This window comes from Enterobacter sp. BIDMC 30, from assembly GCF_000534355.1.
Lineage (GTDB): Bacteria > Pseudomonadota > Gammaproteobacteria > Enterobacterales > Enterobacteriaceae > Enterobacter > Enterobacter ludwigii.
The window spans coordinates 1,658,158-1,773,500 of record NZ_KI973169.1 but is presented as its reverse complement, the minus strand read 5'-3'; the positions used below and the strand labels follow the sequence as shown (position 1 = coordinate 1,773,500).

Annotated in this window: 104 protein-coding genes and 1 tRNA gene (2 of these 105 only partly in view); 41 read left to right on the top strand and 64 right to left on the bottom strand. The window is 55.0% G+C overall.

Features of this window, described 5'->3' with window-relative positions; genetic code table 11:
- The 9 genes from L466_RS13900 to yejF all read left to right on the top strand — a co-directional run.
- On the top strand, positions 1-244 hold the end of the coding sequence (locus L466_RS13900; RefSeq protein ID WP_032680586.1) for a mannitol dehydrogenase family protein. Its footprint begins 1,223 nt before the window's first position; only the last 244 of its 1,467 coding nucleotides appear in the window; its start codon lies off the left edge, out of view; it ends in the stop codon at positions 242-244.
- Between the two features lie 123 nt (positions 245-367).
- Complete coding sequence (locus L466_RS13905) at positions 368-1,354, top strand: CobW family GTP-binding protein (RefSeq protein WP_014170928.1); 987 nt, start codon at positions 368-370, stop codon at positions 1,352-1,354.
- Between the two features lie 33 nt (positions 1,355-1,387).
- A complete protein-coding gene (locus L466_RS13910) occupies positions 1,388-2,101 on the top strand; it encodes a phosphatase PAP2 family protein (protein WP_131828554.1) in 714 nt (237 codons plus the stop codon).
- A gap of 416 nt (positions 2,102-2,517) precedes the next feature.
- The gene (gene mepS / locus L466_RS13915; protein ID WP_014170930.1) at positions 2,518-3,087 is read left to right on the top strand and encodes a bifunctional murein DD-endopeptidase/murein LD-carboxypeptidase; all 570 of its coding nucleotides are present in this window, start codon (positions 2,518-2,520) and stop codon (positions 3,085-3,087) included.
- A gap of 127 nt (positions 3,088-3,214) precedes the next feature.
- Entirely contained in the window at positions 3,215-4,756 is a 1,542-nt protein-coding gene (locus tag L466_RS13920) for a cyclic di-GMP phosphodiesterase (protein ID WP_020883182.1), read from the top strand.
- Positions 4,757-4,833: 77 nt separating this feature from the next.
- On the top strand, positions 4,834-6,639 hold the full coding sequence (locus L466_RS13925) for an extracellular solute-binding protein (RefSeq protein WP_032680583.1): 1,806 nt from the start codon (positions 4,834-4,836) through the stop codon (positions 6,637-6,639).
- A gap of 9 nt (positions 6,640-6,648) precedes the next feature.
- On the top strand, positions 6,649-7,743 hold the full coding sequence (locus L466_RS13930; protein WP_014170933.1) for a microcin C ABC transporter permease YejB: 1,095 nt from the start codon (positions 6,649-6,651) through the stop codon (positions 7,741-7,743).
- Positions 7,743-8,768: an ABC transporter permease gene (locus tag L466_RS13935; protein WP_014170934.1), complete on the top strand. Its 1,026-nt coding sequence runs from the start codon at positions 7,743-7,745 to the stop codon at positions 8,766-8,768. Before L466_RS13930 ends, L466_RS13935 begins: the two co-directional genes overlap by 1 nt.
- A 1-nt stretch (position 8,769) precedes the next feature.
- Positions 8,770-10,359 carry a microcin C ABC transporter ATP-binding protein YejF gene (gene yejF / locus L466_RS13940; RefSeq protein ID WP_032680582.1) on the top strand — a complete coding sequence of 530 codons (1,590 nt, stop codon included), beginning with the start codon at positions 8,770-8,772 and terminating at the stop codon, positions 10,357-10,359.
- A 3-nt stretch (positions 10,360-10,362) separates the two neighbouring features.
- Here yejF and L466_RS13945 read toward each other — a convergent pair whose 3' ends face one another.
- The 3 genes from L466_RS13945 to rsuA all read right to left on the bottom strand — a co-directional run bounded on the left by L466_RS13945 (position 10,363) and on the right by rsuA (position 12,907).
- Entirely contained in the window at positions 10,363-10,707 is a 345-nt protein-coding gene (locus L466_RS13945; protein WP_014170936.1) for a YejG family protein, read from the bottom strand.
- A 280-nt stretch (positions 10,708-10,987) separates the two neighbouring features.
- Positions 10,988-12,184, bottom strand: coding sequence for a Bcr/CflA family multidrug efflux MFS transporter (locus tag L466_RS13950; RefSeq protein WP_014170937.1), 1,197 nt, complete (start codon positions 12,182-12,184; stop codon positions 10,988-10,990).
- A gap of 15 nt (positions 12,185-12,199) precedes the next feature.
- Positions 12,200-12,907 carry a 16S rRNA pseudouridine(516) synthase RsuA gene (gene rsuA, locus L466_RS13955; RefSeq protein ID WP_014170938.1) on the bottom strand — a complete coding sequence of 236 codons (708 nt, stop codon included), beginning with the start codon at positions 12,905-12,907 and terminating at the stop codon, positions 12,200-12,202.
- 151 nt (positions 12,908-13,058) lie between these two features.
- On the opposite strand from rsuA, the gene L466_RS13960 reads away from it, so the two are divergent.
- Together L466_RS13960 and rplY are read left to right on the top strand one after the other, a co-directional pair.
- On the top strand, positions 13,059-14,819 hold the full coding sequence (locus tag L466_RS13960) for a DNA repair helicase RadD (protein WP_032680581.1): 1,761 nt from the start codon (positions 13,059-13,061) through the stop codon (positions 14,817-14,819).
- Positions 14,820-14,944: 125 nt separating this feature from the next.
- Positions 14,945-15,229 carry a 50S ribosomal protein L25 gene (gene rplY / locus L466_RS13965; protein WP_014170941.1) on the top strand — a complete coding sequence of 95 codons (285 nt, stop codon included), beginning with the start codon at positions 14,945-14,947 and terminating at the stop codon, positions 15,227-15,229.
- A gap of 53 nt (positions 15,230-15,282) precedes the next feature.
- On the opposite strand, the gene yejK is transcribed toward rplY, so the two are convergent.
- Positions 15,283-16,290, bottom strand: a complete 1,008-nt coding sequence (gene yejK, locus L466_RS13970) for a nucleoid-associated protein YejK (protein WP_014170942.1) — start codon at positions 16,288-16,290, stop codon at positions 15,283-15,285.
- Positions 16,291-16,424: 134 nt separating this feature from the next.
- Here yejK and L466_RS13975 point away from each other — a divergent pair, with 134 nt between their 5' ends.
- The 5 genes from L466_RS13975 (at position 16,425) to L466_RS13995 (ending at position 19,457) form a co-directional block, all read left to right on the top strand.
- Entirely contained in the window at positions 16,425-16,652 is a 228-nt protein-coding gene (locus L466_RS13975; protein WP_001135586.1) for a YejL family protein, read from the top strand.
- A gap of 19 nt (positions 16,653-16,671) precedes the next feature.
- Entirely contained in the window at positions 16,672-18,432 is a 1,761-nt protein-coding gene (yejM, locus tag L466_RS13980) for an LPS biosynthesis-modulating metalloenzyme YejM (protein WP_032680580.1), read from the top strand.
- Positions 18,433-18,504: 72 nt separating this feature from the next.
- Positions 18,505-18,581: transfer RNA gene (locus tag L466_RS13985), tRNA-Pro, on the top strand.
- Between the two features lie 185 nt (positions 18,582-18,766).
- Positions 18,767-19,006, top strand: coding sequence for a DinI family protein (locus L466_RS13990; RefSeq protein ID WP_014170944.1), 240 nt, complete (start codon positions 18,767-18,769; stop codon positions 19,004-19,006).
- Between the two features lie 124 nt (positions 19,007-19,130).
- Entirely contained in the window at positions 19,131-19,457 is a 327-nt protein-coding gene (locus L466_RS13995; RefSeq protein ID WP_032681961.1) for an NIPSNAP family containing protein, read from the top strand.
- Positions 19,458-19,762: 305 nt separating this feature from the next.
- Here the strand turns inward: L466_RS13995 and L466_RS23925 are convergent, their stop codons facing one another.
- From L466_RS23925 to L466_RS14015, 4 genes are all read right to left on the bottom strand, one after another.
- On the bottom strand, positions 19,763-20,113 hold the full coding sequence (locus tag L466_RS23925; RefSeq protein WP_025203612.1) for a hypothetical protein: 351 nt from the start codon (positions 20,111-20,113) through the stop codon (positions 19,763-19,765).
- Positions 20,114-20,231: 118 nt separating this feature from the next.
- On the bottom strand, positions 20,232-21,191 hold the full coding sequence (locus tag L466_RS14005; RefSeq protein ID WP_032680579.1) for a hypothetical protein: 960 nt from the start codon (positions 21,189-21,191) through the stop codon (positions 20,232-20,234).
- Between the two features lie 624 nt (positions 21,192-21,815).
- Positions 21,816-23,003: an MFS transporter gene (locus L466_RS14010; protein WP_032680578.1), complete on the bottom strand. Its 1,188-nt coding sequence runs from the start codon at positions 23,001-23,003 to the stop codon at positions 21,816-21,818.
- 135 nt (positions 23,004-23,138) lie between these two features.
- A complete protein-coding gene (locus L466_RS14015; protein ID WP_010433451.1) occupies positions 23,139-23,399 on the bottom strand; it encodes a DUF2534 family protein in 261 nt (86 codons plus the stop codon).
- Positions 23,400-23,608: 209 nt separating this feature from the next.
- Here L466_RS14015 and eco point away from each other — a divergent pair, with 209 nt between their 5' ends.
- Positions 23,609-24,112 carry a serine protease inhibitor ecotin gene (eco, locus tag L466_RS14020; RefSeq protein ID WP_025203609.1) on the top strand — a complete coding sequence of 168 codons (504 nt, stop codon included), beginning with the start codon at positions 23,609-23,611 and terminating at the stop codon, positions 24,110-24,112.
- Between the two features lie 93 nt (positions 24,113-24,205).
- On the opposite strand, the gene mqo is transcribed toward eco, so the two are convergent.
- Positions 24,206-25,858, bottom strand: a complete 1,653-nt coding sequence (gene mqo / locus L466_RS14025; protein WP_014170951.1) for a malate dehydrogenase (quinone) — start codon at positions 25,856-25,858, stop codon at positions 24,206-24,208.
- Positions 25,859-26,045: 187 nt separating this feature from the next.
- Here mqo and L466_RS14030 point away from each other — a divergent pair, with 187 nt between their 5' ends.
- Positions 26,046-27,335 (top strand): SulP family inorganic anion transporter, encoded by a 1,290-nt coding sequence (locus tag L466_RS14030; RefSeq protein WP_032680576.1) that lies wholly within the window; start codon positions 26,046-26,048, stop codon positions 27,333-27,335.
- Here L466_RS14030 and mgtE read toward each other — a convergent pair.
- From mgtE to L466_RS14060, 6 genes are all read right to left on the bottom strand, one after another.
- Positions 27,298-28,734 (bottom strand): magnesium transporter, encoded by a 1,437-nt coding sequence (gene mgtE / locus L466_RS14035; RefSeq protein ID WP_020883169.1) that lies wholly within the window; start codon positions 28,732-28,734, stop codon positions 27,298-27,300. The genes L466_RS14030 and mgtE overlap by 38 nt on opposite strands.
- A gap of 147 nt (positions 28,735-28,881) precedes the next feature.
- Positions 28,882-30,525, bottom strand: a complete 1,644-nt coding sequence (locus tag L466_RS14040) for a multidrug ABC transporter permease/ATP-binding protein (protein ID WP_014170954.1) — start codon at positions 30,523-30,525, stop codon at positions 28,882-28,884.
- 75 nt (positions 30,526-30,600) lie between these two features.
- Positions 30,601-31,251, bottom strand: coding sequence for a DNA oxidative demethylase AlkB (gene alkB / locus L466_RS14045; RefSeq protein WP_032680575.1), 651 nt, complete (start codon positions 31,249-31,251; stop codon positions 30,601-30,603).
- Positions 31,251-32,309 carry a bifunctional DNA-binding transcriptional regulator/O6-methylguanine-DNA methyltransferase Ada gene (gene ada, locus L466_RS14050; protein ID WP_032680574.1) on the bottom strand — a complete coding sequence of 353 codons (1,059 nt, stop codon included), beginning with the start codon at positions 32,307-32,309 and terminating at the stop codon, positions 31,251-31,253. Before ada ends, alkB begins: the two co-directional genes overlap by 1 nt.
- Positions 32,310-32,381: 72 nt before the next feature.
- The gene (gene apbE, locus L466_RS14055) at positions 32,382-33,437 is read right to left on the bottom strand and encodes an FAD:protein FMN transferase ApbE (RefSeq protein ID WP_032680573.1); all 1,056 of its coding nucleotides are present in this window, start codon (positions 33,435-33,437) and stop codon (positions 32,382-32,384) included.
- Positions 33,438-33,550: 113 nt separating this feature from the next.
- Complete coding sequence (locus L466_RS14060) at positions 33,551-34,666, bottom strand: porin OmpC (RefSeq protein ID WP_014170959.1); 1,116 nt, start codon at positions 34,664-34,666, stop codon at positions 33,551-33,553.
- A 743-nt stretch (positions 34,667-35,409) separates the two neighbouring features.
- Between L466_RS14060 and rcsD the strand changes: the two genes are divergently transcribed.
- Entirely contained in the window at positions 35,410-38,082 is a 2,673-nt protein-coding gene (gene rcsD / locus L466_RS14065; protein WP_020883163.1) for a phosphotransferase RcsD, read from the top strand.
- A 16-nt stretch (positions 38,083-38,098) separates the two neighbouring features.
- On the top strand, positions 38,099-38,749 hold the full coding sequence (gene rcsB / locus L466_RS14070; protein ID WP_006176468.1) for a response regulator transcription factor RcsB: 651 nt from the start codon (positions 38,099-38,101) through the stop codon (positions 38,747-38,749).
- An 87-nt stretch (positions 38,750-38,836) separates the two neighbouring features.
- Here rcsB and rcsC read toward each other — a convergent pair whose 3' ends face one another.
- Positions 38,837-41,683: a two-component system sensor histidine kinase RcsC gene (gene rcsC / locus L466_RS14075; protein WP_032680572.1), complete on the bottom strand. Its 2,847-nt coding sequence runs from the start codon at positions 41,681-41,683 to the stop codon at positions 38,837-38,839.
- Between the two features lie 135 nt (positions 41,684-41,818).
- Entirely contained in the window at positions 41,819-44,455 is a 2,637-nt protein-coding gene (gene gyrA / locus L466_RS14080) for a DNA topoisomerase (ATP-hydrolyzing) subunit A (protein WP_014170963.1), read from the bottom strand.
- Between the two features lie 146 nt (positions 44,456-44,601).
- Here gyrA and ubiG point away from each other — a divergent pair, with 146 nt between their 5' ends.
- The 4 genes from ubiG to yfaE all read left to right on the top strand — a co-directional run bounded on the left by ubiG (position 44,602) and on the right by yfaE (position 49,399).
- Positions 44,602-45,330, top strand: a complete 729-nt coding sequence (gene ubiG, locus L466_RS14085) for a bifunctional 2-polyprenyl-6-hydroxyphenol methylase/3-demethylubiquinol 3-O-methyltransferase UbiG (protein WP_014170964.1) — start codon at positions 44,602-44,604, stop codon at positions 45,328-45,330.
- Between the two features lie 347 nt (positions 45,331-45,677).
- Positions 45,678-47,963 carry a class 1a ribonucleoside-diphosphate reductase subunit alpha gene (gene nrdA, locus L466_RS14090; protein ID WP_032680571.1) on the top strand — a complete coding sequence of 762 codons (2,286 nt, stop codon included), beginning with the start codon at positions 45,678-45,680 and terminating at the stop codon, positions 47,961-47,963.
- A 51-nt stretch (positions 47,964-48,014) separates the two neighbouring features.
- A complete protein-coding gene (nrdB, locus tag L466_RS14095; protein ID WP_014170966.1) occupies positions 48,015-49,145 on the top strand; it encodes a class Ia ribonucleoside-diphosphate reductase subunit beta in 1,131 nt (376 codons plus the stop codon).
- Positions 49,145-49,399: a class I ribonucleotide reductase maintenance protein YfaE gene (yfaE, locus tag L466_RS14100; protein ID WP_014170967.1), complete on the top strand. Its 255-nt coding sequence runs from the start codon at positions 49,145-49,147 to the stop codon at positions 49,397-49,399. The genes nrdB and yfaE overlap by 1 nt, the downstream gene beginning before the upstream one ends.
- Positions 49,400-49,446: 47 nt before the next feature.
- On the opposite strand, the gene glpQ is transcribed toward yfaE, so the two are convergent.
- Positions 49,447-50,499 (bottom strand): glycerophosphodiester phosphodiesterase, encoded by a 1,053-nt coding sequence (gene glpQ / locus L466_RS14105; protein ID WP_032680570.1) that lies wholly within the window; start codon positions 50,497-50,499, stop codon positions 49,447-49,449.
- An 11-nt stretch (positions 50,500-50,510) separates the two neighbouring features.
- Complete coding sequence (glpT, locus tag L466_RS14110; protein ID WP_020883160.1) at positions 50,511-51,863, bottom strand: glycerol-3-phosphate transporter; 1,353 nt, start codon at positions 51,861-51,863, stop codon at positions 50,511-50,513.
- Between the two features lie 255 nt (positions 51,864-52,118).
- Between glpT and glpA the strand changes: the two genes are divergently transcribed.
- The 3 genes from glpA to glpC are packed head-to-tail and all read left to right on the top strand — an operon-like array spanning position 52,119 to position 56,141.
- Positions 52,119-53,747 carry an anaerobic glycerol-3-phosphate dehydrogenase subunit A gene (gene glpA / locus L466_RS14115; RefSeq protein ID WP_032680569.1) on the top strand — a complete coding sequence of 543 codons (1,629 nt, stop codon included), beginning with the start codon at positions 52,119-52,121 and terminating at the stop codon, positions 53,745-53,747.
- Positions 53,737-54,954 (top strand): glycerol-3-phosphate dehydrogenase subunit GlpB, encoded by a 1,218-nt coding sequence (gene glpB / locus L466_RS14120; RefSeq protein ID WP_032680567.1) that lies wholly within the window; start codon positions 53,737-53,739, stop codon positions 54,952-54,954. Before glpA ends, glpB begins: the two co-directional genes overlap by 11 nt.
- Positions 54,951-56,141, top strand: coding sequence for an anaerobic glycerol-3-phosphate dehydrogenase subunit GlpC (gene glpC / locus L466_RS14125; RefSeq protein ID WP_020883157.1), 1,191 nt, complete (start codon positions 54,951-54,953; stop codon positions 56,139-56,141). Before glpB ends, glpC begins: the two co-directional genes overlap by 4 nt.
- 33 nt (positions 56,142-56,174) lie before the next feature.
- On the opposite strand, the gene L466_RS14130 is transcribed toward glpC, so the two are convergent.
- From L466_RS14130 to tctD, 4 genes are all read right to left on the bottom strand, one after another.
- On the bottom strand, positions 56,175-57,374 hold the full coding sequence (locus L466_RS14130) for a nicotinamide mononucleotide deamidase-related protein YfaY (RefSeq protein WP_014170973.1): 1,200 nt from the start codon (positions 57,372-57,374) through the stop codon (positions 56,175-56,177).
- Positions 57,375-57,468: 94 nt separating this feature from the next.
- A complete protein-coding gene (locus L466_RS14135; protein ID WP_020883156.1) occupies positions 57,469-58,008 on the bottom strand; it encodes a YfaZ family outer membrane protein in 540 nt (179 codons plus the stop codon).
- 129 nt (positions 58,009-58,137) lie between these two features.
- Complete coding sequence (locus tag L466_RS14140; protein ID WP_020883155.1) at positions 58,138-59,547, bottom strand: sensor histidine kinase; 1,410 nt, start codon at positions 59,545-59,547, stop codon at positions 58,138-58,140.
- A complete protein-coding gene (gene tctD, locus L466_RS14145) occupies positions 59,534-60,208 on the bottom strand; it encodes a transcriptional regulator TctD (RefSeq protein ID WP_014170976.1) in 675 nt (224 codons plus the stop codon). The genes L466_RS14140 and tctD overlap by 14 nt, the downstream gene beginning before the upstream one ends.
- A gap of 150 nt (positions 60,209-60,358) precedes the next feature.
- On the opposite strand from tctD, the gene L466_RS14150 reads away from it, so the two are divergent.
- The 3 genes from L466_RS14150 to L466_RS14160 are packed head-to-tail and all read left to right on the top strand — an operon-like array spanning position 60,359 to position 63,308.
- On the top strand, positions 60,359-61,339 hold the full coding sequence (locus L466_RS14150; protein WP_014170977.1) for a Bug family tripartite tricarboxylate transporter substrate binding protein: 981 nt from the start codon (positions 60,359-60,361) through the stop codon (positions 61,337-61,339).
- Positions 61,340-61,350: 11 nt separating this feature from the next.
- Complete coding sequence (locus tag L466_RS14155) at positions 61,351-61,782, top strand: tripartite tricarboxylate transporter TctB family protein (RefSeq protein WP_020883153.1); 432 nt, start codon at positions 61,351-61,353, stop codon at positions 61,780-61,782.
- Between the two features lie 11 nt (positions 61,783-61,793).
- Positions 61,794-63,308, top strand: a complete 1,515-nt coding sequence (locus tag L466_RS14160) for a tripartite tricarboxylate transporter permease (RefSeq protein ID WP_014170979.1) — start codon at positions 61,794-61,796, stop codon at positions 63,306-63,308.
- Here the strand turns inward: L466_RS14160 and menE are convergent, their stop codons facing one another.
- The 8 genes from menE to L466_RS14200 all read right to left on the bottom strand — a co-directional run bounded on the left by menE (position 63,309) and on the right by L466_RS14200 (position 71,229).
- Positions 63,309-64,670 carry an o-succinylbenzoate--CoA ligase gene (gene menE, locus L466_RS14165; protein WP_032680565.1) on the bottom strand — a complete coding sequence of 454 codons (1,362 nt, stop codon included), beginning with the start codon at positions 64,668-64,670 and terminating at the stop codon, positions 63,309-63,311.
- Positions 64,667-65,632: an o-succinylbenzoate synthase gene (menC, locus tag L466_RS14170; RefSeq protein WP_032680564.1), complete on the bottom strand. Its 966-nt coding sequence runs from the start codon at positions 65,630-65,632 to the stop codon at positions 64,667-64,669. Before menC ends, menE begins: the two co-directional genes overlap by 4 nt.
- Complete coding sequence (gene menB, locus L466_RS14175; RefSeq protein ID WP_014170982.1) at positions 65,632-66,489, bottom strand: 1,4-dihydroxy-2-naphthoyl-CoA synthase; 858 nt, start codon at positions 66,487-66,489, stop codon at positions 65,632-65,634. Before menB ends, menC begins: the two co-directional genes overlap by 1 nt.
- Positions 66,486-67,262, bottom strand: a complete 777-nt coding sequence (gene menH, locus L466_RS14180; protein WP_032680563.1) for a 2-succinyl-6-hydroxy-2,4-cyclohexadiene-1-carboxylate synthase — start codon at positions 67,260-67,262, stop codon at positions 66,486-66,488. Before menH ends, menB begins: the two co-directional genes overlap by 4 nt.
- On the bottom strand, positions 67,259-68,929 hold the full coding sequence (gene menD, locus L466_RS14185; protein ID WP_032680562.1) for a 2-succinyl-5-enolpyruvyl-6-hydroxy-3-cyclohexene-1-carboxylic-acid synthase: 1,671 nt from the start codon (positions 68,927-68,929) through the stop codon (positions 67,259-67,261). The genes menH and menD overlap by 4 nt, the downstream gene beginning before the upstream one ends.
- An 88-nt stretch (positions 68,930-69,017) precedes the next feature.
- Positions 69,018-70,313 (bottom strand): isochorismate synthase MenF, encoded by a 1,296-nt coding sequence (gene menF / locus L466_RS14190; RefSeq protein ID WP_032680560.1) that lies wholly within the window; start codon positions 70,311-70,313, stop codon positions 69,018-69,020.
- Positions 70,314-70,408: 95 nt separating this feature from the next.
- A complete protein-coding gene (gene elaB / locus L466_RS14195; protein ID WP_032680559.1) occupies positions 70,409-70,714 on the bottom strand; it encodes a stress response protein ElaB in 306 nt (101 codons plus the stop codon).
- A 53-nt stretch (positions 70,715-70,767) separates the two neighbouring features.
- The gene (locus L466_RS14200; RefSeq protein ID WP_032680558.1) at positions 70,768-71,229 is read right to left on the bottom strand and encodes a GNAT family N-acetyltransferase; all 462 of its coding nucleotides are present in this window, start codon (positions 71,227-71,229) and stop codon (positions 70,768-70,770) included.
- A gap of 70 nt (positions 71,230-71,299) precedes the next feature.
- On the opposite strand from L466_RS14200, the gene rnz reads away from it, so the two are divergent.
- On the top strand, positions 71,300-72,217 hold the full coding sequence (gene rnz / locus L466_RS14205) for a ribonuclease Z (protein WP_032680557.1): 918 nt from the start codon (positions 71,300-71,302) through the stop codon (positions 72,215-72,217).
- Positions 72,218-72,281: 64 nt separating this feature from the next.
- Complete coding sequence (locus L466_RS14210; protein ID WP_014170989.1) at positions 72,282-73,286, top strand: chemotaxis protein; 1,005 nt, start codon at positions 72,282-72,284, stop codon at positions 73,284-73,286.
- A gap of 102 nt (positions 73,287-73,388) precedes the next feature.
- Here L466_RS14210 and nuoN read toward each other — a convergent pair whose 3' ends face one another.
- The 14 genes from nuoN to lrhA all read right to left on the bottom strand — a co-directional run bounded on the left by nuoN (position 73,389) and on the right by lrhA (position 89,899).
- Complete coding sequence (nuoN, locus tag L466_RS14215; protein WP_014170990.1) at positions 73,389-74,846, bottom strand: NADH-quinone oxidoreductase subunit NuoN; 1,458 nt, start codon at positions 74,844-74,846, stop codon at positions 73,389-73,391.
- Between the two features lie 6 nt (positions 74,847-74,852).
- Entirely contained in the window at positions 74,853-76,382 is a 1,530-nt protein-coding gene (nuoM, locus tag L466_RS14220) for an NADH-quinone oxidoreductase subunit M (protein ID WP_014170991.1), read from the bottom strand.
- A gap of 76 nt (positions 76,383-76,458) precedes the next feature.
- Positions 76,459-78,300 (bottom strand): NADH-quinone oxidoreductase subunit L, encoded by a 1,842-nt coding sequence (gene nuoL, locus L466_RS14225; protein ID WP_014170992.1) that lies wholly within the window; start codon positions 78,298-78,300, stop codon positions 76,459-76,461.
- Positions 78,297-78,599 carry an NADH-quinone oxidoreductase subunit NuoK gene (nuoK, locus tag L466_RS14230; RefSeq protein ID WP_003861496.1) on the bottom strand — a complete coding sequence of 101 codons (303 nt, stop codon included), beginning with the start codon at positions 78,597-78,599 and terminating at the stop codon, positions 78,297-78,299. Before nuoK ends, nuoL begins: the two co-directional genes overlap by 4 nt.
- Positions 78,596-79,150 carry an NADH-quinone oxidoreductase subunit J gene (nuoJ, locus tag L466_RS14235; RefSeq protein ID WP_014170993.1) on the bottom strand — a complete coding sequence of 185 codons (555 nt, stop codon included), beginning with the start codon at positions 79,148-79,150 and terminating at the stop codon, positions 78,596-78,598. Before nuoJ ends, nuoK begins: the two co-directional genes overlap by 4 nt.
- Before the next feature lie 10 nt (positions 79,151-79,160).
- Positions 79,161-79,703: an NADH-quinone oxidoreductase subunit NuoI gene (gene nuoI, locus L466_RS14240; protein ID WP_003861491.1), complete on the bottom strand. Its 543-nt coding sequence runs from the start codon at positions 79,701-79,703 to the stop codon at positions 79,161-79,163.
- A gap of 13 nt (positions 79,704-79,716) precedes the next feature.
- Positions 79,717-80,694 carry an NADH-quinone oxidoreductase subunit NuoH gene (gene nuoH, locus L466_RS14245; RefSeq protein ID WP_014170994.1) on the bottom strand — a complete coding sequence of 326 codons (978 nt, stop codon included), beginning with the start codon at positions 80,692-80,694 and terminating at the stop codon, positions 79,717-79,719.
- Entirely contained in the window at positions 80,691-83,417 is a 2,727-nt protein-coding gene (gene nuoG / locus L466_RS14250; protein WP_032680556.1) for an NADH-quinone oxidoreductase subunit NuoG, read from the bottom strand. Before nuoG ends, nuoH begins: the two co-directional genes overlap by 4 nt.
- Positions 83,418-83,470: 53 nt before the next feature.
- Positions 83,471-84,808, bottom strand: coding sequence for an NADH-quinone oxidoreductase subunit NuoF (gene nuoF, locus L466_RS14255; RefSeq protein WP_014170996.1), 1,338 nt, complete (start codon positions 84,806-84,808; stop codon positions 83,471-83,473).
- Positions 84,805-85,305, bottom strand: coding sequence for an NADH-quinone oxidoreductase subunit NuoE (nuoE, locus tag L466_RS14260; RefSeq protein WP_014170998.1), 501 nt, complete (start codon positions 85,303-85,305; stop codon positions 84,805-84,807). Before nuoE ends, nuoF begins: the two co-directional genes overlap by 4 nt.
- 2 nt (positions 85,306-85,307) lie before the next feature.
- Positions 85,308-87,110, bottom strand: a complete 1,803-nt coding sequence (nuoC, locus tag L466_RS14265; protein ID WP_014170999.1) for an NADH-quinone oxidoreductase subunit C/D — start codon at positions 87,108-87,110, stop codon at positions 85,308-85,310.
- Between the two features lie 89 nt (positions 87,111-87,199).
- Positions 87,200-87,874 carry an NADH-quinone oxidoreductase subunit NuoB gene (gene nuoB, locus L466_RS14270; RefSeq protein WP_003861482.1) on the bottom strand — a complete coding sequence of 225 codons (675 nt, stop codon included), beginning with the start codon at positions 87,872-87,874 and terminating at the stop codon, positions 87,200-87,202.
- 15 nt (positions 87,875-87,889) lie between these two features.
- Entirely contained in the window at positions 87,890-88,330 is a 441-nt protein-coding gene (nuoA, locus tag L466_RS14275; protein WP_014171000.1) for an NADH-quinone oxidoreductase subunit NuoA, read from the bottom strand.
- Positions 88,331-88,960: 630 nt separating this feature from the next.
- Entirely contained in the window at positions 88,961-89,899 is a 939-nt protein-coding gene (lrhA, locus tag L466_RS14280; RefSeq protein ID WP_025203584.1) for a transcriptional regulator LrhA, read from the bottom strand.
- 941 nt (positions 89,900-90,840) lie between these two features.
- Here lrhA and alaA point away from each other — a divergent pair.
- Complete coding sequence (gene alaA / locus L466_RS14285) at positions 90,841-92,055, top strand: alanine transaminase AlaA (protein ID WP_014171002.1); 1,215 nt, start codon at positions 90,841-90,843, stop codon at positions 92,053-92,055.
- 93 nt (positions 92,056-92,148) lie between these two features.
- Complete coding sequence (gene yfbR, locus L466_RS14290; RefSeq protein WP_014171003.1) at positions 92,149-92,748, top strand: 5'-deoxynucleotidase; 600 nt, start codon at positions 92,149-92,151, stop codon at positions 92,746-92,748.
- 40 nt (positions 92,749-92,788) lie between these two features.
- Here the strand turns inward: yfbR and L466_RS14295 are convergent, their stop codons facing one another.
- The 4 genes from L466_RS14295 to yfbV all read right to left on the bottom strand — a co-directional run bounded on the left by L466_RS14295 (position 92,789) and on the right by yfbV (position 96,410).
- Complete coding sequence (locus L466_RS14295) at positions 92,789-94,621, bottom strand: SLC13 family permease (protein WP_014171004.1); 1,833 nt, start codon at positions 94,619-94,621, stop codon at positions 92,789-92,791.
- 75 nt (positions 94,622-94,696) lie between these two features.
- The gene (locus tag L466_RS14300) at positions 94,697-95,356 is read right to left on the bottom strand and encodes a sugar phosphatase (RefSeq protein ID WP_032680554.1); all 660 of its coding nucleotides are present in this window, start codon (positions 95,354-95,356) and stop codon (positions 94,697-94,699) included.
- Between the two features lie 11 nt (positions 95,357-95,367).
- On the bottom strand, positions 95,368-95,862 hold the full coding sequence (locus L466_RS14305; protein ID WP_020883140.1) for a YfbU family protein: 495 nt from the start codon (positions 95,860-95,862) through the stop codon (positions 95,368-95,370).
- A gap of 92 nt (positions 95,863-95,954) precedes the next feature.
- On the bottom strand, positions 95,955-96,410 hold the full coding sequence (gene yfbV / locus L466_RS14310) for a terminus macrodomain insulation protein YfbV (RefSeq protein ID WP_008502875.1): 456 nt from the start codon (positions 96,408-96,410) through the stop codon (positions 95,955-95,957).
- A gap of 337 nt (positions 96,411-96,747) precedes the next feature.
- Here yfbV and ackA point away from each other — a divergent pair, with 337 nt between their 5' ends.
- Positions 96,748-97,950: an acetate kinase gene (gene ackA / locus L466_RS14315; protein WP_032680553.1), complete on the top strand. Its 1,203-nt coding sequence runs from the start codon at positions 96,748-96,750 to the stop codon at positions 97,948-97,950.
- 76 nt (positions 97,951-98,026) lie between these two features.
- Positions 98,027-100,168, top strand: coding sequence for a phosphate acetyltransferase (gene pta / locus L466_RS14320; RefSeq protein WP_014171009.1), 2,142 nt, complete (start codon positions 98,027-98,029; stop codon positions 100,166-100,168).
- A 44-nt stretch (positions 100,169-100,212) separates the two neighbouring features.
- Here pta and L466_RS14325 read toward each other — a convergent pair whose 3' ends face one another.
- The 5 genes from L466_RS14325 to L466_RS14345 all read right to left on the bottom strand — a co-directional run bounded on the left by L466_RS14325 (position 100,213) and on the right by L466_RS14345 (position 104,194).
- Positions 100,213-101,166 carry a transketolase family protein gene (locus tag L466_RS14325; RefSeq protein WP_025203581.1) on the bottom strand — a complete coding sequence of 318 codons (954 nt, stop codon included), beginning with the start codon at positions 101,164-101,166 and terminating at the stop codon, positions 100,213-100,215.
- Entirely contained in the window at positions 101,159-101,989 is an 831-nt protein-coding gene (locus L466_RS14330) for a transketolase (RefSeq protein ID WP_014171011.1), read from the bottom strand. Before L466_RS14330 ends, L466_RS14325 begins: the two co-directional genes overlap by 8 nt.
- Positions 101,986-103,377, bottom strand: a complete 1,392-nt coding sequence (locus tag L466_RS14335; RefSeq protein WP_020883137.1) for a PTS ascorbate transporter subunit IIC — start codon at positions 103,375-103,377, stop codon at positions 101,986-101,988. Before L466_RS14335 ends, L466_RS14330 begins: the two co-directional genes overlap by 4 nt.
- Positions 103,378-103,398: 21 nt before the next feature.
- The gene (locus L466_RS14340; RefSeq protein WP_014171013.1) at positions 103,399-103,671 is read right to left on the bottom strand and encodes a PTS sugar transporter subunit IIB; all 273 of its coding nucleotides are present in this window, start codon (positions 103,669-103,671) and stop codon (positions 103,399-103,401) included.
- A gap of 79 nt (positions 103,672-103,750) precedes the next feature.
- On the bottom strand, positions 103,751-104,194 hold the full coding sequence (locus L466_RS14345) for a PTS sugar transporter subunit IIA (protein ID WP_025203579.1): 444 nt from the start codon (positions 104,192-104,194) through the stop codon (positions 103,751-103,753).
- A gap of 238 nt (positions 104,195-104,432) precedes the next feature.
- Here L466_RS14345 and L466_RS14350 point away from each other — a divergent pair, with 238 nt between their 5' ends.
- Complete coding sequence (locus L466_RS14350) at positions 104,433-105,452, top strand: LacI family DNA-binding transcriptional regulator (protein ID WP_014171015.1); 1,020 nt, start codon at positions 104,433-104,435, stop codon at positions 105,450-105,452.
- A gap of 3 nt (positions 105,453-105,455) precedes the next feature.
- On the opposite strand, the gene yfcD is transcribed toward L466_RS14350, so the two are convergent.
- The 3 genes from yfcD to yfcF are packed head-to-tail and all read right to left on the bottom strand — an operon-like array spanning position 105,456 to position 107,316.
- A complete protein-coding gene (gene yfcD / locus L466_RS14355; RefSeq protein WP_014171016.1) occupies positions 105,456-106,010 on the bottom strand; it encodes an NUDIX hydrolase YfcD in 555 nt (184 codons plus the stop codon).
- Between the two features lie 55 nt (positions 106,011-106,065).
- Positions 106,066-106,617 (bottom strand): phosphodiesterase, encoded by a 552-nt coding sequence (gene yfcE, locus L466_RS14360; protein WP_032680552.1) that lies wholly within the window; start codon positions 106,615-106,617, stop codon positions 106,066-106,068.
- A 54-nt stretch (positions 106,618-106,671) separates the two neighbouring features.
- A complete protein-coding gene (yfcF, locus tag L466_RS14365; RefSeq protein ID WP_032681959.1) occupies positions 106,672-107,316 on the bottom strand; it encodes a glutathione transferase in 645 nt (214 codons plus the stop codon).
- Positions 107,317-107,456: 140 nt separating this feature from the next.
- Here yfcF and yfcG point away from each other — a divergent pair, with 140 nt between their 5' ends.
- The 4 genes from yfcG to L466_RS14385 all read left to right on the top strand — a co-directional run bounded on the left by yfcG (position 107,457) and on the right by L466_RS14385 (position 109,987).
- Positions 107,457-108,086 carry a GSH-dependent disulfide bond oxidoreductase gene (gene yfcG / locus L466_RS14370; RefSeq protein ID WP_020883132.1) on the top strand — a complete coding sequence of 210 codons (630 nt, stop codon included), beginning with the start codon at positions 107,457-107,459 and terminating at the stop codon, positions 108,084-108,086.
- Positions 108,087-108,160: 74 nt separating this feature from the next.
- The gene (folX, locus tag L466_RS14375) at positions 108,161-108,529 is read left to right on the top strand and encodes a dihydroneopterin triphosphate 2'-epimerase (protein ID WP_032680550.1); all 369 of its coding nucleotides are present in this window, start codon (positions 108,161-108,163) and stop codon (positions 108,527-108,529) included.
- A gap of 13 nt (positions 108,530-108,542) precedes the next feature.
- A complete protein-coding gene (locus L466_RS14380) occupies positions 108,543-109,436 on the top strand; it encodes a TIGR01777 family oxidoreductase (protein WP_032680549.1) in 894 nt (297 codons plus the stop codon).
- A 41-nt stretch (positions 109,437-109,477) separates the two neighbouring features.
- Positions 109,478-109,987: a GNAT family N-acetyltransferase gene (locus tag L466_RS14385; protein ID WP_032678617.1), complete on the top strand. Its 510-nt coding sequence runs from the start codon at positions 109,478-109,480 to the stop codon at positions 109,985-109,987.
- Positions 109,988-110,034: 47 nt separating this feature from the next.
- Here the strand turns inward: L466_RS14385 and hisP are convergent, their stop codons facing one another.
- The 7 genes from hisP to purF all read right to left on the bottom strand — a co-directional run.
- Positions 110,035-110,808, bottom strand: a complete 774-nt coding sequence (gene hisP / locus L466_RS14390) for a histidine ABC transporter ATP-binding protein HisP (protein ID WP_020883129.1) — start codon at positions 110,806-110,808, stop codon at positions 110,035-110,037.
- An 8-nt stretch (positions 110,809-110,816) separates the two neighbouring features.
- A complete protein-coding gene (locus tag L466_RS14395; RefSeq protein ID WP_008502590.1) occupies positions 110,817-111,533 on the bottom strand; it encodes an ABC transporter permease in 717 nt (238 codons plus the stop codon).
- Positions 111,530-112,216, bottom strand: a complete 687-nt coding sequence (locus L466_RS14400; RefSeq protein ID WP_020883127.1) for a histidine ABC transporter permease HisQ — start codon at positions 112,214-112,216, stop codon at positions 111,530-111,532. The genes L466_RS14395 and L466_RS14400 overlap by 4 nt, the downstream gene beginning before the upstream one ends.
- Before the next feature lie 88 nt (positions 112,217-112,304).
- Positions 112,305-113,087, bottom strand: coding sequence for a histidine ABC transporter substrate-binding protein HisJ (hisJ, locus tag L466_RS14405; protein ID WP_020883126.1), 783 nt, complete (start codon positions 113,085-113,087; stop codon positions 112,305-112,307).
- 226 nt (positions 113,088-113,313) lie between these two features.
- Positions 113,314-114,096, bottom strand: coding sequence for a lysine/arginine/ornithine ABC transporter substrate-binding protein ArgT (gene argT / locus L466_RS14410; protein ID WP_014171026.1), 783 nt, complete (start codon positions 114,094-114,096; stop codon positions 113,314-113,316).
- A gap of 290 nt (positions 114,097-114,386) precedes the next feature.
- Positions 114,387-114,956: a UbiX family flavin prenyltransferase gene (locus L466_RS14415; protein ID WP_014171027.1), complete on the bottom strand. Its 570-nt coding sequence runs from the start codon at positions 114,954-114,956 to the stop codon at positions 114,387-114,389.
- Positions 114,957-115,045: 89 nt separating this feature from the next.
- Positions 115,046-115,343 carry the 3' portion of an amidophosphoribosyltransferase gene (gene purF / locus L466_RS14420; protein WP_014171028.1) on the bottom strand. The gene runs 1,220 nt beyond the window's last position, so the window shows 298 of its 1,518 coding nt (coding positions 1,221-1,518); its start codon lies beyond the right edge, outside the window; it ends in the stop codon at positions 115,046-115,048.

Genomic DNA, 115,343 nt, shown 5'->3' with positions numbered 1-115,343 from the left:
CGTCAGCGGTACCGACGAGCGTGGCGACGCGATTGATGTGCGCGATCCGCTGAGCGATAAAATCCGCACCCTTGTTGTAGCCAGCAGCGACGCTGAGCGCGTCAACGCCTTGCTGGGGCTGAGTGAAATCTTTGGTCACGATCTCGCACAAAATAGCCTATTCGTGGAGGCCATCAGCCAGGCCTATCAGCGCATCGCCCGCCATGGCGCGCGTCAGGCTGTTATCGAAACGTTAAATATTTAGCGATTATTGCGCTTAAGGCGAACGGCGATTGCCTCCGTTCGCCCTCCCCCTTCTCATTGCGCCCGTTTTTCGCCAGGATGATGGATAATTGTTATAGCATCACAATTATCGACTGGAGCGCACGTGACCAAAACCAACCTCATTACCGGTTTTCTCGGCAGCGGTAAAACCACTTCAATTCTCCACCTGCTGGCCAATAAGGATCCGGCAGAAAAATGGGCCGTACTGGTCAATGAATTTGGCGAAGTGGGTATTGATGGCGCATTACTGGCAGACAGCGGCGCGATGATCAAAGAGATCCCCGGTGGCTGCATGTGCTGCGTAAATGGTCTGCCGATGCAGGTCGGGCTGAATACGCTGCTGCGTCAGGGCAAACCAGACCGTCTGCTGATTGAACCGACCGGGCTGGGTCATCCGAAGCAAATTCTCGATTTACTGACCGCGCCGGTCTACGAGCCGTGGATCGATCTGCGTGCCACGCTGTGCCTGCTGGACCCCCGTCAGCTGCTGGATGAAAAAGCCGTGACCAACGAGAACTTTCGCGACCAGCTCGCCTCGGCAGATATTATCGTCGCCAATAAAGAGGATCGCGCAACGGCGGAAAGCCAGTCCGCGCTGGAGACATGGTGGCAGCATTTTGGTGGCAACCGTCAGCGGGTGCAGACCACCCAGGGGAAAATTGATAACGCCCTGCTTGACCTGCCTCGCCTGAACCTGGCGGCGCTCCCGGCAAGCGCGGAACATGCCCACAGCCATCCGCAAAAACAGGGTCTGGCTGCCCTGAGTCTGCCGGAACACCAGCGCTGGCGTCGTAACCTTAACAGCGGCCAGGGCTATCAGGCCTGCGGATGGATTTTCGATGCGGATACCGTATTCGACACCATCGGCATACTCGAATGGGCCAGACTGGCTCCGGTCGATCGTGTTAAAGGGATCATGCGCACCCCGGACGGGCTGGTGCGGATCAACCGTCAGGGCGAAGATTTCTTTATCGAAACGCAAAATGTGGCGCCACCTGATAGCCGAATAGAGTTAATTAGTGCGGTTAATGCCGACTGGAATGCCCTGCAGTCCAGCCTGTTGAAGCTTCGTTTAAGTTTGGGCGGCTAACGTTGCCCCAGATTTCACTCTATGCTGAATGTTATGACGACTCGACTTCCCCTGATATTACTGCTTAATGTCGCCGGTCTGGCGCTCTTTTTCTCCTGGTATATCCCGGCGAATCATGGTGTCTGGTTTCCGCTGGATTCTGCCATTTTTCACTTCTTCAACCAGGAACTGGTGAAGAGCGAAGCCTTCCTGTGGCTGGTTGCTATCACGAATAACCGCGCCTTTGACGGCTGCTCGCTGCTGGCGATGGGCGGCCTGATGCTCTCTTTCTGGCTGAAAGAGGACAAAACAGGACGCCGCCGTATTCTGATTATTGGTTTGATGATGTTGCTGCTTGCGGTGGTAATTAACCAACTGGCAACGGCCATTATTCCGGTTAAGCGTTCCAGCCCAACGCTGTTCTTCCCCGATATTTATCGCGTCAGCGAGCTGCTGCATATTCCAACGAAAGATGCGTCGAAGGCCAGTTTCCCGGGCGATCACGGAATGATGCTGCTTATTTTTTCCGGCGTGATGCTCCGCTATTTCGGCCGAAAAGCCTTTGCGATAGCCCTGACTATTTTTGTGGTTTTTGCCTTCCCACGGGTAATGATTGGCGCTCACTGGTTCACTGATATTGCAGTCGGTTCGCTCTCTTCTGTGCTGGTTGCGCTGCCGTGGTGTCTGATGACACCGCTGAGCGACAAGATAATAGCCGTGTTCGATCGCTACCTCCCCGGCAAAACGCAACAAATCAGAAACCAATAATTAACCTTAATTAACACTATGCATCAGGGATCGTTTTGATCCTTGATGCATTTTTCTCCCCTTTCGTCCCCTCCCGTCATCATTTCGTCACAATATTCGTGATAAAAATGAATGTGTTGCACGGTTTTTAACCTCAATCGCGCACATTTTGAACAATTATCAATTTTTACTTTCTGTATCACAATTTCTTATAAAAAAAAGGCTTTTTTTGCTCGCAATACCCCAGGCAATCGGTTAATCTCGAACTCGTTTTGCCCCATAGAGATAATTATTTCGCTGGTGAATAAATTTGTGCGCTACGCCACAAATGTGATCAGAAAGAATTGTCTCATTGTGAACAGATAATTAGTCTCGTCACGTTTGGCATTTTTTATAACGATATTTGTCGTTAAGGACTTCAAGGGATAATAAACAAAATGGTCAAATCTCAACCGATTTTGAGATATATCTTACGGGGGATCCCGGCGATAGCAGTGGCGGTACTGTTATCTGCATGTAGTACATCGAACACCGCAAAGAATATGCATCCTGAGACGCGTGTTGTGGGAATGGAAGATTCCTCGTCACTGCAAGCCTCTCAGGATGAATTTGAAAATATGGTACGTAATCTGGACGTGAAGTCCCGTATTATGGACCAGTATGCTGACTGGAAAGGCGTGCGTTATCGTCTTGGCGGCAGCACCAAAAAAGGCATTGATTGTTCCGGTTTCGTACAGCGTACTTTCCGTGAGCAGTTTGGGTTAGATCTTCCGCGTTCAACTTACGAACAGCAGGAGATGGGCAAGTCGATTTCACGCACTAAACTGCGCACCGGGGATTTAGTCCTGTTCCGTGCGGGTTCGACAGGTCGACATGTTGGCATCTACATTGGCAATGACCAGTTTGTACATGCCTCCACCAGCAGCGGTGTGACCATTTCCAGCATGAACGAACCTTACTGGAAGAAGCGCTATAACGAAGCGCGCCGCGTACTGACCCGCAGTTAAAATAATCATTGTATCGTTGGTTATCCCTTGGCCGGCGATATGATAAAAAAAAGCACTGCTTCGGCGGTGTTTTTTTTTGCCCGTTACACTGAATACATTCAGCGGCAATCCAGGAACCACGACGTCTATGTTCACCCGCTACTTCTCCAGTAATCGCAAGATACTTTTCCTCAGCCTTATCACCGGCCTGATCACAGCCCTGCTCCTGGGTTCATTGCAATTTTTCTGGAGCTACCACAAGCGGGAAGTCAGATTCGACACCCTGATTGACGACGTGAGCATCTACATGGAAAGCTACTTCGATGAGTTAAAAAGCTCTATCGATCTCCTTCAGCCGCTCACGCTGAACAGTTGCCACGACGTCAACGCTGAGCTGACCTCTCGCGCGGCCTTTAGCCTTAACGTGCGCGCCTTTTTGCTGGTCAGGGATAAACTGGCGTACTGCTCTTCAGCCACCGGTCCGATGAACGTCCCGATGGAAGAGCTGATACCCGAGCTGCACATCGATAAACAGATTGATATGGCGTTACTGCCGGGTACACCAATGATGCCGCACAGACCCGCTATTGCCATCTGGTATCGAAATCCGCTGGTTAAGGACGGCGGCGTGTTTACTTCGGTAAACATCAACCTGACTCCGTACATGCTTTACACCGCACGCCAGAACGAGTTCGCGGGCATTGCCATCATCATTGGCGACAATGCGTTGTCGACAAGGTCCGCCACACTGGTGAAGGCACAGGATTTACATGAAACGCCGGCGCGTACCGCGACCCTAAAAGAGGTTCCGCTGACGATCAAACTGTACGCCGAAGAGTGGACGAGCGATGAAATCCTGTTCGCGGTGTTCTTTGGACTGGTCTGCGGGATCGCGGCCGGCTCGCTTAATTTCTATATCCTCACCACGCGTCTTAACCCAGGCAAAGAGATCCTGAGCGCCATTAAACGCGGCCAGTTTTATGTGGTGTATCAGCCTGTTGTGGATGCCGAGACGCTGCAAATGCGTGGTGTCGAAGTCCTGATGCGCTGGAAACACCCGACGATGGGGGAAATTCCGCCTGATGCCTTTATCAACTTCGCCGAAGCGCAGAAGCTGATTGTGCCGCTGACGCTGCATCTTTTTGACCTCATCATCCGCGACGCGCCGGTATTACAGACCCTTCTGCCACCGGGCGCAAAACTGGGCATTAACATTGCGCCGGGGCATCTGCATGCGGAAAGCTTCAAAGAGGATATGCGCACTTTCCTGGACTTAATGCCGCCGGATCATTTCCAGATCGTGCTGGAAATCACCGAGCGCGACATGGTTAACCATCGGGAAGCCAACAATCTTTTCGAATGGCTGCACAATGAAGGCTTTGAAATTGCGATTGATGATTTTGGTACCGGCCACAGTGCGCTGATTTACCTTGAGCGTTTCACCATGGATTACATCAAAATTGACCGGGGTTTTGTCAACGCGATTGGGACGGAAACCGTAACCTCCCCGGTGCTTGATGCCGTACTCACCCTGGCAAGGCGACTGAATATGTCGACCGTCGCCGAAGGGGTGGAAACGCCGGAGCAGGCAGCCTGGCTGCGCGAACATGGCGTTGTTTTCCTTCAGGGTTACTGGATTAGCCGCCCAATGCCGCTGGAGCAGTTCCGCCAATGGCAGCCTGAACGTTGAATGATTTCACATTGCCCGTGACGTCACTTATTATTCAGCTTAACTGAGCCGGTCAGTCGAAAGGGAGCCGCCGCGAGATGCTTATGCGCTTTATGTTGCTGCTGTTGGCATTAACGAGCCTGTCCAGCCAGGCGCAAACCATCAAAGAGAACATCGCGTTCTCCGTGATTGGTGAGCCAAAGTACGCGGTCAATTTTACGCACTTTGATTACGTCAATCCTGCCGCGCCAAAAGGCGGAAACGTGACCCTCTCCGCCACGGGGACGTTCGACAACTTCAACCGTTTCGCCCTGCGCGGCGTGGCGGCAGCGCGAACAGAATCGCTCTACGATACGCTGTTTGTTACGTCTGATGATGAACCCGGCAGTTACTACCCGCTGATTGCCGACAACGTGCGTTACGGGGATAACTTTGCGTGGGCGGAAATTTCGATTAACCCACGGGCGCGTTTTCACGATGGGACGCCGGTCAAAGCCAGCGACATTGCCTTCACATTTCACAAATTTATGACTGAGGGCGTTCCCCAGTTCCGCATTGTCTACAAAGGCGTGACGGTCAAAGCCATTGCCCCGCTCACGGTGCGTATTGAACTGAGTGAGCCAAATAAAGAGAACATGCTCAGCCTGTTCTCCCTACCCGTGATGCCTGAATCTTTCTGGAAAGATCACAAACTTAGTGACCCGCTCTCCACGCCCCCGCTGGCGGGTGGTCCATACCGTATAACTGACTGGCGCATGGGGCAGTATGTTGTCTATTCCCGGGTCAAAGACTACTGGGCGGCAAACCTACCGGTAAACCGGGGCCGCTGGAATTTCGATACCCTTCGCTACGATTACTACCTTGACGATAACGTCGCATTTGAAGCATTCAAAGCCGGTGCGTTCGATATGCGCGTGGAGAGCAGTGCTAAAAACTGGGCGACACGGTATATCGGCAAAAACTTCGCTAACGGGTATATCGTTAAAGACGAGCATAAAAACGCGTCCGCTCAGGATACGCGCTGGCTGGCGTTTAATATTCAGCGTCCGGTATTTACTGACCGCCGGGTGCGGGAAGCCATTACCCTGGCCTTTGATTTTGAATGGATGAACAAAGCGCTATTTTACGGCGCTTACAGCCGGGCCAATAGCTATTTCCAGAACACTGAATATGCCGCAGGCGATTACCCAAAAGCGGACGAACTTGTCCTGCTGGCACCGCTGAAAGCAGAACTGCCGCCGGAGGTGTTCACGACGGTATTTCAGCCTCCGGCGTCAAAGGGCGACGGCTACGATCGCGACAACCTGCTTAAAGCCAATAAACTGCTGGATGACGCAGGCTGGCCACTGAAGAATCAAAAACGCGTCGATTCCAGAACGGGCAAACCGTTAAGCTTTGAGCTGCTGCTCGCGTCCGGAAGCAACGATCAGTGGGTGCTGCCGTTTAAGCACAATCTTGAACGGCTGGGGATTACCATGAACATTCGCCAGGTCGACAACGCGCAGCTCACCAACCGCAAACGCAGCCGTGATTACGATATGATGCAAACCCTGTGGCCCGCGCAGCCGTGGCCCAGCTCAGATCTGCAAATCTCCTGGGCATCCAGCTATATCGACTCCTCCTACAATGCGCCGGGGGTGAAAAGCCCGGCGATTGATGCCTTGATTGCGAAAATTGTGGCGGCGCAGGGTGATAAAGAAAAACTCCTGCCGCTGGGACGCGCCCTCGACAGGGTCTTAACCTGGAATTACTACATGCTGCCAATGTGGTATATGGGCGAAGACCGGCTTGCGCGCTGGGACAAGTTCTCCGAGCCTGCCGTACGCCCTGTCTATTCACTGGGCTTCGACACCTGGTGGTATGACGTTAACAAAGCCGCCAGACTTCCCGCTGAGCGGCGATAAGGAATCATCATGGGTGCGTATCTGATCCGCCGTCTCCTGCTGATTATCCCGACCCTCTGGGCAATCATCACGATTAACTTTTTTATTGTGCAAATCGCGCCCGGCGGCCCGGTCGACCAGGCTATTGCAGCCATTGAATTTGGCAACAGCGGCGGCATGCCTGGTGGCGGTGGCGAAGGAATGGGCGCGAGCCATGCCCGCACCGGCCTGGGAAATATCAGTGAAAGCCATTATCGCGGCGGACGTGGCCTGGATCCGGAAGTCATCGCCGAGATCACCCATCGTTATGGCTTCGACAAACCGCTTCACGAGCGGTATTTCAACATGCTCTGGGACTACCTCCGCTTTGATTTTGGCGACAGCCTGTTTCGCAGCGCGTCAGTTTTAACATTGATTAAGCAAAGTCTGCCGGTGTCGATTACCCTTGGGCTGTGGGGAACGTTGATTATTTATCTCGTCTCTATTCCCCTGGGGATCCGTAAAGCGGTTCACAACGGCAGCCGCTTCGATGTCTGGAGCAGCACGTTTATCATCATCGGCTATGCCATTCCGGCGTTTCTGTTTGCCGTTCTGTTGATTGTCTTTTTTGCCGGTGGCAGCTATTTCGATATCTTTCCGCTGCGGGGGCTGGTGTCAGCGGATTTCAGCACCCTGCCCTGGTACAAGAAGATCACCGATTATTTCTGGCACATCACGCTGCCGGTGCTTGCGACCGTCATTGGCGGCTTTGCGGCCCTGACCATGTTGACCAAAAACGCCTTTCTCGATGAAATCCGTAAACAGTACGTTGTGACTGCCCGTGCGAAGGGCGTCGGCGAAAAGCAGATCATGTGGAAACATGTCTTTCGCAACGCCATGCTGCTGGTGATTGCCGGATTTCCTGCCACGTTCATCAGTATGTTTTTTACCGGCTCGCTGCTGATAGAGGTGATGTTCTCTCTCAACGGACTGGGCTTGCTGGGATATGAAGCCACCGTGTCGCGCGATTATCCGGTCATGTTTGGCACACTTTATATCTTCACCCTGATTGGCCTGCTGCTGAATATCATCAGCGATATCAGCTATACGCTGGTTGATCCCCGAATTGATTTTGAGGGCCGCTGATGCCGCGTTTAAGCCCCGTCAACCAGGCCCGATGGGCCCGTTTTCGCCACAACCGCCGCGGCTACTGGTCGCTGTGGATCTTTGCCGTCCTGTTTGTCTTAAGCATGTGTTCGGAACTGATTGCCAACGATAAACCGCTGCTGGTGCACTTTAACGACCGCTGGTATGTGCCTGTTCTCACCCAATACAGCGAAAGCGATTTTGGTGGCCCGTTTGCGACGCCCGCAGAATATCAGGATCCGTGGCTTCGCCAACAAATTGAACAGCACGGCTGGGCACTCTGGGCGCCGGTGCGTTTTGGCGCAAACAGCATTAACTTTGCGACCACCACCCCCTTCCCTTCCCCGCCTTCCGCGCAAAACTGGCTGGGAACGGATGCCAACGGTGGCGATGTGCTGGCACGCATCCTCTACGGCACGCGGATCTCGATCCTCTTTGGGCTGATGCTGACCGTCTTTTCCAGCGTGATGGGCGTGGTAGCAGGTGCCGTTCAGGGCTACTACGGCGGAAAAATCGACCTGTGGGGTCAACGTTTTATTGAAGTCTGGTCAGGCATGCCGACGCTGTTTCTGATCATTCTGCTTTCAAGCGTGGTACAGCCAAACTTCTGGTGGCTGTTAGGCATTACCGTCATCTTCGGCTGGATGGCGCTGGTAGGCGTGGTGCGGGCGGAATTCCTGCGCACCCGTAATTACGATTACATTCGCGCTGCCCAGGTGCTGGGGGTGAGCGACCGCGGGATCATTTTCCGCCATATGCTTCCTAACGCCGTGGTAGCGACCCTCACTTTCCTGCCGTTTATTCTGTGCAGTTCCATCACTACCCTCACCTCGCTTGATTTCCTTGGCTTCGGGCTCCCTCTCGGTTCCCCGTCGCTCGGCGAGCTACTGCTGCAGGGCAAGAACAACCTGCAGGCACCGTGGTTAGGCATCACCGCCTTTCTTGCCGTGGCCGTGCTGCTTTCACTGCTGATTTTTATTGGCGAAGCCGTGCGCGATGCTTTTGATCCCAACAAGGCGGTATAAGATGACGCAGCCCCTTCTCAGTATTGATAACCTGTCGATTGCCTTTTCAAAACAGGGTGAGGCGCGTACCGTGGTCACGGAGTTGTCGCTGCAGATCCAGCGCGGCGAAACGCTGGCGCTGGTAGGCGAGTCAGGCTCTGGCAAGAGCGTATCGGCACTGTCGATCCTGCGCCTGCTTCCGTCTCCGCCCGTCAGCTATCCGCAAGGCGACATTCTGTTTCACGGTCGCTCGCTGCTGCATGCCGACGAAAAAACCCTGCGCGGAATTCGCGGCAATAACATTGCCATGATTTTCCAGGAGCCGATGGTCTCCCTTAACCCGCTGCACACGCTGGAAAAACAGCTCTATGAAGTGCTGTCCCTGCACCGGGGCATGCGCAAAGAGGCGGCGCGGGGGGAGATTCTGGATTGTCTTGAACGAACCGGCATTCGCAATGCCGCAAAACGGCTGAACGATTTCCCCCATCAGCTTTCCGGCGGCGAACGTCAGCGGGTGATGATTGCAATGGCCCTGCTCACGCGACCCGAACTGTTGATTGCCGATGAGCCCACCACCGCGCTGGACGTGACGGTGCAGGCGCAAATTCTGCGGCTGCTGCGGGAGTTGCGTGACGAACTGAACATGAGCCTGCTGTTTATCACCCATAACCTCAGCATTGTGAGAAAGCTCGCCGACAGCGTCGCCGTGATGCAAAACGGACGCTGTGTCGAGCAGAACACCGCAGCCACCCTGCTGAAAGCGCCTCAGCACCCCTATACGCAGCGTCTGCTTGATAGCGAGCCCACGGGTGACCCGGTTCCCCTGCCGGCTGACAGCGCGCCGTTGCTGCGCGTTGAGGGGCTGGGCGTGTCGTTTCCTGTTCGCAAAGGGATTCTGCGGCGCATCGTCGACCAGAATCCGGTATTGAAAAATATCCATTTTGCCCTGCGTCCGGGCGAATCGCTGGGGCTGGTGGGCGAGTCCGGTTCGGGAAAAAGCACCACCGGCCTGGCACTGCTGCGCTTAATCGCCTCGCAGGGTGAGATCCTCTTTGACGGTATGCCGCTGCACAACTGGAACCGTCGCCAGATGTTGCCCGTTCGTCCCCGCATGCAGGTTGTGTTTCAGGATCCAAACTCCTCGCTTAACCCACGGCTGAACGTATTACAGATTGTCGAAGAGGGTCTGCGCGTTCATCAGCCGGCATTGACCGTCCGGCAGCGGGAAGAAGAAGTGATACGCGTTATGGCAGAAGTTGGCTTAGATCCGGATACCCGGCACCGCTACCCGGCTGAATTTTCCGGCGGTCAGCGCCAGCGTATCGCCATTGCCCGCGCGCTGATCCTCAAACCGGAGCTGATCATTCTGGATGAACCGACGTCGTCGCTGGACAGAACCGTTCAGGCTCAGATCCTGGCATTACTGAAAGGATTGCAGGAAAAGCACAGGCTGGCCTATATCTTTATCAGCCATGATTTACAGGTTGTGCGGGCGTTATGCCATCAGGTGATTGTGTTGCGACAGGGAGAAGTGGTCGAGCAGGGAGAGTGCCAGCGCGTATTTGCTGCGCCAACGCAGAGCTACACGCGCCAGCTGTTGTCCGCAGACTAGCGCTCAGAAAGGATACTGGCCCGAGAAAGGCTCAGCGATAGCAACACCAAAGTTTTTCAGACGGCAGGTCGCGGCAAATTCATCCTGACTTTTCACGAACAGGCAGGGTTCACCTTCACACTCCAGTACGGAGCTGTCCACTTCAATATCCGTCAGGGCCTCGCTGAGACGCTCCATGACTCGCCATGCATTTTCGTCGCTCGGGCTCAGCAACTTAAGTGCAACCAGACAATTCTCGCAACCCGCGACGCTTTGCGGAATCGGTTCAACTTTCGAACCTGCAAAACCCGCCGACCAGCGATAGCTCTGGGGCAAGCGATGGACTATGGAGAGTTGTAATGTATTCACGTTCGTTCCCCGGAAGCAAAATTTACTTCACAATTTATTTACATTTATAGTAACACATCATCGCCAGCCTGCACTATTCGGCGCTTTTTTATAGGTGTTCAGGCTCGCGTCGGCGCTATATGTACCCGTTTCTGCGATCTAACTCAACCTTTTTAAATACAATGATGTGACTTTTTACACAAATAGATTTTACATAAAAGAAACAAACACAGGGTAAACGAACGCAGCTTTGGTTGATGTGTGTCAACAAAAAAGGCCCTGACTGGGCCTTATTTGCGCGTTAGCTGGCCACCTTTCGCGGCCGACTGGCGTAGAGATAGAAAAGAATGGAGCTGGTTGCACAAAACGCCATCGCCCACAGCATCGGCCAGGCCGTATTAAACGTGGCCATCGACAGTAACGCCCCGACGATGGCACCGATGCCAAAGCGGAATGTTCCGGCCAGCGACGAGGCGGTGCCTGCCATATGCGGGAATTCGTCGAGGATCACCGCCATCGCATTGGAGGAAACCATCGACACGCAGCCGACGAAGGCCGCAACCCCCACCACCAGCGCCCAGAAGCCCACGCCTGTAAAAGCACTCAGCACCAGCCAGATAGCCATCACAAACTGGATCCAAAGCCCGGCGCGGAACATGTTCAACGCCCCGACTCGGCGGACAAAGCGGCTGTTAATGATGGTCATGATGAACAGGAAGACGATGTTGAGCGCAAAGTAATAACCGAAGTGCTGCGGAGAAACATGGTTCAGTTCGATATAGACAAACGGCCCGGCACTCAGGAATGAGAACATCCCGGCGAAGCTGAAACCGCTCGCCAGCATATAGCTCAGCACGCGCTTATGGCGAAACAGTGAGGCGAAATTCCCCATTGTGGTTCGGATGTGGAACTTCTGTCGGCGCTCCGCGGGTAGCGTTTCATCAATAAAGAAGAAGATCATTGCCGAGGCCAGCAGCGCGGCAAGCGCCAGGATCCAGAAAATCACATGCCAGCTGAACCATACCAGCACCGCACCGCCGGCCATAGGGGCCACCAGTGGTGCAATCGTCGTCACCAGCATCACAAACGACATCATCCGGGAGAACTCTTCTTTCGGGTAGATATCGCGCATCAGGGCATTGATCACCACGCTTGCCGCTGCCGCCGCCAGACCGTGGAAAAAGCGCATGACAATCAGTTGATCGATGGTTTGCGCCTGCGCACAGGCCACCGCTGCCCCTGCAAAAATCAGGGTCCCGCCAAGAATAACGGGCTTGCGGCCAAAACTGTCCGCCATCGGGCCATAAAACAGCTGACCGAGGGCAAAACCGAGAATATAGGTGCTGAGCGTCATCTGCGCGCTGCCTGCCGGTACGCCAAACTGCGCGGAAATAACCGGCAGCGCAGGCAGATACATATCAATAGACAGCGGCATCAGCATGGCCAGCAGGCCAAGAATGAAGACGATTTTGAACGACGAGTGTGGCCTGGTGGTCACAGAGTTCTCCTGAAATTAATGCGAAGGCAGACCAACGCTGGCGATCTCTTCTTCCGTCAACGGGCGATATTCGCCGGGCGCCAGCTCAGGATCGAGTTCAATTGCGCCAATACGTTCACGATGCAGACCGACAACGTGGTTACCCACCGCGGCAAACATACGCTTCACCTGATGGTAGCGCCCTTCACTGATGGTCAGACGAACCTCGGTAGGCGCGATCACTTCAAGCACGGCAGGCCGGGTCAGATCTTTTTCATTATGCAACTGAACGCCGTTGGCAAATTGTTCTGCCGTGTCATCCGCGACCGGAGACTCCAGCGTCACCCGATACGTCTTCTCGCAGTGATGACGGGGAGACGTGATACGGTGCGACCACTGCCCGTCGTCGGTCATCAGCACCAGCCCGGTGGTGTCGATATCGAGACGGCCAGCGGCATGCAGCTTGTGCGCGACCGGTTCGTCGAGGAAATAAAGCACCGTTGGATGATCCGGATCGTCCGTAGAACAGACATAGCCTTCCGGCTTATTGAGCATGAAATAGCGCGGCCCGTGCTGTTGGGTCAGCGGGTTGCCGTCATATTCAACCTGATGGTCAGGCTGGAGTTTGAACGCAGTGTCTTTCACAATGTCGCCATCCACGGTAACGCGGCTGGCGCGAATTTCACGCCCGGCAATAGCGCGGCTTACGCCGAGTTGCTGAGCGATAAACTTATCAAGTCGCATGAAATCTTTTTAGCCTTAATGGTGCTGGAAGTCGGACAACAGGTCCGAAAAAGAAGCAGTCTGGAATGGCTCAGTATAATGGTCTGGTTGCGCCACTCAAGGGAAAAAGTTTCGTGGCATACTATATGCGAAATAACTAAACCGAGACCCCATGACTTTTACACTTCGTCCTTATCAGCAGGAAGCCGTTGACGCTACTCTCGCCTGGTTTCGTAAACACCATGCACCGGCGGCCATTGTGCTTCCCACCGGTGCTGGCAAAAGCCTGGTGATCGCCGAACTGGCGCGTCTGGCACGCGGACGCGTGCTGGTGCTGGCCCACGTCAAAGAGCTGGTGGCACAAAACCATGCCAAGTATTGCGCGCTCGGGCTGGAAGCTGACATTTTCGCTGCCGGGCTAAAGCGTAAAGAGAGCCACGGCAAAGTGGTCTTTGGCAGCGTACAGTCGGTGGCCCGCAACCTTGATCTGTTTCGCAGTGAATTTTCGCTGCTGATTGTCGACGAGTGTCACCGCATCAGCGATGACGACGACAGCCAGTATCAGCAAATCCTCACTCACCTGAAAGAGGTAAACCCGCATCTTCGCCTGCTTGGCCTGACGGCGACCCCGTTTCGCCTGGGTAAAGGCTGGATCTATCGCTACCATTATCACGGCATGGTGCGCGGCGACGAGAAAGCGCTGTTCAGCGACTGTATCTATGAACTTCCTTTGCGCTACATGATCAAGCATGGCTACCTGACGCCGCCCGAGCGGCTGGACATGCCGGTGGTGCAGTACGATTTCAGCCGGTTACAGGCGCAGAGCAACGGGTTATTCAGCGAAGCGGAGTTGAACCAGGCGCTGAAAAAGCAAAAGCGCATTACCCCGCATATCATTAGCCAGATAGAAGAGTTCGCCGCGACGCGCAAAGGGGTCATGATCTTTGCCGCCACCGTGGAGCATGCGCGAGAAATTACCGGGCTGCTGCCCGCCGAGGACGCGGCCTTAATCACCGGCGAGACGCCCGGGCCGGAGCGCGACCGCCTGATCGACGCCTTCAAAGCGCAACAATTCCGCTATCTGGTGAACGTGTCGGTGTTAACCACCGGGTTTGATGCCCCGCATGTCGATCTGATTGCCATTTTACGTCCGACCGAATCGGTCAGTCTTTATCAGCAGATTGTGGGGCGCGGCCTGCGCCTGGCGCCCGGGAAAACCGACTGTCTTATTCTGGATTACGCCGGAAACCCGCACGATCTCTACTCTCCGGAAGTCGGCACGCCAAAAGGCAAAAGCGACAACGTCCCCGTTCAGGTCTTTTGCCCTGCCTGTGGTTTTGCCAATACCTTCTGGGGTAAAACCACCGCAGACGGCACGCTGATTGAACATTTTGGCCGCCGCTGTCAGGGCTGGTTTGAAGATGACGAAGGACATCGCGAACAGTGCGATTTCCGTTTCCGCTTTAAAAACTGCCCGCAGTGCAATGCGGAAAACGATATTGCCGCCCGTCGCTGTCGCGAATGCGATACGGTTCTGGTCGATCCTGATGACATGCTAAAAGCAGCGCTGAAGTTAAAAGATGCGCTGGTGCTGCGCTGTTCCGGTATGGCACTGCAACCCGGCGCGGATGACAAAGGCGAGTGGCTGAAAATCACCTATTACGATGAAGACGGCGCAGACGTCAGCGAGCGCTTCAGGGTACATACGCCTGCCCAGCGTATGGCCTTCGAACAACTCTTTATTCGCCCACACACCCGTACGCCCGGTGTACCGCTGCGCTGGATTACCGTGGCCGATATCGTGCGCCAGCAGGTGTTACTGCGCCACCCGGATTTTGTTGTGGCTCGTATGAAAGGACAGTTCTGGCAGGTTCGGGAAAAGGTGTTTGATTACGAAGGCCGTTTTCGTCGCGCCAACGAATTGCGCGGTTAAGGGGACTTTTCATTGATGTGAGGGGCATTTGAGTATAAAATGCCGCCCGCTTCATATCCGTGAAGCAGAACACTCACCTGCTGCTGGGTCGCCTGTAGTAGGGTTTAAAATACAGAGAGAAATCAATGTTTACTATCGAAGCAGAAGTACGTAACGTGCAGGGTAAGGGTGCGAGCCGCCGCCTGCGTAACGCTAACAAGTTCCCGGCTATCGTTTACGGTGGCGAAGCTGCTCCAGTTGCAATCGAACTGGATCACGACAAAGTGTGGAACCTGCAGAACAAACCTGAATTCTACAGCGAAGTTCTGACCATCGTTGTTGGCGGTAAAGAAGAAAAAGTGAAAGTTCAGGCTGTTCAGCGTCACGCGTTCAAGCCAAAAGTCACTCACATCGACTTCGTTCGCGCGTAATCGCAAACACGTCGAAAAAAAGCCCCGCTTCTGCGGGGCTTTTTTTATGCCTGTTATTTCCCACCAGAGGTGCGGCGCTGAAGCTGATCGCGCAGGTTCGGCGGCGTGCCTTTGATGGTCAGCGTATCGGTGGCCGGATCCCAGAAGATGCGTTCACCCAACAGCATGGCATCAAAGTTGATGGTCAACCCACCGCCGCTACCGGCAAATTTAGTGAGCTGTCGCAGCGTACTGCGATCCGCCGGGAAGCTCTCTTCGAGCTCATAGCCTTTATCAGCAGTAAATTCCTGGAAGCTGACTTCACTGACGCCCGCCAGCTCTTTTGACAGCGACTCCAGCTCAATCTCTTCTCCCGCCTGCAGCTGTTCGTTGCAGTAACTGTACACCTGCTGGCGCACGGTCTGACGCTCAGATTTATCGAGCTGCGCTTCAGCGGTAAAGTCGTCAACCGCCTGCAGCAGCCCTTTGTTCTGCGCTTTGGCGTTAAGACCTTCGCTGGCGCCGAGGAAGTCCATAAAGAAATCAGCCACTTTACGGCCGACGCGGCCTTTCAGGAAGGTCAGGTAGCGGGTCGATTCCGGGTTCGTTTCCCACTCGGTTAAATCGATACGCGCCACGATATCCGCATGGTTGATATCAAGATAATGGGTAGAGCTGATATCCAACTGCTCATTCACGCGCATGCTGCTTAAATTGTTCAGCACGGTGACCAGCAGATACTCTACTGCCAGGTAACGATAGTGACAGAACAGGACGATACCGCCGTCTGCGAACGGGTATTTTGCCAGTTCGTCACGCAGACGTCCGGTGGCGGCGCGGCTAAACGCCAGGAAATCCTCTTCGCCCTGACGCTGCAGACGAAGACTATCAGCCAGCTCGCTCTCTTCGCTGAACAGACCATAGGCTTTATTTTTAGCACTGTAGACGCGGTGCAACTCCGCCATCATTTCCACAACGGTCGCCGTGGGTTCCAGTAACGAATCGCGAAGCACCACTTCAAGGGTTTGCTCATCACGCTTGATAAGCTGGTGCAAGGCAATCTGGTTGATTTCCAGACTCATGATAAACTCTCCTTTTAGACCGGGCGGTATTCAACCACCACCAGGTCATGTGTGCAACAACAGATAAAAAAGGGGAAAAAAAGCTGTCGCTACGGTAATATGTTGCCCTTTCATCAACAAACTGATTTTGATTTATGCCACAACATTCCCGCTACAGTGATGAACACGTTGAACAACTGCTCAGTGAGCTGGTCAACGTACTGGAAAAACATAAAACGCCGACCGATCTCTCCCTGATGGTTTTGGGAAATATGGTCACCAACCTTATCAATACCAGCGTTGCTCCGGCTCAGCGTCAGGCGATCGCCAAATCTTTCGCCCAGGCGTTACAGTCCTCCGTCAGCGACGACCAGGCCCATTAAGGGAAACGAACAACAGTTTATGGTGACGAATCGTCAGCGCTACCGTGAAAAAGTCTCCCAGATGGTCAGCTGGGGACACTGGTTTGCCCTGTTCAACATTCTGTTAGCGTCGGTCATTGGCTGTCGTTATCTGTTTGTCGCAGACTGGCCGACAACGCTAACCGGGCGTATTTACTCCTGGATGAGCGTTGTGGGTCACTTTAGCTTTTTGGTTTTCGCCACCTATCTGCTGATCCTGTTCCCCCTGACGTTTATCGTCATGTCGCAGCGGCTCATGCGTTTCTTGTCCGCTATCCTCGCGACGGCGGGGATAACGCTGCTGCTTATCGACAGCGAAGTCTTTACCCGTTTTCACCTGCATCTCAACCCCATCGTCTGGGAACTGGTGATCAACCCGGATCAAAACGAAACGGCCCGTGACTGGCAGCTGATGTTTATCAGCGTTCCGGTGATCCTGCTTATTGAGATGCTGTTTGCCACCTGGAGCTGGCAAAAACTGCGCAGCCTGACCCGTCGGCGCCATTACGCGAAACCCGTTGCGACGCTCTTTTTCGTCTCCTTTATTAGCTCGCACATCATGTATATCTGGGCGGATGCGAACTTCTATCGCCCTATTACCATGCAGCGCGCTAACCTGCCGCTCTCTTATCCGATGACGGCCCGCCGTTTCCTCGAAAAACACGGCCTGCTGGATGCGCAGGAGTATCAGCGCCGTCTGGTCGAACAGGGTAATCCGGAAGCGGTCAGCGTTCAGTATCCGCTGAGCGAACTACGCTATCGCGATATGGGCCGCGGGCAAAACGTCCTGTTAATCACCGTCGATGGCCTGAATTATTCACGTTACGAGAAGCAGATGCCTGCTCTGGCTGATTTCGCCAGTAAGAACGTGACGTTTACACAGCATATGAGTTCCGGTAACTCGACCGACGCGGGTATCTTTGGTCTGTTCTACGGCATTTCAGCCGGATACATGGACGGCGTGCTGTCCGCCCGTATTCCTGCGGCACTGATCACCGGACTTAATCAGCAGGGTTATCAGTTAGGGCTATTCTCTTCGGATGGCTTTAACAGCGCGCTCTATCGCCAGGCGCTGCTGTCAGACTTCTCACTGCCGGCGGCACAGAGCCAGACAGATGAACAGACCGCCAGTCAGTGGATAAGCTGGCTGCAACGCTACGCCCAGGAAGATAACCGCTGGTTCTCGTGGGTTGCCTTAAACGGCACCAACCTTGAGGACACGAATCAGAAAGGCTTTGCGCGCCGCTACAGCCGCGCTGCCGGTGATGTTGATGCACAGATTGGCCGCGTGCTCGACGCGTTGCGCGAGTCTGGCAAGCTGGATAACACCGTCGTGATCGTCACGGCCGGTCATGGTATCCCGTTGGGTGACGAAACGAAGAGCATGGAGTGGTCTCGTCCAAATCTGCATGTTCCGCTGGTGATCCACTGGCCGGGAACGCCGGCGCAGCGCATCAATATGCTGACTGAACATAAAGATGTGATGACGACCCTGATGCAACGTCTGCTGCACGTCAGCACGCCAGCAAACGAGTATTCACAGGGGCAGGATCTCTTCAGTGCCACCCGCCGCCATAACTGGGTGACGGCTGCCGGAGAGAGCACGCTGGTGGTGACTACGCCAGCGCTGACGCTGGTGCTGAACAATAATGGGAAGTATCAGACGTATAATCTGCAGGGTGAGCGGTTGAAAGACCAAAAACCGCAGCTGAGCCTGCTGCTGCAGGTTCTGACGGATGAGAAGCGCTTTATCGCTAACTGATTAATTATAAACCAGTTAGCAACAGATTCCCTTGCATTCAAAACGGAATCGAGTAGTATTCTTTTTATGCGTCGGCACGTAGCGCAGCCTGGTAGCGCACCGTCATGGGGTGTCGGGGGTCGGAGGTTCAAATCCTCTCGTGCCGACCAAAAATACTCTTTAAAACCAGCCGGTTATGGCTGGTTTTTTTATTGCTTAATTTCTGATGGGAATCATTACCTGTAGTTTCAGCACCAACGGTCGACAACCCCCCTTAAAACACTCCGCCACGCTTGACGCTGTATATTTTTACAGTAAAAATACCTCCCCCACTTGAAGTTATTACGGAGGTTTTATGTTTGTTGAATTGGTTTACGATAAGCGAAATGTTCAGGGTCTGGATGGAGCCAGAGAAATTATATTGGCCGAGCTTACGAAGCGAGTGCATAACATCTTCCCTGATGCTGAAGTGAAGGTTAAGCCTATGCAGGCTAACGGACTCAATAGCGATGCCAGTAAAAGCGATCGTGAAAAGTTGAACCGCATGCTGGAGGATATGTTTGAAGAGTCTGATATGTGGCTTACAAATGAATAAATTTCTTTGAAGCCCTCATATCGAATGTACTGGCGCGGACTTTAGCTGATAATTTTCCTTTGTGTAACACAATAACATTGGACAATCGACTTAGTGCGATACACCAACGTCTGGAGCAGTGATGATGAAAACAGTCGAGATACTGCAATACAATTTACACAAAGGCACCGGAGCATTTTTTCATAACGTCATGGCAGAAATTAGCGTTCCCCTACATCAACGCCATGGCATCGATGTGGTGTCATTTGGTAACTCTCTGCACGATCTTGATTGCTACTATCTCATTCGAGCCTTTGAAAGTATTGAAAATATGAATACAGTGCTTAATTCTTTCTACGCGAGCGCAGACTGGCGCTGCGGGCCTCGTGAGTCCATCATTGACTGCATCGAAACAAGCATTAAGACAGTAATTGATCTGCCACGAGTAAGTGTGGATGGGCTACGAGTGTAAGTCCAAATCTGTTACGTCGCGATTGAGCGTTTACTGCCATATTAGGTTTGGTTCGGTGTATTGAAACTGCCAAAACAAGTCTGAGCTGATACATATCTAACCCTGCCCTGATCCCCATTGATTAACACACCGCGATGTTTGTAATGTCTTCATAAGCCACATGAGGACATCCCCAAGAAGCGTTTTTCCGACCAACATATTCTTGAAAACCAACCCTTCCGGGTTGTTTTTTTATTTCTGCAAAGAGAAATGGGTGTCATGTCACTCACTGGAAAAAAAGGGGCCCGTTTAGGCCCCCTGATGCGCTACTGTTTCACTTTGGCCTTTTCCTCATTGATGACGTTTAACGCTGCTGCGGTGCAATCACCCTGAGCGATCCTGAGCGTGCCCGCCTGTTGGCGTTGCTCCAACAATGCGGAAAGCGTGTTGTAAACTTTCGTTTCGTGGTGGGCCTGTGCATAGCCCAACGCCTCGCAGATTTGAAAATCTGACATTGCCGCAACACGTTTACCATTCCCCCCCATGAAAGGCCGGGTGCTTAATGCATCCGTTTCGGGTTGAGAAGCAATGCAACATCCTGTAGTAGTCACCGCTGCCAGAATGATTAATATCCACTGAGCCTTTTTCATCAGTAACGCTTTTTTTAAGGGTTTCACTTAAAATACTTCCCAAATTCGACATGTTGTCGCCTGATTTCTTTCAGGTTTGCCACTATTCCAGCCATACACCAGCCACTGACAACCCCCAAAAACCACCCCATCAAGAGATTGACTATCACCAGTGACCCACGTTTCTGGAGCCAGACTGAGCGCTACCACCACCAATATGATTGCCACCGCCTAAGCCGTGGGCGCTGTTGCTGTTGGCTGCATTGTTGCTGCCGTTCCCCGTTCCATGCTCATGTCGTGAGTTATTACGGCGATGATCGCTTCCCTGACGCTGAGAGACGATCAACGCGTCTACATGCGGAACTGCGATTTGCACATTCGGATCGACTTTGGCGATCTCCCCTGCGGTGGTGGTAGTGGTGACACCGTTAACCGTGATATTCACAGGCGTCCCCGGCTTCATACTGGACACAGCAACGTTAATCGAGCCCGTGTCTTTTGTTATGGCAACACTTGTAACGTTATCAGGGGCTTTCGTGGTGGCTGGAGTATGAGTAAGCGAGGACGCAGTAACCGCCGTGCCAGCGGGTAAGGCTGGTCCTGTTGTCGCTTGCTGCATAGACACCACTGCGGCGCGGTAAGTTGTGCCTGTGATTTGTGGCGCAGCCACTGCAGACGTTTTGGTGGCGTCAGGGGTGTTAACGGCAGTTCCTGCAGGTAAGGCTGGCCCTGTTGTGACTTGCTGCATTGAAATCACAGCGTTCCGGTAAGTCGTGCCCGTAATGTGTGGCGTTTTCTGCTGCAGGGGTTGCGGCGTTCTTTGTGTTACAGGTCGCGGCGCATCGGGAGCCGTTTCAGTTGCCTGTACTGCATTAATACGATCGCCTGCAGTGCGTAAGCTGTTTTCGATGTCCCCTAAACGGGCCATATTTTCAGGTGAACGGTCGGCATTGTAAGCCTTTAATGCAGCCTGCTTATCCTCCATGGCCTGATTGGCTTCATTGCGAATCGACTGAATAGCAGTGGCTTTTTCATCCATGGTCATGAAATTAGAAGCGAAGGCGTTCACACTTCCGCATGAAAGCGCAATTATTACGGATAAAGAAATGATAGAATGGCGGTTCATTACAATAATTACCTTTAATTTATGTTAAGGGAAAACAGAAACAACAATTAACTACCCCGGCACATGTCGGGGACTTTTTTCAACAAACGAAACAAGCACTTCAAACCGCGCATAATAACGACTGTAAACGATTACACATTTGATATTTATCAATATCCCTAATTCAAATCGTAGAAATAACAATCAACTCAGCCACTACATTTCCCTGTTAATTCGCTTCAAAACATCTCTATTGTTATCGCAACCAATCATTTTTTTAGTGAATAACACTTAGACGGTGAATTTTTCCGGTTCATTATCCTGCATAAAAAAAGTGAAATAATGTTTCAGTGCATGTGCATTAACGTAACAAAAGCATCCCTCCCCCTGGATAAAGCGCCCTGTCCCTGCATAGCTCGTGTGGCCCCAAGCCAGACACCGTCAGCAATACAGAGAGGGATACATACCCGGATTTCACGCGATAAGCGGTGTGATAATTGAACAACGTGGCGGTATAGCGGGGGGGCTAATTACAGAGGCAGGAATTTATTGCAATTGATGACAGGGCTGGTTGAATCAGCATGAATGCTGTCCAGCCCAGATTCTTACGACTAAAAAAAGAAAAGCATTTTAATAACCGTATTCTTACCGCACTTCGGCAGGCGTTTTACGCAGATAAAGCAGCGTCAGCAAACAAATCACCGCGCCGGCATAAAAGGTATATTCTGCGCCCCACAGTTCCCAGATAGCGCCGGCACCCACGCTGGCCATCAGTAACCCGACCCCGCTGACCAGACTGAAAAGACCAAACGCCGTACCGCGCAAATCCGCAGGTGCTGTTTTGGCCACCATAGCGGCCAGCAGCCCCTGAGTCATCCCCATATGCATGCCCCAGAGCGCAACGCCGACAATAATACCGGTCCAGTGGGTACTCAGGGCCAGAACGACATCAGCGGCAATCAAAACGACTAGCCCCCACTGCAGAAGCCGGGTATGGCTCATACCATCAGAGAGTTTGCCAAACGGATAGGCCGAGAAAGAATAGATCACGTTCATCACCACCATCACCAGCGGGATTAAGGCCAGGGGAACGCCAGACTGTTGCGCACGGAGGACAAGAAAAGCCTCGCTAAAACGTGCCAGTGTGAATACCGCCCCCAGGCCAATGACCCACCAGCACGATTTTCCCAGCCGCGTTAAATTCTCTCTTTTGATGGGATTAGTGCGTTTATGTTCGACAGGGGTTTTCGGCTCCTTCAGGCCGAAATACAGCAGCGCAACCGAAAGAAAGCCGGGGATCAGGGCTATCCAGAAAACCGCGCGAAAATCATTGTGTAGCAGCAGCATTAACCCCACGGCCAGTAGTGGCCCCAGAAATGCGCCGGTGGTATCCATAGACTGACGCAGGCCATATGCCGCCCCACGCAGTTCCGGCGGGGTGATATCTGCGACCAGTGCATCCCGTGGAGCACCGCGGATCCCCTTCCCCGCACGATCCATCAGGCGCGCGCCTAAAACCATCCCCGAAGAGGATGCGAGGGCGAAAAAGGGTTTGCTCAGCGCACCGAGGCCATACCCGAGTAGCGCCAGCCCTTTACGCTTGCCAAGATAGTCGCTAATCGCCCCCGAAAAGACTTTGATAAAGAGAGCGGTAGCCTCCGCGAGCCCTTCAATCAGGCCGATAACCAACACGCTCGTTCCAAGCGTAGTCACCATAAACAGTGGAAGCAGGCTGTGAATACTCTCTGACGAGATGTCCATCAACATACTGACGCCACCCACTACCCAGACCCCACGAGGGATCCGGCTGAGTACCGTAAATCTGGAAAGCATCTGTAACTCCTGCTCTGAAAATAGTGGCCTGACTGCTTACAGAATAGGATACGACGGATTAAAAACCTGAGGAAGAACAACGAGCCAATAAAAAAGCCAGCGCTCAGGCTGGCTTTTTTATCGCAGGAAAGGCGTTTAGTGTTTATCACGCCCACCCAGGAAGAAAATGCCCAGCGGAATGGCAAGCAGCACGGTGAACACCAGGCTATAAACAAAGATCATCGCTGATTGCAGGACATACATGCTGGTCGTCCAGGCAGAGAGAGGAATGTTGTACTGTTCAATAACGCCAACAATGGTTGCCCGCCCAACGCACGCGGCAGCAATCATAAACACAACCAGTAGCGCCAACAGGAACTTGCGGCCTTCAGGTGTTTTCAGTTTTGCACGTACCATCTCTCTCTTCCCTTCACAGATGAATAACATTATGTGGCGCTTAAAATAACACGATCTGCCGCCAGACTCCAATGCAGTACAAACAACCACTCATTGCGCATGAATAGAGTTTTATACGCTGCCAATATTGAAAATGTAAGTAAATTACACTAACCATTCACGAACATTATGTTAACCTGTGCCGGATAGTTTGACATAAAGGAATGACTGTGAAAAAAGCACCTAAATTTGCCATTGCCCTGATTGCCGCCGCATGCGTTAGCACCAGCGCTTTCGCCAGCGACACCCCTAAAGCGCAGCCTCTGGAAAAAGTAGCGCCTTATCCGCAAGCGGAAAAAGGGATGAAGCGTCAGGTCATTCAGTTACCCGCTCAGCAGGATGAAGCGAATTTCAAAGTGGAACTGTTAATTGGCCAGACGCTGGAAGTAGACTGCAACCAGCACCGTCTGGGCGGTCAGCTGGAAAGCAAAACCCTGGAAGGTTGGGGCTACGACTATTACGTCTTTGATAAAGTGACCTCTCCGGTTTCGACCATGATGGCCTGCCCGGATGGCAAGAAAGAGAAGAAATTTGTTACCGCGTATCTGGGTGACAACAGTCTGCTGCGCTATAACAGCAAGCTGCCAATCGTCGTTTATACGCCTGCAAACGTGGAAGTGAAATATCGCGTGTGGAAGGCGGAAGAAGAGACGGGCACCGCAGAAGTCCGTTAAGGATAAGCTGGGTGGCGACTTCGCCTGACCCGGCCATGATACTGTGCGGTTTAATAAGCCGGGTAAGCGCTAACGCTACCCGGCTTTTTCACATCAGAGTGCGATATCCGCGACCGGTTTGTTTTCCGCCTGAGGCTTCAGCTCTGCCTTCGGTGCTGCGTCAGCAGCAGCTTGCGGCTTCACATATTGCAGTTGCAGAACGCGGCTGGTGTATTCCAGTTCCTGTTCCGTCGCGTCAACGTTACCGTTCAGCTTAGTGCCGTAAGAAGGAATAATGGTTTTCAGTTTTGCCTGCCATTCCGGGCTGGCAACTTTGTCTTTAAACACTTTTTCCATCAGATGCAGCATGATTGGCGCAGCGGTAGAAGCCCCCGGTGACGCACCCAGCAGCGCAGCAACAGTGCCTTCTTTGTCACTGACCACTTCGGTACCCAGACGCAGTACACCGCCCTCTTTCGGATCGCGTTTGATGATCTGTACACGCTGACCCGCCTGCCACAAACGCCAGTCTTCTTTTTTCGCCTGCGGATAGTACTCTTTCAGCGCGTCAAAGCGTTCATCGTCAGAGAGCATCACCTGGCTAATCAGGTATTTCACCAGATCGAAGTTATCCAGACCGACGTCCATCATGGGCTTAACGTTAGAGGTGGTGGTCGCACTCAGCAGGTCCCACAGGGAACCGTTTTTCAGGAACTTCGTGGAGAAGGTCGCGAATGGCCCGAACAGCACCACACGTTTACCGTCAAGCACGCGGGTATCGATGTGCGGAACGGACATGGGTGGCGCACCAACGGAAGCCTGACCGTAGACTTTTGCCAGGTGACGATTCACCACTTCCGGGTTTTCAGACACCAGGAACTGACCGCCCACCGGGAAGCCTGCGTAATCGTCCGCTTCCGGAATACCGGTTTCCTGCAGCAGTTTCAGCGCCGCGCCGCCCGCACCAATAAAGACAAACTTCGCCTTGATGACGTGCTCTTCTTCATTGTGTTTCAGATCGGCAACGGTCACGCTCCAGCTGTTATCCGCATTGCGCTTGAAGCCACGCACTTCGGTGCTGAGCTGCAGATTAAAGTTCTCTTTTTTCTGCAGGGAACCTACCAGCTGGCGGGTAATTTCGCCGTAGTTCACGTCAGTACCAATTTCAGTACGGGTTGCGGCGACTTTCTGGTTCGGATCACGACCTTCCATGACCAGCGGAGCCCACTCTTTAATCTGCGCGTGATCTTCGGAGTATTTCATGCCGCGGAACAGCGTGCTCTGCTGCAGAGCCGCATAGCGCGCACGCAGGAAGTTAACGTTCTGCTCGCCCCACACAAAGCTCATGTGCGGCACGGTGTTGATGAAGGAGTGCGGATCGTGCATTACGCCGCTGTTCACCTGGTGAGACCAGAACTGGCGAGAAATCTGGAATGCTTCGTTGATCTCAACCGCCTTCTCGATACTAATGGAACCGTCCTTTTTCTGCGGTGTGTAGTTCAGTTCCATGAGTGCCGAATGGCCCGTACCGGCGTTGTTCCAGCCGTTCGAGCTCTCCTGCGCCACGCCATCGAGGCGCTCGACCATGGTCATAGACCAGTCCGGCTGCAGTTCTTGCAGATAGGTTCCCAGCGTGGCGCTCATAATACCGCCACCAATTAAAAGGACGTCCGTTTCCTGCTCTTTTGGCGTGTCAGCTTTTGCCGCCATTGAGACGGTATTCAGCCCCACGGCCAGAGACAAGAGCATGGCAGTCATTTTTTTCATAATTTATGCCTTAGTGTAAAAGTGCGTGATGCGTGGAAATTGCAGGTGAAAAAAGCTGCGCGGGAACGGTAACAACTTTTAAATGGTGTTTAAAGGTTAAGAAATTATTGTAATTGTGAAATTTAATGATGGATTGTTTGTGAGGGATTACCTATGCGGCTGGCAAAAGGCGGCTTTTCTGGCTAGTATGTTGCGTTTTGTGATCGCGCGCACGGAAGCCTGCCCTAACCTGCGAAGTGTTATGTCATTACCCGATTCTTCTTTACCCCATGAAGGCCATGTCGCCTCGGTATTACGCTCTCCCCGGCTGCTGATGCGTGAAACGCTGGCGGGCGTGATTACTGCCCTGGCGCTTATTCCTGAAGTGATTTCGTTTTCTGTCGTCGCAGGGGTTGATCCTAAAGTCAGCCTGATTGCTTCCGTGGTGCTGTGTCTTGCCCTGTCCGTGCTCGGCGGCCGCCCGGCAATGGTCACGGCGGCAGCGGGTTCCGTGGCGCTGGTGATTGGCCCGATGGTGCATCAGCATGGCGTGCAGTACATTTTGCCGGCCGTTCTGCTGGCCGGGGCGATCCAAATCCTCTTCGGCGTGCTCGGTATGGCGCGACTGATGCGCTTTATTCCGCAGTCGGTGATGACCGGGTTTGTTAACGCGCTCGGTATTTTGATTTTCTTCGCCCAGGTTCCTCATTTCTGGAGCCGAAGCCCGCTGATTGTGGGCCTGTTCGTGCTGACGCTGCTGATCGTCCTCTGGGTGCCCCGCTATATCAAAAGTATCCCCGCGCCGCTTATTGCCATTGTGGTGTTAACCCTGTTTACCGTGACCACCGGGCAAATCCTGCCGACCGTGGGTGACGAAGGCACCATGAGCGGTGGCCTGCCCGGGCTGACGCAGCTGCTTGTCCCGCTGAACACCGATACGCTGAGCATTATCTGGCCATGCGCATTAAGCATTGCGTTTGTGGGTCTGCTGGAGTCGCTGCTGACGGCAAAACTGGTGGATGAGCTGACGGCAACACCGTCCGGCAAGCGCCGCGAAAGCATTGGTCTGGGCATCGGTAACATTCTGGCCGGCTGGTATGGCGGTATCGCAGGCTGCGCCATGATTGGTCAAACCATCGTCAACGTGGAGATGGGCAAAGGCCGCAGCCGCATTTCCACTGTTGCGGCCGGTCTGGTGCTTCTGGTGCTGGTGACGGCGCTGAGTGAAGTGATGGCCCGCATCCCGATGGCCGTGCTGGCCGGGATTATGGCGATTGTCGCCGTCAAAACCTTCAGCTGGCATAGCCTGCAGCCCGCGACGGTGAAAAATGCCCCCCTTGCGGAAACGGTCGTGATGCTGGTGACCGTTGCAGCCACGGTATCAACCGGTAACCTGGCCATTGGCGTGCTGGGCGGGATTATCGTGATGGCACTCCTTCCCGCCCGAATTAAGCGTCGGGTTAAAGAAGAAAAAGCGTTGCCAGCCCAAGAAAAATAAAGAAGCCGCCCGTATCGGTGATGGCAGTTATCATCACGCTCGACCCCACTGCGGGGTCGCGCCCGAGTTTTGTCATCGTCAACGGGATGATGACGCCCATCATCGACGCAACCAGCAGGTTCAGCACCATCGCCAGCATCATCACGCCGCCTAATGCCATATCGTCGTACAGCCACCAGGTAATGCCGCCCATAATTCCGCCCCACACCAGGCCATTAATCAGCGCCACGCCCATCTCTCTGAAGATCAGGAAGGCAAAGTTACCCGGCTGAATGTTCTCCAGCGCCAGCGCGCGAACAATCATGGTGATGGTCTGGTTGCCGGTGTTGCCGCCTATCCCGGCCACAATCGGCATCAGCGAGGCTAACGCGACCAGCTGCGAAATGGTGTGTTCAAAGCCATCAATCACGCGGGAGGCGATAAACGCGGTACAGAGGTTAATGGCAAGCCAGGCCCAGCGGGTTTTGACCGCCTTGCCCACGGAGGCATGGACGTCATCTTCGGCGCTGATCCCACCAAGCGCACGCAGATCGTTATCGGTCTCTTCGTAGACCACGTCAACGATCTCATCGATTGTCAGACGTCCCATCAGCTTGCCGACCGAGTCCACGACCGCCGCACTCACGAGGTCGTCACGTTCGAAGGTACGCGCGGCTTTTTCCGCGTCATCCTCCGGCGAGAAGACCATCGGCTCGTTTTCCATGACCTCGCTCACCCGCCGCTGAGTGCTGTTGAGCAGGATCGTTTTCAGCTCCAGCTCACCAAGCAAGGTTTTATCCCGCGAGGTCACGAACAGTTTATCGGTGTTGTCGGGCATACTGCCCAGGCGGCGTAAATAGCGCTGCACCGTGCCGAGCGTGACGTCCGGGCGCACCGTGATGACGCCAAACTCCATAATTGCGCCAACGCTGTGTTTATCGTAGTGCATCACCTGGCGCACGCGCGCCCGCTCATCGGCAGGCAGCGAGGCCAGCAGTCGGCCGGTCAGGTTACGCGGCAGGTGTTGAACAAGGTAAATCTGCTCGTCGATATCCAGCGTTTGCAGGGCATCAAGAATATCCCGGTCGCTCATCTCATCGATAAGGTCATCCCAGACGTTTTCCGACGCCTCCAGCAGCACCTGCCCGCGCTCGTGATCCTGCACCAGACGCCACAGGGCGTGACGCTCTTCCGAGGGAAGTGCTTCGAGGGTATCCGCCAGGTCGGGCGGAGGCAAATGGGCAACCAGTGCACCTACCTCAGCAATATCGTCGGCTAAAGTGCCGACATCATATTGCTCAGCCAGGGTCAGTTTTCCCAGTAACGCAGAAGTGACCGCTTTATCGGTCGTGAGAAGCCAGATGAGACGCGCACGTTCCTGGTCACGCTGCCGGGCGCTGTTTTTCTTTAATACCGACATCAATCATAAATCCATGAAATGAGATGGCATTAAGCATAGCGCGGGGATATGTAAATAAGAATAAACAACGGGACGGGATGCATAAAAAAGCGGCACATCGGCCGCGATTTTATCCCCTCTCCCGGTCGGAGAGGGTCAGACGAGACATCAGGCCGTGCGTGCTACCGCATCACGAGACGCCGCATCGCGCTCCTCGCCGGTCAACTCGCTGAGCTTGCCGTCGCGCATCTCCAGCAGACGGTCGGCATGAATGAAGTAGTGATCGTCATGGCTGATGGCGAAAATAGTTTTGCCCATCGCCTTCATCAACGGCAGTAACACCTGATAAAACTCGCGGCGGAAATGCGGGTCCTGGTCTGCCGCCCATTCATCAAGCAGGATGATGTCGCGCTCTTCAGCCAGTGCCAGCAGCAGCGCCACGCGCTTTTTCTGCCCCTTCGAGAGTTTCAGGTTCAGGATTTTACCGTCCTGAAGCTCAAGCTTATGGGACATCTGCAGTTGCCCAAGCCATTTTTCCACCAGCGCAGGGTTAGCCTGCTGCCCTTCCGGCCCCAGCAGGTGATCAAAGAGCCAGACATCGGTGAAGACCGCCGAGAAGAGCTTGCGATAATCCTCAGGTTTCTCCGCGCTCAGCGCTTTACCATCCAGCAAAATCTCGCCCGATTGCGGCTGATATAAACCGGTGAGCAGCATCGCCAGCGTGGATTTCCCGCTACCGTTACCGCCAATCAGGAACAGCAGTTCGCCGCGATGAATCGTCAGGTTTACCGGTCCGACGGAAAAAGCGTTGTCCTGATAGCGGAACATGACGTTACGCAGCTCCAGGGTTTGCCAGTTCGGGAAGGCCTGCGGGCGTGGGAATTCGGCTTTAAACGGTGCGAGATCGAATTTATTGAGCTTGTTAAACGCCACCTGAGCGCTCAGCAACGTTGGCAATGCGCCCACGGCGGAGAGGAGCGGTGTACGTAAAAACAGCAGCGTCAGTGAATAGGTCGCCGCGACGTTGGTATCCGCCCATCCCAGACTGTTCGCCATCCAGAAAACCAGACCAATGGCGCCCAACATCATAATGTTCGACCAGTTCACCGCGCTCAGGTGGAAGGTATCGGCGCGAATGATGTGATGCCGGTATTCGCGGGCATCGGGAATATAGAGATGGTTAAAGATATGCTCGGCACGCTCACGATTCAGGGTCAGCTCTTTACGCCCTTCCAGCACGGTCTGGTAATCGTTATAGAGCTTATCCTCGGTTTCACGCAGCACCGCCATGTGTTTATAGACGCGCGACACCAGCAGAAAACCGCCCCAGATGGTGATAACAATCCACAGCGCAGTGACCGCCAGCATTTTTGTGGAGAGCCAGGCGAGATACGCCGCCGAACCAAAGGTCAAAATAATGCCCTGCACCAGCTCCGGCAGACGAACGAAGGCAATGGTAATGGCGCGCACGTCGCTGGTCAGCCCTGCCAGCAGGGAGGCACTTCCAAGCTGCTCAACGCGTTCTACCTGCGTGTCCAGAATACGCTTGATAAATTCACTGCGCAGACGGAAAACGAAATGGTGTCCCAGCGCCGTCAGCGCCAGCTGCGAGCCGAGCGTCACCGCCATCAACAGCAGTAGCAGGCCAAGAAACTCCGGCAGGACGGCGAGTGAGGTATCGACCATTTCAATCAAGCGCACGTTAATAAACGCGATCAGGCCGATACCTAACGCGGCGCTGGCGAGGCTTAACGCCATGACGGCAATGAAGGGCCAGCGATACTGACGCCAGACGAGGAGAAGTAGTTGCATGCAGGCAATCCGGGCAATAAAAATCAGCCAGCAGTTTAAACTGCCGGACGGTTACATCAAGAATAATTCTTATTTTTATTGGCCACGGGATGCCTGCCGGAACGTCAGGTTAAGACGGAACTCGCCGGTCTGAGGATGTACTCCCGGTTTGAGGGGCTGAATGCCGTGATAAAAAAGCCGCGATTCCCTGCCCCAAACCACCACATCACCGTGCTCCAGCATGAGCCGTTTCAGCGGATCGTTACGGCGTAATCCGCCAAACTGGAAGACCGCGGGCAGGCCTAAGGATACCGAGACGATCGGCGCGCGCAGATCGGGTTCATCCTTGTCCTGATGCAGCGAGAGCTTTGCCCCCACGGCGTAGCGGTTAATCAGACAGGCATCCGGGCGAAAGTCGGCATAGCCCGCTTCAACGGCGGCGTCATGGCAGAGCGCCCGAAAAACGTCAGGCATCGGCGGCCATGGCTGGTCGGTTACAGGATCGCCCGGGGCATATACATAGCCCTGCGCGTTTGTCGCCCAGCCCAGTTCCCCGCAGTTCGTCATCGCCACCGACATGGTGTACCCCCCGGGCGTCACCATGTGTCGAAACGGCGAGACCGCCGCCACCTCATCGATGCCGGCAAGCAGCGCCGCCGCGCGGGAAAGCGCAAAGCGGCGCAGGATCACCGCGCCGGGCGCAAGGGGCTCCTGCCAGGGTTCCGCATCCGCAAAAAGATCGAGCATTATCCCTCCGGGTTCTTTGCCTCACGTTTCAGTAACAACGCCTTTCGTTCTGTCCCCCAGCGGTAGCCCGAAAGCGCACCGTCGTGACGAACAACGCGGTGGCAGGGGATGATAACGGCCAGTTTATTTGCGGCACAGGCTCCCGCCACCGCACGCACAGCGCCTGGGCTACCGATCGTCTGCGCCACCTGGCGATAACTTGCCGTTTCACCGCGGGGTATGTCACGAAGCGCCTGCCACACACGCTGCTGGAAAGAGGTGCCCCGAATATCCAGCGGAAGTGCCAGCGGCACGGTATGGTCATCGATAGCGCTAATCACCCGCTCAATACGCCGGGCGAATTCTCCTTCCAGCGTTTCTCGCTCTGCTTTTGGAAACAGCGTCAAAAGCTCCTCGGTTAATGTCGCATCGTCGTCACCCAGCAGAATCGCGCAGATCCCGCGCTCGCTTTCACCCACCAGGCAACGGCCTAACGAACACTCACCAATCGCATAACGCACCGCCACATCCCCTTTCCGGTACTGCTTCGCCGTCATGCCCAGCGCAGCGTTGGCTTGACGATAATAGCTGCTGCTGTCAGGAAACCCGGCGGCCAGCACGGCATCGGTAATTTTGTCCCCCTGCGCAAGCGCGGTACGCAGGCGTTGTACCCGCGCCGCCTGTTGCCAGGCTTTAGGCGTCATACCGGTAACGGACTTAAACAAGCGGTGGAAGTGGAAAGGACTCATGGCGACCTGCTGCGCCAGCATTTCCAGCGTTAACGCGGGATCGCGCTCCAGCAGACGGCAGGCATGTTCAACTTTTGCCAGCGTCTGTTCCTGCGGATCGCGTTTGTCCGGCTGACAGCGTTTACACGGGCGAAACCCTGCCTGAAGGGCATGATCTACATCGGGATAGAAGCGGACATTTTTACGTAACGCGTGGCGGGCACGGCAGGACGGACGACAGACGATCCCCGTCGTTTGCACGGCAAAGACAAACTGATCGTCAGCACGCGGATCGCGAGCCAGCACGGCCAGCCAGCGATCGTCATCGGTAGTAAAGGTCGGGTTTTTCATCATCAGCTCCTCTTACAAGCATACATACAGCGTGCCCGAGTGCCACTGATTAAAAACCCGCAACCTTGCTTTTTAATTCTTGTCACTTACCAGGAAGCTGTCGAACTGCGGCGAACTCCAGGTTTTGAAGCCATCAGCCTCTTTGGTGATCATATAGACAGCCAGTCCTTCCTGGCGGACCACCTCTTTGGCTTTCTCCGGACCGAGGACCATTAAACCGGTATCCCAGGCATCGGCTTCCAGCGCGGTGGGGGCAATGACCGTCACCGAGACCAGATTATGCGCGATAGGGCGACCGGTCTGCGGATCGATCACATGCGAAATCCGCTTCCCGTCGAGTTCATAATAGTTACGGTAGCTCCCGGAGGTGCTGATACCGTGACCGTTAATATCCACAATCGCCTGTACGGCGTTTTGCTGGTCGGTCGGTTTTTGAATCGCCACTCGCCACGGATTACCGCTGGCATTCATGCCGCGGCTGACTAACGCGCCGCCCACGGACACCAGGTAACGCGAAATACCTTCCTGGGCCATCAGCGCGGCCAGATGATCTGCCGCATACCCTTCCCCTACCGTCGACAGATCAACAAACAGATCGGGAATATCTTTTTGCAGGTACTGTTGTCCGTACTGGTTGATCACCGTCAGGTGCTGTAACCCTGTCCGGGCGCGGGCGTCATCTATCGCCGCCTGGTCAGGTGTGGTGACAGGTTGCTTGTTCGGGCCAAACCCCCACAGGTTAACCAGCGGCCCCACGGTCACGTCCATCGCGCCGTTGGTCTTGTAGCCCACGCGCATTGATTCGGTCACGATATCGGCCATTGCTTCGCTCACCGGCCACAGGGAAGTGCTGGTAGAGAGGTTAAAGCGCATCAGCGCAGAGTCATTTTTGTAGGTCGAAAGAAGCTGATCGTCGGCGTCCAGCTGCGACTGAATTTTGCTGCGAAGTTCGTCAGTGCGTGTCTTATCGAGATTCATCACGCTGACACGCCAGAATGTGCCCATCGTTTTGCCTTCCAGCACCGTCGCCGCGGGAGCATCCGTTTTGGCCACAGGCGTGGAAGAGTCACATGCTGTCAGGAAAAAAAGTATAGCCAGGAAGCTGGCGCGTAAAAAAGTCATGTCCATTCATTATTATCCTCATGCCAGGGCGGCAAGAGTACACCAAAAGGGTGAATTGTAAGAACCGAAAAGGCACGAAAAAGGGGCCATAAGGCCCCCTTTGTCACACGATGAAGCGATTAGAACTGGTAAACCAGACCCAGCGCTACGATATCATCAGTACCGATACCCGCCTGACGGGTGAATTCATTTTCATCAACCAGGTTGATTTTGTAATCAACGTAGGTGGACATGTTTTTGTTGAAGTAGTAAGTCGCGCCAACATCAACATATTTCAGCAGATCCTGATCGCCGTAACCTTCGATGTCTTTACCTTTGGACTGCAGGTAAGCCACGGATGGACGCAGACCGAAGTCGAACTGGTACTGAGCAACCACTTCGAAGTTCTGTGCTTTGTTAGCAAAGCCGTAAATGTCGCTGCTGCTCTGAGAGTTACCGAAACGGGTTGCGTTATAGGTCTGAGAGTACTGCGCCGCCAGGTAGATGTTGTTGGCGTCGTATTTCAGGCCACCAGAGTAAACTTCAGCACGATCGCCTTCGCCTTTCAGCGCCAGGTTAGTGGTGTCGTTCTGGTCAGCAGTACGTTTAGAAGAAGACATCGCACCACCGATGCTGAAGCCTTCGCCCAGGTTGTAGGTCACAGACGCGCCGTAACCGTCACCGTTCTGTTTCAGGGTGCTACGACCGGAATCGTTTTCACCGCTTACGCTGCCGTTTTTACCCTGATACTGCAGAGCAAAGTTCAGGCCATCAACCAGACCGAAGAAGTCCTGGTTACGGTAGGTTGCTACGCCGTTAGCACGGGATTGCAGGAAGTTGTCTGCACCGTAGGTGTCGCCGCCAAATTCTGGCAGAACGTCAGTCCAGGACGTTACGTCGTAGATCACACCGTAGTTACGACCATAATCGAAAGAACCCGCGTCAGCGAATTTCAGACCCGCGAACGCTACACGCGTCCAGGACTGGTTGTCGCTTTCAGAGGTGTTGCCCTGAATCTGGTATTCCCACTGGCCGTAACCGGTCAGCTGATCGTTAACCTGGGTTTCGCCTTTGAAGCCAAGACGCATGTAAGTCTGGTCGCCATCATTGCTCTTGTCGTCAGAGAAATAGTGCAGACCATCAACTTTGCCGTACAGATCTAATTTGTTGCCATCTTTGTTATAAATTTCAGCCGCATTTGCTGCGCCTGCCACCAGCAGAGCTGGTACCAGGAGGGACAGTACTTTAACTTTCATTTTATTAACCCTCTGTTATATGCCTTATAATTGCCACTGCTTACTGATTAACCCTCATTAACCAGTCGGCAATTTCATTCTCCGCAAAATTACAGAATAATCCAACGGGAATATGATACGAAAACTTTGAAAATGTTTCATTTCACGATAAACATGTTTCAAAATGTAAATACCAAGGAACTTTTACAAAGCACAGAGAGCTTAAGAATTTAGCACTTATCATCAAGCGAGAAGAAAAAACATTTAAATTCAGTAAACTACATTAAAAATATTTACAGCACTGAATGACAAAACAAGATCGGCCGTTATCTCTAAAATAACTCTCGCTATCATCATTAACTTTATTTATTACCGTCATTCAGATTTGAATGTCTGTTTATCCCTAATTCTACCGAATGCCTGGCATTCGGTTTTTTTTTACCTTTCTTTACGTAGCATGCGTTTTTTTGTGCTACCGCACTGAAATTGTAACGACTATTAACTAAATTCGTTTCCTCTCTCCTCGAGAACCGCGTCATTACTGAAAATCTCAATTTCTTGTTAATTCGTGCTATTTACCGGTATGTATCGTTTTTTATTTGTACACTCTCACTCGCTTTGTAGATGTTTCATGCAATGGCGTTCTCCGATATTGTCAGTCGAAAAAGTGGCGGGTTCAAAGAGCGTGACGCTGGAAATTCAGGTATTACCCTTTATACTGCCCTATCGCCATAGAGCACGACCATTACGGGTTAAAGATATCAATGAGTCAGACTGAAACTACCGCTCCGAGCAAATTCTCCCTCTTACCCGGGAGCATCACCCGTTTCTTTCTTCTTTTGATCGTTGTGCTGCTAGTCACAATGGGGGTTATGGTTCAGAGCGCGGTTAACGCCTGGCTGAAGGACAAGAGCTATCAGGTTGTTGATATCACCCACGCCGTCCACAAGCGCATTGATACCTGGCGCTATGCAACCTGGCAGATTTACGACAACATCGCGGCCGCGCCGGCAACCTCCTCCGGAGACGGGCTTCAGGAGACTCGCCTGAAGCAGGACGTCTATTATCTGGAAAAACCACAGCGCAAAACCGAAGCGCTGATCTTCGGCTCTCATGACAGCGCAACGCTTGAGATGACCCAGCGCATCTCAACCTATCTTGATACCCTTTGGGGTGCCGAGACGGTGCCGTGGTCGATGTACTATCTGAACGGTCAGGACAACAGCATGATCCTGATCTCAACCCTGCCGCTAAAAGATCTCTCTTCCGGTTTCAAAGAGACGACCGTGGGCAGCATTGTCGATTCCCGCCGGGCAGAAATGCTGCAGCAGGCGAACGCCCTTGATGAACGTGAGAGCTTCTCATCTCTGCGCCGCCTCGCCTGGCAGAATGGCCATTACTTTACGCTGCGTACCACCTTTAACCAGCCAGGCCATCTGGCGACGGTGGTGGCCTTCGATTTGCCCATCAATGACTTGATTCCACCGGATATGCCGCTCGACAGCTTCCGTCTGGAGCCGGACAGCAGCACTCAGAATATGCGAGCCGCATCGGACAAAGAGGCCGCAGAGAGCGTATCGATCTCCTTTAACGGCTCGAAAATCGAAATTGCCTCTTCGCTGAACTCAACCGGTATGCGTCTGGTGTGGCAAGTGCCGTTCGGCACCCTGCTGCTTGATACGCTGCAAAATATCCTCCTGCCCCTGCTGCTGAATATCGGCCTGCTGGCGCTGGCGCTGTTTGGCTACAGCACGTTCCGCTTCCAGTCAGGGCGTCAAAGCGATGCCGCCCCGGTCCCGGCAGGAACCAGTAACGAACTGCGCGTGTTGCGCGCGCTGAATGAAGAGATTATTTCCGTGCTGCCGCTTGGGGTGCTGGTTCACGATCAGGAAGCCAACCGTACGGTGATGAGCAATAAAATTGCTGATCACCTGCTGCCTCATCTCAATCTGCAGAACATCACCGCTATGGCGGATCAACATCAGGGCGTGATTCAGGCCACCATTAATAACGAGCTGTATGAGATCCGACAGTTCCGCAGCCAGATCGCCTCCCGCACGCAGATCTTCATCATCCGCGATCAGGATCGTGAAGTGCTGGTGAATAAAAAGCTCAAGCAGGCACAACGTCTGTATGAGAAAAACCAGCAGGGACGCGCTGCCTTTATGCAGAATATTGGTGATGCCTTCAAGAAGCCGTTAAAAATGCTGGCGACCCAGGCGGCGGCGCTGAATACATCTGAAAGCCATCAGCTTGCCTGCCAGGCCGACTCGCTGGTGCGCATGGTAGATGAGATCCAGCTGGCGAATATGCTCGAAAATGATTTCTGGAAAGGAACGCCGACCCTCTTCTCTATCCAGAATCTGATCGATGAAGTGGTGCCTGAGGTCCTGCCCGTAATTAAGCGCAAAGGGCTGCAGCTGCTGATCAATAACCATTTACCGGCGAATGATGAACGTCACGGCGATCGCGAAGCGCTGCGTCGCATTCTGCTGATGATTATTCAGTACGCCGTCACCACCACCCAGATCGGCAAGATCACCCTGGAAGTCAGTACCGACGAGTCGGCTGAAGATCGCCTGACGTTCCGTATCCTGGATACCGGGGAAGGCGTAACGACAAGCGAAATCGATAATCTGCATTTCCCGTTCCTGAATGACACCCAGAGCGATCATTACGGCAAGGCCAATGCCCTGACCTTCTGGCTGTGCGATCAGCTGGCACGTAAGCTCGGTGGCCATCTGAATATCAAGGCCCGCGAATCGCTTGGCACGCGTTACTCACTGCACGTTAAAATGGCGGCGAATCCACAGGAAGAAGACGAAGAACGCCTGCTGGATGATGTGGTCGTGATGGTGGATGTGACCTCGAACGAGATCCGTAATATTGTGGTTCGTCAGTTAGAAAACTGGGGCGCGGCCTGCATAACGCCGGATGAAAGACTCTCAAGTCAAGAATTTGATCTGTTTTTAACTGATAATCCGTCTAATCTTACTGCCTCCGGCTTGCTTTTAAGCGATGATGAGCCAGGCGTGCGAAAAATCGGCCCAGGCCAGCTGCGCGTCAACTTTAATATAAGCAATGCGATGCAGGAAGCTGTACTACAACTAATAGAAGAGCAACTGGCGCAGGAAGAGATAGCGGAATCACCGTTAGGCGGCAATGAAAATGCCGAGCTTCACGCCAGCGGATACTATTCACTCTTTGTTGATACAGTACCAGATGATGTTAAGCGGTTGTATACTGAGTCCGCTGCGAATGATTTTGCAGCGCTGGCACAGACAGCACACCGGCTTAAAGGGGTGTTTGCCATGCTTAATCTGGTTCCCGGCAAGCAGTTATGTGAAACGCTGGAACATCTAATTCGTGAGAAAGATGCCTCTGGCATTGAAAAATACATCAGCGACATTGACGCCTACGTCAAAAGCTTGCTGTAGCAAGGTAGCCTTATACATGAACAATATGAACGTAATTATTGCCGATGACCATCCGATTGTACTGTTCGGTATTCGCAAATCACTTGAACAGATCGAGTGGGTGAATGTAGTCGGTGAATTTGAAGACTCTACAGCACTGATCAATAACCTCCCAAAGCTTGATGCGCATGTGCTCATCACCGATCTCTCCATGCCTGGGGACAAATACGGTGATGGGATCACACTCATCAAATATATCAAACGTCACTTCCCGGACATCTCGATCATTGTTCTGACCATGAACAACAACCCGGCCATTCTCAGCGCCGTGCTGGATCTGGATATCGAAGGGATTGTGCTGAAACAGGGTGCGCCGACCGATCTGCCAAAAGCGCTCGCTGCGCTGCAGAAAGGCAAGAAGTTCACGCCTGAAAGCGTCTCTCGTTTGCTGGAAAAAATCAGCGCCGGTGGCTATGGCGACAAACGCCTGTCTCCGAAAGAGAGCGAAGTTCTGCGCCTGTTCGCCGAAGGTTTCCTGGTCACCGAGATTGCCAAGAAGCTGAACCGCAGTATTAAAACCATCAGTAGCCAGAAGAAATCAGCAATGATGAAACTGGGTGTGGATAACGATATTGCACTGCTGAACTATCTCTCCTCCGTTACGCTGAGCGCGTCGGATAAGGATTGATGTTGACCGGGTGTGCGGCCTGATGGCCTCACCTCCCCCTCCCGGCGTGTGAGGGAAACAACAAAAAAGGCCCTGACGGGCCTTTTTTTATACTCTCGCTTTTCTGACCCGTTCCGCATACACGGAAATCGTCTGTTTCAGGACGTCCAGCGTCACCGGTTTCGACAGACAACTGTCCATCCCTGACTCCAGACAGCGCTGTTTCTCTTCCGCCAGCGCATTCGCCGTCACGCCCACGACCGGCAACGTCAGGCCAAGCTGGCGTATACGCTGCGTCAGACGGTAGCCATCCATATTCGGCATGTTGACGTCGCTAAGAACGATATCAATGTGGTTTTTACTCAGCACGTTCAGCGCATCCACGCCGTCATTGGCGGTTTTGCACTGATAGCCAAGCGAACCCAGCTGGTCTGCCAGCAGGCGACGGTTAATCGGATGGTCATCCACCACCAGAATCATCATATCGTCATTCAGCGATGCCAGCGCATCCGGTGACGGCAACTCCGTCGCCCCGTCGCTATCTTCCAGCTGCACGCTGTAGATACGTGCCAGCAGGCTCATGAGCTCATGCGGCGTTGCCACGCTGTGCACCCATTCACCCGGAGCTCGTTCGACCGGAATACCGATATGGCGACGGCAGAAGTGAACCACCCCTCTGCCCTGCCAGGGTTGTTCCAGCACCTCGTCGGTGATCAGCACATCGTCGATATCCGGCGTTTGCCCTTCATAGCGGGACACGCGCACGCCGCTGTGGGTAAGAAGCGCCGTCAGGTAATCATTCAGTGAGGCATTGTGTACTGCCAGCCAGCAGCGCTTATCGCTCAGGCCGTCCACCACCGCTTTTGCCGGGTACTGGGCAGAATAGAGCGGAATGCGGATAGTAAACTGGCTGCCCATGCCTGGCTCGGTATCAACGGAGATATCGCCGTCCATCATGCTCACGAGCTTCTCACAGATCGCCAGACCCAGCCCGGTCCCCTGGAAGTTACGCTGTACGCCGGTACCGACCTGGAAGAACGGGTCAAACAGACGCACCACTTCTTTCGCCGGGATACCCACGCCGGTATCACGCACGCGAATACTCAGGTAGTCCCCTGCCCGGCACACGTGCAACACAATGCAGCCGATATCGGTAAATTTAATGGCGTTACTGAGCAGGTTAGAAATGACCTGCTGCAGACGCATCGGATCGCCATGCAGCGTCAGCGGCACGTCCGGCTCAATAAAGCAGTAGAGGCCCAGCTGTTTACGCACCACCAGCGGCAGATAGTTGGCGCTGATGTGGTTCATCACCTCGCGCGGAGAGAACTCCCGCGGCTCAATTTTCAGCTGCTCCGACTCAATTTTGGAGAAATCGAGAATATCGCTGATGATTTTCAGCAGCAGGCTGGAGGAGTTATTCATCGCCGTCACCAGGCGATCGACCCCTTTCGGCAGCTCTTTGGTCTGCAGAAGATCAAGGTTACCGATAATCCCGTACAGCGGGGTACGCAACTCGTGGCTGACGGTGGCAAGGAACATGGATTTCGACTGGCTGGCCTGCTCGGCGGCCTGCGCCATCTCCTGCAACGACTCTTCCATCTTCACACGCGCCGAGACGTCTACCAGGACGCAAATTGCCACGTTCTCATTACGATAGCGGGAGTGCACAAAGCTGATTTGCAGGTTCGTGTGCGTGCTGGTCAGCACGTCAACGAAGTTCACCTGCTGGCCACAGATAATCTGCGTCAGCCTCTGTCGGTCCTCATGCGTCAGCATGTTCAGGTAGTTATGCGCCAGCTCGTTACTGAGGATATTGGTCCCGTCCTGCGTGCGCAGGATGCAGATCCCCACCGGCGCCGAGGCGACAATCTTGCGGTTAAACTGCTCGTGCTCTTCCAGCCGCTGGGCGTCGCTTTCGGCGGGTATAAAGATTTTGCGCTCATACATTCGCGCCAGGGTAAACAGCGCCCCCCCGGCCAGCAGGTTCAGCAAAATCGCGTTCATGATAAGAATGCGGATCCGCTCAAGCACCATATCCACGGGCAGCGAATAGACAATACTCAGCGACGAAGGCGGCAAGCTCTTTTTAAGCACCAGCTCACGGAAGCCTGAGGTATAGCCAAACCACGACCGCTCCTGCATCCAGTGCGGATCGACGTTCAGTCGATTATCCGGACCGGCAAGTGAGATCAGGGTATGTCCGTTTTCATCCAGAATGGTCACGCCCATCGGCAGACTGCCCGGCGTGAAGAAGTTTTCCATGCGAATGGTCTGTTCAATCCCCAGCAGCGCCTGCAGACGATTGCCCAGATAGACCGGCGTGAGGGCGTAGAAATAGCCCACGCCCATGCGTGGCCCCTGGCTTATCCAGAAGATGTTATTCCCGCGCTCGTCCTGCGGCGCATTGCGATATTTCACAATACGTTCGTGCAGGCTTTTCAGCGCATCATCGCGCTCAACGGGCACATCGCGCAGGCCAAAGTCGGCCATGCAGAGATTTTCACTGCCAATCAGGAAGACGCGGTTCAGATCATAGGCGGCGGAAAAGTTGTCACGCCAGTAGCGCATAAACCAGGAGAGCGACTCCAGTGAACCACGCCAGGTGCTGCCCATCGCAGAGCAATCGGAATCCGGAAACAGCGGCTCGAAATTCGGTACTTCGGTTTTGTCATTACGCCCACGGATGGCAAGAATGCCGTTTTCCGCGGTCAGCCGATTCTCGGCAATGTACTTCAGCTCCTTCATCACGTCGGACGTTCGCTGAATATAGCGCTGGGCCTGATCGGAGCTTAAGTTAAACTCCTGGCGGATCTCCGCTTCTTTCTGATGAAGGGCGTTAACGATGTAAAACACCGACAATAATGCCACCAGCAACCAAAGCAAGAGCGCCAGCGCCCGAAACAGATAGCGAGAGACTTTCAGCGTGGTACGAAAGGAGACGAGGTATTTCAAAGGGGCGAGGCTCCGCCGTCGGGGTCAAAAAGAATGTGGTTAAGGTAGCGGTAAACGCGCCTTGTCGCAACGTTCACTTATCTGCTTGTGCAAAAGAAAAGGGCCGGAAACCGGCCCTTTTTGCATCAGGAGACATTACTCGTCAGCGTCATCCGCTGCATCATCTTCGGTATCGGCTTCTGGTGCGATTTCATCATCACCTTCTGCGACGCTACCGTCGATGGAGTCGAGCTCTTCGTCATCCACAGGCTCAGCTACACGCTGCAGACCCACGACGTTTTCATCTTCCGCGGTACGGATGAGGATCACACCCTGAGTATTACGGCCAACCACGCTGATCTCAGATACGCGTGTACGCACCAGCGTACCGGCATCCGTGATCATCATGATCTGGTCGGCATCGTCTACCTGTACCGCGCCCACAACGGATCCGTTGCGCTCGGTAACCTTGATAGAGATAACGCCCTGCGTGCCACGAGACTTCGTCGGATATTCGCTTTCGGCAGTACGTTTACCGTAGCCGTTCTGCGTGACGGTCAGAATAGCACCTTCACCGCGCGGAACGATCAGGGAAACGACGGTATCTTCACCGGCCAGTTTGATACCACGAACACCTGTTGCAGTACGGCCCATCGCACGAACCGCGTTCTCTTTGAAGCGCACCACTTTACCGGCGGCGGAGAACAGCATCACTTCATCGGAACCGGAGGTGAGGTCAACGCCAATCAGTTCGTCACCGTCGTTCAGGTTCACCGCGATGATACCGGCAGAACGTGGACGGCTGAATTCGGTCAACGCGGTTTTCTTCACGGTACCGCTGGCGGTCGCCATAAAGACGTTCACGCCTTCTTCGTACTCACGTACCGGCAGAATCGCGGTGATACGTTCGTTCGCTTCCAACGGCAGCAGGTTCACGATTGGACGACCACGCGCACCACGGCTCGCTTCTGGCAGCTGATAGACCTTCATCCAGTACAGACGACCACGGCTTGAGAAGCAGAGGATCGTGTCATGGGTGTTTGCCACCAGCAGACGGTCAATAAAGTCTTCTTCTTTAATACGTGCTGCCGATTTGCCTTTACCGCCACGACGCTGTGCTTCGTAGTCGGTCAGCGGCTGATACTTCACATAGCCCTGGTGAGACAGGGTGACCACCACATCTTCGCGGTTGATCAGATCTTCAATGTTGATATCAGAGCTGTTCGCCGTGATTTCGGTGCGACGCTCATCGCCGAACTGATCGCGGACCAGTTCGAGCTCTTCACGGATCACTTCCATCAGGCGCTCTGCGCTACCCAGGATATGCAGCAGCTCGGCAATCTGTTCCAGCAGTTCTTTGTATTCGTCGAGCAGTTTTTCGTGCTCAAGGCCGGTCAGTTTCTGCAGACGCAGATCCAGAATCGCCTGGGCCTGCTGTTCAGTCAGGTAGTACTGACCGTCACGCACGCCGAACTCAGGCTCCAGCCACTCAGGACGCGCAGCATCGTCGCCAGCGCGTTCCAGCATGGCGGCCACGTTGCCCAGATCCCACGGACGGGCAATCAGAGACGCTTTCGCTTCCGCAGGGGTTGGTGCACGGCGAATCAACTCAATGATTGGGTCGATGTTTGCCAGTGCAACGGCCAGCGCTTCAAGGATATGCGCACGGTCGCGGGCTTTACGCAGTTCGAAAATAGTACGGCGAGTCACCACTTCACGGCGGTGACGCACAAACGCGCTCAGAATATCTTTCAGGTTCATGATCTTCGGCTGACCATGGTGCAATGCAACCATGTTGATACCGAAGGAGACCTGGAGCTGAGTCTGGGAATACAGGTTGTTCAGTACAACCTCGCCTACCGCGTCGCGTTTGATTTCAATCACGATGCGCATGCCGTCTTTATCAGATTCGTCACGCAGCGCGCTGATGCCTTCAACACGTTTTTCTTTTACCAGCTCGGCGATTTTTTCAATCAGACGCGCTTTGTTCACCTGATACGGGATCTCGTGAACAATGATGGTTTCACGGCCGGTTTTGGCGTCCGCTTCCACTTCGGCGCGGGCACGGATATAAATCTTGCCACGTCCGGTGCGGTACGCTTCTTCAATACCACGACGACCGTTGATGATCGCCGCCGTCGGGAAGTCTGGACCCGGGATGTGTTCCATCAGCCCTTCAATGCTGATGTCTTCATCCTCAATATAGGCCAGGCAGCCGTTGATCACTTCCGTGATGTTATGCGGTGGAATGTTGGTTGCCATACCGACGGCGATACCGGACGAACCGTTCACCAGCAGGTTAGGGATTTTCGTTGGCATAACGTCCGGAATGCGTTCCGTGCCGTCATAGTTATCAACGAAATCAACCGTCTCTTTTTCCAGGTCAGCCATCAGCTCATGGGCAATTTTCGCCAGACGGATTTCCGTATAACGCATTGCCGCGGCGGAGTCGCCGTCGATAGAACCAAAGTTACCCTGACCATCTACCAGCATGTAACGCAGCGAGAATGGCTGCGCCATTCGGACGATAGTGTCGTACACCGCGGAATCACCATGGGGATGGTATTTACCGATTACGTCACCAACGACACGGGCAGATTTTTTGTAGGCTTTATTCCAGTCATTGCCCAATACGTTCATGGCGTATAGTACGCGACGGTGTACCGGCTTCAGGCCATCGCGGACGTCCGGCAGCGCACGGCCAACAATGACCGACATCGCATAGTCCAGATAGGAGCTCTTCAGCTCTTCCTCGATGTTAACCGGTGTAATTTCTCTCGCAAGGTCGCTCATCTAACCGCTATCCCTCTACTGTATCCCGGATTCAAAGGTCGCAAATTATAACACAGCCGCGGTGATTGAGGTAAACCAATAAGCTTTATTCAACCGCGCGGGCTGATATACTCCGAAGTCTTGCAAAATAAGGAGTAAAAGCGCCCATGAATGCCGAAAAATCCCCGGTAGCTCACAACGTTGACCATGAAGAGATTGCCAAATTCGAAGCGGTGGCATCCCGCTGGTGGGATCTCGAAGGTGAGTTTAAACCTCTGCACCGCATTAACCCGCTGCGTCTGGGCTATATCGCGGAGCGTTCCGGCGGCCTGTTCGGTAAGAAAGTGCTCGACGTCGGCTGCGGCGGCGGCATTCTGGCAGAAAGCATGGCGCGCGAAGGGGCCACCGTCACCGGTCTGGATATGGGCTTTGAACCGCTGCAGGTTGCCCGTCTTCATGCGCTGGAATCTGGAGTGCAGGTGGAATATGTGCAGGAAACCGTCGAAGAACATGCGGCGAAGCATGCCCATCAGTACGACGTGGTGACCTGTATGGAAATGCTGGAGCACGTTCCCGACCCCCAGTCCGTGGTTCACGCCTGTGCAAAACTGGTGAAACCGGGCGGCCAGGTCTTCTTCTCGACGATCAACCGAAACGGAAAAGCCTGGCTGATGGCGGTCGTCGGGGCGGAGTATGTGCTGCGTATGGTGCCAAAAGGCACGCACGACGTGAAGAAATTCATCAAGCCTGCTGAATTACTAAGCTGGGTTGATCAGACGTGGCTCAAGGAGCAGCACATCACCGGTCTGCATTACAATCCATTGACCGATAAATTCAAACTCGCACCGGGTGTAGATGTTAACTATATGTTGCATACAACCGCCAAAAACGACTGACGTCATCCATTATTCTTATAAAGATTGCGCGACATCATGTTGCGCAATTCTGACCTCCCGTTGAAGAAATCAGCACTCGATCAAATTTTGAATTTTTTTTCTTAATTATTGACATCTCTTCCAGGCCTTACGGTACGAGGACTTAGCCTTTTTTACCCTTTGACAACCTCAATTTAACGTCAAAATCAACCCTTGTGCTGAAAAGATTCGATACTAGAATACTCACCATATAGCGTTTTTCTTATCGCAAACCCCCTATATGTAGTATTTATCCACAGAGTTAGTCACAAGACGGATCTGTGGATAAGCGGGGGATATTTTTTATTTCACGGACAGGTAAAACCCACATGAATCAGAGTCTGCTGGTGACTAAGCGCGACGGTACCACCGAGCGTATCAATCTGGACAAAATCCATCGTGTTCTCGACTGGGCAGCAGAAGGACTGAATAACGTATCTATCTCCCAGGTTGAACTGCGCTCTCACATTCAGTTCTACGATGGCATCAAGACGTCTGATATCCACGAAACCATCATCAAGGCTGCGGCGGATCTCATTTCCCGTGAAGCCCCGGATTATCAGTACCTCGCTGCACGTCTGGCGATTTTCCACCTGCGTAAAAAAGCGTACGGCCAGTTTGAGCCGCCAAAGCTTTACGATCACGTGGTGAAAATGGTTGAGCTGGGCAAATACGACACGCATCTGCTGGAAGACTATACGGAAGAAGAGTTCGAGCAGATGAACGGGTTTATCGATCACTGGCGCGACATGAACTTCTCTTACGCGGCGGTGAAGCAGCTCGAAGGCAAATACCTGGTTCAGAACCGTGTGACCGGTGAGATCTACGAAAGCGCCCAGTTCCTCTATATTCTGGTGGCCGCCTGCCTGTTCTCTAACTACCCGCGTGACACCCGTCTGGAATACGTGAAGCGTTTCTACGATGCGGTTTCCACGTTCAAGATTTCTCTGCCTACGCCAATCATGTCTGGCGTGCGCACCCCAACCCGTCAGTTCAGCTCATGCGTCCTGATCGAGTGTGGTGACAGCCTGGATTCCATCAACGCGACCTCCAGCGCCATCGTGAAATATGTCTCCCAGCGTGCCGGTATCGGCATCAACGCCGGTCGCATCCGTGCACTGGGTAGCCCGATTCGCGGCGGTGAAGCGTTCCACACCGGCTGTATCCCGTTCTACAAACACTTCCAGACCGCGGTAAAATCCTGCTCTCAGGGCGGCGTACGCGGTGGTGCTGCCACCCTGTTCTACCCAATGTGGCACCTGGAAGTGGAAAGCCTGCTGGTACTGAAAAACAACCGTGGCGTTGAAGGCAACCGCGTTCGTCACATGGACTACGGCGTACAGATCAACAAGCTGATGTACACCCGTCTGCTGAAAGGTGAAGACATCACCCTGTTCAGCCCGTCCGACGTTCCGGGCCTGTATGACGCGTTCTTTGCCGATCAGGATGAGTTCGAGCGTCTGTACACCAAATACGAAAAAGACGACAGCATCCGTAAGCAGCGCGTTAAGGCGGTTGACCTGTTCTCCCTGATGATGCAGGAACGTGCCTCTACCGGCCGTATCTACATTCAGAACGTTGACCACTGCAACACCCATAGCCCGTTTGACCCGGTGGTTGCGCCAGTGCGCCAGTCTAACCTGTGCCTGGAAATCGCCCTGCCGACCAAACCGCTGGAAGATGTTAACGACGAAAACGGCGAAATCGCGCTCTGCACCCTCTCTGCTTTCAACCTGGGCGCTATCAAGAGCCTGGAAGAGCTGGAAGAGCTGGCGGTGCTGGCCGTGCGTGCGCTGGATGCCCTGCTGGATTACCAGGACTACCCAATCCCGGCGGCAAAACGTGGAGCAATGGGCCGTCGAACCCTCGGTATCGGCGTTATCAACTTTGCCTACTGGCTGGCGAAACACGGTAAGCGTTACTCCGACGGCAGCGCGAACAACCTGACCCACGAAACGTTCGAAGCGATTCAGTACTACCTGCTGAAAGCCTCCAACGAGCTGGCGAAAGAGCAAGGCGCGTGCCCGTGGTTCAACGAAACCACCTATGCGAAAGGCATTCTGCCGATCGATACCTATAAGAAAGACCTGGATGCGATCTCTAACGAACCGCTGCATCTGGACTGGGAAGCGCTGCGTGAATCCATCAAGACTCAAGGCCTGCGTAACTCCACGCTGTCTGCCCTGATGCCGTCTGAGACCTCTTCGCAGATCTCTAACGCCACCAACGGTATTGAACCACCGCGCGGCCACGTCAGCATTAAAGCGTCGAAAGACGGTATCCTGCGTCAGGTTGTGCCTGACTACGAGCTGCTGAAAGACAACTACGAGCTGCTGTGGGAAATGCCAAACAACGACGGTTACCTGCAGCTGGTGGGGATCATGCAGAAGTTTATCGACCAGTCGATTTCTGCTAACACCAACTACGACCCGACGCGCTTCCCGTCTGGCAAGGTACCGATGCAGCAACTGTTGAAAGACCTGCTCACCGCCTACAAATTTGGTGTGAAAACCCTGTACTATCACAACACCCGTGATGGTGCGGAAGACGCTCAGGATGACATGGCACCGTCAATTCAGGACGATGGCTGCGAAAGCGGCGCATGTAAGATCTAATGAAGGGCGGGGATATCCCCGCCTTTATTTCGTAAGACAGGACTCCAATTCATGGCATACACCACCTTTTCACAGACGAAAAACGACCAACTCAAAGAGCCGATGTTCTTCGGGCAACCGGTCAACGTGGCACGCTACGATCAGCAAAAATATGACATCTTCGAAAAGCTGATTGAAAAGCAACTCTCCTTCTTCTGGCGCCCGGAAGAAGTTGACGTCTCTCGCGATCGTATCGATTTCCAGGCGTTGCCGGAGCACGAAAAGCATATCTTCATCAGCAACCTGAAGTACCAGACGCTGCTGGACTCCATTCAGGGCCGTAGCCCGAACGTGGCGCTGCTGCCGCTGATCTCCATTCCGGAGCTGGAAACCTGGGTGGAAACCTGGGCGTTTTCTGAGACCATCCACTCCCGCTCTTACACCCACATTATCCGCAACATCGTTAACGATCCGGCGGTGGTGTTTGACGATATCGTCACTAACGAGCAGATCCAGAAACGTGCTGAAGGTATTGCGCACTACTACGACGAACTGATCGAGATGACCAGCTACTGGCATCTGCTGGGCGAAGGCACCCACACCGTGAACGGCAAAACCGTCACCGTGAGCCTGCGCGCGCTGAAGAAACAGCTTTACCTGTGCCTGATGAGCGTTAACGCACTGGAAGCCATCCGCTTCTACGTGAGCTTCGCCTGCTCCTTCGCTTTTGCGGAACGCAAGCTGATGGAAGGTAATGCCAAAATCATCCGTCTGATCGCCCGTGACGAAGCCCTACACCTGACCGGCACCCAGCATATGCTGAACCTGCTGCGCAGCGGTACAGACGATCCGGAGATGGCTGAGATTGCCGAAGAGTGCAAACAGGAGTGCTATGACCTGTTCGTGCTGGCCGCTCAGCAGGAGAAAGAGTGGGCAGACTACCTGTTCCGCGACGGCTCCATGATTGGCCTGAACAAAGACATCCTGTGCCAGTATGTTGAGTACATCACCAACATCCGTATGCAGGCGGTCGGGCTTGAGCTGCCGTTCAAAACCCGCTCTAACCCAATTCCGTGGATCAACACCTGGCTGGTATCCGATAACGTGCAGGTTGCGCCACAGGAAGTGGAAGTCAGTTCTTATCTGGTCGGGCAGATTGACTCTGAAGTTAATACCGACGACCTGAGCGACTTCCAGCTCTGATGAGCCGCGTAACGCTTAGCCTTTCCGGTACCGAAGTGCTGTGCCGGGAAGAACACCCTTCCCTGTTGATTGCGCTTGAGGCGCATCAGGTTGAAGTGGAGTATCAATGCCGCTCAGGCTATTGCGGCTCATGTCGCTGCCGTTTAGTCGCCGGACAAGTGGACTGGCTGACCGAACCGCTGGCCTTCATCAACGAAGGTGAAATTTTGCCCTGCTGCTGCCGGGCAAAAGGCGATATAGAGATTGAGATGTAAACCGCCCCTCCGGGCGACATAAAAAAGGGCCTTACGGCCCTTTTTTTTTACTTCAAAAACTGCACGGCTTTATCGGGGAAATCGGTGAACAGCCCGTCCACCCCGGCCTGGTTATACAGCACGTCGTACAGCTGGTTGACGTCCGTCGCATAAGCCGGTAGCTGGTCCGCACGCACCGTATACGGATGAACCTGCATATGACTGGCGTGCGCCTCTTTCACCATTGCCGTCAGCTTGACGTGGCCTGGCGTTGAGCCTTCCGCCACCAGCATATGGTAATCTGGTCCGATACCGTCGGCGTACTGCGCGATCTGTTTCATTGCGCCCGGCTTAAACATCCAGTCGTAGTTGTAATTCATCCACGTGCCGTCGGGCTGTTTCTCCTGAGTTTCATTCCAGTCGGTGTAGGCAATCAGCTGTACCAGATTGAGATCCATCCCTCTCTTTGGCGCCAGCTCGGTTTTGATGCGCTTCAGCTCAGCGGCGTCAAAACATTGCAGATAGACTTTGTCGCGCTTGCTGGTGTAGCCGTACTTTTTCAGCACGTCCAGCGTCTTCGCGGCAATGTCCTTCCCTTCCTGATGGTGGAACCACGGCGCTTTTATCTCCGGGTAGATGCCGATGTTTTTCCCGGTTGAGTGGTTCAGTCCCTGCACAAACTCAATCTCTTCTTCGAAGGTATGAATGCGAAAATCAGATTTACCCATCGGGAAACGTCCCGGATAGACCTGCACCTTCTTGCCGTTTTCAACCTCGAAGCCCTCGGTAAACTTCAGCGAACGAATCTCATCCAGCGTAAAGTCAATGGCGTAGTAGCGACCATCTTTGCGGGCGCGGGCCGGGAAACGCTCAGCCACGTCCGTCACGCGGTCAAGATAGTGGTCATGAAGGACGACCAGCTGATCGTCACGGGTCATCACCAGATCCTGCTCGAGATAATCTGCCCCCTGCGCATAGGCCATCGCTTTTGCCGGGAGCGTGTGCTCTGGCAGATAGCCGCTTGCGCCGCGATGGGCGATAACCATTTTCTCGTTAGCCAGCACTGAGCCTGTCATCAGGCCCGCCAGCAGCAGGCCCGTTGCTACGTAAGTTAATTTCATCAGCCTTCTCCTTATTGACGACGCGCCTGCATTTCGGCGTGATGACGTTTTTCACCAATCATCACCACAATCAACAGCAGCACCGCCAGCACGCTACCGCCAATCATCACCATAAAGCCGCCGTCCCAGCCGAAGAAGTCAACGGTGTAGCCCACAATGGCGCTCGCCGCGACCGAACCGCCCAGGTAACCGAACAGACCGGTAAAGCCGGCTGCCGTACCTGCCGCTTTCTTCGGTGCCAGCTCCAGGGCATGCAGACCAATCAGCATCACCGGGCCGTAAATCAGGAAGCCGATGACGATCATACAGGCCATATCGACTGACGGGTTACCCGGTGGGTTGAGCCAGTAAACCACGGTGGCAATGGTCACCAGCGTCATAAAGAAGACGCCCGTCGCACCACGGTTACCCCGGAACACTTTGTCCGACATCCAGCCGCAAATCAGCGTCCCCGGGATCCCGGCGTACTCATAGAGGAAGTAAGCCCAGGAGGATTTATCCAGCGCGAAATGCTTCACCTCTTTCAGATAGGTAGGTGACCAGTCGAGGATGCCGTAACGCAGCAGGTACACGAAGACGTTGGCCACCGCGATATACCACAGCAGTTTGTTGGGCAGGACGTACTTCATGAAGATCTGTTTGGCCGTCAGCTCTTCTTCATGCTGCTCGCTGTAATCATCCGGATAGTCGTTTTTGTACTCTTCAATCGGCGGCAGGCCACAGGACTGCGGAGTGTCACGCATCAGGGCGAAAGCGATAACCGCCACCAGAATGGCACCAAAGGCAGGCATATAAAGCGCGGCTTTCCAGTCGTTAAACCACGCCATCCCCAGCAGGAACAGCAGAGGTGGAATACCGCCACCGACGTTATGCGCGCAGTTCCACACCGACACGATGCCGCCACGCTCTTTCTGCGACCACCAGTGCACCATGGTGCGCCCGCAAGGCGGCCACCCCATTCCCTGGAACCAGCCACAGAGGAACAGCAGCACGAACATCACGGCGATGCTGGAGGTTGCCCATGGCACAAAGCCCATGAACAGCATCACCGCTGCCGCCAGGATCAGACCCGCAGGCAGGAACACGCGTGGATTCGAGCGATCGGACACTGAACCCATGATGAATTTGGAAAAACCGTAGGCGATAGAGATCCCCGACAGCGCGAACCCCAGATCGCCACGAGAAAAGCCCTGCTCCACCAGATACGGCATGGCGAGCGCAAAGTTTTTACGTACCAGGTAGTACGCCGCGTACCCGAAGAAGATCCCCAGGAAGATTTGCCAACGCAGACGACGGTATAGCGGATCAATTTCTGCCTCTGGCAGACGCGCCCGATGCGGCGCAGGTTTGAAGATACTGAGCATGACAGCCTCCGTGGCCAGGTATTGAATTTACAGGGGTTTAACTGCCCCACACTCCAGAGAGGCGGCGATGTTAAGAAATCACGGTGATTGTTACTGTGAATCAACGCACAAATTGTTACAGAAATATGACAATGTGCGCAGAAAAGCGCATGGAATCACGTTTCACTTTCGAATTTCGTTCGTTTATGTTCGAAATCAAACAAACCACAGTTTTGATGTGGCTAAATGGTAAAAAACGAACACAGAGGGATAACAATGACAATTCACGATCCTCGCTACAGCGATGTGATTATCATTGGCGGTGGCGCGACCGGCGCCGGCATCGCACGCGACTGCGCCCTGCGTGGGCTGAGCGTCACGCTTCTGGAGCGCCATGACATTGCGACGGGCGCAACCGGGCGCAATCATGGCCTGCTGCACAGTGGTGCCCGTTACGCGGTGACCGACCCCGAATCCGCGCGGGAATGCATTGCTGAAAACCAGATCCTCAGACGCATTGCCCGCCACTGCATTGAACCGACCAACGGTCTGTTCATTACGCTTCCCGAAGACGATCTCTCATTTCAGCCAACCTTTGTGACCGCCTGCCGCGCTGCAGGGATTGAGGCTGACGTCATCGACCCCGAACTCGCGCGTCGCCTGGAACCGTCTGTCAACCCGGCCCTTATCGGTGCGGTGAAGGTCCCGGACGGCACGGTTGACCCTTTCCGCCTGACCGCCGCGAACATGCTGGACGCCCGTGAACACGGCGCACAGGTTCTGACCGGGCAGGAAGTGATCGGGCTTATCCGGGAAGGGAACCGCGTCTGCGGCGTACGTGTTTTTGATACGCAGTATAAGGAGCATGGCGAACTGTACGCCGCCGTGGTGGTCAACGCGGCGGGGATCTGGGGGCAACGCATCGCGGAGTACGCCGAGCTGTCTGTGCGCATGTTCCCGGCAAAAGGCTCGCTGCTGATCCTCGACCACCGCATTAACAACCACGTGATCAACCGCTGCCGCAAACCTTCTGATGCCGACATCCTGGTGCCGGGCGATACCATTTCGCTTATCGGCACCACCTCAACCCACGTGGACTATAGCGAGATTGATTACAACCGCGTGACCGCCGACGAGGTGGATATCCTGCTGCGCGAAGGGGAAAAGCTGGCCCCTGTGATGGCGCAGACCCGAATTCTTCGTGCCTATGCCGGCGTGCGCCCTCTGGTGGCGAGCGATAACGACCCGAGCGGGCGCAACGTCAGCCGTGGCATCGTGCTGCTCGACCACGCCGCGCGCGATGGTCTGGACGGGTTTATCACCATCACCGGCGGCAAGCTGATGACCTACCGCCTGATGGCCGAGTGGGCAACCGATGCCGTCTGCCGCAAGCTGGGTAATAGCGAACGGTGTGTGACTGCAGAGCAACCTCTGCCCGGCTCGCGTCAGTCCACCGAGAAAACGCTGCAAAAAATCATCTCCCTTTCCGCCCCCCTGCGCGGTTCCGCCATCTATCGCCACGGAGACCGCACGCCGGTCTGGCTGGGGGAAGGACGGCTGAGCCGTAGCCTGGTGTGTGAATGCGAAGCCGTCACGGCGGGTGAAGTGCAATACGCCGTGGAGAATCTGACCGTCAACAGCCTGCTTGATTTACGTCGGCGCACCCGCGTGGGCATGGGCACCTGCCAGGGTGAGCTGTGCGCCTGCCGTGCCGCCGGGTTGTTACAACGTTTTCATACCACCACTGCCACCCAGTCGCTGGCACAACTCAGTGATTTCCTGAACGAACGCTGGAAAGGTATTCAGCCTGTCGCCTGGGGTGATGCCCTGCGTGAAAGCGAGTTTACCCGCTGGGTCTACCAGGGGCTGTGCGGTCTTGAGAAGGAGCAACAGGATGAAATTTGATACCGTGATTGTCGGTGGTGGGCTGGCGGGTCTGCTCTGTGGTATCAGGCTAACGAAGCAGGGGCTGCGCTGCGCCATCATCACCCGGGGCCAGAGCGCGCTGCACTTCTCGTCGGGTTCGCTGGATCTGCTGGATGAGGCGTATCGCGATGCCCTGCCGCCAGAGCATCCCTATAACCTGACGGGCAGAGACACCGTCGACCGCTTCGCCCATGAAGCCGAAACCCTTCTGGCCGAGTGTGGCGCACGGCTGCAGGGTAACGCCCGGAAAAATCATCATCGGGTTACCCCGCTCGGCACCCTGCGCTCTGCCTGGCTCAGCCCGGAAGAGGTGCCTGTTGCCCCCTTCAACGCAGGACGGGTCCTGGTCGTGGGTATTAGCGGTTTTCTTGATTTCCAGCCCCACCTCGCTGCGGCATCGCTCTGTCGCCAGGGCGTGAACGCACAAACGGCTGAGATAGAGCTTCCTGAGCTTGACGTCCTGCGCGACAACCCGAGCGAGTTTCGCGCGGTGAATATTGCCCGTTTTCTCGACAACGACGATAAATGGCCGCTGCTGTATGCCGCGATCCGGCCGCTTGCCGAAGGTTGCGATACGCTGTTTATGCCCGCCTGCTTTGGCTTAAGCGACAACCGGCTCTGGCGCTGGCTCTCGGATCGCCTGCCCTGCTCGCTTGGCCTGCTGCCGACGCTTCCCCCTTCTGTCCCCGGCATTCGCCTGCATACCCAGCTTCAGCGGCGGTTTATCGCTCAGGGTGGCGTGTGGATGGCGGGTGACGAGGTGAAAAAAATCACCCTGACGGATGGCTCGGTGAGCGAAGTCTGGACGCGTAATCACGCTGATATTCCGCTTCGCGCGCGTTATACAGTGCTGGCAAGCGGCAGTTTCTTCAGCAACGGGCTGCTGAGCCGTCGGGACGGCATCCAGGAGGCCATTATGGGACTGGATGTCCGGCAAACGCCCTCCCGCGCGGACTGGTATCAGAGTGATTTCTTCACCCCGCAACCCTGGCAGCAGTTCGGCGTGATTGTCGATAAGCAACTGCACCCGCAACTTTCTGGTCAGCCGGTCAGTAATCTCTATGCCATTGGCTCTCTTCTGGGGGGATACGATCCTATCGCTCAGGGTTGCGGCGGCGGGGTCTGCGCCATCACGGCGCTGTATGTGGCAGAGCAAATTGGCCAGCGCATGGAGGCTGAGCAATGAACGATACCCGGTTTGAAAGCTGCATCAAATGCACAGTTTGTACCACCGTCTGCCCGGTCAGCGGTGTGAATCCGCGCTACCCGGGCCCGAAACAGGCCGGGCCTGACGGCGAGCGCCTGCGTCTGAAAGACGGTGCGCTGTACGATGAGGCGCTGAAATACTGCATCAACTGTAAACGTTGCGAAGTGGCCTGTCCGTCGGACGTGAAGATCGGCGATATCATCCAGCGAGCCCGCGCGCGTTACAGCACGCAAAAGCCGTCCCTGCGCGATGCGATCCTGAGTCACACCGACCTGATGGGCAGTGTCTCCACGCCTTTTGCCCCGCTGGTGAATGCTGCAACGTCTCTCAAGCCGGTGCGAAAACTGCTGGATGCGACGCTGAAGATAGACCACCACCGCAGCCTGCCAAAATACTCTCACGGTACCTTCCGGCGCTGGTATACATCCGTGGCAGCGGAACAGGCGCAGTACACTGATCAGGTCGCGTTCTTCCACGGCTGCTATGTCAACTACAACCACCCGCAACTGGGAAAAGATCTGCTGAAGGTACTCAACGCGATGGGGACCGGCGTGCAGCTCCTGAATAAAGAGAAGTGCTGCGGTGTGCCGTTGATTGCCAACGGTTTTACCGATAAGGCGCGCAAACAAGCCAAAAGCAACGTCACGTCCCTGCGCGAGGCCATCGTTGATAAAGGAATTCCGGTGCTGGCCACCTCGTCCACCTGTACCTTCACCCTGCGTGATGAGTATCCGCACCTGCTGGACGTGGATAACACCGGTCTGCGCGAGCACATTGAGCTGGCGACGCGTTTCCTGTGGCGCAAACTGGACAGCGGGCAGACGCTGCCGCTGCGGGAACTACCGCTGAAAGTGGTGTATCACACACCGTGTCATATGGAGAAAATGGGCTGGTCGCTCTATACGCTTGAGCTGTTGCGGCTCATTCCGGGGCTGGAGCTGACGGTGCTGGACTCGCGCTGCTGCGGCATCGCGGGCACTTACGGCTTTAAGCGAGAAAACTACGAAACGTCACAGGCGATCGGCGCCCCGCTGTTTCGCCAGATTGAAGAGAGCGGCGCAGATATCGTGGTCACCGACTGCGAAACCTGTAAGTGGCAGATAGAGATGTCTACCAGCAAGCGCTGCGAGCATCCGATCACTCTGCTGGCGAAGGCGCTGGGCTAAACCGTGCCGGGGCAAAACGCCCCGGCAAAGGCATCACTCAACAAACAGCGATTCGACAACATTAATCCAGCCGTGCTCGCTGGCCACCTCTTTACCCTTCAGCCAGCGGCGCAGCATGTTCAGCGCCATCATGGCGCAGACCTCCTGACGTACCGCCAGACTGTGGCGGGTAATGCTCATTTTAACCCGCAAAGCATACGTGCCTTCCGGCGTCGCCAGCGCAAAGTTGAGATGTTCCTCATCCAGCCCCCCCACAAACAGCGCCAGGCCAGCAAAATGTTTCACTCTTCTTTCCGAAGCCCAGCGCGCGGTCTGCGCCAGCGTTTCCTGCTGGAACGGCACCACTTCACTGGCCAACAGCGGCGCACTGGCGCGCGACAGCTGTAGCGCCAGCAGGCCGCCGGTGAACTGTTCGCTTAAGGTCACGCTCAGCTGCCGAGACTGCAGATGTGACGCAATCTGCGCCGGCAGCCCCTCGGTGCCTTCAAAGATCAGGCTTTCACCGGCCACGCGCTGCACCTCCGGCCAGAGCGCCAGCATCGCCGCCTTCTCTGAGGCCGGCCCTGTCAGCTTGAGTTCAATGATAGGCATGGAGGAGCGGTAGCCCATTGAGACACCGGGTGGCAGGGAGAGATGATCAAGACTCTGGGCCAGATCGCTTTCGGAACGGCCAAACGTGGTCAGACGCAGGCAGAGCGGAGGCTCAGGCAGGGTAAAACGTTCGCGAAGGCGCGGCAGGATCTGCTGCTCGACCATCACTTTAAATTCTGACGGTACGCCCGGCGTGAAGAACATCAGGCAGCGGTTCAGCGTAATGGCAAACCCACACGCGGTACCCACGGGGTTATCGACCAGTTCGGCGCTGGCGGGAATTTCCGCCTGCTTGCGGTTGCTGGGAGCCATAACACGGCCACGTTCGGAGAAGAAACGCTCCATCTGTGCCAGCCACTCTTCATGCAGCACCAGCCCTTCACCTTTTGCGGTCGCGGCGGCCAGGGCGCTGAGATCGTCGCTGGTGGGACCGAGCCCGCCGTTCACAATCAACACGTCGGCGTGTTCGCTACGCTCACGCAGCACATTCACCAGTGACTCAAGATTGTCGCCCACCGTATTGCGGCGCGTTAACGGTAATCCTTGCTCAAAGAAAAGATCGGCAAGCCAGGCAGCATTGGTATCAATAATTTGTCCATGCAGCACTTCGTCGCCGGTGGATAACATCTCCACGTTAATCATTGTGTTCTCCCGCTTATATGGTCAAAACACTATAGCGCAAATGGATGTCGGGAGAAGAGTGAAACTGGCGCGACAGAATGCCGCGCCGGCGTGATTAGAACCCTGCGCTGACCCCCACGTACGGGCCGTCAGCCAGTGCGTTGTCGCGGTTGCCGTCTTTACCCGCCAGGTTCAGATAGCGATAGCCTGCTTCAATCGTAATCGGACGCATGATGGTCCAGCGCGCGCCCGCGTTGGCTTCTTCATAGCTGTCGATACCGCTGGAGAGCGAATCCGGTGAGTAGTAATACTCGCCGAACAGGCCGAAACTATCGCCAATTTTCCACTGCAGGCCGCCGCCTACCGCCGCCGCGTAACCTTCATCACCGTCGTTCGGGTTAGTGTAAATCCCCTTACCGCCCACGGTGGCCAGGAACGGGCCAAGCGGAATGTTCAGACCCAGACCGAGGCTTGCCGCATCGCCATCGTCATCGTTATGTGTCCAGCCGCCGGTCATCGCCAGACCGGAGGTCTCGGTCCCAAGGCCAAAGCCGAGGTGAGTATAATCCTGACCCGCCGAGCCGTTGAAGCTGATGGCGTTCGCCGCCGAAGAAACAACCATCAGGCCTAAGCCCACTAATGCCACTTTTTTCATTGTCGTGATCCCGCACAATTTTATAGAGAAGTCCCAAAACCGCGAGATTTTAACCTGAGTCGCCCGGGGATCAAGCACTCTGCGTGCGGCAGACAAGTAGTTTGTAACGATTTGATACCCGGTGTTTTTTTACGTGAGCAGCAGAAAACGCATTTTAACGCTCAGGCCACCCAGCGTTTCGCTGCGCGTCAGCTGCAAAGGACTTCTGTGCAGACGGGCAATATCAGCGGCCAGCGCCAGCCCGATCCCTGACCCGGCGGCATCTCCGACGTTATCCAGCCGGTGGAAAGGCAGCATCGCCTGCTGGATCTGGTCCTCTTCGATGCCCGGACCACTGTCCTCCACGCTCAGCTCAACGGCGCCCTGGTCTGTTCGCAGGAACACGGTCACTGTCCCTTCTGCAGGGGTATATTTGATCGCATTCTCCAGCAGGTTGGCGCACAACTCCCCCAGCAGCACGTCATCGCCTTCGATCATGACCGGCTGCTGCAGACCGTCATAGCCCAGGTCAATCGCTTTACTGCGCGCCTGCGCCAGCCGTGAGAAGCAGCAGTTTTGCACCACCTGAACCAAATCCACCGGCGCAAACTGGCCCTCCCCCTGCTCCTTACGCTTCACCGCGGAAAGCTGCAGCAGCCGTTCGGTCAGTACAATGGTGTCATCCAGGGTCGCATTCATTGCCCGCAGGCTCTCCTGCCAGAGGGCGGGATCCTGACGCGTCAGGGCAACGGAGACCTGGGTTTTCAGCACCGCCAGCGGGGTTTTGAGCTGATGCGAGGCATCCGCGTTGAAGCGTTCCTGACGCGACAGCACGCCGCGCAGCCTGTCGATATAGCGGTTGAACGCCACAATCAGCAGCCGGGTCTCAGACCAGGGCAACAACTCCGGCAGCGGCGCGAGCAGGCCAGGATCACGGCGCACCATCAGCGAAGAGAGCTGGCGCATTGGGCGCAGTACGCGACGCAACAACCACGCGGTCAATACCAGGGTCAGCAGCACCAGCAATCCCTGAGAGACCCATGATGAAAAGAGCAACTGACTGGCGAGATAGCGGCGGGACTGGAGCGTCTCCGCGACATAAATCTCCGCCATGCCGACGATATTCCCTTCATTGACGGGCTGCAGCAGACGCGCGACACGGATCGCCTGCCCGCGGTATTCGGTGTGATAAAACCAGGCCAGCGCCGGATAGAGCGTGGTACGGGATGTTGCCGGGGGCATCCGGGGGAGATCGTCATAGCCGGAGATCACCCGCCCGTCGGGATCGACCACTTTATAATAGAGCCGGTCGTTCATATTGAGTTCAAAGCTGTCGAGCACCACCCAGGGTACATTCACGCCCAGCCTGCCGTCGTGAACCTCCAGCCGCTCCGATATTGTTCGGGCAGAGGATAACAGCGTGCGGTCGTAAGCCTGCGTGGCCGCCTGCAATGCGCTGACATAGCTGTTAAATGCCGACAACCCCCACAGCAACAGCAACGGAAGCCCAAGAAACAGCAGCAGTTGCAGGTAAAGCGACTGCGGCTTAACCCACCTCATCGCCGCACTCCAGCACATAACCCAGTCCGCGAAGGGTGGTAACCCTCACGCCGCTACCGCTGAGCTTTTTGCGCAGACGATGAATATAGAGATCGATACTCTCCGGGCTAACGTCGTCATTCAGGCTAAACACCTGATCGAACAGCTGCTGTCGGGAAACGGGCCGGGTCCGGCGATGCATCAACACCTTCAGTAGCGACAGTTCACGCGGCGTGAGCGACAGAGGCTCGTCGCGCAGCAGGAAAAAGCCTTCGTCGTCATATTCCAGCTCCCCAAGGCGCTGACGCTCCTGCGTTCGCCCTTCGCTTCTGCGCAACAGGGCGCGCAGCCGCGCGTCAAGCTCCTCCAGCTCAAACGGTTTCGGCAGATAATCATCCGCCCCGGCGTTGAGCCCTTTCACCCGGTCCGCCACGTTGCTGCGCGCGGTGAGAAACAGGACGGGCAGCGTCTGACCGCGTTTACGCAGACGATGCACGACCTCCAGACCGTCAAAGCCGGGCATTCCGATGTCCAGGATGGCAACCGCATAGCTTTCTCCCTGCAGCAGATGGTCGGCGGCGCGCCCGTCAGAAACGCAGTCCACGGCAAAGCCCTCCTGCACCAGCGCTTTCTCCAGCCAGTGAGCCAGCTCACGATTATCTTCCGCGAGTAAGAGACGCATATCACATCCTGTAAAGTTGGTGTCGCATTGAAAGGGAAATGAAAGGTTATTGTTTTAACAATCACGCAACGGAACCGCTACAAGGTGGTTCACATAATCAGAAAAAAGACCCGTACCCGTACTCCCGGAACTCCGGCGTGAGGATAAACGATGAAAAAACAACTACTTTCGACTCTTGCTGCAAGCGTATTGATGATAAGTGCCTCTGTCGTTCAGGCGCAGGATGCCCCGTCCCGCACCGAGTGCATCGCGCCGGCGAAACCCGGCGGCGGTTTCGATCTCACCTGCAAACTCATTCAGGTCAGCATGCTGGAGACCGGCGCTATCGCAAAACCCATGCGCGTGACCTATATGCCCGGCGGTGTGGGTGCCGTTGCGTACAATGCGATTGTCGCGCAACGCCCTGCGGAAGCCGGCACGGTGGTGGCTTTCTCCGGTGGCTCGCTATTGAACTTGTCTCAGGGGAAGTTTGGCCGCTACGGCGTGGATGACGTGCGCTGGCTGGCAACCGTCGGTACCGACTACGGCATGATTGCCGTGCGCGCGGATTCACCCTGGAAATCCCTGAAAGACCTGCTGACCGCCATGGAAAAAGATCCGAACAGCGTGGTGATTGGTGCCGGTGCCTCCATCGGCAGCCAGGACTGGATGAAAGCCGCCCTGCTGGCACAGCAGGCGAAGGTTGATCCTCACAAGATGCGCTACGTGGCGTTTGAAGGGGGCGGCGAACCGGTGACGGCGCTGATGGGAAATCACGTTCAGGCGGTATCCGGCGATCTCAGTGAAATGGTGCCCTACCTGAACGGCGATAAAATCCGCGTGCTGGCGGTCTTCTCTGAGAACCGCCTGCCGGGCCAACTGGCGAACGTCCCTACCGCAAAAGAACAGGGTTATGACCTGGTCTGGCCGATTATCCGCGGTTTCTTCGTCGGGCCAAAAGTGACCGATGCCGAATATCAGTGGTGGGTCGAAACCTTCAATAAACTCCAGCAGACCGAAGCGTTTAAAAAGCAGCGCGATCTGCGCGGGCTGTTTGAGTTCAACCTGAGCGGCAAACCGCTGGATGAGTACGTCAAAAAACAGGTCAATGACTATCGCGAACAGGCGAAAGCCTTTGGTCTTGCCAAATAACCGGAGGCGGTATGAGCGATCGTATTTTTGCCGGGATTTGGCTGCTGCTCTGCGTCGGTGGGATGTTCGTCGCCTGGCAGATCCACAGCGAATACAGCTATGAACCGGTGGGGCCGCGCCCCTTCCCGATGGGCATTGTTGGACTGATGCTGCTCTGCTCGGTGGCCCTGCTGCTCCGTCATCCGGATACCGTAGAGTGGCCACCGCGCCGTATTCTGCAGCGTCTGCTGGTGATGGTCATCGTTCTGCTGATGTACGCCTGGGGTTTTGAGTGGCTCGGCTTTCCGGTGGCAACCGCCATCCTGACGATGGTGATCGGCATGCTGTTTAACGCCACCCTCCCGGCGGCGGGGATTTCCGGCGCGGTAATGGGGATCTTGCTGTGGTTTGCCTTTGACCGCCTGCTGGATGTGACCTTACCGCTCGGCGCATGGTTTAATTAACGGAGCACGCTATGGATACCTGGATTTATCTCTCGCAGGGGTTCGCCGTGGCGATGACCCCGGAAAACCTGGTGATAGCCCTGATCGGCTGCTTTGTCGGGACCATTGTGGGTCTGCTGCCCGGCCTTGGGCCGATTAACGGCGTTGCCATTTTACTCCCGCTGGCGTTTGCCCTGCATCTGCCTGCGGAATCGGCGCTGATCCTGCTGGCGACGGTGTATATCGGCTGTGAATATGGCGGGCGAATTTCCTCCATCCTGCTGAACGTGCCCGGCGATGCGGCGGCCATTATGACCGCGCTGGATGGCTACCCGATGGCACGGCAGGGTCGCGGTGGCGTGGCGCTGTCCATCTCCGCAGTCAGTTCGTTTTGTGGTTCGCTGATTGCCATCGGCGGTATCATTCTGTTTGCCCCTGCGCTGGCCCAGTGGTCGCTGGCGTTTGGTCCGGCAGAGTATTTTGCGCTGATGGTCTTTGCCATCGCCTGTCTCGGCAGCATGATGGCGCAGAATCCGCTGAAATCGTTTTTGTCCGCGCTGATTGGCTTAGGGTTAGCCACCGTCGGCGTGGATGCCAACACCGGGGTTTATCGCTTTACCTTTGACAGCGTGCACCTTTCCGACGGCGTGCAGTTTATCGTGGTCGTGATTGGCCTGTTCTCGGTCTCTGAAATTTTATTGATGCTGGAGCATACCAGCAGCGGACAGACGCTGGTGCGTAAAACGGGCCGCATGCTTTTCAGTGCCAAAGAGGGCGCACAGTGTATCGGCGCGACGCTGCGTTCGTCGGTGATTGGCTTCTTCGTCGGCATTCTGCCAGGGGCCGGGGCCACCATCGCCAGCGCCATCACTTACATGACCGAGAAAAAGCTCAGCGGCAACAGTGACAGCTTCGGCAAGGGCGACATTCGCGGGGTAGCGGCACCAGAGGCTGCGAATAACGCCTCGGCCTGCGGTTCGTTTATCCCGATGCTGACCCTTGGCGTGCCGGGCTCGGGCACCACGGCGGTGATGATGGGCGCGCTGACGCTCTATAACATTACGCCAGGACCGGCCATGTTTACCGAGCAGCCGGATATTGTCTGGGGGCTGATTGCAGCGCTGCTGATCGCCAACGTGATGCTGCTGGTCATGAACATTCCGCTGATTGGTCTGTTCACCCGGATGCTGACAATTCCCCTGTGGTTCCTGGTGCCGGCTATCGCGGCCGTCTCTGCGGTGGGGGTGTATGCGGTACACAGCACCACTTTCGATCTGGTGCTAATGGTGCTGCTTGGCGTACTGGGCTACATCCTGCGTAAGATGCACTTCCCGATGTCGCCGCTGATTTTAGGCTTTGTGCTGGGAGAGATGCTGGAGCAGAACCTGCGCCGCGCCTTGTCCATCAGCAACGGCAATATGTCTATTCTGTGGGACAGCAGCGTGACGAAGGTGCTGTTAGCGATGGCCATTCTGGTGATTGTGGTTCCGCCGGTATTGCGTCTGCTGCGTCGCCGCCAGCGCAAACCGGCACCGGATATCGGTTGATTATCCTTTCAACAGACGGGCGACCCACTGTTTTAATGCCTGGCGGGAGATCTTAATCCCGCCATTTTTAAGCTCTGCCGGCAGCATCAGCCAGTGCACTGGCTGCTCAAAGCGCGCCAGTTTACCCTGTACCCACGCCGGGAAGCCGGTGATATCGGTTCCCGGTTCACACTCCACCACCGCCACCGGACGCTGACCGAACTCGGCGTCATCGAGTGGGACGATAAACGCCTGGTTTATCTGCGGATGGCGGGCAATAACCCGCTCAAGGCTTTCCGGCTGGATCCCTTCGCCCCCGCTGAAAAAGAGGTTGTCCATTCGGCCAAGGATCGTCAGGCGCCCGTCATGCCATTCCCCGCGATCGCGGGTGGCAAACCAGCCCTGAGCATTGGTCAGCGGAATCAATGCACCGTCCCGCCAGTAACCTGCGGCCATACTTTGCGCTTTGATCCACACTTCACCGTCAACCACCCGCACCTCTCTGCCCGGCAACGCAGCGCCGACGTCCGGTTCACCGTCTGCCTCTTTGGCACAAACCGTTGAGGCAAACTCCGTCAGACCGTAGCCACAGAAAGTGCGGATCCCCCGCTGGCTCGCCTGCTGAGTCAGGTCAACGGGGATCGCGGCCCCGCCAAGCAGTACGGCTTTCAGCGCGACAGGCTGGTGTGCATTAAGCAGACGCCAGAGCTGCGTCGGTACCAGTGAGGCATGCGTACAGCCCTGCAGGGCCTGCGCCAGCGGCTGCTTCTCGCGGACGGTTAAGCGCGCGCCAGCCTGCAGCCAGCGCCACAAAATCCCCTGCCCGGAGACATGAAACAGCGGCAGGGAGAGCAGCCAGTCGTCTTCATCGCCGTAGGGCATCAGCGAAAGCACGCCGCGCGCACTGGCAAGATGGGCGGCACAGGTATGGACCGCCGCCTTGGGTAAACCGGTTGAACCGGATGTCAGCGTCATGGAAGCCAGCCGCGACGGTTGCCACGCCACGCGACACCCGCCCGGCGCCTCGCGCATACTGAGTGCCACCAGCCCGTCGTAGACGCCGTCCAGCACCAGGGCAAAGCGCAGCGTCATCTGCGGGAGCAACACGTCCAGCAGCGGATGCGGCAGCTGCGGGTTAACGGGAAGAATACGTGCCCCGCACTGAAGCAATGCCAGCCACGCCATCAGGGTTTGCGGGTGATTATGCGCCAGCAGCAGTACGCCGTCGCCCTCCTGCACACCCTGCAGCTGAAAGCCCGCGGCCAGTCTGTCGATGCGCGCACACAGCTGTTGCCAGCTGAGCGTCTCATCGTTCAGCCTCAGGGCCGGTTTATCAGCATACTGCGCGCACCAGTGTCGCCACGGCCAGTCGGTAAAACTCATAGCAACGGCTCCAGCCCCTCAACGTCAAGGAGCGGCAGCGTGCTGTCTGGCCACGGTCGGATAAGCTGATTTTGCATCAGGTTCAGCGTATCGAGACCGGGGACAGTGTCTGGCGTTAACCAGGCGGCAATGCGCGCCAGTTGGGTTAGCCCCAGGCTGGACTCAATCGAAGAGCTAATGACCGCCGTCAGCCCGGCGGCATGGGCCGCCGCGACCTGCTCACGTACCTTAGCAAGGCTGCCGGTCAACGTCGGTTTAATGACCGCCGCGCGGACACCCGGTTCGGCGACAAACGCAAAGCCGTCTTCACGCAGGCTTTCATCCCACGCGATGGCAATGCCGGTTTCACGGGCAAACGCCCGGGAATCGTCGCGGGTTTTACACGGCTCTTCCAGAAACGCGATGCGACTGCGGTACGCCGGGTTTACGTACTTCGCGAACTGCTGCGCCTTCAGCGGCGTCCAGGCGCGGTTAGCATCCAGACGCAGATGCAGGTCGGGCAATGCTTCCAGTAAGAGGTTAGCGACCATCCCATCGCGCACCGCTTCATAGAGACCGACTTTGATTTTCGCCACTTTCTCGCCCGGCATGGCGGCGAGCAGCGCAAACAGTTCATCCGGATCGCCCGTACAGAGCGGTGCCGCGCGGTAATTAGCCTCTGCAGGCAAGCTACCGTCCAGCTCCGCCAGCGCGCAGCTAATACCAAAAGCCGCGGAAGGCACCTCCGGCAACGCCGGGTTCGCGCCCTCACGCCACTCACTGGCCCACGCCAGCAATACCGCCTGCGCGTCATCCAGCGATTCAAGGCTAAAACCCGGCAGCGGCGAAATCTCGCCCCAGCCTTCCTGCTCCCCCTGCTGCAGATGCACCAGCATGCCATCACGGGTTTTTAACCGCCGTTCACGCAGCACCACGCCCGCGTCCATCGGTATCTGCCAGCGGTAAACCTGCGCGCGACGCATTACGGATTCCGTTTATATTTGCTGAAGTCAGGCTGGCGTTTTTCGTTAAAGGCGTTGCGACCTTCCTGCCCTTCTTCGGTCATGTAGAACAGCATGGTGGCGTTACCTGCCAGCTCCTGCAGACCTGCCTGACCGTCACAGTCGGCATTCAGGGCCGCTTTCAGGCAGCGCAGCGCCATTGGGCTGTTTTGCAGCATTTCACGACACCAGCGCACGGTCTCTTTCTCGAGGTCGGCAATTGGCACCACGGTGTTCACCAGGCCCATATCCAGCGCTTCCTGAGCAGTGTACTGACGGCACAGGAACCAGATTTCGCGGGCTTTTTTCTGACCGACAATGCGAGCCATGTAGGAAGCCCCCCAGCCACCATCGAACGACCCCACTTTCGGGCCCGTCTGGCCAAAGATGGCGTTCTCTGCGGCAATGGTCAGGTCACACATCATGTGAAGCACATGGCCGCCGCCGATGGAGTAGCCTGCCACCATCGCCACCACCGGTTTTGGACAGGTGCGGATCTGGCGCTGGAAATCGAGCACGTTCAGGTGGTGAACGCCAGAGTCATCCTGGTATCCGCCGTAATCGCCGCGCACTTTCTGATCGCCACCGGCACAGAATGCTTTTTCACCTTCGCCGGTCAGGACGATAACACCGATGTTGTCGTCATAGCGCGCGTCTGCCAGCGCCTGAATCATCTCTTTGACGGTCAGCGGACGGAACGCGTTACGCACCTGCGGGCGGTTGATGGTGATTTTGGCAATGCCGTCTGCGGATTTGTGGTAACGAATGTCGGAGTAACCTTCGGAGCAGTCTTGCCATTCAACCGGCGCATAGAGCATGTGTTCATCAGGATAGATCATAGAGAGTCCTTTATTCGAAGACGCAGTATCTGAGCCAGACTCGCAGCAACCGCAGCGGGGTTTTCCCGGTGGGCGTTGTGTCCGGCATGGGGAATCGCATGGCGTACGGCGTGCAGTTCAGCCGCAAGGGCTTTGAACTTCTCATCACGTTCACCATATAAATAATCAAAAGCGACGTTGCAGGCGCTCAGTGCCGGACGCAAATCAGGCTGCACGGCCAGCGAGGTGGCCTCGAGCATCATCGCCAGATTCGCGCCATTGTTCTGGCTACGCAGGCGAATAAGCGCCTGCCGCTGAACGTCCGTCAGGGAAGCAAATACGGGTTGTCGGTACCAGTCGGTGAAAACCACGTCGAGCGATTCGGTGCGAAAGCGCCGCGCCCAGCGGCGATCGGATGCCAGCCGCGCACTCCGCTCACCGGCATCCTGTAGCCCGGGATGGCCGCCTTCCACAATAATGCCCTTCAGCCCCTCTGGCTGCTGGCAGGCATGGAACATCGCAATGCGGCCGCCGAGGGAGTACCCCACCAGCCAGAAATTCAGTATGTTGTAACTAAGCAGGGTTCGGGTCAGCAAATCGCTCATCTCCTCGAACCCGGTCACGCCAGTATTGCCGGAACCACCGTGCCCCGGCAGGTCGAGATACAGCCGCGGGTAATCGCCCAGCGCCGCCCCGACCGTCTGCCACTCGCGGCAATCCCCGGAAAAACCGTGCAAAAAGACCAGCCAGGGATAACCTGGCTTTCCAGCCTGCTGCACGCCCGCGAGGATCACAGGTGGCTTACCTGGGCCAGCAGGCTTTGCAGTTTCTGCGCGCCGTCAGCATCGTTCACCACCAGTTCGATCAGCGTCGCACCGGGCTGTCGCCAGGCGCTGCTCAGGGCCGCATCAAGCGCTTCCCAGCTTTCCGGGCGATGGTATTTCAGGCTGAACATTGCCGCGGCGTGTTCAAACTGCACGTTCTGCGGCATCAGATAGAAACGCTCACGTTCGCTCTGCGGGGTGGGCAGCAGGGAGAAAATCTGTCCACCGTTGTTGTTAACCACAATCAGCACAAACGGTGCCGAAACCTGACGCAGCAGCGCCAGGGCATTGAGGTCGTACAGCGCGGAGAGATCGCCAACGATCGCCAGCGTAGACTTCGCGCTGGCACGCTGTACGCCCGCCGCCGTGGAGATCAACCCGTCAATGCCGCTGGCCCCCCGGTTACTGTAGACCGGGTAACCGGCTGGCAGCTTTGAAAAGGCATCTATCAGGCGAACCACCAGGCTGTTGCCGACAAACAGCTGCCCCTGCTCGGGCAGATACTGACGAATACGGTGTGCCAGCCCGGCCTCACTGAACGTTTCGCAGCTCGCCTGGGTTAACGCCCAGGCCTGTTCCGAAAGCGCCGGGATCGCAACGGCCCAGGGCTTGCGTTTTTCAGCTGGATGGAGCGCAAGCCAGGCATCAATCTCACTGACCAGACGACGACCACGATGGTGTGCCGGGTCGAGCCGCCCTTCCAGCGAGTCCACCAGCCAGTACTCTTCTGGATCACAGGTAGCCTGCCACTGCAGTAACCGTTTGCCGGTCAGGCTTGAGCCGAGCTGGACAATAATCTGCGCCTGCGCAAGCTCGGTGACCGCCTTCGCATTCCCCAGCCAGAGATCGGCACACGGCAGCGGCTGACCGGTCTGGGAAAGCACGTCGCCAATCAGCGGCCAGCCAAGGGTTTGCGCCCATTCCGCAACCAGCTTGCCTTGCGCGGCGCTCATGCGCCCGGCAACCACCACGCCACGCTTCTGCCGCCAGAAGAACCAGTCACGTTGTCTGGCGCTTTCAGGATGCGGTTGTGCACGCAGCCACGGCTTTTCACTTTGCCACCATTCCCCCAGGGTGCGCTGCCATTCAAGACCGGTGTCATCCATTTCGCCATACAGCGGTTCGGCAAACGGACAGTTAATATGCAGCGCCCCGCTGCGCAGTGTCCCGATGGCATGATCGATTGTCGAGACCAGCCAGCTTGCCGGAATATCCTGAGTAGGACGCGGTAGCGCGATTGCCTGTGAAGGGTGCGAGGCAAAGATGCCCGGCTGACGAATGGCCTGGTTGGCGCCACAGTCGATAAGCTCGGGGGGACGATCCGCGGTCAGCAGGATCAGTTTCTCCCCGGTTAATCCGGCTTCGATCAGCGCCGGATAGAGGTTTGCCACCGCGGTACCGGAGGTCACAATCACCGCCACAGGCTCGTTGCTGACTTTCGCCAGCCCCAGCGCCAGATGGCCAAGCCCGCGTTCATCAAAATGAGTGTGGTGAATAAATGCCCGGTTTTCAGCGGCCGCCAGCGTCAGCGGGGTTGAACGAGAACCCGGTGCAATACACACGTGCCTGACGCCATGGCGAGTCAGGGCTTCAAGGATCACCGCCGCCCAGCGTCGGTTAAAAGAACTTACTGACATGAGATTGTCCGGTATCAAGAATGCGACACAGTATAAATAATAGAAAAAATTGGAATTTTGATATGAATCGGGATTGCGCGAATCAGTCTTAATCCCTTAGGAGCAGAGAGCGCAGTCCGGCTGCTTTGTTTTCTATCTCCTGCCACTCCTGCTCCGGGTCAGAGCCGCTGACAATTCCTGCCCCGGCGTACAGCCGCAGGGCGTCTTCGTAAACACGGGCAGAACGCAACGCCACGCAGAACTCGCTTTGTTCAGGGGATAAATACCCGGCAGAACCTGCGTACCACTCGCGGTCGAACGGCTCGTTGTGGTAGATAAAGTCGCGCGCCGCCTGACGCGGCAGGCCGGCGACGGCCGCCGTGGGCTGCAGAACATGCAGGCATTGTGCATCGTCAGCGTGTTTGAGCTCGGTCCAGATACAGCGACGCAGATGCTGTACTTTACGCAGCCGTACAACCTGGGCGGGCAGCACCTCCAGCGTCTGGGTATGGTGCTGGAGCCGCTGGCAAATATCTTCCACCACCAGCATATTTTCTCGCTGATTTTTGTCGTCGTTCATCAGCCAGTCGCCCAGCCGTTCAGCCTGTTTATCATCGGTATGGCTGGCGACGGTGCCTGCCAGCGCTTCCGTGCGCAGCAGCTTGCCGCGTCTGCGCCACAGGCGCTCGGGGGTCGAGCCGAGAAACGCGTTGCTGGCATCGAACACCATGCAGAAATGGTAGCAGTTCAGGTTCAGGGCGCGGCTGGCAGCCATCAGTGCGACGGGGTTAACAGAGTGCTTAAACTGCAGGTCGGTTGCCCGGGCGAGCACCACCTTTTCAAAATCACCGCGTGCGATGGTCTGGGTTGCCTTGCGGATAAGGCGCAGCCATTCGGGTTGTTCCGGATGATGCTTTTCCTGCACAACCTCAACGGACAACGGACGAATGGGTCTCGCCTCACCGAGCTGCTGGAGAAAATCCAGCGCGGCGCGGGCATCATCGTGAAGTGAACTGTCGCTCCACAGCTGCAGGCGTAACGTGGCCTGTCCGGCGGTACGTCGCCACAGCAGACGCGGTAAAAACAGACTGCCCTGCTCGGGATTAAACGCATTCAGGCCGCAGATACGCGTGTCGCGGGCCGCATCATGCGCCTGCAAAAACTGTGAGGCACATGCCAGAGAGGAGAAATGCGCGACGGCACCAAGCGCAGCAAGTTCTTCATCACCGTTACGCTGTTGCCAGTAAAACTGAGGATAGCAATGCTGAACACCCAGCCAGGCCAGGGGATCGAAGGCGTCGTTTAACGGGAAAGAGACGTCGAAGTGATGTAAACCGGGTGCAGTGGGTAACGCTTGCGTAAGCTGGCTACGCAGATGCTCCAGCGCGGTGGAAATCGAATTCACGCGAACCTCTCCCTGTTAAAACCGCATATTATACGGGGTACTGACCATAAATAGCAGTACCCACGTATAGGGAGTGGTTAACCGTATAAGGAACGTTAACGTCGGGCTAAAAGCAGCCCCAGCACCAGTCCGACAGCTGCCCCTACCCCGATGCCTTGCCATGGTTTTTCATGGACGTAATCATCGGCACGGTATACCGCCTTTTTCGCGCGGTAGTAGTAATTGTCCGAAGCATGGCTGACGCGATTTTTAACAGCATCCAGCGCTTTTTCGGCACGGGCTTTCAGCTCAATATATTTCTGATCGGCAGGGTCGCCCGACGAACGTAACACCTCTTCCAGCGTTTCGCTCAGCAAGGCCAGGTCGTCATCGATACGGGTATCCCAGGATTGAAATGACATATTTTTCTCCATGTTAGTACACCAGTCCGCTAACTATAGCCAACGACTCGCCATTACGCCTGTTTCGCTTCCCGCGCCATGCCGATGTGTGGAATACCGTCCTCATCGTACACGTCCGTCACGGGGGTAAACCCAAAATGCCCATAGAACGGTTGCAGGTGCGCCTGCGCGCCCAGATATAACGCCTTGTCCGGCCACTGTTTTTGGCACGCTTCCAGCGTTTTTTCCATCAGCTGATAGCCCAGTTTTTCACCACGCGCGTTGCCGCTGATAATCACGCGACCAATCACGACAGGCTCAAAATCGTCTTCGCTTTTCAGAATCCTCGCATACGCCACCAGCGTGTTGTCCCGCCAGCCAAGAATATGGCGATTCTCGCCAATAAGATCATCGCCATCGATATCCTGATACGGGCAGGTTTGTTCAACAACAAACACTTCGCAACGCAGTTTAAGCAGCGCGTAAAGTGACGTTACCGTGAGCTCACTATGGTGTAAATCTTGCCACTGAATCATGTCAGTCTCCTTCCTGGGTTCATCACGTTATACTAAACCCCTCCCCGTTCGGCAAAGGGCTGATTACGTTATGGAACTGATTTTTCTCGGTACGTCCGCTGGAGTGCCAACCCGATCACGAAATGTGACCGCGATTCTGCTGGATTTGCAGCACCCGACGCGGGGTGGATTATGGCTTTTTGACTGCGGTGAAGGGACGCAGCATCAGCTGTTACATACCCCGTATCATCCCGGCAAACTGGATAACATTTTCATTACCCATCTGCATGGCGACCATCTGTTTGGCCTGCCTGGCCTGCTGTGCAGCCGCTCAATGGCGGGCAATGCCAACCCGCTGACGATTTACGGGCCTGCGGGTATTCGGGAATTTGTCGACACCACGCTGCGCCTGAGCGGCTCATGGACAGATTATCCCCTGGAGGTGGTGGAGATAACCGCCGGTCTGGTGCTGGATGACGGGGTTTATCGGGTGACAGCCCAACCCCTGAGCCATCCGGTGGAGTGCTATGGTTATCGCATTGAGGAGCAGGATAAACCCGGCGCGCTCAATGCGTCGGCGTTACTGGCCGACGGAATAAAACCCGGGCCGCTGTTCCAGCGCCTGAAGCAGGGCGAAACCGTGACGCTGGAAGACGGGCGCGTCATCAACGGGCAGGATTACCTCGCCGCCCCGCAGCCCGGGAAAAAACTGGCGATTTTTGGCGACACGGCCCCGTGCCCGGCGGCGTTGCTGCTGGCACAGGGTGTGGATCTCATGGTGCATGAAGCCACCCTCGAGGCGGCGATGGAAGAGAAAGCCAACAGCCGGGGCCATAGCTCTACGCACCAGGCGGCGCAGCTTGCGCATGACGCGGGCGTCGGGAAACTGATCGTCACCCATGTCAGCTCGCGCTACGATGCCCGGGGCTGTGAACGCCTGCTGGCAGAGTGCCGTGAACGGTTCCAGGAATGTGAGCTGGCCGAAGATTTCGCTAAGGTCAGCGTTTAGTCCTTCATTTTTCTCTCAGAGTGCCGATAACGATTAAAAGGTCAGCATTTCTCTCGAGGGTAGAATGGATAATTTCCAGAAAGATATTGATGACAGGGCGAATCTCACCCTGTCGAACCGTTTTGAACTGTTGCTGTTCCGTCTTGGCACCTCTCTGAACGCAAATAAATCCGAGCTGTTTGGCATTAACGTCTTTAAGCTGCGTGAAATTGTGCCGATGCCAGAGTTCACGAAACCCGCCGGGATGAAATCACCGCTGATGGGCATGGTGAATATTCGCGATCAGGTTATCCCGGTAATCGACCTGGCTGCCGTGGCGGGCTGTAAGCCAACCACCGGGCTGAACATCCTGCTGATCACGGAATATGCCCGCAGCGTGCAGGCTTTTGCGGTGGAATCCGTTGAGAACATCATGCGTCTTGACTGGAAGCAGGTGCACGCGGCGGAAACTGCCGTCAGCGGGCGGTACATCACCAGTATCGCTTGTCTGGATGAGAAGACCGATACCAATGAGCTGGCGATGGTGCTCGACGTTGAGCAGATCCTGTATGACATCACCCCGGCCAACCACGACCTGCATGCCACGGATCTGAAGACCACGAAATTCCACATCAAGCCCGGTGCCGTCGCGATTGTCGCCGAAGACTCTAAAGTGGCACGCTCGATGCTGGAAAAAGGTCTGCAGGCGATGGAGATCCCGGCGCAGCTGCATATCACCGGCAAAGACGCATGGGAGAAAATTAGCGTGCTGGCGGCGCAGGCTCAGGCTGAAGGTGTGCCGATTACCGATAAGATTGCACTGGTGCTGACCGACCTGGAAATGCCGGAGATGGACGGCTTTACTCTGACGCGTAAAATCAAAACCGACCCGCTGTTGAAAGATATTCCGGTGGTGATCCACTCTTCCCTCTCCGGCAATGCTAACGAAGATCATATTCGCAAGGTGAAAGCCGACGGTTACGTGGCAAAGTTTGAACTCAATGAACTGTCGTCAGTCATTGAAGAAGTTCTGGATCGGTCAATGAAGAAGATTGACGGTCCGCTGATTAGCCGTAAACAGCTGGCTTAACTTTCAGCAGGCTCACGCCTTCCCGACAGAGCAAGGGCGCAAGCCAACAAAAAACCCGCCGAGGCGGGTTTTTTTATTCACTGCGGTCAAACAGCAACGTGATTACATCAGCGGCATCGCGTGCTGCACGATGGTGATCAGCGGCTGTGGATAGATACCGAAGATCAGTACCAGCAGCGCGGAGATCAGTACCACGATACCACCGGCGCTGTACTGCCAGTTACGCGGCGCATCGCGGTTCAGCTGCTGAGGTGCACTCAGATACAGACTCACGGCCACACGCAGGTAGTAGTAGAGACCGATTGCAGAGCCGATAACCACGCCCGCCGTCAGCCACCACAGGTGTGCCTGCACACCCACTGCCAGCACGTAGAACTTACCGATAAAGCCCAGCGTCATCGGAATACCCGCCAGAGAGAGCATCATTACGGTCATAACGGCGGACAGAATCGGACGGTGCCAGAACAGACCACGGTAGGAGAACAGGGAATCTGCATCCGGACCACGGTACGGGCTGGACATCAGGCTCACCACGCCGAACGCGCCGAGGCTGCTGAACAGGTAACCGGCCAGGTAAACACCGACGGTCTCCATCGACATCTCACCGCTCTGCAGCGCAATCAGTGCCACCATCAGGTAGCCCAGATGGGAGATAGATGAGTAGCCCAGCAGACGTTTAATATTGGTCTGGCTCAGCGCCATCAGGTTACCGAAGATGATGGAAGCAAACGCGATGATGCCCAGCACCACGCGAACCGCTTCACTGTCACCCACCGGCGCATACAGGAACAGACGCATCACCACCCCGAAGATAGCGATTTTGCTCGCCGTCGCCAGGAAGGTTGAGACTGGAGCAGGCGCGCCCTGGTAGACGTCTGGCGTCCACAGGTGGAACGGAACCAGAGAGAGCTTAAAGCCAAGGCCAACAATCATCATGCCCAGACCCGCCAGCAGCAGCGGTTCGTGCAGCATACCGTCGCCGAGGCTCTTGCCGAGCGCCATGAAAGAGAGGTTTCCGGACTGTGCGTACAGCAGCGCGATACCAAACAGCAGGAAAGACGACGCGGCAGCAGACAGAATGGTGTACTTGATGCTCGCTTCCAGAGAACGTTTCTGACGGAAAGCGTAACCAATCAGACCGAACAGCGGCAGAGAGATAAGCTCAATACCGAGGAACAGCGCAGCCAGATGGTTCGCATTCGCCAGCAGAATACCGCCCAGCGCGGCAATCAGTACCAGCAGGTAAAACTCTTCTTTGTTGTCGTTGTAGCCTTCCAGCCATGGGTACGCAAACGTACAGGTTGCCAGGCTCGCCAGCAGAACCAGACCCGAGTACAGCATGGCATAGCCGTCAACGCGCATCAGTGGAGTGACGTCCATCGCCCCGCCCTGGCCAACAAACCAGAGAGAGACTAATGCGGCGTTCAGACCGATGACCGACAGCGTGGCATTCAGGAAGTGATTGCGTCGCCACGCAATGGAGAGCATCACAACCACCACCGTCAATCCGACGATCAGCAGCGGTAGCAGCGCGATCAGTTGTTGTGGAGTTATTGTCATGGCGAATTACGGCCTTGTAGTAGAAGCAGAATTAACAAACCACTGCTGGATATTCCCCATCGCGGAGTGCGAGGTATCCAGAATTGGCTGCGGGAAGAAGCCCAACAGCACCAGCAGTACGACCAGCAGCAGGATGATGAACAGCTCACGCAGCGACATCCCCGGCAGTTCTTTTGCAGCAATTTCGCTCTTCGCTTTACCGAAGTAAGCGCGATGCAGCATCGCCAGCGAGTAAACGGAAGCGAACACCAGACCAAAGGTGGAGATCACGGTAATGACCGGCACCACTTTGAAGCTGCCGAACAGAATCATAAATTCGCCGACGAAGTTACCGGTGCCTGGCATACCCAGCGTGGCCACCGCGAAGAACATAGAGAGCGCTGGCAGCCATTTAATTTTGCTCCACAGACCGCCCATCATACGCATGTCACGGGTGTGAAGACGTTCGTACAGCTGACCACACAGGATGAAGAGACCGGCTGCGGACAGACCGTGCGCAATCATCTGGATAACCGCCCCCTGGTAAGCCAGCTGGCTGCCGGTGTAGATGGCAATCAGTACAAAGCCCATGTGGGAAACGGAGGTGTACGCAATCAGACGTTTAATGTCGTACTGCGTGAAGGCCATCCAGGCACCGTAGAAGATACCGATCACACCAAGCCACATCGCAATTGGCGCGAATTCAGCGGACGCATTCGGGAACAGCGGCAGAGCGAAACGCAGCAGACCGTAGGCCGCGGTTTTCAGCAAGATCCCCGCCAGGTCAACGGAACCCGCCGTTGGCGCCTGTGAGTGCGCGTCTGGCAGCCAGCCGTGCAGGGGAACCACCGGCATTTTCACCGCGAAGGCAATGAAGAAGCCCAGCATCAGCAGGTATTCCACACCGTGAGACATCGGGGTCTTCAGCAGGTCTTCATAGTTGAAGGTCCAGATACCGGTCGCGGTGTGGTGAACAAACACCAGCGCCAGAATCGCAATCAACATCACCAGACCGCTCGCCTGGGTATAGATGAAGAACTTGGTTGCCGCCGTGATACGCGTTTTACCGTCGGACGCCTTATGGCCCCACAGCGCGATCAGGAAGTACATCGGCACCAGCATCATCTCCCAGAAGAAGAAGAACAGGAACATGTCGATGGCAAGGAATACGCCGATAACGCCGCCCAGGATCCACATCAGGTTCAGGTGGAAGAAGCCCTGGTATTTTTCAATTTCTCGCCAGGAGCAGAGTACCGCCAGAACGCCGAGCAGACCCGTCAGCACCACCATCAGCAGCGACAGACCGTCGATAGCCAGGTGAATGGTTATCCCAAAACGCGGGATCCACGGCAGAATAAATTCAGACTGCCACTGCGGAATCCCCGCAGACTGCGTCAGAGAGTAGCCACCCTGCAACCACAGTTGCAGACCAAGCGCGAGCGTCAATCCCATGGTGATCAGCGCGATCCAGCGCGGCATCTTCACGCCAAAGCGTTCAGTCTGCCAGCACAGGAAGCCGCCGATGAAGGGAATTAATATTAGCCAGGGTAGTAACATGGCGATTTACATTCCTTTTTAAGGCCCCCAGCAGGGGCCTGATTTTCAACGAATTCGAATAAAATTCACTTAACGATCAACGCAACACCATCAGCAGCGCCAGCACGACAACCGCACCGATGCTCATGGACGCCACATACCAGCGCAGGTAACCGTTCTCGCTGAACAGCAGGCCTTTACCTGCAAAGCGGGAAAGGATCGCCGGGATATTCATCAGGGAGTTCAGCGGATCGCGTTTCAGCAGCCACGCAATGCCCAGGAACGGCTTGACGAAGATCATGTCGTACAGCCAGTCGAAGCCCCACGCGTTGTACCACCAGGTCCCCAGCAGGCGGCCTGGCGCACTGTTGGCAACGGCAGTCACCAGCGTACGTTTGCCCAGCCACAGCCATGCTGCGATCAGGATGCCCGCGATAGCGACCACACCCGAGGTGATTTCAAGCGTCAGAACGCGACCGTGCTCAAGCTCGGTGGTGTCCGGCAGTACGCCCTGCAGCGGTGGCACAATCAGTGCGCCAACGAAGGTGGAGAGTACCAGCAGCACAATCAGCGGCAGGTGATGAGTAATCCCCTTCCCTGCGTGAGCGTGAATTTGTTCTTTACCGTGGAATACGATGAAAATCATACGGAAGGTATACAGGGAGGTCATGAACGCACCGACCAGACCCGCAACCATCAGATTGATATGACCATTCGCCATGGCACCGGCAAGGATTTCGTCCTTACTGAAGAAGCCCGCGGTAATCAGCGGCAGTGCCGCCAGCGCCGCGCCGCCCACCAGGAAGCAGACATAAACCAGCGGAATGGACTTACGCAGTCCGCCCATCTTGAAGATGTTCTGCTCGTGGTGGCAGGCCAGAATCACGGAACCGGATGAGAGGAACAGCAGCGCTTTAAAGAACGCGTGCGTCATCAGGTGGAAAATGGCTGCGTCCCATGCCTGAACACCCAGTGCCAGGAACATATAACCAATCTGGCTCATGGTGGAGTACGCGAGAACGCGTTTGATGTCGGTTTGCACCAGCGCGGCAAAGCCTGCCAGCACCAGCGTTACCGCACCAACGATACCCACCAGATGCAGAATTTCCGGCGTCATCAGGAACAGACCATGCGTACGCGCAATCAGGTAGACCCCAGCGGTAACCATGGTTGCGGCGTGGATCAGCGCGGAGACAGGCGTTGGACCTGCCATCGCGTCGGCCAGCCATGTCTGCAACGGCAGCTGCGCGGATTTACCCACGGCACCACCCAGCAGCATCAGCGTTGCCCACCACAGCATGTCATTGCCGGCAGCGAAGTGCGCTGGCGCCAGTTCCACCATTTCGCGGAAATTCAGCGTGCCCAGTTCGTTGTAGAGAATGAACAGCGCGAAGGCGAGGAAGACGTCACCCACACGGGTCACGACAAACGCTTTCATGGCCGCTGCGCCATTCTTCGGATCGGTATAGTAGAAGCCGATCAGCAGATAAGAGCAGAGACCCACGCCTTCCCAGCCGAGATACATCAACAGCAGGTTATCGGCCAGCACCAGAACAACCATGCTCGCGATAAACAGGTTGGTGTAGGCGAAGAAGCGGGAGTAACCCTCTTCACCGCGCATATACCAGGAGGCAAACATGTGGATCAGGAAGCCCACGCCGGTCACCACGGAGAGCATGGTCAGAGAGAGACCATCCAGCACCAGGTTGAAACCGATGTTGAAATCACCGACCGACATCCAGGTCCACAGCGGTACGCTGAAGGCCTGACGCCCGTTATTAAAGAAGTCGATACCCGCATACGCTGTCACCAGCGCAGCCAGACCCACAGAGCCCATGCCGACGGTGGCGGACAGATTCTCAGACCAGCGGCCACGAGAAAACGCCAGCAGCACGAAGCCAATCAGCGGAAAAATAATGGTTAAGGCAAGCATGTTCATCCACGCAACTCACTTACTGAATCGATGTTCAGGTTCTGGCGGCGACGATGGAGCTGCAGTAACAGCGCCAGGCCAATACTCGCTTCGGCAGCCGCGAGGCTGATGGCGAGAATGTACATCACCTGACCATCGGTCTGGCCCCAGTAGCTTCCGGCGACCACGAAGGCCAGCGCGGAGGCGTTAATCATGATTTCCAGACCGATCAGCATAAACAGCAGATTGCGGCGGATAACCAGACCGGTTAAGCCCAGAACGAATAAAATCGCAGCGAGGATCAGTCCATGTGTTAAGGGGATCATGCGCGTTCCTCCGTTTTTCTTTTCGCGCGGTCGTCAGTGCGGTTGCTCAGCAACTCACCAGCACGCTCTTCGCGGCCAACGTGGAAGGCAACAACCAGGCCCGCCAGCAGCAGCATAGAGGCCAGTTCAACCGCCAGGACGTATGGGCCAAACAGCGTAATACCCACCTCTTTAGCGCCGATTGGCGTGCCGTCGATGCCCTGATCATTCACGCCCAGAATGGCGTAAACAATGACCACCAGCATGATGGCCGACAGGATCGCCGGGCCAATCCAGACCTGCGGTTTTAACCACTGACGTTCCTGCTCAATTTCAGAGCCGCCCAGGTTCAGCATCATCACCACGAAGACGAACAGCACCATGATGGCCCCGGCGTAGACGATGATCTCCAGCGCACCAGCAAAGTGCGCGCCCAGCGCAAAGAACACCCCGGAAATAGCCAGCAGCGAGATAATTAAGTACAGCAGCGCATGCACCGGATTGGTGTGCGTAATCACTCGCAGCGTAGCCAGGATGGCGATAAGGCCACAGATATAAAAAGCGAATTCCATTGCCCTCTCCTTACGGTAACAGGCTCTTGACGTCGATAGGCTTAGCTTCGTTCTCTGCTTCGCCCTTATCTTTGCCGTCGATTGCCATACCCGCCATCCGGTAGAAGTTATATTCCGGGTATTTGCCCGGACCGGAAATCAGCAGATCCTCTTTCTCGTACACCAGGTCCTGACGCTTATACTCACCCAGTTCGAAGTCCGGGGTCAGCTGAATCGCCGTGGTTGGGCACGCTTCTTCACACAGACCGCAGAAAATGCAGCGTGAGAAGTTGATGCGGAAGAACTCAGGATACCAGCGGCCATCTACCGTCTCTGCTTTCTGCAGAGAGATACAGCCCACCGGACACGCTACCGCACACAGGTTACAGGCAACGCAGCGCTCTGAACCGTCCGGATCGCGCGTCAGCACGATACGGCCACGGTAGCGCGGCGGCAGATATACCGGCTCTTCCGGGTACATCCGGGTTTCGCGTTTGGCAAACGCGTGCAGGCCGATCATCCAGATACTGCGTACCTGAGTGCCGAAACCTACCAATAATTCTTTTAAGGTCATGGTCTATAGCCCCTTATGGCTGCTGCCAGAGAATGACAGCCGCCGTTACCAGCAAGTTGATGAGCGTCAGCGGCAGGCACACTTTCCAGCCGAAGGACATTACCTGGTCATAACGCGGACGCGGTAACGCTGCGCGAATCAAAATGAACATCATCATGAAGAACGCGGTTTTCAGCGCGAACCAGATGAACGGCGGTAAGAACGGGCCATGCCAGCCACCAAAGAACAGCGTTACCATCAACGCGGAAATGGTGACAATACCGATGTACTCGCCCACGAAGAACAGACCGAATTTCATACCGGAATATTCGATGTGGTAACCGTCGGCCAGTTCCTGTTCGGCTTCTGGCTGGTCAAACGGGTGACGGTGACACACCGCCACGCCCGCGATAGCAAAGGTAATAAAACCAAAGAACTGCGGGATAACGTTCCAGATGTCAGCCTGGTTGTTGACGATGTCGGTCATGTTGAATGAACCGGCTTGCGCCACCACACCCATCAGGGAAAGCCCCAGGAATACTTCGTAGCTCAGCGTCTGCGCAGAAGCACGCATCGCACCCAGCAGGGAGTATTTGTTGTTACTGGACCAGCCCGCGAACAGCACCGCATACACGGCGAGGCCTGCCATCATCAGGAAGAACAGAATGCCGATGTTCAGGTCAGCCACCACCCAGGTCGGGCTGACAGGAACAATCGCGAACGCCAGCAGCAGCGAGGTAAAGGCGATCATCGGTGCCAGAGTAAAGATCACACGGTCAGAGAAGCGCGGGATCCAGTCCTCTTTAAAGAACATCTTGATCATGTCCGCTACCAGCTGGAGTGAACCACCCCAGCCCACGCGGTTCGGTCCGTAACGGTTCTGGAACAGACCGAGCAGACGACGTTCACCAAAGCTCATGAACGCGCCGCAGGTGACGACCACCAGCAGGATAACTATCGCTTTCAGAATGCTCAGCAGGATGTCGATAAGATCCGGCGTTAACCAACTCATGCTTTTGCCTCCTGCAGATTATCAAGACGCGCACCCGCCAGTACCGGCGCGATGCCAGGCATACCCATCGGCAGACCCACCTGCCCTGCTGTCAGACTTTCAGAGATAATCAGCGGCAAGCTGATTGTCTGGCCATCGTAACTAAAGGCGATGTTCGCACCCGCGTTAACGCCAAGCTTCGCGGCATCTGCCGGGTTAAGCTTGATGTACGGCTGCGGCATGCGGCTCTGGAATACCGGAGAACGCTGAGACAGCTCATCACTGCCGAACAGATGGTAGTACGGCGCAATACGCCAGTTCCCTTCCTGCGCCTGGAAGCTCGCCGGCACGGTGGTGAAGAAGTCCAGACCGGTGTCGGAAGCTTCAATCAGACGCACGCCCGGGTCACCGTGGCGCAGAGAGCCGCCCACTTCAGCCTGGAATTTGTTCCATGCCTGCGGGGAGTTCCAGCCTGGTGCCCATGCGAACGGAACCTGAGAGCGCGGTGCAGACGGCTGGTTGTTCCCTTCCATTGAGAAGGCAAACATCGTGTCTTTATCCTGCGGCTGACGAGGTTCGTGAACGCTGATGTTGGCACGCATCGCGGTACGACCGCTGTAACGGTGCGGTTCACGCGCCAGTTTCTGGCCACGAATACGGAAGCTTGCGTCAGGAGCCGCATCTTTGATGCCAGCCAGCTGAGGCAGTTTTTCCACGACCGCGTCGATAACATGGTCGAGTTGCGTCCAGTCCACTTCACGGCTCTGAACGGTGCTGTGCAGAGAGTGCAGCCAGCGCCAGCTTTCCAGCATTATGGTGTTGCTGTCGTAGTACGCCGGGTCATACACCTGGAAGAAACGCTGTGCGCGGCCTTCGTTGTTGATAACCGTACCGTCGCTTTCCGCGAAGCTTGCCGCAGAGAGCACCAGGTGCGCTTTGTCCATAATCGCGGTGCGCTGATGGTCAATAACCATCACCAGCGGCGCTTTGGAGAGTGCTGCGTCAACGCGTGCGGCACAAGCATGGCGATGCAGGTCGTTTTCCAGCACCACAACGGCGTCAGCGACACCGGATTCCAGTTCGCTTAACGCAGCTTCCAGAGAGCCACCGCCAATCATTCCCAGACCGATGCTGTTCACCGCACGAGCAATCATGGTCACGCCAACGTCTGCACCACGGCCTTTCAGCGCTTTAGCCACGTTCGCGGCAGCCTGAATGATCTCTGCGCTACCGGCGTTAGTCCCGGAAACAATCAGGGGTTTCTTCGCACCCGCCAGGGCCTGAACAATCACATCAACCTTGTTCTGCAGGTCGCGATCGAGACCTTCAACGGCCGGAGAATTGCTGTCCAGCGCATGAGCAATCGCAAAGCCAAGACGGGCCTGGTCTTCAACCGGCGCGCAGTAGGTCCACGCCGCGATATCGTCCAGACGCGTGCTGTCGACGTTAGTCACAAACAGAGGATGCTTCGCACGCTGACCGATGTTGAGGATTGCCGCAATCTGCCAGTCAGCCACTTTCTGAGCCGCCGCCATTTCACGAGCTTTACCTTTGACCGCCTGACGAACCGCCAGGGCAGCGCGAGCGCCGGTCTGCGTCAAATCTTCACCCAGCACCAGAACCGCATCATAAGATTCAATTTCACGCAGCGCTGGGGTATGAATACCGCCTTCACGCAGCACTTTCAGTACCAGCTGCAGACGTTCCTGCTCGCCCTGAGCGATACCGGTGTAGAAGTTTTCCGCCCCAACCAGCTCACGCAGCGCGAAGTTACTTTCGATGCTGGCGCGCGGGGAGCCGATACCGATCACTTTCTTCGACTGGCGCAGAATATCTGCCGCGCCCTGCATCGCCTGTTCAGCGTTCAGGGTGATGAAGTCATCACCACGGCGTTGAACGGGCTGACGTGGACGGTCTTTCAGGTTCACGTAGCCGTAGCCGAAACGACCGCGGTCGCACAGGAAGTAATGGTTAACGGTACCGTTATAACGGTTTTCAATACGACGCAGTTCGCCATAGCGCTCACCCGGGCTGGTGTTACAGCCCAGCGAACACTGCTGGCAGATGCTTGGTGCAAACTGCATGTCCCACTTACGGTTGTAACGCTCGGAGTGGGTTTTATCGGTGAAGACGCCGGTTGGACAAATCTCGACCAGGTTACCGGAGAATTCGCTTTCCAGCGTACCGTCTTCCGGACGACCGAAGTAGACGTTGTCATGCGCGCCATACACGCCCAGATCTTGTCCGTCTGCGTAATCTTTGTAGTAACGCACGCAGCGGTAGCAGGCGATGCAGCGGTTCATTTCGTGAGAGATGAACGGCCCCAGATCCTGGTTGCGGTGGGTACGTTTGGTAAAGCGATAGCGACGGAAGCTGTGACCGGTCATTACGGTCATATCCTGAAGGTGGCAGTTACCGCCCTCTTCACAGACCGGGCAATCGTGCGGGTGGTTGGTCATCAACCATTCCACAACGCTTTCACGGAACTGTTTGGCTTCTTCGTCATCAATCGAAATAAAAGTGCCTTCGGTGGCTGGCGTCATACAGGACATCACCAGGCGACCACGCGTGTCTTCCGCGTTTTGATATTGCTTCACCGCACACTGGCGGCAAGCACCGACGCTGCCCAGCGCCGGATGCCAGCAAAAATACGGAATATCAAGGCCGAGCGACAGACAAGCTTCCAGCAGGTTGTCCGCCCCGTTGACCTCATACTCTTTGCCGTCTACATGAATCGTAGCCATTAGCATGCTTCCAGTTGGCTCAGTCGTAACTGAGCGTTAATCAAAATTCTGTTTTACCAGCGCGCTTTCAGCAGGTTCGGCTGAATCCCATTGATGGCATGGGTATTGCTGAACGGCTGCTTGATGCCTGCTTCGAATTCGTCGCGGAAATATTTAATCGCGCTCTGCAGTGGCTCAACGGCGCCTGGTGCGTGGGCACAGAAGGTTTTCCCTGGGCCCAGGAATCGACACAGTTGCTCAAGTGTCTCGATATCGCCAGGCTGGCCTTCGCCACGTTCGATAGCACGCAGGATCTTCACGCTCCACGGCAGACCATCACGGCACGGTGTACACCAGCCGCAGGACTCGCGGGCAAAGAACTCTTCGAGGTTACGCACCAGCGATACCATGCCGATCTCGTGGTCGACGGCCATCGCCAGCGCCGTACCCAGACGGCTGCCTGCTTTACCAATGCTTTCGAATTCCATCGGCAGATCAAGATGGGCCTCGGTCAGGAAGTCGGTCCCTGCACCGCCTGGCTGCCAGGCTTTGAATTTCAGGCCATCACGCATGCCGCCAGCGTAGTCTTCAAGAATTTCACGTGCGGTGGTGCCAAACGGCAGTTCCCAGACGCCAGGGTTTTTCACGCGACCGGAGAAGCCCATCAGCTTGGTTCCAGCATCTTTACTGTTCGAGATGCCCTGATACCATTCCACGCCATTGGCGAGGATTGCCGGGACGTTACACAGGGTTTCGACGTTGTTTACACAGGTCGGTTTACCCCAGACGCCAGAGCTTGCCGGGAACGGTGGCTTGGAACGTGGGTTCGCACGGCGGCCTTCCAGGGAGTTAATCAGTGCGGTCTCTTCACCACAGATATAACGCCCTGCCCCGGTGTGCACGAACAGCTCGAAGTCAAAACCGGTGCCAAGGATGTTTTTACCCAGCAGGCCCGCTTCAGTGGCTTCGGCAATCGCGCGACGCAGGTTTTCAGCCGCTTCGATGTATTCACCGCGCAGGAAGATGTAACCCCGGTACGCTTTCAGCGCGAACGCGGAGATCAGCATGCCTTCCACCAGCAGGTGCGGCAACTGTTCCATCAGCAGGCGGTCTTTATAGGTGCCCGGCTCCATTTCATCAGCGTTACACAGCAGGTAACGGATGTTCATGGATTCGTCTTTTGGCATCAGGCTCCACTTCAGACCGGTGGAAAAGCCTGCGCCGCCGCGCCCTTTCAGGCCAGCGTCTTTGACCGCACTGACGATGTCGTCCGGCGCCATGCCGCCCAGGGCTTTACGCGCACCGGCATAGCCGTTTTTGCTCTGGTATTCGTCGAGCCATACCGGCTGTTTGTCATCACGCAGACGCCAGGTCAGTGGATGAGTTTCAGCAGTACGAATTACAGTTTTCATTTGTACTGCTCCAGCAGGTCAGGAATGGCTTCCGGCGTCAGATAACTGTGAGTATCCTCATCAATCATCATGGTCGGCCCCTTGTCGCAGTTCCCCAGGCAGCAGGTTGGCAGCAGCGTAAAGCGGCCATCGAACGTGGTCTGGCCTGGCTTAATATTGAGCTTTTTCTCAATCGCTGCCTGAATGCCCTGATAACCGGTAATGTGACAAACCACGCTGTCACAGTAGCGGATCACATGGCGACCCACCGGCTGACGGAAGATCTGGCTGTAGAACGTGGCTACGCCTTCTACGTCACTTGCCGGAATGCCCAGCACTTTTGCGATCTCATAGATCGCCCCATCCGGCACCCAACCACGCTGTTTCTGTACGATTTTCAGCGCTTCAATGGACGCCGCACGCGGGTCTTCGTAGTGGTGCATCTCGTGCTCAATGGCGGCACGTTCTGCTTCACTCAGCTCAAAAGCCTCGGTTTGTGGTTGTTGATTCTCGTGCATAATTAGCGGTCCACATCTGACATAACAAAATCGATACTACCCAGATACACAATCAGGTCGGAGACCAGACTGCCGCGGATGGCGGACGGGATCTGCTGCAGGTGCGCAAAGCTTGGTGTACGCACGCGGGTACGGTAGCTCATGGTGCTGCCGTCACTGGTCAGGTAGTAACTGTTAATACCCTTGGTCGCTTCAATCATCTGGAAGGATTCTTGCGCCGGCATGACCGGACCCCAGGAAACCTGCAGGAAGTGGGTGATCAGGGTTTCGATATGTTGCAGCGTGCGCTCTTTCGGCGGCGGCGTCGTCAGCGGGTGATCCGCCTTGAACGGGCCTTCCGGCATGTTGTTGAGGCACTGCTCAAGGATGCGCAGACTCTGGCGCAACTCTTCAACTTTCAGCATCACGCGGGTGTAGCAGTCGGAAACACCGCCGCCAACCGGGACTTCGAAGTCGAAGTTCTCATAGCCAGAGTAAGGACGGGCTTTACGCACGTCGAAATCAATACCGGTTGCGCGCAGACCCGCACCTGTCGTACCCCACTCCAGCGCTTCTTTCGCACCGTAGGCTGCAACGCCCTGGGAACGGCCTTTCAGGATGGTGTTACGCAGTGCGGCTTTCTCGTAAGAAGCCAGACGTTTTGGCATCCAGTCGAGGAATTCACGCAGCAGACGCTCCCAGCCGCGCGGCAGATCGTGTGCCACACCGCCGATACGGAACCAGGCCGGGTGCATACGGAAACCAGTGATGGCTTCTACCAGATCGTAGATTTTCTGACGATCGGTAAAGGCAAAGAAGACCGGGGTCATCGCGCCAACGTCCTGAATGAACGTGGAGATATACAGCAGGTGGCTGTTGATACGGAACAGTTCGGAGAGCATCACGCGGATAACGTTAACGCGATCCGGTACGGTGATACCTGCCAGTTTCTCAACGGCCAGCACGTATGGCATTTCGTTTACGCAACCGCCGAGGTACTCGATACGGTCGGTATACGGAATGTAGCTGTGCCAGGACTGACGCTCGCCCATCTTCTCAGCACCACGGTGGTGGTAACCGATGTCCGGTACGCAGTCGACAATCTCTTCGCCATCAAGCTGAAGAATAATACGGAAAGCACCGTGCGCAGAGGGGTGGTTTGGACCGAGGTTGAGGAACATGAAGTCCTCGTTTTCCGTCCCGCGTTTCATGCCCCAGTCTTCCGGCTTGAAGGTCAGCGCTTCCATCTCCAGATCCTGCTTGGCTTTCGTCAGCTCAAACGGGTCGAATTCAGTCGCACGTGCCGGGTAGTCTTTACGCAGCGGGTGGCCGGTCCACGTCTGCGGCATCATGATGCGCGTCAGATGCGGGTGGCCGTCGAAGGTCATCCCGAACATTTCCCAGGTTTCACGCTCATACCAGTTAGCGTTCGGGAAAAGTTTAGTGATCGTCGGCAGATGCATGTCGTTTTCAGACAATGCCACCTTGAGCATGATATCCGTATTACGGTCTATTGAGATCAGGTGGTAGAAAACGGAAAAATCCGCAGCAGGGAGACCCTGGCGGTGCGTACGCAGACGTTCATCCATGCCGTGTAAGTCAAACAGCATGACGTAAGGTTTTGGCAATTTCTTGAGGAAATCGACCACTTCCAGTAATTGCTCACGCTTCACCCAAACAACGGGTACCCCGGTGCGGGTCGCCTGAACAGTAAAGGCATCCGGCCCAAAACGGTTGCGCAGTTCGCCAATGACAGGGTCATCCAGATGATCCCGTGTTTGCCAGGCGGCTTCTTGCGCGGTTAAGTCGGTCATATTGTTCACCATTGCAAATGGTCCGTGGTGACTGTAGGGCGTGGCTTCGCGCTATTTGAGTAGTGATATGCGAAGGTTTACTCCATGCCCACAGGCGCAAATTAAATTTCGTCAGGCGTACGCAGATTGGTTACTGCAATACGTTCGCCGCGTTTACGCTCGCGCTCAGACTGCATGTTGGCGCGGTAAACACCCTGATCGCCAACCACCCAGGAGAGCGGACGACGTTCTTTACCGATAGACTCCTGCAGCAGCATCAGCGCCTGCATGTAAGCTTCCGGACGCGGCGGACAACCCGGGATGTAAACATCCACTGGAATAAACTTATCTACGCCCTGTACGACGGAATAAATGTCGTACATACCGCCAGAGTTTGCACATGCACCCATGGAAATAACCCATTTTGGCTCCAGCATCTGGTCATACAGACGCTGAATAACAGGTGCCATCTTGGTAAAGCATGTACCTGCCACCACCATCAGGTCAGCCTGACGTGGGGAAGCACGCAGTACCTCTGCCCCAAAACGCGCAACGTCATGCACCGCAGTGAATGACGTCACCATTTCAACGTAGCAGCAAGAAAGGCCAAAGTTGTAAGGCCAGATGGAGTTCTTACGACCCCAGTTGACCATATCGTGCATGGCATGCTCGAGTTTGCCCATGTACACGCTTTTATTGACTTCTTGCTCCAGGGGGTCGGTTACGATCTCCTGTTTTTGCAGGGGGTAACGGTCATTCTCACCGTTAGGATCTATGCGGGTGAGCGTATAATCCATCTTATTGCCTCGCTGTTACTGCTGACGATTAGAGATACTGTTTTCCGGGTTGATGTGTTCACGACGTGAACGCGCAGGCGTCCAGTCAAGCGCGCCAATACGCACCAGATAAACCAGACCGGCCAGTAACACTAAAATGAAAATTGCGGCCTCGACAAAGCCCACCCAACCACTTTCGCGGATGGAAGTTGACCATGCGAAAAGGTAAAGCGCTTCCACGTCAAAGATGACGAAGAACATGGCTACCAGATAAAACTTGGCAGACAGGCGTAAGCGAGCGGAACCTACTGAATCAATACCTGATTCGAAAGGTGTGTTCTTGTGCCTTGCACGGGCGCGACCGCCCAGGAACCAGCCGCCGACTAACATCAGGCAGCACAGGCCAATGGCTACAATAAGAAAGATTGCGAATGCCCAGTGATGAGCGATGACTTCTGTGGATGTTGACATACTCATTGCTTACTCATCAAAAGTGATACCTACGACACTGCTCTTGCTGGCAGATGGGCATCACATCGATTCATGGGGAGGAACGAAAAACCTTACACTAACTGTCAGAAATGAGACGTAGACAGCAAAATGATGGGGTTTTTTACTCCTTTCTATAACCTTTTGTCAACTTTAACAAAGGTTTCTTCACATTAAATTACATCGAGCGATTCTCATTAACATTTGGTGCCCTTTAACCCTGGTGGGTACCTGAGTTTACGTCAAATGCATGTTGTTGAATCGTGTCCGTTTTGGAAGTAAAAAAAATAACCCTCCTATTTTGACAGGATTTGCCAACGATTCCTCCCCCCAAAGAGGAGTATTTTCTTGATCTGAGACACGCTTTTGTTAATTCACCCAAAAAACCAGCAACATATTTCCTGTTTTATTAACATCGAGGCGAGCTGGAGGGAGACTGAACGGAAAACGCACAACATTTGAACAAAAGCATTTATCTCACTGATAAATAGACACTATCCTAAAAATCCACGCGGTGATCGCGGGTATTACTGCCAAAAAAAAGCCACTGCAGGCGAAAATCGCGTGAGTGGCTTTTTTTTACATTTACAAATTGTTACCAGAATTTTGAGCTGTCGATCACTCAAAGTCCCCTTCAACGATCAGGGAATCATCCCCCCCTTCGGAGGTAACATGTTCGAACTGCCATGGATTATGGTAGTTTTCCATCGCCTCGAACACGACTTTCGCCAGTTCGTTATTGCTGGACGTATTGTGGCAGAGCAGATACTCCGTATCAGGCAAAGCAGGAAGACCATCTGATTTACCCAGTACGCGCAGATCCGGGCTCATCATTTCTACCGGACGGGCCGTTACTCCAAGCCCCGCTTTCACGGCAGCACGTACCGCTGGCAATGTGGAAGCCACATAAGCCAGACGCCATGGAATATTGGCCTCATTGAGCGCCGCCAACACCATATCGCGGAACGGACTCGGATCATCCAGTAATACCAATGGAATTGGCTCACCTTTTTGCAGCACATATTCAGCGGCGCAATACCAATGCGTCGGAGACGTGCGCAACGTCAGGCAATTAAATTGCCCTGGACGGTGCGTGGTCACCACCAGATCGACCTTATTCTCATTTAACATCTCAATCATAAAAGCATTTCGTTTTACGCTAACGTCCAGCGCAAGCTTCGGATAAACCGAACTAATTCGATTGAGAAGAAATGGCAATATTGTGTCTGCTGACTCATCAGACGCACCTAACGTTAGCACCCCTTGCAGGTTGCTATACATTAATGACATACATGCTTCGTCATTAAAGCGAAGTATTTTCCTGGCATAACCCAGAAGCTGAATACCGTGTTCCGTTAAGAGCTTATTACGCCCGTGACGGGCAAAGAGCTCTTTACCAACCAGTTGTTCCAGCCGTTGCATTTGCTGGCTAACGGCGGACTGGGTTCGGCAAACGGCGGCAGCAGCAGCTGCAAAAGTGTTGAGATCGGCGACCGCAACAAACGTTCTCAGCAGATCGAGGTCGAGATTCATTATCGGACGATTTGCATTTATCATATCTTTTCACTTTCAGGTTGCTCGTGCGGAGCTGCCCGGGTTGAAGCTGTGTGTGTAACAGTTAAGCAATTCCCTCTGAAGGTTTTCCCTCGCATCCCGGCCCGGCAGACTGCCTGACAGATAGTTATTGTGCTGTTTTAATATCAACAGTCAGAAAGCACGTTTCATGACGTTATTTTTATTCTCTTAAACGTTCAGGATATTTAGATGTTTGCAGGTTTATGTAAATTCCATTAAGGGTGATACACCCTTTCTGCCATCTTTCTCGCAGTGCTGTCAACGTAGCAGGAGATGTTTAACCCATTCCGGCCAGAGATAACTCTAACAATAACAATCAATTAATTCAGAAAACCTGTTCCACAAATACAAAACATATGTATCTGTGCCCAGCTTTCCTGAAAGACATCTTAACCCAAATCCACTTTATTTATAAGTCTTATTGCAATATTGCGGATTTATGAGGGTTGTTAAGCTTCTCAACTAATTTTATTAAAATTAACTAAAGTTGCATTTTGTCGGTTAATAATAAATAAATTTTAATTTAGATTAAGGCCATTCATTAATAACACTTAACATTAATTTCACATGAGTAACTTTTAGCCAATGCACACTATTACAACGCCACGTAACGAAGCATTCAGGTTTTACGAAAGGTCACACAGCGTAACTGCCACGCAGGTTGCGGATATTATTTATTTTTATCAGAACAATATACAACATTTATATTATTTAACAGCACAATAAACCTACTTTCACACCATTAACCTTACTTTACGTCAGTTAAATTGTTCGCTGATAGCGAAAAAGATTCACTCCATTTTCATTCACTCCACAAAATCTTCTCCTGCCCGCCCTTCAAAACGAAGCGAGGGGGGAGTACATTATTCCGTGCTGACTTCCACGGCAGGGAGTGGCAACAATCGCGAAAAGGTTAAAGGTTCATGTCCCCTATCGAAAAATCCAGCAAGCTAGATAACGTCTGTTACGACATCCGTGGCCCGGTTCTGAAAGAGGCTAAACGCCTTGAAGAAGAAGGCAATAAGGTTCTGAAACTCAACATTGGTAACCCTGCGCCATTTGGTTTTGAAGCGCCGGATGAGATTCTGGTTGATGTGATCCGCAACCTGCCCACTGCGCAAGGCTATTGCGATTCAAAAGGACTTTACTCCGCACGAAAAGCCATCATGCAGCACTACCAGGCGCGCGATATGCGTGATGTTACCGTTGAAGATATCTATATCGGCAACGGCGTCTCTGAGCTGATCGTGCAGGCCATGCAGGCGCTGCTGAACAGCGGCGACGAAATGCTGGTTCCCGCGCCGGATTATCCGCTGTGGACGGCGGCCGTATCCCTGTCCAGCGGTAAAGCCGTGCACTATCTTTGCGATGAGTCCTCTGACTGGTTCCCGGATCTCGATGATATTCGTGCGAAAATTACCCCACGCACGCGCGGCATCGTCATTATTAACCCGAACAACCCAACGGGCGCGGTCTACTCAAAAGAGCTGCTGATGGAGATCGTGGAGATCGCCCGCCAGCACAACCTGATCATCTTTGCCGACGAAATTTACGACAAGATCCTGTATGACGCGGCGCAGCACCACTCTATCGCCGCACTGGCTCCGGACCTGCTGACCGTGACTTTTAACGGCCTGTCTAAAACCTACCGTGTGGCCGGTTTCCGTCAGGGCTGGATGGTCTTAAACGGCCCGAAAAAACATGCGAAAGGCTATATTGAAGGGCTGGAAATGCTCGCCTCTATGCGTTTATGTGCCAACGTGCCGGCGCAGCATGCTATCCAGACCGCACTCGGCGGCTATCAGAGCATCAGCGAGTTTATCGTGCCGGGCGGGCGTTTATATGAGCAGCGTAACCGCGCGTGGGAGCTTATCAACGATATTCCAGGCGTCTCCTGCGTGAAGCCGAACGGCGCGCTCTACATGTTCCCGAAAATCGACGCGAAACGCTTTAATATTCATGACGACCAGAAGATGGTGCTCGATTTCCTGCTGCAGGAAAAAGTGCTGCTGGTTCAGGGTACCGCCTTTAACTGGCCGTGGCCGGATCACGTGCGTATCGTTACCCTGCCGCGTGAAGATGACCTCGAGATGGCCATCAGCCGCTTTGGACGTTTCCTCTCAGGTTACCACCAGTAATCTTAAAATCAGGCTACTTCGGTAGCCTGATTTGCATCTTGCCTCCCCTCCCCGCACAATGAAGTCTGTCGCAGTGAAGACAAAAGGTAACCTATGAGTCAGAGTCATTTCTTTGCCCACCTCTCCCGCCTTAAACTGATCAACCGCTGGCCGCTGATGCGCAATGTCCGCACCGAGAATGTGTCGGAGCACAGTCTGCAGGTTGCGATGGTCGCTCACGCTCTGGCTGCCATTAAAAACCGGAAATTCAACGGGCAGGTTAACGCTGAACGTATTGCCCTGCTGGCGATGTATCACGATGCCTCGGAAGTGCTGACCGGGGATTTACCGACACCCGTGAAATATTTCAACTCGCAGATAGCCCAGGAATATAAGGCCATTGAGAAGATTGCTCAGCAGAAACTGATCGACATGGTGCCGGACGAGCTGCGCGATATTTTTGAGCCGTTGATTGATGAGCATCAGTACACGGAAGAGGAAAAATTGCTGGTTAAGCAGGCGGATGCGCTATGCGCTTACCTGAAATGTCTGGAAGAGCTGTCCGCGGGGAATAACGAATTTCTGCTGGCGAAAACGCGTCTGGAAAAAACGCTGGAATCACGCCGCAGCGAAGAGATGGATTATTTCATGCAGGTGTTTGTGCCGAGCTTCCATTTGTCGCTGGACGAGATCAGTCAGGACTCCCCTCTCTGACGGTATGCCGGGTCGCGACATCGCCACCCGGCATCAGGGTTTAAAACGGGAACAGCACGGGAATCAGTATCACGCACACCACCATCACCAGCACGGTGAAGGGCACGCCTATCTTCACAAAATCACTGAATTTGTAATTTCCCGGGCCAAGCACCAGCGTATTGACCGGTGACGAGACCGGAGTCATAAACGCTGCAGATGCCGCCATAGCGACGATCATGGCAAACGGGTACGGCGAAACCCCCATTGATTTCGCCATCGCCAGTGCAATGGGTGCCATCAGGACGGCCGTGGCCGTATTGGAGATAAACAGGCCTATCGTGGCGCACATGATAAACAGGCAGACCAGCATCATGTAAGGCCCGTATCCACCGCCTGCGTCCATGAGTCCCTTGACGATCAAATCCACCCCACCGGTTTTTTGTAACGCCAGGGCAAAGGGCATCATCCCGACAATCAGAATGATGCTCGGCCAGTGAATGGCTTTGTAGGCGCTTTCGGCATCAATACAGCGGAATTTCCCCATCAGAAGACAGGCGATAATGGCCGCAATAGGGTTTGGAATTTCGTCAGTCAGCATCAGTGCGACCATCAACACCAGGCAAAAAATCGCATGCGGTGCCTGGCTGTGCGCCGGAGAAGCATCGCTCTCTTCAACCGGCATATTAAGTACCACAAAGTCGCGGCCTTTCTGCCCGAGCTGACCGATCAGTTTCCAGTTGCCGACGACCAGGAAGATATCACCGAGCAGGATGGGCTCATCCACTACCGCCCCTTCCATCGCCACGCCATCACGCTTTAAGCCCACCACGTTTAGCCCATAGCGGGTCCTGAAGCCGATTTCGCGCACGGTTTTACCCAGTAATTCTGATTCCGGGATCAGCGACACTTCGGCCATGCCGACATCCAGCGCCTGGTCTGAGAAATACTCCCCACGTAGCACCATGGGTTCCAGCAACTGTTCACTGCAAAACTCGCGCAAATCGACATCGGCGGTGGACATATCAATCAGCAAAACGTCGCGTGCACGGAATTCCGACACCCCGTTGACGTTAACAATCACCCGCCGAAAACGACGCCAGCGCTCTACGCCGATCACGTTCGCGCCATAGCGCTCGCGCAGCTTCAGGTCGTCAAGACGCTGGCCAATGAGGGGCGAGCCGGGGCGGATAGCCAGACGGCGCGCTCGCCCGGTCAGACGATACTCTTTGATCAGATCGCGGAAGGTCCGTCGTTTCCAGCCGTCTTTGCTTTTATCCTGTTTTTCCCCCTTCAGGGCAAAACGGGTTAACAGCATGTAGACCACGCCCAGCACCAGAATCACCAGTCCAAGTGGGGTCACGCTGAAAAAGCTAAAGCCTTCAAACCCTTCGCGGATTAGCTCACTGTTGACGACCAGGTTCGGCGGGGTCGCCACCAGCGTCATCATCCCGCTGATAAGACCGGCAAAGCTCAGAGGCATCATCAGGCGCGACGGCGAGGTTTGCATCCGCATGGAGACGCTCAGCACCACCGGGATAAAGATGGCGACGACGCCCGTGGAGCTCATAAACGCCCCCAGCCCGGCAACCGTCAGCATCAGGTAGATCAACATTTTGGTTTCGCTGTTGCCGGCCACCTTGACCAGCCACGACCCCATAATGGTCGCCACGCCGGTGCGCACCAGCCCGTCGCCAATAATAAACAGGGCGGCAATCAGGATAACGTTGGGATCACTAAATCCGGAGAAAGCCTCCGGCAGCGTGAGCGTACCGCTCAGCACAAAGGCAACGATGACAAACAAGGCGATGGCATCCATGCGCACCTTGCCTGAGGCAAAGAGAAGGATGGCGATTAAAAGCAGGCTCAGGACCCAAATCAGTTCACCGTTCACAACATATCCTTGTCAGTGGAGGAGACAAAATTTTGCCATAAAAAAACCCCAACAATGTGGGGCTATATCATGGGATTACATTTTAAGCGAGACGGTTACAACTCCGTCCGGTGCCTTCGCAACGTTAATCGCCGTCAGCGTGTTAAGCACCAGATCCGCCTCGTTCAGGCGGGGTGAACCCGCCGGAACGTTAACGGCGATGACGTGGCTTCCGGCGTTCAACCCCGCCAGGACGCCTGCTGCCGCATCCTCCACCACCACGCAATCGGCTGGTGCCAGGCCAAGCAGTTCGGCACCGAGTAAAAAGGCATCCGGTTCAGGCTTGCCGCGCTTCACGCGCTCTGCCGTGATAAACACTTCGGGCGTCGGTAACCCTGCGGCCTTGTGGCGGGCATGGGCAACGGGCACCGAGCCGGAGGTGACGATCGCCCACGGGATTTGGGCTTCGTTCAGATGTTCAAGCAGTTCACGCGCCCCCGGCAGCGCTGTGATGCCATCCGTGTCGGTGGCTTCAATGTGCTCAAGATAGCTGAACTCCGCCTGAATCTCTTCCTCAGAACGTCCTGCTAAGAAGTACCGCAATGAGGTTATGGCCTGTTTGCCATGGATAAAATTCAGTACTTCCTGATGGTCAATGCCATGTCTGTCCGCCCAATGGCACCATGAACGCTCCACAACCGGCAGCGAATCAACCAGCGTACCGTCCAAATCAAACAGAAAACCTCTACACTGCACAAGCACCTCCGTCAGGCATTAATAATTTGTTGAATCTCATTGTTACTTAAATGGTACTGGCGCGGGCAGGCGTGCCAGACGCTCAGCATGCGCTGATATTTTTCCCACATTGGGGTCTGCGCATTGAAGCCGTGTGTGCCCGCGTCAAAATGGGTATAGCGCCCTTCCGTGTTCACCATAAAACGCACATAGCTCAGATAACGCGCTTCCGTTGCGGCATCAAAGCCCAGGAAGGTGACGCGACGTTCGTCAATGGACTGCTGATCTTTGAGATTGGTCCAGGAAACATGCAGGGCGTGATACATCTCCATAATGTCGATCACGGTGCGGCAGGTTTCTTCTTTCATCTCACCAAACTCGCGGTCCAGTTCACGCATCTGTAAACCGAAGCCACGTTCGACGATTGTCTGCAGGCGGCTGTAGCGCTCAGCGTTATCGGGATCAAGCATAGTCATCATTTTGTACTGGTTGGACAAAATCAGACGTTGAGCATGGGTCATTTCCATCTTTCGACTCCTGTAGCGCATTGCACTGTAAAAAAAAGACACGGTAACGGTGAGTTACTGTGCCTTCTTTTATTCGTCGTTTCGATGATCAATCACAAGTCATCGAGGAATGTTTTGTCGAGTTGCTTAAAAGCGCGCTTGAGCGTGTCAGCCAGCGCCTGGTAATCGGGCTTGCCTTCGACCGGGGCAAGCGCCTGCCCGGCTTCCTCCAGTTTCCCGCGAACTTCATAAAACCAGTGTAAAATAGAAGGCGGGAGTGGCGTGATAGAACGTTTACCTAACCACCACAGACCCTGCATCGGCAGACTTAACGCGAAAAGTGCCGTCGCAACGGCCGGGCCAAGCTGCCCGCCCAGCGCGATTTGCCAGCAGAGCGTAAAGATGGCGACAGGTGGCATAAAGCGAATCGCATAGCGCGTGGCGCGGATCGTGCGGTTCTCAATAAACATGGGCGCAAGGCGCTTTTCCATTGGCCACGTCTTTGCGTAATGCTGTCCCCGACGAAACAGACTGAAAAAATTCACGGACGGGTTCTCTGGTGTCGACATGGCTGTACCTCAACTTCACATATAAAAATTAAAATTTTCGTGCAAAACCACAACAGGCTATGACAACGTTCAAAATATTTTGTCATCAGCACCCCGTATCGGGTATTCTGTGCCAGCCTGATAGGCCCTTAGACGAGAACCATTAACTCGTCAAATTATCGCATATTATGCCATTGGCTGAAAAATGTTCAAAATGGCATAAAATCATATGTATTTCTTCCATCATGCCACAATGTTCGTTTGGCATGATGTTAATCATAAATGTCTGAGTCATTATGCGTTACGCTTTTAGACTCCCTGACGTTTTTTTAGCCACGTATCAATAATAGGTACTTCCATGTCGAGTAAGTTAGTACTGGTTCTGAACTGCGGTAGCTCCTCACTGAAATTCGCCATCATCGATGCGCTCAACGGTGACGAATACCTCTCTGGTTTGGCCGAATGTTTCCATCTGCCTGAAGCACGTATCAAGTGGAAGATGGACGGCAGCAAACAGGAAGCGGCTTTAGGTGCAGGCGCCGCTCACAGTGAAGCGCTGAACTTTATCGTTAACACTATTCTGGCACAAAAACCAGAACTGTCTGCTCAGCTGACTGCGATTGGTCACCGTATCGTCCACGGCGGCGAAAAATACACCAGTTCCGTCGTTATCGACGAAACGGTTATTCAGGGCATTAAAGACTCTGCCTCTTTCGCACCGCTGCACAACCCAGCTCACCTGATCGGTATCGCTGAAGCGCTGAAATCCTTCCCGCAGCTGAAAGACAAAAACGTGGCTGTGTTCGACACTGCGTTCCACCAGACCATGCCGGAAGAATCTTACCTCTATGCCCTGCCGTACAGCCTCTACAAAGAGCACGGCGTCCGTCGCTACGGCGCGCACGGCACCAGCCACTTCTATGTGACTCAGGAAGCCGCTAAACTGCTGAACAAGCCGGTTGAAGAAGTTAACATCATCACCTGCCACCTGGGCAACGGTGGTTCTGTTTCTGCTATCCGCAACGGTAAATGTGTTGATACATCCATGGGTCTGACCCCGCTGGAAGGTCTGGTGATGGGTACCCGTTCCGGTGACATCGACCCGGCTATCATCTTCCACCTGCACGACACCCTGGGCATGAGCGTTGATCAGATCAACAAAATGCTGACCAAAGAGTCCGGCCTGCTGGGTCTGACCGAAGTCACCAGCGACTGCCGTTATGTTGAAGACAACTACGCAGAAAAAGCAGACGCTAAACGTGCAATGGACGTTTACTGCCACCGTCTGGCGAAGTACATCGGCTCTTACACTGCGCTGATGGACGGTCGTCTGGACGCGGTTATCTTCACCGGTGGTATCGGTGAGAACGCGGCAATGGTTCGTGAACTGTCCCTGGGTAAACTGGGCGTTCTGGGCTTCGAAGTTGACCACGAGCGTAACCTGGCTGCCCGCTTCGGCAAGTCTGGCTTCATCAACAAAGAAGGCACCCGTCCGGCTATCGTTATCCCAACTAACGAAGAGCTGGTCATCGCGCAAGACGCGCACCGCCTGACTGCCTGATTCCACACCGCCAGCAATGCTGGCGGTGCTGTTTTGTAGCCCGCCCCCTGTCGGCGGTAACGAAAGAGGATAAACCGTGTCCCGTACTATTATGCTGATCCCTACCGGAACCAGCGTCGGTCTGACCAGCGTCAGCCTTGGCGTTATCCGTGCTATGGAACGCAAAGGCGTTCGTCTGAGCGTCTTTAAGCCTATCGCCCAGCCTCGTGCCGGTGGCGATGCGCCAGACCAGACCACCACCATCGTGCGTAAGAACTCCAATCTTCCAGCGGCTGAACCGCTGAAGATGAGCCACGTTGAATCTCTGCTCTCCAGCAATCAGAAAGACGTGCTGATGGAAGAGATCATCGCCAACTATCACGCTAACACGCAAGACGCGGAAGTGGTGCTGGTTGAAGGCCTGGTCCCGACCCGCAAACACCAGTTCGCTCAGTCTCTCAACTTCGAAATCGCGAAAACGCTGAATGCGGAAATCGTGTTCGTCATGTCCCAGGGTACCGATAACCAGGAACAGCTGAAAGAGCGTATCGAACTGACCCGCAGCAGCTTCGGCGGCGCGAAAAATACCAACATCACCGGCGTTATCGTTAACAAACTGAACGCACCGGTTGATGAACAAGGTCGTACCCGTCCTGACCTGTCCGAAATCTTCGATGACTCTTCTAAAGCGAAAGTGGTTAAAGTTGATCCGGCGACTCTGCAGGATTCCAGCCCGCTGCCAGTACTGGGCGTGGTGCCATGGAGCTTCGACCTGATTGCTACCCGTGCAATCGACATGGCGCGTCACCTGAACGCTACCGTGATTAACGAAGGCGACATCAACACCCGCCGCGTGAAGTCTGTGACCTTCTGTGCGCGTAGCATTCCGCACATGCTGGAACACTTCCGCGCAGGCTCCCTGCTCGTGACCTCCGCTGACCGTCCTGACGTGCTGGTTGCTGCGTGTCTGGCCGCGATGAACGGTGTGGAAATCGGTGCCATTCTGCTGACCGGTGCTTACGAGATGGATCCACGCGTAAGCAAGCTGTGCGAGCGTGCGTTCGCCACTGGCCTGCCAGTCTTTATGGTGAACACCAACACCTGGCAGACCTCTCTGAGCCTGCAGAGCTTCAACCTGGAAGTGCCGGTTGATGACCATGAGCGTATCGAGAAAGTGCAGGAATACGTTGCGGGCTACATCAACGCAGACTGGATTGAATCCCTGACGGCAACCTCCGAGCGCAGCCGTCGTCTGTCTCCTCCGGCCTTCCGTTACCAGTTGACCGAGCTGGCGCGTAAAGCGGGCAAACGTGTTGTTCTGCCAGAAGGCGACGAACCACGTACCGTTAAAGCGGCTGCCATCTGTGCAGAGCGCGGCATCGCGACCTGTGTGCTGCTGGGTAACCCGGATGAAATTAACCGCGTTGCTGCCTCTCAGGGCGTTGAGCTGGGTGCAGGTATTGAAATCGTCGACCCGGAAGTGGTTCGCGAAAGCTACGTTGCGCGCCTGGTTGAGCTGCGTAAGAGCAAGGGCATGACCGAAGCCGTTGCGCGTGAGCAGCTTGAAGACAACGTTGTGCTGGGCACGCTGATGCTGGAGCAGGACGAAGTTGACGGTCTGGTTTCCGGTGCGGTTCACACCACGGCGAACACCATCCGTCCACCGCTGCAGCTGATCAAAACGGCGCCAGGCAGTTCTCTGGTGTCTTCCGTGTTCTTCATGCTGCTGCCTGAACAGGTTTACGTTTACGGTGACTGTGCGATCAACCCGGATCCAACTGCAGAGCAGTTGGCTGAGATCGCTATTCAGTCTGCCGATTCCGCGATTGCCTTCGGTATTGAACCTCGCGTGGCAATGCTCTCCTACTCCACCGGTACTTCTGGTGCAGGTAGCGATGTAGAGAAAGTCCGTGAAGCGACGCGTCTGGCGCAGGAAAAACGTCCTGACCTGATGATCGACGGTCCACTGCAGTATGATGCCGCGGTTATGGCTGACGTTGCGAAATCCAAAGCACCGAACTCACCGGTTGCGGGTCGCGCTACCGTGTTCATCTTCCCGGATCTGAACACCGGTAACACCACCTACAAAGCGGTACAGCGTTCTGCAGACCTGATCTCCATCGGGCCAATGCTGCAGGGTATGCGCAAACCTGTGAACGACCTGTCCCGTGGCGCGCTGGTTGACGATATCGTCTACACCATCGCTCTGACCGCGATCCAGTCTTCACAACAGCAGTAATACGTTACTGACTAAAAAGGCGACCCGAAGGTCGCCTTTTTTATTTACAACAACTCCCTCGCCGCCGACACAATGTCGTGTGCCGTCAGGCCATACTCCTTCTGCAGGAAGTCCTGTGTCCCCACCTGGCCGTAACGCTCCTTCACGCCCACCCGACGCATCGGCACCGGACAGGTTTCCACCAGCACTTCCGCCACTGCCGATCCCAGCCCGTTATGAATGCTGTGGTTTTCGCAGGTTACGATACGTCCGGTTTTCTCGGCGTAGTTTTTCACCAGCATCCGGTCAATCGGCTTAAGGGTAAACATGTCGATCACCGCGGCGCTGACGCCCTCCTGTTCGAGCTGACGCGCCGCTTCAAGCGCTTCCGCCACCATAATGCCGTTGGCAATCAGGGTGATGTCACTGCCTTCGCGCAGTACGTTGCCCTTGCCAAGCGTAAATGTCGAACCCGGCGCATACACGCTCGGGGCCTGCTTACGGATGGTACGCACCCAGTAGAAACCTTCGAGGTCAATAAGCTGGCGCAGTACATCTTCAAACATCACCGCATCCGTTACCTCCAGCACCACCGAATGGGCAAGCCCCCGCACGATGCCCATATCTTCGAACGACATATGCGTGCCGCCGTTATGACAGGCCGTCACGCCGGCATCTGAGGCAATGACCTTCACATTGTTACGCTGGTAGTCCAGGGACATAAACAGCTGGTCGAAACAGCGACGGCTGGCGAAGGCGGTAAAGGTATGCACGAACGGCTTGCGTCCGGTCAGCGACAGCCCCGCCGCCGTCCCCATAACGTTAGCTTCCATGATGCCGCAGTTAATCACATGCTGCGGATAATCACGCGCCACGCCATCCATCGCCATTGAGCTCATCAGATCCGCCTCGAGGGCGATAATGTCGCTCCCGGCTTCAATCTGCTGTGCCACAAACCCCGCGTAGACTTTACGCATCTCAACGGCGTCTTTCTGACCTGCAGGTGCAACCTTAATCATGTGAAGCCTCCAGTTGGCGAATCGTCTCGTTGAGGGCCGCCTTGCTCTCGGCGGTTAATCGCAGATGGTGCGAGTTACTCAGTTGCTCCAGATACGGCACGCCCTGCCCTTTGATACTGTCGAGGATCACCACCAGCGGGCGAGCATCCGCCGCCGGAACCAGCGATGTCACCTCCAGCAGTGCCGGAATGTCATCACCTTTCACCGTCACCACGTCAAACCCGAAGGCACGGAATTTTCCTTCCAGATCGAACGCACAGATAATGTCGTCGAGTTCGCCATCAAGCTGCTGTTTGTTCCAGTCAACGAATACCGTCAGGTTATTCAGGCGATGGTGTGCAATAAACTGGAACGCTTCCCAGCACTGCCCTTCGTTCAGCTCGCCGTCGCCGACGATACAGAAAACCCGGTTGGGGCGTCCCGCCAGCTTATGCGACAGCGCCATTCCACCGGCGATGGAAATCCCCTGCCCCAGCGAGCCGGTGGTGGCATCCACGCCGCGCGTTTTTAGCCGGTCCGGATGGCTCGGCAGACGCGTACCGTTCTGGTTCAGCGTGCTCAGCTCTTCCATCGGGAAGTAGCCTTTGATCGCCAGGGTGCTGTACAGCGCGGGACCAGCATGTCCTTTTGACAAGACAAAGTAGTCACGCTCTGGCCAGTCCGGGTCGGCCGGGTCAATTTTCATCACTGCGCCGTACAATACGGCCAGGGTTTCAACAACCGACATACTGCCGCCGTAGTGACCAAAGCCCAGCTGGGTCAGCATTTTCAGCGTTTCAAGGCGGATCTGACGCGCCAGATGGGTTATCTCATTCTCATTCATGATTTGGCTCCGGTGTTTTCCTGCGCGTTATCGCCCGCAGATTTGTTTTTAGCGAACACGTTGTACGCCACCAGCAGTGCGAACAACGCCACAACAAGGCCGGTGATGGCAAGCGGCGACAGGAAGCGCGCCAGGTTACCCAGCACGATCCCGACAGCGCCAAAGTCAGCGTCTGAGAACGTGGTATTGGCAAATCCAATTGCCCCCAACACCGGCAGCAGCAGAACCGGCAGGAAGGTGATCAGCAGGCCGTTGGCAAACGCACCAATCATCGCTCCACGACGCCCCCCGGTGGCGTTACCAAACACGCCCGCGGTAGCGCCGGTGAAGAAGTGCGGCACCACGCCAGGCAGAATCAGCACCCAGCTGAATTGCCCACAGATAAACAGCCCCACCAGCCCGCCAAGGAAGCTGAACAGGAAGCCAATCAGCACCGCATTCGGCGCATACGGATAGACAACCGGGCAGTCCAGAGCCGGACGTGCATTCGGCACCAGTTTTTCAGAAAAGCCGGTAAAGGCCGGGACGATTTCCGCCAGAATCAGGCGCACACCCTGCAGGATGATGAACACCCCCGCGGCGAACGTGATGGCCATGATGATGGCATAGACCAGGTAGTTCTGACCGCCGCTGAAGGTCGCCTCAACGTAGTCACGCCCGGCGCTCACCGCCATGATCAGGTAGATGATCATCATGGTCAGCGAGATGGAGATAGAGCTGTCGCGCAGGAAGCTCAGGTTCTTCGGCAGGTTCATCTCTTCAGTCGAGCGAGAGCCTTTGCCGAACTTGCTGCCAATCCAGCCGGAGAGAACATAGCCCAGGGTACCGAAGTGACCAAAAGCGATGTCATCGTTGCCGGTAATGCGCTTCATGTAACGCTGCGCCAGCGCCGGGAAGAAGGCCATCACCAGACCGAGGATCAGCGACCCGGTAAAGACCAGTCCAACGCCCTCAAAGCCCGCCACGGTGAGGATGACCCCAATCATGCATGCCATGTAGAAGGTGTGATGCCCGGTCAGGAAGATATACTTCAGACGCGTAAAGCGGGCGACAATGATATTTGCCACCATACCGAATGCCATAATCAGCGCGGTAGAGGCACCGTATTTCTCCAGCGCAATGGAAACAATTGCCTCGTTATTGGGAATAATGCCCTGAATATTAAAGGCGTGTTCAAACATTCCGCCTAACGGATTTAATGACCCAACCAGCACCGTAGCCCCGCCGCCAAGCACAATAAAACCGAGTATGGTTTTAATGGTCCCTTTCACCACATCAGAAAAAGATTTCTTTTGAGCGACCAGGCCAATTAAGGCTATTAAGCCCACCAGAACCGACGGGACTTTTAATATATCAACAACGAAATTCAGCGTTTCAAGGATAAACATATCCACCTCGCCTTATCAGGATTATTGTCTGTCGAACCAGGCGCGGAGCTGCGCTTCGAGTTCGTTGATATCAATGATGTTGTTGATCACCACCAGCTGGCTTTCCGGCACGCTGGCACTGGCGGCAATGTCCTTCGCCATCACGAAAAGATCGGCGGCACCCGGCGTTGCCGAGGAGAGATCGGAGTGTTCAACGTCGGCGTCAATGGCCAGCTTCTTGAGCACCTTTTTAATATTCATTTCGACCATAAAACTACTGCCCAGGCCTGAACCGCAAATAGCCATAATTTTCATTGTTGTCCCCTTTTTTTGAGTAGAGCACGCCCCATCACGCTAAACGTAATGTTGTGATAAATCGGATGAGAGAATTAAATCAGAAGCGGTCAATAATCGTTTTAATGTCCTCCAGGGTATTCGCCTGATGCAATTCAGCCATATCGTCGTCGCTGGAAAATAATTCAGCGAGGGCAGAGATCATGTCGATATGGCTATGTTTATCCGGCGCCGCGAGCATAATAATAACATCCACGGGATCGAACTCACCGGCACCAAAAGAGACTCCCTTTTTCAGTTTTAATAATGAGAGGCCTAATCCTTTGGCCCCCTCTTCCGGCCGCGCATGCGGCATGGCCAGCCCTGGTGCCAGCACATAATAAGGTCCTAATGCATGATGCTGCTCAATGATGGCCGTCACGTATTCCGGGCCAATCACCTGCAGATCCAGCAACGGTTTCGCGCATATTTCCAGCGCCTGCGGCCAGCTTTCCACGCTCTCCTGCAGCGTGATGGTTGTATCATATATCCACTTTTTCAGCATTTCTCCGTCCCGCCACAATGCAAAAGATGAGCAAACTTTATTCAACACATCCCTTATTGACTGCGATCGGGATCACAAAGATAGCGCTACCAATCGCTAACATTCAGAAGTGTGATAGCGCTATCAAATTGTAATCATGGCGTGAATTCACAGCAAAAAAAGGGATTTAAGGCGTATACTGCGTTTCACGTGAAACGAAGGATGATAATAAAAACGCGTCTGGTCAGCAGGAAGGTGTATGTCTCTAACCCGAAAACGGCGCAGTACCGGTAAAGTGACACTCGCCGATGTCGCACAGCTTGCCGGGGTGGGCACGATGACCGTGTCCCGTGCACTCCGCACGCCTGAACAGGTTTCCGATAAACTGCGAGAAAAAATAGAAGCCGCTGTACAGGAATTGGGTTACATGCCTAATCTCGCTGCCAGCGCGCTGGCCTCGGCATCGTCATGGACGATTGCGATGGTCGTTCCTAATCTCTCCGAATCCGGTTGCTCGGAGATGTTCGCCGGGCTTCAGCAGGTGCTGCAGCCTGCCGGCTACCAGATCATGCTGGCCGAATCACAGCATCGACTCGAGCAGGAAGAAAAATTGCTGGAGACGCTGCTGGCGTCGAACATTGCCGCTGCGATTTTGCTCAGTGTTGAACACTCCGATACTGTCCGCCACTGGCTGAAAAACGCGTCCATTCCGGTCATGGAGATGGGGGCCATGCGCGCCGATCCTATTGATATGAATATCGGGATTGATAACGTCGCGGCGATGTACGAACTGACGGAGATGGTTATTAAGCGCGGCTACCAGAATATTGGCCTGCTGTGCGCTAACCAGGAGCAGTGGATTTTCCAGCAGCATTTACAGGGCTGGTACAAAGCGATGCTTCGCCACCATATGTCACCAAACCGGGTGATTAACGCCGCCATGCCACCGAGTTTTTCCACGGGTGCGGCGCAACTGCCGGAGTTCCTGCTGGCGTGGCCAGAGCTGGATGCACTGGTGTGCGTGTCGGATGAACTGGCCTGCGGGGCACTTTATGAATGCCAGCGTCGGCGTATAAAAGTACCGGACGATCTGGCCGTGGTGGGTTTTGGCGATAGCGACGTCAGCCGGGTCTGTCAGCCACCGCTGACGACCATGGCAGTGCCACATCGTAAGATTGGGATTGAAGCGGGACGCGCGTTACTGGAACGTCTGAATGATGGAGACTGGCGCGACCATAAACCCATCGCGTCCAGCCTGTGTCTGCGGGAGAGCTGTTGAGGCTTACTCCGCCTCTTCCTCTTTTTCCGCTTTCGTGGATTCGTTTTTAGCGTTGCGGGTCATCCACAGCGCCAGCGCTTTTAACGAATCCGGGGTGAACTCGTCGCAACGCGCGGTAATTTCTTCCGGCGTCATCCAGTTCACTTCGCTCACTTCTTCTTCCTGCAGGGCGAACGGGCCATGGGAAACGCAGCTAAACAGCCCGCCCCAGACGCGGCAATGTTCGTCCTCGAAATAGAACTGACCATGCTCGGCAAACGGCACGCCGGCAATCCCTAACTCTTCTTCCGCTTCACGACGCGCGGAGTCCAGCAGAACTTCATCCGCCTGAACAACGCCGCCTGCAGTTGCATCCAGCATACCAGGGAGAAAATCTTTGGTGTCCGTGCGGCGCTGAACCAGAATTTTGCCCATCCCGTCATGCACAACGATGTATGTCGCACGGTGACGCAGACGCTCCGCGCGCATTTGTTCGCGGCTGGCCTGTGCGATCACTTCATTCTCTTCGTTGACAATGTCAACCCACTCTGTACTTGCCAAATGACTCTGCTCCACCATCGGGAAACCTTCTCGTCTAAGCGCTCTTTCGGCGCGTTTGCAGTTGAGGTGTAACTTACGGATTAATCGCTATTTGCGCAATAACTTGCTGATCATTAAGTGCGATTACGCTTAACGTATTCTCATCGAGCATGCCATAGCTTGCTGGATTTCCACCTTTCGGTATGCTGACCGAACCGGGGTTAAAGTGATATATCTCGCCGCGTTTTTCTGCCACCGGAATATGAGTATGACCGTAAACCAGGACATCGCCAGCCGCCAGTGCCGGGAGATTTTCCGGGCTAAAAAGATGACCATGGGTCAGGAACAGACGGCTATTTTCCATCAGCACCTGTTGCCAGGGGGCCGTGATGGGAAAATCCAGCAACATCTGGTCCACTTCACTGTCGCAGTTACCGCGAACGGCGATAATGCGCGAAGCATACTGGTTGAGTTTTTCCGCTACCTGCGCCGGTGCATAGCCTTCCGGCAGCGCATTGCGCGGACCATGATTTAACACATCCCCCAGAATCACCAGCCATTGCGCCCCGCTTTGAGCAAACAGAGAAAGAACACGCTCGGTCGCGGGCAGCGAACCATGGATATCAGACGCAAACATCAGTTTCATCAGTCACTCCCTGGAAATCAGACTGCCCTATCATACCTGAAGCGTCAGGCTATATCAGCCCGCCCGCTTAGCGGAGAGTGCCACATAGCGCTGCACTGAGGCGCGTTGCCACTGAAACGCGGCATAATCCACCAGCAGCTGAGGCACCTCATCTCCATTGAGGATCAGACGGTTCAGCATCAGCGCCAGATCGGTATCGGCAATACACCACTCGCCGAATAAATTCGGATTACCATGAGCCAGCAGAGAAGTCGCGGTATCGATCAGCTTTTGGGCACTGGCCGCACCGTCTTTACTCAGTGCCGGTTTTTTCACCCCGGCAAACACCACATCCGTGGAGCGTTCCACGCGAATCGGCACCAGATCGCTGCGCAGCCACGCCTGGATCTGACGTGCGCGGGCACGTTTTTGCAGATCGTGAGGGTAGATGCGCTCCCACTCAGGTGGTGCGAACCGATCTTCCAGATACTCATCGATCGCCGACGATTCACTCAGCGCGAAGCCATCAATGTCCAGCACCGGCACGCGACGGGTCAGGGCGTAGCCCTGCCACTGTGGTTTCAGATGTTCACCGCCGCCCAGATCCACCGTCTTTAGCGTAAATGACAGTCCTTTTTCGGCCAGCGCCACGTACGCGCTCAGAACATAGGGAGAAAAGAAATCTGCATCGGACCATAACGTGATTACGGGCTGGTTCATAACATCCTCATCGGCTGATCGGTTTTCATTCAACATATAATCTCTTTGCCTCGCTGTCACTTGATGAAAACTCACGATTTACAACAACCACCTATACTCATTTTTCATGGCGTCACTATTTTCACTGACAGGAGTTGAGAATGATCGACCTTTATTATGCCCCCACCCCGAACGGCCATAAGATCACCCTCTTTCTTGAGGAAGCCGAACTGGATTACAGGATCATTCGCGTGGATATCAGCAAAGGCGATCAGTTCAGTCCTCTCTTTCTGGCTATATCGCCAAACAATAAAATCCCGGCCATTATTGATAACCATCCTGCCGATGGGGGCAAGCCGTTGAGCCTGTTTGAATCCGGAGAAATATTGCTCTATCTGGCAGAGAAGACAGGCAAATTGCTGAGCGGAGAGTTGCGCGAGCGTCACCACACGCTGCAGTGGCTTTTCTGGCAGACGAGCGGTCTGGGGCCAATGCTCGGACAAAACCACCATTTTACCGCCTACGCACCGCAGCCGATTCCTTATGCTATCGAACGCTATCAGGTGGAAACCCAGCGGTTATACGGCGTTCTGAACCGTCGGCTGGAGAAAGCACCGTGGCTCGGCGGGGATCATTACAGCATCGCCGACATTGCCTGCTGGCCCTGGGTGAATACCCATGAAAAGCACCGCATTGACCTGGCGTCTTACCCGGCGGTGAACAACTGGTTTGAACGAATCCGCACGCGTCCGGCCACCGAACGCGCCATGCAAAAAATCCAGCAAATTTAAGCCGGTGGCTGGTGTGTGCCGGAGAGGCTCTCATGTATTATGTGAAGGAAATTCTGACACGGAGAAGACCTGCAATGTCACAGCATGACGCTATTATTCGTATAAAAAATTTACGCCTACGCACCTTCATCGGTATCAAAGAGGAAGAGATCGCCAACCGTCAGGATATCGTGATTAATGTGGTTATCCACTACCCGGCTGATAAAGCGCGGGCCAGCGAAGATATTAATGATGCGCTGAACTACCGCACGATAACCAAAAAAATCATCCAGTACGTGGAAAACAACCGCTTCTCTTTACTGGAAAAATTAACTCAGGATGTGCTCGACATCGCACGCGATCATCACTGGGTCACTTATGCTGAAGTAGAGATCGATAAACTTCACGCCCTGCGTTACGCCGATTCCGTCTCGATGACGTTAAGCTGGCAACGCCAGGCGTAACCCTGGAGGTTGTATGAAGATTTTGCTGACCGGCGGTACCGGCCTGATTGGTCGCCATCTCATTGCGCGTCTGCAGGCGTTGCATCACGACATCACCGTGGTGACGCGCAGTCCAGAGAAAGCGCGCCAGGTACTGGGCGCAGGTATCGACATCTGGAGAAATCTGGCCGAGCAGCAGAATCTGGACGGGTTTGACGCCGTCATCAACCTGGCAGGCGAACCGATCGCCGATAAGCGCTGGACGGAAGAACAAAAACAGCTCCTGTGCAGCAGCCGGTGGACCCTTACCGAGAAGCTGGTTGAGCTTATCCGCAACAGTCATACCCCGCCGTCGGTTCTCATTTCGGGTTCTGCCGTAGGGTATTACGGCGATCTCGGCGAGGTGGTGGTAACGGAAGAAGAGCCGCCCCACAACGAGTTCACCCATAAACTTTGCGCCCAGTGGGAGCGTATCGCCTGTGCTGCGCAAGGCGATCATACCCGCGTCTGCCTGCTACGCACCGGTGTGGTCCTTGCCCCGAAAGGCGGCATTCTGGCGAAGATGCTCCCCCCTTTCAGGCTCGGTCTTGGCGGGCCAATCGGCAATGGCCGTCAGTATCTGGCGTGGATCCATATCGACGATATGGTCAACGGTATTCTCTGGCTGCTGGATAACGATCTGCGCGGGCCGTTTAATATGGTTGCGCCCTACCCGGTGCGAAATGAACAGTTTGCCCATGCTCTCGGACATGCCCTGCATCGCCCGGCGATTTTGCGCGTGCCTGCTACGGTGATCCGCCTGATGATGGGTGAAGCGTCCGTGCTGGTGTTAGGCGGGCAACGGGCCCTGCCAAAACGACTGGAAGCGGCCGGGTTTGCGTTCCGCTGGTATGACTTAGAAGAGGCGCTGGGGGATGTGGTGAGATAATGTTACAGTGATATGCCATGTTCCGACGAAATGGCATATCTATGGCAACCATTACCACTCCCCGGCTCCACCTCACGCCCTTCGAACCCACTGACTGGCCTTTTTTCCGTGCCCTGCGCGAGGATCGCGCCATCATGCAGTATATGGCCGCTATCGCCCCGGAAAAAGAGACCCGACGCCTGTTTGCCGCACGTCTGACGGCAGCGCATGTGTTCGTTATCCGCTTACGCGATGAAGAGACCCCGCTGGGCGATATCGGCCTGCAAATCAGCGCTGAAAATCGTGAAGAGGCGGATATTGGCTATACGGTCGTGCCTGCCGCGCAGGGCCAGGGCATCGCCAGTGAGGCACTGCGCGCGGTGTGTGACTACGCATTTAACCAGACGGGCGTAAAGGCGATTAACGCATATGTGCTGGCAGACAACGGCGGGTCAGTCCGGGTACTGGAGAAAGCGGGTTTTGTGCGCACGCAGGTGCTGGAAAAAGCGTATGAGATTAACGGTGTGCGGTATGACGACTGGGTGTATCGACTGGAGTGTGGTGCGGTCTGATGCCCACACTCCGGCCCTCTCCCACCGGGAGAGGGGAAAGGCAAAACCTACTTCAAAGACCCCTTCAGGAACTGCTGCAAACGCGGGCTTTGCGGGTTCGCTAACACCTCATCGGGATGCCCCTGCTCTTCGATTTTACCCTGATGCAGGAAGATGACGTGGTTAGAAACGTTCCGGGCAAAGCCCATCTCGTGCGTCACCACCACCATCGTTTTGCCCTCTTCGGCGAGCTTCTGCATGATGCGCAGCACTTCGCCAACGAGTTCTGGGTCCAGCGCGGAAGTCGGTTCGTCGAACAGCAAGACTTCCGGCTCCATCGCCAGCGCGCGGGCAATGGATACACGCTGCTGCTGCCCGCCGGACAGATGTACCGGATACTTCATCTGCTGGCGCTCATCAATACCCACTTTCGCCAGGTATTTCACCGCACGGTCGCGGGCGTCCTGTTTGCTGAGACCCAGCACCTGGATTGGCGCTTCCATTACGTTCTCCAGCACCGTCATATGGCTCCAGAGATTAAAGTGCTGGAAAACCATCGTCAGGCGCGTACGCAACAGACGTAGCTGATTTTTATCCGCCACCTTCAGCTGGCCGTCTTTGTCACGCACCAGATTGATGTTCTGCCCGCTCACCACAATTGAGCCTTCGCTCGGTTTTTCGAGGAAGTTAATGCAGCGCAGGAAAGTGCTTTTACCGGAGCCGGATGAGCCGATAATACTGATGACATCGCCCGCGTTTGCCTGCAGCGACACCCCTTTCAGCACTTCATGTTCGCCGTAGCGTTTGTGCAGATCAATAACGTTTAATTTGTTCTCAGCCATCATCATTCTCAGTGCGTCGAAGAAGGTTTTATATGCTGCAACCAGCGTTTTTCTGCCTTACGGAACAGGCTAATCAGGACGTATGAAATTATCAAATAAAGCACTGCCGCAATACCGAATGCGGTAAACGGCTGATAGGTTGCCGAGTTAATATCCCGGGCAATCTTCAGTAAGTCCGGCACCGTGGCGGTAAAGGCCAGCGCCGTGGAGTGCAGCATCAGAATCACTTCGTTACTGTACGCCGGTAACGCAATACGCAGCGCCGACGGCAGAATGATGCAACGGTAAAGCTTCACGGAGGAGAAGCCGTACGCACGCGCCGCTTCAATTTCACCGTACGGGACAGAGCGAATCGCCCCTGCGAAAATCTCGGTGGTATAGGCGCAGGTATTGAGCGTCAATGCCAGCACCGTACAGTTCAGACCGCTGCGGAAGAACGCATTGAGCATTTCAGTGCCTTTTACGATCTCAAGCGTGTACATCCCCGAATAGAACACCAGCAGCTGCACGTATAGCGGCGTACCGCGAAACACATAGGTAAACAACCAGATTGGGAACTGGATAAATTTATTGTTCGACACACGACCAATGGCAAGAAATACCGCCAGAATGCCGCCCATCACCACGGAGGAGATCAGAAGCCAGAGCGTAATGGCGACGCCGGTGAAGCGATAGCCATCTGTCCACAGCAGCGATTTCCAGTATTCCTGAATAATCTCAATCACAGATCAGCCCTCTTCACACCCACGGAGTAGCGACGTTCGAGCAGAAGCAGCACACCATTGGAGGCGGTCGTAAAGACCAGATAGATTACGCCACATACCACCGCAAAGTAGAACGGTTCCCAGGTGCTTTTGCCGGCAAGCTGGGTCGCTTTCACCACATCTTCCAGGCCAAGCAGAGAGACCAGCGCGGTTGCCTTAAGAATAACCTGCCAGTTGTTACCGATACCTGGAAGCGCATAGCGCATCATGGCCGGGAACATGATTCGACGAAACGTCTGTGAGGAGGTGAAACCGAATGCGGTTGCCGCTTCAATGTGGCCTTTCGGCACAGCCATATACGCGCCGCGGAAGGTTTCGGTGAAGTAGGCCCCGTAGATAAAACCGAGCGTAATAATACCGGCCACCATCGGGTCGATATCGATTTGTCCCATACCCATTGCGTCCGTCACGCTGTTAAGCGCAATCTGCAGACCGTAAAAGATCAGAAGCATCAGCACCAGATCGGGAACACCGCGAATCAGCGTCGTATAGCCTTCAAAAATCAGCGCCAGCGGCTTGTTAGCCGAAAGCTTCGCCCCTGCGCCCGCCAGACCTATCAGCACCGCCAGCACCACGGAGCTGAGAGCCAGCTCAAGGGTGACAAGCGCGCCCTGTAAAATAACGCCAGAAAATCCGTACAGCATACCGCGAGCCCTGTCGTATCGTGAGTGGTGGAACCGTGTCTTTTCCCCTCCCACAGTGGGAGGGGCTGCACGTTATTTGACGGGGCGATTAGCCGCCGTAAACATTGAAATCGAAGTATTTTTTCGCAATTTTCTCGTACGTGCCGTCAGCGCGCATTTCGGCAAACGCTTTGTTCAGCGCTTCACGCAGTTCGTTGTCTTCCTTGCGCAGGCCCATACCGGTGCCTACACCAAACAACTTCACATCCTTGATGGATGGACCGCCAAACTTATAGTCTTTGCCGACCGGCTGCTTCAGGAAGCCTTCGCTCGCCGCGACTTCATCCTGGAATGCTGCGTCAATGCGACCTGCCGTCAGGTCAGCGTAGATATTTTCCTGGCCCTGATAAGAGACGATTTCAATCCCTTTCGGTGCCCAGTGTTCGTTACCGTAGGTTTCCTGAGTGGTCCCCTGCAGCACGCCCACGCGTTTGCCTTTCAGCGACTCGAGAGTGGGCTGAATGTCGGAAGATTTGGCGACGACCAGACGTGAATCTGCCGCGTAGAGTTTGTCCGTGAAAGCAATCTCCTGCTGGCGTTTTTCAGTAATGGAGAGCGAGGACATAATCACGTCGATTTTTTTCGCTTTCAGCGACGGGATCAGCGCATCCAGTGGGTTCTCAACGTAGGTACACTGCGCTTTGATGCGTTTGCACAGTTCGTTGGCCAGATCGATGTCAAAACCAACCAATTCACCTTTAGAATTCTTCGATTCGAACGGTGCATAGGTAGGATCGGTACCGATTCGAATTTTCTGCGGAATTGCTGCGAATGCCGCGGTGGCGCTGGAAAAGGCCAGCACCAGAGAAAGTGACAATACTAGTTTTTTCATATCTGTCCTCAACAAACTGTCTACATACGGGATTTTTACGACGACGGGGTGGTGCTAATGTGCCATCAATCCCCTCCGTCAGGCAAAGAATAATGCCTTTGAGCCGGGATTTTTTGCATTATAAATGCGTAAGTATGCACACAGCGATCCAATACAGTGCATTAATTGCACCATATTGGATCATCCCGCCCGACAATGCACCTCAGCAGTGCATTGTCGTCAGGTATTAGTCACCGTAGACGTTGAAGTCGAAGTATTTCTTCGCCAGTTTGTCGTAGGTACCGTCTTTACGCAGCTCAGCAAACGCTTTGTCGAAGGCGGCTTTCAGCTCGGTATCATCCTTACGCAAGCCGATACCCGTACCGTCACCAAAGTACTTTTTGTCTTTCACGGACGGGCCAGCAAAAGCGTACTCTTTGCCCGCTGGCTGTTTCAGGAAGCCTTCGCTCGCGGCGACTTCATCCTGGAATGCCGCATCCAGACGGCCTGCCGCCAGGTCAGAGTAGATCAGATCCTGGTTCTGGTACGCCACCACGTCGACGCCCTTTTCACGCCAGTTCGCATTGGCAAACCCTTCCTGCGTTGAGCCCTGAAGCACGCCGACATGCTTGCCTTTCAGCGAGTCGATGGTGGGTTGAATCGGGGAGCCTTTAGCGGCAATCAGACGTGAATCTGCAGCGTAAAGCTTGTCAGAGAAGGCAATCTCCTGCTGACGTTTTTCGGTGATAGAGAGAGAAGAGATAATGGCGTCGATTTTCTTGGCTTTCAGCGACGGGATTAACGCATCAAAGTCGCTGCCCACCCATGTGCATTTCACCGCAATGCGTTTGCACATTTCATTTCCCAGATCGATATCAAACCCAACGAAATCGCCTTTCGCATCCTTGGAAGAGAATGGCGCGTAGGTTGCGTCTGTACCGATACGAACTGTCTGTGGAAGCGCTGCGTAGCTACCTGCTGCCGCACTTAACCCCACCAGCAAAGACAGAGCCAGAACCGTCTTCTTCATACATTTACCCTCAAGTACCGTGATTTTATTATGTATTGTGTTGTGTGTTGTGTTGCAGGCTTCTCTTGCAGGTCTTATGCCACATTGCCGTCTGGTGAAAAGTTCGACGTTAAATATGTTAATAAAACGTTGCGATATTGCCTTAATGGTGAAAGATAGCAGGTCTGCCGAACGAACCGGAAAGAGAAAAAGGGAAAAAGCGAATTAAATGTCGAGGATATGATCGCCGTTGCATAATTGCCCTGAAACAGGGCACGTTATCTTTTCATGCACGCTGTGGGTGCACAGATTCAGGCACCCTGCCAACGGGTGAAAAGGTCTTCAGGCAGGTCGATATCAAACTGATCGAGAACGCGGTTAACCGTCTGATTAATCACATCATCCAGTGAAACGGGTCGGTGATAGAACGCCGGTACCGGTGGCATGATCACCGCGCCGAGTTCAGCAGCCTGAGTCATTAAACGCAGATGTCCCAGGTGCAGCGGCGTTTCCCGCACGCAGAGAACCAGAGGACGGCGCTCCTTCAGCACCACGTCCGCGGCGCGGGTCACCAGCGTGTCGGTATAGCTGTTTACAATGCCGGAGAGCGTTTTAATGGAACAAGGCAGGATAACCATACCCGCCGTTTTAAACGAGCCAGAGGAGATGCTGGCGGCGATATCGCGGGCATCGTGAACCACATCCGCCAGCGCCTGGACATCACGCAGTGAGAGGTCGGTTTCAAGAGAGAGGGTCTGACGTGCCGCCTGGCTCATGACCAGATGCGTTTCCACTTCTGCCACGTCACGCAGCACCTGTAACAGACGTACGCCGTAAATCGCGCCACTGGCACCACTGAGCCCAACAATGAGTCGTTTCATGATTTTCGCCCTAACTGATTTCAGGGAAGACTGTGCAGGATTTTACGGGGAGTTGCAAGTGAGGGCAAATGCCCTCACTTGCACAGACATCAACCTTCGTTGTGCATCTCTAAACTTTCGAGATCGTTTTGCAGCTGGACGGCCTTCGCATCGTCGTTGCGCAGCGAATCAAGGTAGTCGAGGTACTGCTGGTCAACGTCTTTCGTCACGTAGACGCCATTAAACACAGAGCATTCGAACTGCTGAATATCCGGGTTCTCAGCGCGTACTGCGTCGATAAGATCGTTCAGATCCTGGAAAATCAGGCCGTCGGCACCGATGATCTGACGAATTTCGTCCACTTCACGACCGTGAGCGATCAGCTCGTTGGCGGTTGGCATATCGATG

Excerpts from the sequence above, each read along its gene's own strand:
- ackA (WP_032680553.1), top strand. The coding sequence starts at position 96,748 with ATGTCGAGTAAGTTAGTACTGGTTCTGAACTGCGGTAGCTCCTCACTG.
- nuoL (WP_014170992.1), bottom strand. The coding sequence starts at position 78,300 with ATGAACATGCTTGCCTTAACCATTATTTTTCCGCTGATTGGCTTCGTG.
- L466_RS14335 (WP_020883137.1), bottom strand. The coding sequence starts at position 103,377 with ATGTTTATCCTTGAAACGCTGAATTTCGTTGTTGATATATTAAAAGTC.
- rcsD (WP_020883163.1), top strand. The coding sequence starts at position 35,410 with ATGAGTCAGACTGAAACTACCGCTCCGAGCAAATTCTCCCTCTTACCC.
- L466_RS14015 (WP_010433451.1), bottom strand. The coding sequence starts at position 23,399 with ATGGTACGTGCAAAACTGAAAACACCTGAAGGCCGCAAGTTCCTGTTG.
- mepS (WP_014170930.1), top strand. The coding sequence starts at position 2,518 with ATGGTCAAATCTCAACCGATTTTGAGATATATCTTACGGGGGATCCCG.
- mqo (WP_014170951.1), bottom strand. The coding sequence starts at position 25,858 with ATGAAAAAAATGACTGCCATGCTCTTGTCTCTGGCCGTGGGGCTGAAT.
- nuoE (WP_014170998.1), bottom strand. The coding sequence starts at position 85,305 with ATGCACGAGAATCAACAACCACAAACCGAGGCTTTTGAGCTGAGTGAA.
- folX (WP_032680550.1), top strand. The coding sequence starts at position 108,161 with ATGTCACAGCATGACGCTATTATTCGTATAAAAAATTTACGCCTACGC.
- yfbR (WP_014171003.1), top strand. The coding sequence starts at position 92,149 with ATGAGTCAGAGTCATTTCTTTGCCCACCTCTCCCGCCTTAAACTGATC.
- nuoM (WP_014170991.1), bottom strand. The coding sequence starts at position 76,382 with ATGTTACTACCCTGGCTAATATTAATTCCCTTCATCGGCGGCTTCCTG.
- elaB (WP_032680559.1), bottom strand. The coding sequence starts at position 70,714 with ATGTCATTTCAATCCTGGGATACCCGTATCGATGACGACCTGGCCTTG.
- L466_RS14305 (WP_020883140.1), bottom strand. The coding sequence starts at position 95,862 with ATGGAAATGACCCATGCTCAACGTCTGATTTTGTCCAACCAGTACAAA.
- L466_RS14340 (WP_014171013.1), bottom strand. The coding sequence starts at position 103,671 with ATGAAAATTATGGCTATTTGCGGTTCAGGCCTGGGCAGTAGTTTTATG.
- nuoF (WP_014170996.1), bottom strand. The coding sequence starts at position 84,808 with ATGAAAACTGTAATTCGTACTGCTGAAACTCATCCACTGACCTGGCGT.
- L466_RS14140 (WP_020883155.1), bottom strand. The coding sequence starts at position 59,547 with ATGAGGTGGGTTAAGCCGCAGTCGCTTTACCTGCAACTGCTGCTGTTT.
- yfbV (WP_008502875.1), bottom strand. The coding sequence starts at position 96,410 with ATGTCGACACCAGAGAACCCGTCCGTGAATTTTTTCAGTCTGTTTCGT.
- L466_RS13910 (WP_131828554.1), top strand. The coding sequence starts at position 1,388 with ATGACGACTCGACTTCCCCTGATATTACTGCTTAATGTCGCCGGTCTG.
- L466_RS14200 (WP_032680558.1), bottom strand. The coding sequence starts at position 71,229 with ATGATTCAGTGGCAAGATTTACACCATAGTGAGCTCACGGTAACGTCA.
- menD (WP_032680562.1), bottom strand. The coding sequence starts at position 68,929 with ATGTCAGTAAGTTCTTTTAACCGACGCTGGGCGGCGGTGATCCTTGAA.
- L466_RS14380 (WP_032680549.1), top strand. The coding sequence starts at position 108,543 with ATGAAGATTTTGCTGACCGGCGGTACCGGCCTGATTGGTCGCCATCTC.
- nuoA (WP_014171000.1), bottom strand. The coding sequence starts at position 88,330 with ATGAGTATGTCAACATCCACAGAAGTCATCGCTCATCACTGGGCATTC.
- L466_RS14325 (WP_025203581.1), bottom strand. The coding sequence starts at position 101,166 with ATGATTAAGGTTGCACCTGCAGGTCAGAAAGACGCCGTTGAGATGCGT.
- L466_RS13935 (WP_014170934.1), top strand. The coding sequence starts at position 7,743 with ATGCCGCGTTTAAGCCCCGTCAACCAGGCCCGATGGGCCCGTTTTCGC.
- L466_RS14010 (WP_032680578.1), bottom strand. The coding sequence starts at position 23,003 with ATGCTTTCCAGATTTACGGTACTCAGCCGGATCCCTCGTGGGGTCTGG.
- yfaE (WP_014170967.1), top strand. The coding sequence starts at position 49,145 with ATGAGCCGCGTAACGCTTAGCCTTTCCGGTACCGAAGTGCTGTGCCGG.
- yfcF (WP_032681959.1), bottom strand. The coding sequence starts at position 107,316 with ATGAACCAGCCCGTAATCACGTTATGGTCCGATGCAGATTTCTTTTCT.
- alkB (WP_032680575.1), bottom strand. The coding sequence starts at position 31,251 with ATGCTCGATCTTTTTGCGGATGCGGAACCCTGGCAGGAGCCCCTTGCG.
- gyrA (WP_014170963.1), bottom strand. The coding sequence starts at position 44,455 with ATGAGCGACCTTGCGAGAGAAATTACACCGGTTAACATCGAGGAAGAG.
- L466_RS14030 (WP_032680576.1), top strand. The coding sequence starts at position 26,046 with ATGTTGCGTTTTGTGATCGCGCGCACGGAAGCCTGCCCTAACCTGCGA.
- nuoN (WP_014170990.1), bottom strand. The coding sequence starts at position 74,846 with ATGACAATAACTCCACAACAACTGATCGCGCTGCTACCGCTGCTGATC.
- glpQ (WP_032680570.1), bottom strand. The coding sequence starts at position 50,499 with ATGAAATTAACTTACGTAGCAACGGGCCTGCTGCTGGCGGGCCTGATG.
- nuoB (WP_003861482.1), bottom strand. The coding sequence starts at position 87,874 with ATGGATTATACGCTCACCCGCATAGATCCTAACGGTGAGAATGACCGT.
- L466_RS14040 (WP_014170954.1), bottom strand. The coding sequence starts at position 30,525 with ATGCAACTACTTCTCCTCGTCTGGCGTCAGTATCGCTGGCCCTTCATT.
- menE (WP_032680565.1), bottom strand. The coding sequence starts at position 64,670 with ATGAGTTTTACCGACTGGCCGTGGCGACACTGGTGCGCGCAGTATGCT.
- alaA (WP_014171002.1), top strand. The coding sequence starts at position 90,841 with ATGTCCCCTATCGAAAAATCCAGCAAGCTAGATAACGTCTGTTACGAC.
- nrdA (WP_032680571.1), top strand. The coding sequence starts at position 45,678 with ATGAATCAGAGTCTGCTGGTGACTAAGCGCGACGGTACCACCGAGCGT.
- hisJ (WP_020883126.1), bottom strand. The coding sequence starts at position 113,087 with ATGAAAAAACTAGTATTGTCACTTTCTCTGGTGCTGGCCTTTTCCAGC.
- nuoG (WP_032680556.1), bottom strand. The coding sequence starts at position 83,417 with ATGGCTACGATTCATGTAGACGGCAAAGAGTATGAGGTCAACGGGGCG.
- glpB (WP_032680567.1), top strand. The coding sequence starts at position 53,737 with ATGAAATTTGATACCGTGATTGTCGGTGGTGGGCTGGCGGGTCTGCTC.
- L466_RS13930 (WP_014170933.1), top strand. The coding sequence starts at position 6,649 with ATGGGTGCGTATCTGATCCGCCGTCTCCTGCTGATTATCCCGACCCTC.
- L466_RS14210 (WP_014170989.1), top strand. The coding sequence starts at position 72,282 with ATGGATAATTTCCAGAAAGATATTGATGACAGGGCGAATCTCACCCTG.
- nuoC (WP_014170999.1), bottom strand. The coding sequence starts at position 87,110 with ATGGTGAACAATATGACCGACTTAACCGCGCAAGAAGCCGCCTGGCAA.
- yfcD (WP_014171016.1), bottom strand. The coding sequence starts at position 106,010 with ATGGTGGAGCAGAGTCATTTGGCAAGTACAGAGTGGGTTGACATTGTC.
- menC (WP_032680564.1), bottom strand. The coding sequence starts at position 65,632 with ATGCGTCGCGCGCAGGTTTACCGCTGGCAGATACCGATGGACGCGGGC.
- L466_RS13925 (WP_032680583.1), top strand. The coding sequence starts at position 4,834 with ATGCTTATGCGCTTTATGTTGCTGCTGTTGGCATTAACGAGCCTGTCC.
- yejM (WP_032680580.1), top strand. The coding sequence starts at position 16,672 with ATGGTGACGAATCGTCAGCGCTACCGTGAAAAAGTCTCCCAGATGGTC.
- yejF (WP_032680582.1), top strand. The coding sequence starts at position 8,770 with ATGACGCAGCCCCTTCTCAGTATTGATAACCTGTCGATTGCCTTTTCA.
- L466_RS13995 (WP_032681961.1), top strand. The coding sequence starts at position 19,131 with ATGAAAACAGTCGAGATACTGCAATACAATTTACACAAAGGCACCGGA.
- glpT (WP_020883160.1), bottom strand. The coding sequence starts at position 51,863 with ATGCTCAGTATCTTCAAACCTGCGCCGCATCGGGCGCGTCTGCCAGAG.
- nuoH (WP_014170994.1), bottom strand. The coding sequence starts at position 80,694 with ATGAGTTGGTTAACGCCGGATCTTATCGACATCCTGCTGAGCATTCTG.
- L466_RS14150 (WP_014170977.1), top strand. The coding sequence starts at position 60,359 with ATGAAAAAACAACTACTTTCGACTCTTGCTGCAAGCGTATTGATGATA.
- L466_RS14060 (WP_014170959.1), bottom strand. The coding sequence starts at position 34,666 with ATGAAAGTTAAAGTACTGTCCCTCCTGGTACCAGCTCTGCTGGTGGCA.
- yejK (WP_014170942.1), bottom strand. The coding sequence starts at position 16,290 with ATGAGTCTGGAAATCAACCAGATTGCCTTGCACCAGCTTATCAAGCGT.
- glpA (WP_032680569.1), top strand. The coding sequence starts at position 52,119 with ATGACAATTCACGATCCTCGCTACAGCGATGTGATTATCATTGGCGGT.
- nuoK (WP_003861496.1), bottom strand. The coding sequence starts at position 78,599 with ATGATCCCCTTAACACATGGACTGATCCTCGCTGCGATTTTATTCGTT.
- rnz (WP_032680557.1), top strand. The coding sequence starts at position 71,300 with ATGGAACTGATTTTTCTCGGTACGTCCGCTGGAGTGCCAACCCGATCA.
- menB (WP_014170982.1), bottom strand. The coding sequence starts at position 66,489 with ATGATCTATCCTGATGAACACATGCTCTATGCGCCGGTTGAATGGCAA.
- L466_RS14130 (WP_014170973.1), bottom strand. The coding sequence starts at position 57,374 with ATGATTAACGTGGAGATGTTATCCACCGGCGACGAAGTGCTGCATGGA.
- yfcE (WP_032680552.1), bottom strand. The coding sequence starts at position 106,617 with ATGAAACTGATGTTTGCGTCTGATATCCATGGTTCGCTGCCCGCGACC.
- mgtE (WP_020883169.1), bottom strand. The coding sequence starts at position 28,734 with ATGTCGGTATTAAAGAAAAACAGCGCCCGGCAGCGTGACCAGGAACGT.
- lrhA (WP_025203584.1), bottom strand. The coding sequence starts at position 89,899 with ATGATAAATGCAAATCGTCCGATAATGAATCTCGACCTCGATCTGCTG.
- ubiG (WP_014170964.1), top strand. The coding sequence starts at position 44,602 with ATGAATGCCGAAAAATCCCCGGTAGCTCACAACGTTGACCATGAAGAG.
- rsuA (WP_014170938.1), bottom strand. The coding sequence starts at position 12,907 with ATGCGACTTGATAAGTTTATCGCTCAGCAACTCGGCGTAAGCCGCGCT.
- L466_RS14005 (WP_032680579.1), bottom strand. The coding sequence starts at position 21,191 with ATGAACCGCCATTCTATCATTTCTTTATCCGTAATAATTGCGCTTTCA.
- apbE (WP_032680573.1), bottom strand. The coding sequence starts at position 33,437 with ATGGACATGACTTTTTTACGCGCCAGCTTCCTGGCTATACTTTTTTTC.
- L466_RS14350 (WP_014171015.1), top strand. The coding sequence starts at position 104,433 with ATGTCTCTAACCCGAAAACGGCGCAGTACCGGTAAAGTGACACTCGCC.
- L466_RS14330 (WP_014171011.1), bottom strand. The coding sequence starts at position 101,989 with ATGAATGAGAATGAGATAACCCATCTGGCGCGTCAGATCCGCCTTGAA.
- tctD (WP_014170976.1), bottom strand. The coding sequence starts at position 60,208 with ATGCGTCTCTTACTCGCGGAAGATAATCGTGAGCTGGCTCACTGGCTG.
- rcsB (WP_006176468.1), top strand. The coding sequence starts at position 38,099 with ATGAACAATATGAACGTAATTATTGCCGATGACCATCCGATTGTACTG.
- glpC (WP_020883157.1), top strand. The coding sequence starts at position 54,951 with ATGAACGATACCCGGTTTGAAAGCTGCATCAAATGCACAGTTTGTACC.
- ada (WP_032680574.1), bottom strand. The coding sequence starts at position 32,309 with ATGAAAAACCCGACCTTTACTACCGATGACGATCGCTGGCTGGCCGTG.
- L466_RS14400 (WP_020883127.1), bottom strand. The coding sequence starts at position 112,216 with ATGCTGTACGGATTTTCTGGCGTTATTTTACAGGGCGCGCTTGTCACC.
- nuoJ (WP_014170993.1), bottom strand. The coding sequence starts at position 79,150 with ATGGAATTCGCTTTTTATATCTGTGGCCTTATCGCCATCCTGGCTACG.
- yfcG (WP_020883132.1), top strand. The coding sequence starts at position 107,457 with ATGATCGACCTTTATTATGCCCCCACCCCGAACGGCCATAAGATCACC.
- nuoI (WP_003861491.1), bottom strand. The coding sequence starts at position 79,703 with ATGACCTTAAAAGAATTATTGGTAGGTTTCGGCACTCAGGTACGCAGT.
- L466_RS13920 (WP_020883182.1), top strand. The coding sequence starts at position 3,215 with ATGTTCACCCGCTACTTCTCCAGTAATCGCAAGATACTTTTCCTCAGC.
- L466_RS13975 (WP_001135586.1), top strand. The coding sequence starts at position 16,425 with ATGCCACAACATTCCCGCTACAGTGATGAACACGTTGAACAACTGCTC.
- L466_RS14415 (WP_014171027.1), bottom strand. The coding sequence starts at position 114,956 with ATGAAACGACTCATTGTTGGGCTCAGTGGTGCCAGTGGCGCGATTTAC.
- hisP (WP_020883129.1), bottom strand. The coding sequence starts at position 110,808 with ATGGCTGAGAACAAATTAAACGTTATTGATCTGCACAAACGCTACGGC.
- L466_RS14135 (WP_020883156.1), bottom strand. The coding sequence starts at position 58,008 with ATGAAAAAAGTGGCATTAGTGGGCTTAGGCCTGATGGTTGTTTCTTCG.
- nrdB (WP_014170966.1), top strand. The coding sequence starts at position 48,015 with ATGGCATACACCACCTTTTCACAGACGAAAAACGACCAACTCAAAGAG.
- L466_RS14160 (WP_014170979.1), top strand. The coding sequence starts at position 61,794 with ATGGATACCTGGATTTATCTCTCGCAGGGGTTCGCCGTGGCGATGACC.
- L466_RS14385 (WP_032678617.1), top strand. The coding sequence starts at position 109,478 with ATGGCAACCATTACCACTCCCCGGCTCCACCTCACGCCCTTCGAACCC.
- L466_RS14155 (WP_020883153.1), top strand. The coding sequence starts at position 61,351 with ATGAGCGATCGTATTTTTGCCGGGATTTGGCTGCTGCTCTGCGTCGGT.
- rplY (WP_014170941.1), top strand. The coding sequence starts at position 14,945 with ATGTTTACTATCGAAGCAGAAGTACGTAACGTGCAGGGTAAGGGTGCG.
- L466_RS13990 (WP_014170944.1), top strand. The coding sequence starts at position 18,767 with ATGTTTGTTGAATTGGTTTACGATAAGCGAAATGTTCAGGGTCTGGAT.
- argT (WP_014171026.1), bottom strand. The coding sequence starts at position 114,096 with ATGAAGAAGACGGTTCTGGCTCTGTCTTTGCTGGTGGGGTTAAGTGCG.
- L466_RS13960 (WP_032680581.1), top strand. The coding sequence starts at position 13,059 with ATGACTTTTACACTTCGTCCTTATCAGCAGGAAGCCGTTGACGCTACT.
- L466_RS14345 (WP_025203579.1), bottom strand. The coding sequence starts at position 104,194 with ATGCTGAAAAAGTGGATATATGATACAACCATCACGCTGCAGGAGAGC.